The 108,732-nt window shown below is 36.8% G+C and carries 69 protein-coding genes; 18 read left to right on the top strand and 51 right to left on the bottom strand.

Annotation, left to right across the window (positions count from 1 at the left end; translation table 11 throughout):
* Positions 1–245 precede the first annotated feature (245 nt).
* From J0871_RS09660 to J0871_RS09585, 16 genes are all read right to left on the bottom strand, one after another.
* A complete protein-coding gene (locus J0871_RS09660) occupies positions 246–2,315 on the bottom strand; it encodes an alpha-L-fucosidase (RefSeq protein ID WP_208225030.1) in 2,070 nt (689 codons plus the stop codon).
* 1 nt (position 2,316) lies between these two features.
* Positions 2,317–4,686 carry a glycoside hydrolase family 95 protein gene (locus J0871_RS09655; RefSeq protein ID WP_208225029.1) on the bottom strand — a complete coding sequence of 790 codons (2,370 nt, stop codon included), beginning with the start codon at positions 4,684–4,686 and terminating at the stop codon, positions 2,317–2,319.
* Between the two features lie 174 nt (positions 4,687–4,860).
* Entirely contained in the window at positions 4,861–6,645 is a 1,785-nt protein-coding gene (locus tag J0871_RS09650) for an alpha-L-fucosidase (RefSeq protein ID WP_208225028.1), read from the bottom strand.
* A gap of 97 nt (positions 6,646–6,742) precedes the next feature.
* Positions 6,743–7,864 carry an ROK family protein gene (locus tag J0871_RS09645; RefSeq protein WP_208225027.1) on the bottom strand — a complete coding sequence of 374 codons (1,122 nt, stop codon included), beginning with the start codon at positions 7,862–7,864 and terminating at the stop codon, positions 6,743–6,745.
* Positions 7,865–8,056: 192 nt separating this feature from the next.
* On the bottom strand, positions 8,057–9,031 hold the full coding sequence (locus tag J0871_RS09640; protein ID WP_208225026.1) for a N(4)-(beta-N-acetylglucosaminyl)-L-asparaginase: 975 nt from the start codon (positions 9,029–9,031) through the stop codon (positions 8,057–8,059).
* A gap of 145 nt (positions 9,032–9,176) precedes the next feature.
* Positions 9,177–11,081 (bottom strand): SusD/RagB family nutrient-binding outer membrane lipoprotein, encoded by a 1,905-nt coding sequence (locus J0871_RS09635; protein WP_208225025.1) that lies wholly within the window; start codon positions 11,079–11,081, stop codon positions 9,177–9,179.
* A 17-nt stretch (positions 11,082–11,098) separates the two neighbouring features.
* Positions 11,099–14,215 carry a SusC/RagA family TonB-linked outer membrane protein gene (locus tag J0871_RS09630; protein ID WP_208225024.1) on the bottom strand — a complete coding sequence of 1,039 codons (3,117 nt, stop codon included), beginning with the start codon at positions 14,213–14,215 and terminating at the stop codon, positions 11,099–11,101.
* Between the two features lie 199 nt (positions 14,216–14,414).
* Positions 14,415–16,661, bottom strand: a complete 2,247-nt coding sequence (locus J0871_RS09625) for a GH92 family glycosyl hydrolase (protein ID WP_208225023.1) — start codon at positions 16,659–16,661, stop codon at positions 14,415–14,417.
* A 2-nt stretch (positions 16,662–16,663) separates the two neighbouring features.
* Entirely contained in the window at positions 16,664–17,851 is a 1,188-nt protein-coding gene (locus J0871_RS09620) for a PNGase F N-terminal domain-containing protein (protein ID WP_208225022.1), read from the bottom strand.
* Between the two features lie 15 nt (positions 17,852–17,866).
* Positions 17,867–20,185, bottom strand: coding sequence for a glycoside hydrolase family 20 protein (locus tag J0871_RS09615; protein ID WP_208225021.1), 2,319 nt, complete (start codon positions 20,183–20,185; stop codon positions 17,867–17,869).
* 3 nt (positions 20,186–20,188) lie between these two features.
* Entirely contained in the window at positions 20,189–23,350 is a 3,162-nt protein-coding gene (locus J0871_RS09610; protein WP_208225020.1) for a glycoside hydrolase family 2 TIM barrel-domain containing protein, read from the bottom strand.
* Positions 23,350–24,477, bottom strand: coding sequence for a family 10 glycosylhydrolase (locus J0871_RS09605; protein WP_208225019.1), 1,128 nt, complete (start codon positions 24,475–24,477; stop codon positions 23,350–23,352). Before J0871_RS09605 ends, J0871_RS09610 begins: the two co-directional genes overlap by 1 nt.
* 19 nt (positions 24,478–24,496) lie before the next feature.
* A complete protein-coding gene (locus tag J0871_RS09600; protein ID WP_208225018.1) occupies positions 24,497–25,570 on the bottom strand; it encodes a carbohydrate-binding family 9-like protein in 1,074 nt (357 codons plus the stop codon).
* Positions 25,567–26,541, bottom strand: coding sequence for a glycoside hydrolase family 130 protein (locus J0871_RS09595; RefSeq protein WP_208225017.1), 975 nt, complete (start codon positions 26,539–26,541; stop codon positions 25,567–25,569). The genes J0871_RS09600 and J0871_RS09595 overlap by 4 nt, the downstream gene beginning before the upstream one ends.
* A 1-nt stretch (position 26,542) precedes the next feature.
* A complete protein-coding gene (locus J0871_RS09590; protein ID WP_208225016.1) occupies positions 26,543–28,420 on the bottom strand; it encodes a sodium:solute symporter family protein in 1,878 nt (625 codons plus the stop codon).
* A complete protein-coding gene (locus J0871_RS09585) occupies positions 28,420–30,651 on the bottom strand; it encodes a GH92 family glycosyl hydrolase (protein WP_208225015.1) in 2,232 nt (743 codons plus the stop codon). The genes J0871_RS09590 and J0871_RS09585 overlap by 1 nt, the downstream gene beginning before the upstream one ends.
* Positions 30,652–30,810: 159 nt before the next feature.
* Here J0871_RS09585 and J0871_RS09580 point away from each other — a divergent pair, with 159 nt between their 5' ends.
* Together J0871_RS09580 and J0871_RS09575 are read left to right on the top strand one after the other, a co-directional pair.
* Complete coding sequence (locus J0871_RS09580) at positions 30,811–31,899, top strand: histidine kinase (protein ID WP_208225014.1); 1,089 nt, start codon at positions 30,811–30,813, stop codon at positions 31,897–31,899.
* Entirely contained in the window at positions 31,896–32,585 is a 690-nt protein-coding gene (locus tag J0871_RS09575) for a response regulator transcription factor (RefSeq protein ID WP_208225013.1), read from the top strand. The genes J0871_RS09580 and J0871_RS09575 overlap by 4 nt, the downstream gene beginning before the upstream one ends.
* A 42-nt stretch (positions 32,586–32,627) precedes the next feature.
* Here the strand turns inward: J0871_RS09575 and J0871_RS09570 are convergent, their stop codons facing one another.
* The 8 genes from J0871_RS09570 to J0871_RS09535 all read right to left on the bottom strand — a co-directional run bounded on the left by J0871_RS09570 (position 32,628) and on the right by J0871_RS09535 (position 43,577).
* Positions 32,628–33,716: an SGNH/GDSL hydrolase family protein gene (locus J0871_RS09570; RefSeq protein WP_208225012.1), complete on the bottom strand. Its 1,089-nt coding sequence runs from the start codon at positions 33,714–33,716 to the stop codon at positions 32,628–32,630.
* Positions 33,713–36,400 (bottom strand): sodium/solute symporter, encoded by a 2,688-nt coding sequence (locus tag J0871_RS09565; RefSeq protein WP_208225011.1) that lies wholly within the window; start codon positions 36,398–36,400, stop codon positions 33,713–33,715. The genes J0871_RS09570 and J0871_RS09565 overlap by 4 nt, the downstream gene beginning before the upstream one ends.
* Before the next feature lie 82 nt (positions 36,401–36,482).
* On the bottom strand, positions 36,483–36,791 hold the full coding sequence (locus tag J0871_RS09560; protein WP_208225010.1) for a hypothetical protein: 309 nt from the start codon (positions 36,789–36,791) through the stop codon (positions 36,483–36,485).
* A 350-nt stretch (positions 36,792–37,141) separates the two neighbouring features.
* Complete coding sequence (locus tag J0871_RS09555; RefSeq protein ID WP_243870449.1) at positions 37,142–38,650, bottom strand: sialate O-acetylesterase; 1,509 nt, start codon at positions 38,648–38,650, stop codon at positions 37,142–37,144.
* A 71-nt stretch (positions 38,651–38,721) separates the two neighbouring features.
* Entirely contained in the window at positions 38,722–39,699 is a 978-nt protein-coding gene (locus J0871_RS09550) for a formylglycine-generating enzyme family protein (protein WP_208225009.1), read from the bottom strand.
* 3 nt (positions 39,700–39,702) lie between these two features.
* Complete coding sequence (locus J0871_RS09545) at positions 39,703–40,629, bottom strand: TIM barrel protein (RefSeq protein ID WP_208225008.1); 927 nt, start codon at positions 40,627–40,629, stop codon at positions 39,703–39,705.
* Between the two features lie 2 nt (positions 40,630–40,631).
* Positions 40,632–42,308, bottom strand: a complete 1,677-nt coding sequence (locus J0871_RS09540; RefSeq protein ID WP_208225007.1) for a beta-N-acetylhexosaminidase — start codon at positions 42,306–42,308, stop codon at positions 40,632–40,634.
* A 114-nt stretch (positions 42,309–42,422) separates the two neighbouring features.
* Complete coding sequence (locus J0871_RS09535; protein ID WP_208225006.1) at positions 42,423–43,577, bottom strand: AGE family epimerase/isomerase; 1,155 nt, start codon at positions 43,575–43,577, stop codon at positions 42,423–42,425.
* A 114-nt stretch (positions 43,578–43,691) separates the two neighbouring features.
* On the opposite strand from J0871_RS09535, the gene J0871_RS09530 reads away from it, so the two are divergent.
* Positions 43,692–44,399 carry an FCD domain-containing protein gene (locus J0871_RS09530; RefSeq protein WP_208225005.1) on the top strand — a complete coding sequence of 236 codons (708 nt, stop codon included), beginning with the start codon at positions 43,692–43,694 and terminating at the stop codon, positions 44,397–44,399.
* Positions 44,400–44,403: 4 nt separating this feature from the next.
* Here the strand turns inward: J0871_RS09530 and J0871_RS09525 are convergent, their stop codons facing one another.
* From J0871_RS09525 to J0871_RS09460, 14 genes are all read right to left on the bottom strand, one after another.
* The gene (locus J0871_RS09525; protein ID WP_208225004.1) at positions 44,404–45,201 is read right to left on the bottom strand and encodes a DUF1080 domain-containing protein; all 798 of its coding nucleotides are present in this window, start codon (positions 45,199–45,201) and stop codon (positions 44,404–44,406) included.
* A 214-nt stretch (positions 45,202–45,415) separates the two neighbouring features.
* Positions 45,416–46,540: a sialidase family protein gene (locus tag J0871_RS09520; RefSeq protein WP_208225003.1), complete on the bottom strand. Its 1,125-nt coding sequence runs from the start codon at positions 46,538–46,540 to the stop codon at positions 45,416–45,418.
* A gap of 89 nt (positions 46,541–46,629) precedes the next feature.
* Positions 46,630–48,135 carry a RagB/SusD family nutrient uptake outer membrane protein gene (locus J0871_RS09515; protein WP_208225002.1) on the bottom strand — a complete coding sequence of 502 codons (1,506 nt, stop codon included), beginning with the start codon at positions 48,133–48,135 and terminating at the stop codon, positions 46,630–46,632.
* Positions 48,136–48,150: 15 nt separating this feature from the next.
* Positions 48,151–51,438 (bottom strand): TonB-dependent receptor, encoded by a 3,288-nt coding sequence (locus J0871_RS09510; protein ID WP_243870448.1) that lies wholly within the window; start codon positions 51,436–51,438, stop codon positions 48,151–48,153.
* A gap of 90 nt (positions 51,439–51,528) precedes the next feature.
* Entirely contained in the window at positions 51,529–52,425 is an 897-nt protein-coding gene (locus J0871_RS09505) for a dihydrodipicolinate synthase family protein (RefSeq protein ID WP_208225001.1), read from the bottom strand.
* Between the two features lie 47 nt (positions 52,426–52,472).
* Positions 52,473–53,243, bottom strand: a complete 771-nt coding sequence (gene agaR / locus J0871_RS09500; protein WP_075326315.1) for a transcriptional repressor AgaR — start codon at positions 53,241–53,243, stop codon at positions 52,473–52,475.
* Positions 53,244–53,447: 204 nt separating this feature from the next.
* Positions 53,448–54,857, bottom strand: coding sequence for a Gfo/Idh/MocA family oxidoreductase (locus J0871_RS09495; RefSeq protein WP_208225000.1), 1,410 nt, complete (start codon positions 54,855–54,857; stop codon positions 53,448–53,450).
* 118 nt (positions 54,858–54,975) lie between these two features.
* The gene (locus J0871_RS09490) at positions 54,976–55,965 is read right to left on the bottom strand and encodes an amidohydrolase family protein (protein ID WP_208224999.1); all 990 of its coding nucleotides are present in this window, start codon (positions 55,963–55,965) and stop codon (positions 54,976–54,978) included.
* A gap of 89 nt (positions 55,966–56,054) precedes the next feature.
* Positions 56,055–56,879: a class II fructose-bisphosphate aldolase gene (locus tag J0871_RS09485; RefSeq protein WP_208224998.1), complete on the bottom strand. Its 825-nt coding sequence runs from the start codon at positions 56,877–56,879 to the stop codon at positions 56,055–56,057.
* On the bottom strand, positions 56,879–57,823 hold the full coding sequence (locus J0871_RS09480) for a sugar kinase (protein WP_208224997.1): 945 nt from the start codon (positions 57,821–57,823) through the stop codon (positions 56,879–56,881). The genes J0871_RS09485 and J0871_RS09480 overlap by 1 nt, the downstream gene beginning before the upstream one ends.
* Positions 57,813–58,739 carry a PfkB family carbohydrate kinase gene (locus J0871_RS09475; RefSeq protein WP_208224996.1) on the bottom strand — a complete coding sequence of 309 codons (927 nt, stop codon included), beginning with the start codon at positions 58,737–58,739 and terminating at the stop codon, positions 57,813–57,815. Before J0871_RS09475 ends, J0871_RS09480 begins: the two co-directional genes overlap by 11 nt.
* Positions 58,729–59,892, bottom strand: coding sequence for an SIS domain-containing protein (locus J0871_RS09470; protein ID WP_208224995.1), 1,164 nt, complete (start codon positions 59,890–59,892; stop codon positions 58,729–58,731). Before J0871_RS09470 ends, J0871_RS09475 begins: the two co-directional genes overlap by 11 nt.
* A gap of 123 nt (positions 59,893–60,015) precedes the next feature.
* Positions 60,016–61,449 carry an arylsulfatase gene (locus J0871_RS09465; protein ID WP_208224994.1) on the bottom strand — a complete coding sequence of 478 codons (1,434 nt, stop codon included), beginning with the start codon at positions 61,447–61,449 and terminating at the stop codon, positions 60,016–60,018.
* Between the two features lie 31 nt (positions 61,450–61,480).
* On the bottom strand, positions 61,481–64,600 hold the full coding sequence (locus J0871_RS09460) for a glycoside hydrolase family 2 TIM barrel-domain containing protein (protein WP_208224993.1): 3,120 nt from the start codon (positions 64,598–64,600) through the stop codon (positions 61,481–61,483).
* 267 nt (positions 64,601–64,867) lie between these two features.
* On the opposite strand from J0871_RS09460, the gene J0871_RS09455 reads away from it, so the two are divergent.
* The 10 genes from J0871_RS09455 to J0871_RS09410 all read left to right on the top strand — a co-directional run bounded on the left by J0871_RS09455 (position 64,868) and on the right by J0871_RS09410 (position 83,574).
* Positions 64,868–67,876 (top strand): TonB-dependent receptor, encoded by a 3,009-nt coding sequence (locus J0871_RS09455; RefSeq protein ID WP_208224992.1) that lies wholly within the window; start codon positions 64,868–64,870, stop codon positions 67,874–67,876.
* Positions 67,877–67,911: 35 nt separating this feature from the next.
* Positions 67,912–69,582 (top strand): RagB/SusD family nutrient uptake outer membrane protein, encoded by a 1,671-nt coding sequence (locus tag J0871_RS09450; protein ID WP_243870447.1) that lies wholly within the window; start codon positions 67,912–67,914, stop codon positions 69,580–69,582.
* A gap of 591 nt (positions 69,583–70,173) precedes the next feature.
* Positions 70,174–73,179 (top strand): TonB-dependent receptor, encoded by a 3,006-nt coding sequence (locus J0871_RS09445; RefSeq protein ID WP_208224990.1) that lies wholly within the window; start codon positions 70,174–70,176, stop codon positions 73,177–73,179.
* Positions 73,180–73,190: 11 nt separating this feature from the next.
* Positions 73,191–74,786, top strand: a complete 1,596-nt coding sequence (locus J0871_RS09440; RefSeq protein ID WP_208224989.1) for a RagB/SusD family nutrient uptake outer membrane protein — start codon at positions 73,191–73,193, stop codon at positions 74,784–74,786.
* 115 nt (positions 74,787–74,901) lie between these two features.
* The gene (locus J0871_RS09435; protein ID WP_208224988.1) at positions 74,902–75,777 is read left to right on the top strand and encodes a DUF5077 domain-containing protein; all 876 of its coding nucleotides are present in this window, start codon (positions 74,902–74,904) and stop codon (positions 75,775–75,777) included.
* Positions 75,744–76,199: a DUF3472 domain-containing protein gene (locus J0871_RS17395; protein WP_208224987.1), complete on the top strand. Its 456-nt coding sequence runs from the start codon at positions 75,744–75,746 to the stop codon at positions 76,197–76,199. The genes J0871_RS09435 and J0871_RS17395 overlap by 34 nt, the downstream gene beginning before the upstream one ends.
* A 42-nt stretch (positions 76,200–76,241) precedes the next feature.
* A complete protein-coding gene (locus tag J0871_RS09425) occupies positions 76,242–77,186 on the top strand; it encodes an NAD-dependent epimerase/dehydratase family protein (protein ID WP_208224986.1) in 945 nt (314 codons plus the stop codon).
* A 124-nt stretch (positions 77,187–77,310) separates the two neighbouring features.
* Positions 77,311–79,137 carry a glycoside hydrolase domain-containing protein gene (locus tag J0871_RS09420; protein ID WP_243870446.1) on the top strand — a complete coding sequence of 609 codons (1,827 nt, stop codon included), beginning with the start codon at positions 77,311–77,313 and terminating at the stop codon, positions 79,135–79,137.
* A 186-nt stretch (positions 79,138–79,323) separates the two neighbouring features.
* Positions 79,324–80,568, top strand: coding sequence for a sugar MFS transporter (locus tag J0871_RS09415; protein WP_208224985.1), 1,245 nt, complete (start codon positions 79,324–79,326; stop codon positions 80,566–80,568).
* A 450-nt stretch (positions 80,569–81,018) separates the two neighbouring features.
* The gene (locus J0871_RS09410) at positions 81,019–83,574 is read left to right on the top strand and encodes an adenosylcobalamin-dependent ribonucleoside-diphosphate reductase (RefSeq protein ID WP_093302445.1); all 2,556 of its coding nucleotides are present in this window, start codon (positions 81,019–81,021) and stop codon (positions 83,572–83,574) included.
* A gap of 224 nt (positions 83,575–83,798) precedes the next feature.
* Here the strand turns inward: J0871_RS09410 and J0871_RS09405 are convergent, their stop codons facing one another.
* From J0871_RS09405 to pabB, 10 genes are all read right to left on the bottom strand, one after another.
* A complete protein-coding gene (locus J0871_RS09405; protein ID WP_208224984.1) occupies positions 83,799–86,369 on the bottom strand; it encodes a hypothetical protein in 2,571 nt (856 codons plus the stop codon).
* A 9-nt stretch (positions 86,370–86,378) separates the two neighbouring features.
* On the bottom strand, positions 86,379–87,275 hold the full coding sequence (locus tag J0871_RS09400) for a TIM barrel protein (RefSeq protein ID WP_075326297.1): 897 nt from the start codon (positions 87,273–87,275) through the stop codon (positions 86,379–86,381).
* 250 nt (positions 87,276–87,525) lie between these two features.
* On the bottom strand, positions 87,526–88,230 hold the full coding sequence (locus J0871_RS09395; protein ID WP_075326296.1) for an NUDIX domain-containing protein: 705 nt from the start codon (positions 88,228–88,230) through the stop codon (positions 87,526–87,528).
* Positions 88,231–88,289: 59 nt separating this feature from the next.
* Complete coding sequence (locus tag J0871_RS09390) at positions 88,290–89,879, bottom strand: solute:sodium symporter family transporter (protein WP_075326295.1); 1,590 nt, start codon at positions 89,877–89,879, stop codon at positions 88,290–88,292.
* 70 nt (positions 89,880–89,949) lie between these two features.
* On the bottom strand, positions 89,950–90,945 hold the full coding sequence (locus J0871_RS09385) for an aldose epimerase family protein (protein ID WP_208224983.1): 996 nt from the start codon (positions 90,943–90,945) through the stop codon (positions 89,950–89,952).
* Between the two features lie 10 nt (positions 90,946–90,955).
* Positions 90,956–92,779, bottom strand: coding sequence for a DUF885 domain-containing protein (locus tag J0871_RS09380; protein WP_208224982.1), 1,824 nt, complete (start codon positions 92,777–92,779; stop codon positions 90,956–90,958).
* Between the two features lie 3 nt (positions 92,780–92,782).
* The gene (locus tag J0871_RS09375; protein WP_208224981.1) at positions 92,783–94,630 is read right to left on the bottom strand and encodes a CocE/NonD family hydrolase; all 1,848 of its coding nucleotides are present in this window, start codon (positions 94,628–94,630) and stop codon (positions 92,783–92,785) included.
* 152 nt (positions 94,631–94,782) lie between these two features.
* Positions 94,783–96,801, bottom strand: a complete 2,019-nt coding sequence (locus tag J0871_RS09370) for a thioredoxin family protein (RefSeq protein ID WP_208224980.1) — start codon at positions 96,799–96,801, stop codon at positions 94,783–94,785.
* Complete coding sequence (gene tilS / locus J0871_RS09365; protein ID WP_208224979.1) at positions 96,798–98,108, bottom strand: tRNA lysidine(34) synthetase TilS; 1,311 nt, start codon at positions 98,106–98,108, stop codon at positions 96,798–96,800. Before tilS ends, J0871_RS09370 begins: the two co-directional genes overlap by 4 nt.
* Before the next feature lie 71 nt (positions 98,109–98,179).
* The gene (gene pabB, locus J0871_RS09360) at positions 98,180–99,484 is read right to left on the bottom strand and encodes an aminodeoxychorismate synthase component I (RefSeq protein ID WP_208224978.1); all 1,305 of its coding nucleotides are present in this window, start codon (positions 99,482–99,484) and stop codon (positions 98,180–98,182) included.
* Positions 99,485–99,696: 212 nt separating this feature from the next.
* Here pabB and J0871_RS09355 point away from each other — a divergent pair, with 212 nt between their 5' ends.
* Positions 99,697–100,653 (top strand): sterol desaturase family protein, encoded by a 957-nt coding sequence (locus tag J0871_RS09355; RefSeq protein ID WP_208224977.1) that lies wholly within the window; start codon positions 99,697–99,699, stop codon positions 100,651–100,653.
* On the opposite strand, the gene J0871_RS09350 is transcribed toward J0871_RS09355, so the two are convergent.
* Positions 100,650–101,198, bottom strand: coding sequence for an NAD(P)H-dependent oxidoreductase (locus tag J0871_RS09350; protein WP_208224976.1), 549 nt, complete (start codon positions 101,196–101,198; stop codon positions 100,650–100,652). The two genes, J0871_RS09355 and J0871_RS09350, sit on opposite strands and share 4 nt — an antisense overlap.
* Before the next feature lie 353 nt (positions 101,199–101,551).
* Between J0871_RS09350 and J0871_RS09345 the strand changes: the two genes are divergently transcribed.
* From J0871_RS09345 to J0871_RS09335, 3 genes are all read left to right on the top strand, one after another.
* A complete protein-coding gene (locus J0871_RS09345; RefSeq protein WP_208224975.1) occupies positions 101,552–102,901 on the top strand; it encodes a DEAD/DEAH box helicase in 1,350 nt (449 codons plus the stop codon).
* 8 nt (positions 102,902–102,909) lie between these two features.
* A complete protein-coding gene (locus tag J0871_RS09340) occupies positions 102,910–103,782 on the top strand; it encodes an aldose 1-epimerase family protein (RefSeq protein ID WP_208224974.1) in 873 nt (290 codons plus the stop codon).
* A gap of 80 nt (positions 103,783–103,862) precedes the next feature.
* A complete protein-coding gene (locus tag J0871_RS09335; RefSeq protein ID WP_208224973.1) occupies positions 103,863–104,957 on the top strand; it encodes a DUF748 domain-containing protein in 1,095 nt (364 codons plus the stop codon).
* A gap of 106 nt (positions 104,958–105,063) precedes the next feature.
* On the opposite strand, the gene J0871_RS09330 is transcribed toward J0871_RS09335, so the two are convergent.
* Together J0871_RS09330 and ytxJ are read right to left on the bottom strand one after the other, a co-directional pair.
* Complete coding sequence (locus J0871_RS09330; protein ID WP_208224972.1) at positions 105,064–105,312, bottom strand: hypothetical protein; 249 nt, start codon at positions 105,310–105,312, stop codon at positions 105,064–105,066.
* A gap of 92 nt (positions 105,313–105,404) precedes the next feature.
* Positions 105,405–105,794 carry a bacillithiol system redox-active protein YtxJ gene (gene ytxJ, locus J0871_RS09325; RefSeq protein WP_208224971.1) on the bottom strand — a complete coding sequence of 130 codons (390 nt, stop codon included), beginning with the start codon at positions 105,792–105,794 and terminating at the stop codon, positions 105,405–105,407.
* A 181-nt stretch (positions 105,795–105,975) separates the two neighbouring features.
* Here ytxJ and clpB point away from each other — a divergent pair, with 181 nt between their 5' ends.
* A complete protein-coding gene (gene clpB / locus J0871_RS09320; protein ID WP_208224970.1) occupies positions 105,976–108,582 on the top strand; it encodes an ATP-dependent chaperone ClpB in 2,607 nt (868 codons plus the stop codon).
* The last annotated feature ends 150 nt before the right edge of the window (positions 108,583–108,732 follow it).

Below are 108,732 nucleotides of genomic sequence, written 5' to 3'. Positions count from 1 at the left end.
GCTCTTGCCAGACATGAACTGGTCAAGTACCTTCTTCTCGAATTCTTGTTGTTCTTTTGTTGTCATAATTCTGTATGAATGAAATTAATAAATAATTCAATTCAGACAGAGTTTAATTTACACCCTCTCAAGTGCAGATTATAGACCAGTATATCGATTAAAGAATAAAATAATTGAGCAACCTCAGGTTGTATACCTGCTAATTCCCATTTTTATTGTCCTAATACTTCTGCTTGACAATCTTATCATTCTGTAATTACTCCTATTTCCGCAATTCCCAGAACTTCCGTATCATCAGCACTTCGTTTTCCTACGAATTTAAAATATCGTGCCTTTGTAGTTTTAAATTCAATAAGCTGTTCTATAGGATTATTTTTAATATTTGAAAATTCACCTTCACTTACTTTCTTCCATTGTTTTCCATTTTCGCTAAGCATAAATTCATAATCTGCAATTACACCCTGGGGCCATCTACTTTGTTGGGGTAAATAAGTAAATCCTTTTAAATTATAAATTTTACCGAGGTCTACTATTACCTCCTGCGGAAGTTTCCCTTGTTTTGTCCATACTGAATTTTCATCGGCATCGATAATTTTCTCTGCATCGTCATTTTCATTTAATACTTTCCAATCCTTCTTAGGTATATCCAGCCTAATGTTTGAAACTTCACTATAGGAATTAGTTCCGGGGTTATATGCTACAGCCATTACGCGGGTAGGATCCTGCAATAAGAATCCTTCAGAATATCGTTTAGAATCCTTGTTAGGCTCTTCTCCATTTAAGGTATAATAAAGCTCCAGGTTTTTATCATAGCTTTCAATGCTAATCAAACCATCTTTATGCTGAACAATTTCCGGAGCTTCCATCACTAAAGGTGCCTTATAAACTTCAATATTTGAAATTAAAGGTCGTGCTTTAGCATCCGTAATATTCAAACGCAAGGCAGAAACTTCTACAAGATCAAACCTTAATATTCGCTTATAGCCTATGGTAGTCTCAGATGCTATTTCCTTCCATTCTCCATTAATCTTCCCTTCTAAAGTAAAAGACTTCACACGCTGTCCTAAAGCAATATATTCCTGAACTACAAACCGGTTAACCTCCTGCAGCTCATCGAACTCAATCATTATATTTGACTTTATGGTTTCCTTTTGTGGCATCCAATAAGCCTCAGTATCCCCATTAGTAGCATTTTGAGCACTATAATGAGAGCCTGCCTCTGAAGATGCTGTAGCTATAGCGTCTATAGCCAAATTTTCAGCAAAATCTTTATCTAACTGCTTTCGCAACTTCATCAATTGTTCTACGTCATTTTCGTGCACCAAACCACGGGTATCCACAGGCAAATTCAATAAAAGTGAAGCATTACGACCAACTGATTTATAATATATATCCAGCAATTCGGGTAATGATTTTACCTGGTGATCCTCCCGGGCATGATAATACCAACCCGGTCTAATGGAAACATCGGCTTCGGCAGGTATCCAATGGGTACCATCTTCATGGCCATATTGCAGTTCCTTATGTCTTCCAGATCCTGCATACATTTCATCTTTTTTGATTAGGGCCCAGTTGGTTTTTCCAGCAAATCCTTCTTCATTGCCCACCCAACGTACGTCTGGACCATTATCTCCAAAAATAACAGCATCAGGTTGATGTTTACGAATAATAGAAAAAACCTGATCCCATCCATAATAATCTCTATGGTCAATTTTTCGGTTTTCATTCGCACCACCGTAATAACCGGTCCCGCCATTAGCTCCATCAAACCAAACTTCGAAAATCGGTCCGTAATTGGTCATTAACTCTTCCAATTGCCTATGAAATATCTGCACATATTCTTGCCTGCCATATTCCGGATTGTTACGATCCCAGGGAGATAAGTAAACTCCAAATTTTAGTCCGAATTCCTTACAGGCTTCTGCCAGTTCTTTCACTACATCTCCATCGCCATTTTTCCAGGGAGAATTTTTAACTGAATGCTCCGTGGTTTCTGTAGGCCAGAGACAAAATCCGTCATGATGTTTTGCCGTTAAGATTATCCCTTTCATCCCGGCATCTTTAGCGGTTTTTGCCCATTGTCTTATATCGAGGTTCGTAGGATTAAAATTCTTGGGAGATTCGCCGCCTTCGCCCCACTCCATATCGGTAAACGTATTCATATTAAAATGAACAAAACCGTAGTATTCCAAATCCTGCCAGGCTAATTGTCGGTCCGATGGTATCGGACCCACAGCTTTTGGTTCGGTAACTTCCGTAGTTTTACAGGAAATCAAACATATTGCGATTATATAGGGGAAGATATTTCTCAGCATTTTATTGTTTTTCAAGGTTTTTATCTAATACTATTGCTTTCCCAGCTTCCAGGTAAATGCTTTTTTCCATATCGTCATATTTAATTTTAATATTTTTTTCTTTTGGTGATTGTAAGCGTATTTTTTCAACTTTATTATTGTTCCAAACAATGTCTACCAATACATTTCCGCGAGCCTTTAAACCTTTAATATGTCCTTGCTCCCAGGCTTCAGGTAATGCCGGTAGTATCCGTAGAAAACCTTCATGAGATTGCAATAGCATCTCAGCAATACCGGCGGTATATCCAAAATTTCCATCAATTTGAAAAGGAGGATGTAAATCGAATAAATTATCTGCCAGAGAAATTTCAAAAAACTTATGAATGTTTTCCCTTGCAGCTTCAGGATCAAATAATCGTGCATTAAAATTTATCATCCACGCTCTACTCCAACCTGTTCCTGCACCCCCATGTTTTAATCTATAATCAATAGATTTTTGCGCACCTACAAATAAATTGGAATCGACCTCCGTGATTCCTGAACCTGGATGAAGCGCGTATAAATGCGAAAGGTGTCTATGTCCCTTTTCAGGTTCCTCATAGGCTTTGGTCCATTCTAAAATCCTGCCATCAGGTCCTAGTTTTAACCCTGGGGTTAATTTGTTTCTTTTTTCTTCTATTTCTGCTAAAAAAGCATCTTCTATATCTAGAATTTCTGCGGCTTTTAAGGTGTTATCAAATACTTCGGCGATTATTTGATGCCCCATAGCACTGCCATAAGAAAGTGCTACTCTTTCTCCCTGCTCATTGATGTAAGAGTTTTCGGGAGAAGTTTCCGGGAAAGAAACAAAACTTCCAGTTTTTTCATTTTTAACCAACCAGCCGGCATAAAATGTAGCAAACTCCTTTAAAACGGGATAAGCGATAGTTTTAAGAAATTCTTTATCCTGAGTGAATAGATAATGTTGCCAAAAGTGTTGTGCAAGCCATCCGCCGCCGTGAATCCAACTGCCCCAATAAGCCTCACGAGCCTGCATATAAGGTGCGCCCCATAGATCGGAAGCATTATGAAGCACCGCTCCTTCTAAACCATATTGTTCTCTCGCCGTGTTTTTTCCCCGCTCAACCAAACGTTTAGTATAGTCAAATAACGGTTCGTGAAGTTCACTAAGGTTAGTGACTTCTGCCGGCCAGTAATTCATTTGTAAATTTACATTTAAGTGATAATCGGCATTCCAGGGGGCGGCAATATGCTGATTCCATAACCCCTGTAAATTGGCCGGATTTGTGCCGGGCCTGGAAGAAGAGATTAGCAAATACCTACCATATTGGAACAAGTCGGTAATTAGTGCCCGGTCTTCCTTTCCTTTCTTAAAAGCCTCCAGTCGTTTATCGGTTGGTATGCTGCCATTAACACCTTCGTCAAGGGAAAAGTCTACTCTTGTAAATAATTCCTGGTAATCTTTTTTGTGCGATTCTAATAATTCAGCAACAGTTTTTTTACTAAGCTTCTCTAATGCCAGTCTATTTTTCTGCTGAAAATCTTCAGTATAAAAGGAAGTATTACCTACCAGGTACAAGGTCACTTCTTTAGCACCTTCTATTTTTAAGCCGGATCCATTGGAATAAATTTCCCCCGAATCGGATTCAGCCTGGAGTAAAGTTTCAAATTTAACCCCATAATCCAAAGGTTTAGGTTTTGAATTTTTTGCGGCACCCATCTGGGTAATTTCACCTAACATGGAAATTTGATTCTCGGCAGGGTTTCTTACTTCTACTGTTTTATGACCTTCATCTTTCGGGCGATCTAAGTTCACACTAAAATTTAATCCTGCTTCTGCCGTTGTACTTAATTGAATTATAATGGCATCTTCTGCTGCGGTTGCAAAAATTTTACGATGATGTTGCTCGCCGTTTATAGTATAGCTTACTTCTGCCAAAGCATCATTTAAACTAAGGCTTCGTCTATAATTCCCAATGTCTCCGGCATGTTCAAAATCCAGATAAAGATCTCCCATAGTTTGATGGGATTTTACAATATCTTTATTTGAAAACCTATCTATAATTTCTTTATCGGCGGTACTGGTTTTTCCCTTTAGAATTAACTTCCTGATGTGATCCAAATCTTTCGGGCTTCCTTTTGAATCGCCCCAATCAGGGCCACCGGGCCAAAGCGAATCTTCATTTAATTGAATTCGCTCATTCTTCGGGTTCCCGAAAATCATTGCTCCCAACCTACCATTTCCTATGGGCAGTGCCTCCATCCAGTCTGATGCAGGCTGCGCATACCATAGCACATGTTCATTTAAGTCTTCTTTATCTTCTTTTTTCTCTTTAGGAGCCGAACATCCCAGCCCGAGTGCCAGAATTAAAAGCAATGATTTTTTGATCATAATTTGTAGAATTTAGCAGTATTCTGCATCATATTTTTTAGATAATGAATTTCTTATGCTTTCTAACCTCTATTCTTCAAAGAAACTTCCAAAACATCCGTACCTTTTCTTAATCAGATCACGACCCGGTTCTTTTCTGGAGTTTCAATGCGTATTAATTTTGTATTATTTTCCTTATTGTTCAATTTTAAAGGTCCAGGCATCGTGGCCTGGCAGTTCGCGATACTTAATTTCTGAGGTATCAATAATAAGTTTATTATTATCATAAGTCCAGGGTAAATCCCTGTCTAATCCTAGCAAACTAATTTTAGCATCATCTGAAGGTTTTTCCACCTCAAGTTCTAAACGCTCATCGGGCCATTGAAAACTTATAGCATAGAGTGCATTATTATTCCTGGTATAACTCAAATAAGTTTCCTTAGAACTATAAGTTACCTTCAATCCTCTATTTTGCTTTGTTTGGTCGGTAAAAAAAGCATTTGCAGGAACAATTTTCTTTTCGGCGTTAGCTTGTTGCCAGTAGAGTTTTATTTTAGCATTTTGCTTTTTTTCGCGGTAATTTATTTTGATAGAAGTTAATTCGTTCGCTTTTAATCGAATCTCACCTTTATCAGAAGTCCCGGTACTGGCTCCCATAACCTCAGCTTCGTTATCGGGCGCCGTATAATTGCTATTTATGATAATTTCATCATCAATTTGCACCATAGCTTCATCATCTACCTCAATTTCAAAAGTATATTTTCCTGTTTTCGGCGCTACGATAAATCCTTCCCAGCTTGCCCGAAAATCGTCTTCCCTTATTCCTTTTATTGGTGAATTTCTTACCCAGTTAAAATCGATCGTACTGTCAATCCTTTTGCGACTAATCTCCTGTTCTTCCCCTGTTTTAGAATAGGGCTGAGCACCATAAATTGCCTCTCCATTTATTTTAAGCCAGGTTCCTAATTCTTTTAAACGCTCTTGCTGAATCATAGGAATTTGCCCATCGGCTCTTGGCCCAACATTTAGAATCATACCACCGCCATTTGCTACGGTTTGTACAAACCGCTGAATGAGTTCTTTCCCGGTTCCATAGGCTTCCAAATCTTCATTTCGGTTTAAACCAAAACTACGTCCAATACCCCTAACTTCGGCCCAGGGCCTTTCTGTTTCGGTTATTCCAGAACTGTATTCCGGAGTTAAGAAACCAACATCCAGGCCGTGACCCCAGCGATTATTTACTATGGCTTCTTCCCCTACCGTTTCGTAATACCAGTTTATAAGCTGTGGAGCCTGCCATTGTTCAGCAGTATTGTACCATTCCCCATCGGTAAAAATTAATGATGGCTTATATGAATTGACTAATTCTTTAAACTGCGGCACCATATATTCTTCAACATATTGGCCAATGCTATCATGAGGATCTGTATACCAGCGATGTAAAGGATGATTCCATTCAGCTAAAGAATAGTATAGCCCCATTTTAAGGTTTTCATCCCTAACAGCTTCTGTTAATTCGCCAACTATATCACGTTTTGGACCGGTATCAACACTATTCCAGTTTCGGTTAAATTTACTTGGCCATAATGCATACCCATCGTGATGTTTTGAAACCAAAACCACATATTTAGCTCCCGCCTCTTTAAATATCTCAGCCCATTCGGCTGGATCAAAAAGTTCGGCTTTAAATTCTCCGGCAAAATCTTTGTAATTGAAGCTTGGCCCGTAGTTCTCTTTCACAAAAGTAGTACGCAAACTATCATTGGTTTGTAAGCCTCTCAAAAACCATTCAGCATAAGACTCTTTGCCTCCATAAGCTGGTACAGAATATAATCCCCAATGTATAAAAATACCGAGTTTTGCTTCCTTAAACCATTCTGGGTAACCGTGTTCCTTTATGGCTTTTTCTTCCGGAGATTGTGCAACTCCCTGAAAACCAATTAAAATACCAAGAAATATTATTGTTTTTTTCAATTTCATTATCCGTGTAAGTTTATAAATGCTTCCCCGTTAAAGAGATACCGGTCAAATCAAAGTTTAATTGATTGTTAATTACTATATTTATTATATAATCGCTCTACTTCTTTGTAGTTAGGGTAAAATTTTCAACTTGATTTAAAGCTATGGCGTAGGCGCCAAGCATAATTGCTTTACTTGTTCCCAAGCGTGAAATCCCTATTGGAATTCCTTTGTTCGCCATAAATTCGACGTCACGGGAAGAAAATGGAATTTTTACTTTTTTTGTAGCTCTGCGATAAAATTCGTTTTTGCTTTCCTTCTCTTCAAAAGAAAAAGCCCGGGATACTATTCGAGTCAACTTTTCTCCTTTACGAGTTTTAATTTCGCCATTTAAATGTTTTAAAATTTGAGGAAGTAATAATTCAGAAGAGCCAGACATCCCTCCACCAATCACCACTGCACCGTCTATTAAGGTAATTATATTTGCCAATGCTTCAGCCGCCACCTGGGCCATATTATCATAAGCCGTTATTGCAGCTTTTTTATTTCCATTTCCATTTCCAATTGCTATTTCAAAGATCTCCTTTGGACTGCGTTCCTCGCTTTCGCCCGATAGATTTTTATAATAATGTTGAATTCCCCGTACACTGACACTTTCTTCTGCTATGATTTCGGGCTCTAGCAAATTACGCATTAACCAGACCTCACCTCCAGCCGAGTTATCGCCTTCGCAAATTTGATTATTAATTACAATACCACCTCCAAAACCAGTGCCCAGGGTAATACCAATAAGATTTTTAAACTTTTTATTGATTTCAAAATCTCTAAAACCGTTATTAACCTCTGGTAGAAAACCACCAATACTTTCTCCATAGGTAAATAAATCTCCATCGTTATTAATAAAAGTAGGTAGATTAAAATAATCTTCTAAGAAAGGCCCTAAAGCAACACTATTCTTAAAGCCTGGAAAATTTGGCGGATTTATAATTACTCCTTTTTTATAAGCAGCAGGGCCGGGAAAAGCAAAACTTATAGCTACCGCTTTCTCAGGATATATGGCTTCATTAATTTTTTCGAATCCGGTGATGATTGTATTAAGACATCTTGTTAAATCGTTAGAATAAGAAGGTAAGGTTAATAAATCAGTTATAGGCTTACCACCTTGTAGGGCAGAGAAAACAAAATTTGTACCTCCAGCATCTAAGGTTAATACTATTCGCTGGTCATTGAATATTTTCATTTTACACAAGAAAATTTTTTAATTATTAAATATTGTATTTTCTAAAAATACTGTTCGGCATTAATTCCATATAAAATGGATACCCATGATTGAAGGAAATGGCTATTGGTATTTTTTTTTCTTTTCTAACTCAGAAATAATCCTTAATATTTACTATAAACCAAGCAAGTTTAAGGCTTAAGCATCGGCTTTTTATAGGTAAGATTCACTTTTAATATTTTTGTTTTCTCCAGCTCTATTTACTACATAAGTAAACCCTGGATGAATACAATAGGAACCTACTTCTCCCTTTTTATTTACAGCCAACAGAGCCACCTGAAAATCTTTATATTTCGAATTATTTTTAATTATTCTTTTTATAGCAAGCTCACACGATTCCTGTGGTGATTTCCCCTGGCGCATTAATTCTACCACTAAAAAGCTGCTTACATTTTTTAGAATTTCTTCTCCCAAACCAGTAGCTACCGCTCCCCCTACTTCATTATCTAAAAATAAGCCCGAGCCTATAATTGGAGAATCACCTACCCTTCCCTGCATTTTATACGCTAAGCCTGAAGTTGTACAGGCTCCAGCTATATCTCCAGTTTGATCTATTGCTAACATTCCAATAGTATCGTGATTTTCAATATTGATTATAGGTTTATAATCCTTCTCTTTCAACCATTTTTTCCATTCTTTTTCTGATTTTTCAGTCAGAAGATTTTTTGGTTTAAATCCATTTTGAATAGCAAAGTTATAAGCACCTTCTCCAACCAGCATCACATGAGGAGTTTCTTCCATCACTTTTCGAGCAACAAGTACCGGATGCTCTATATTTTTAAGATAAGCAACACTGCCGCAATTACCATTGGGAGCCATAATGCAGGCATCTAAGGTAACTTCGCCCTCCCTATCGGGGGCGCCGCCATTACCCACCGTAGTATTATCTAAGTTGGCTTCTTCTACCATTACTCCTCGTTGAACAGCGTCTAATGCTGTGCCTCCCTGAACCAATGTGGCCCCTGCTGTCTTTCCAGCTTCCTGAAAATTCCAGGTATTAATACTAACGGGACCAGTTTTAATAGAAGAATCTTCCTGTTGAAAAGCTGGTAAACTGGAACAGGAATTTAAAAAGGGGATACCCAAGCTTATAGTACCCGCAGACTTAATAAAACTACGCCTTTTCATATAATAATAGTTTAAGATTAAAAAATTCAAGGGCCATCGGAATTAATCGATGACCCTTATGAATGATATAGAAACAATTACTTCGTGTAATAATTTTTAGAATTCAGAATTTTAAAAAATACAACAATTCCTTAAAATTGTCTATTTATTCAGGTTTTGCCCACCATAAAGGGGTGAGTACACTATCGTCTCCTCCTAAATGATTAATAGCCTGTTGATAACCTTCTGGAACATTATTTTGTAAGTTACCGGGATATCTTAAACGCTGTGGAAAAAACTCCTGTCTACTTTCATTATAATTATTTTGTCCCAGTGCAGGTAAATTTGGTAAGGAATTTTCTACTGCTGGATTTTCGAAAAATGGTAAACCTAAACGTCTATGGTCGTTCCATGTTTCAAGAGGTAGCCAGGGAACCTGAGCTATGAACTTTTGCGTTATAATTTTAGTTAAATGATCATTCTTCACATTTCCATTTTGATAAAGGTGGTTGTCTGGATAAGAGAATGTTGTTGTTTCTTCACTTCCGGTATACCCGTTAATATAAGTTACAGTTTTACTCATAGGTTCAGCCGTATGGCTCCAACTAACCGAAGTACCTGCGCGGTTATAATCTTCTGAAGCCACATATTCTTCAGTATACGAGGAGATATTCCAATAATCAAAACTTTGCTTAATACCTTCTTCATAAGCAATTTGACCATCGTGTGGCACATTCCATCCTCTAACTGCCGCTTCGGCAATTAAGAAATAGCTTTCCCAGGATCCAAAGAATACTCGTTCAGAAGTACTATTTCTAAATTTATTGGCTAAACGAGGCAAAGTTCCTGGCCAGCTATAAACCTGATTTCTAGAACCTTTTTCACCCCAATCTCCTATAGAAGGTGCATTCCAGGTAAAAGCTGCATCTATTTCTTCTACAACATCATCACCATCCAGTAGGTTTCTGGTAGTAGTTCCGGTTGCAGAAAGATCCCAGGATGGGTATCGGTTCATTTCAGGATTGTCAAACCAACCTGGAATTATATAAGCTTTATAAGCTCGGGGGTCTATTTCGGGATGTAAACCATCAAACCAATATCCTGCAGAAGGATTATTAGTTAAAGTAGTAAAATGATTTTCATATTTGCGACCAAAATAACCTTCAGGTTTAATATATTGGTGTAAATCTGAGGGTAATAATTCTTCAGAAGAAATTCCACCTAATCCAATCATTAAGTTGTTAAGTGTAGGAGAAAGGTACTGATGGTTCCACTCTCTTGTCATAACTCCTGTTAATGCATCCCAACCAGGTCTTTCAGCAACTTTAAAACTTTCATCCCAATTGGTTATAAACTCATCACTAGCTGCAAGTTCAAATTCAGCCTGGGCTTTAGCTTCATCTACCTGAGAAAGTCTCATTGCTAATCTCATTCTCATGGAATTGGCATATTTTTTCCAGTTATTGAAATTATATCCATACGCGGGATCAAGATCCTGAACATTGGATGGTACAGTTACCCCTTCATCCATATCAGCAACGGCCTCTTTTAATTCAGCTAACATAAAATCGTAAACTTCCTCTACACTATTAAAATCAGGATTTTCTCCCTGGAAACCGTTAATAGCAATAGGCCCAAAATTATCAGCCATTTCACTTAATAAGTAAACTCTCCAAATTCTGGCTACCTGTTTCAGGTTATTGGTATACTCATTTATATTTCCATTCTCAATTTTTTCATCAGCAATTTGAATTGCTGTATAAGCGTGATTTAACCATCCTGAAATCGAATTAAAATAATCATTACTCCAGCCATCATTATATGATCCTATAGGTAATGTATTAGTTCTATCCTGTCTTCCAGCGGCTTTCCAGTAAAGTACAAATGCTCTTTCTGACACGTGGGGATCCTGTTGAGCAGATACAATTGAATTATTTATAAAGTATTCAACCTGTACCTGATCTGCATTTGCGGCTACTGGATTTACATTGATTTCTTCGAAGTCTGAACAAGAACTTATCCCAACAAGTACTGTTGCTGCAACAGTCCATCTTTTTATTATATTCTTCATAATATTTCTCTTTAAAATTAAAATTTAACCCCAATATTTAAAAATACGGTTCGGATAGTTGGGGAAGCCAGGTTTTCAAATCCAACGGCATTGGTTGCAGTAGCAAAAACCGACTCTGGGTCTACCCCATTTAAGTTACTGTCTATCATCCAAACATTATTTGCAGAAATACCGGCATAAGCCTGATTAAAGAAGGTATTCTCAATCCATCGGTTAGGCAAATCATATCTAAGGTTTACAGATCGTAACCTAACATTTGTAGCATCGTAAATGTTAGCTTCATTAATACCAAGGTTTCCTGATCTTTCGGTAAGGTTCATCCAGTAAAGTTGAGGAGATACACCTGTAGTATTTGGACTAAAGTTACCTTCACCATCAGCTACTACACCATCAATAACCAAATCTTCACGATTTCCATTCACAACTGTTTGAGCACCGGTACCTGCATTTTGGATTGCTCGATTAGTTCCGGAAAAAATCTCTCCTCCAATTCGTGCATCTACTAGAAAACTTAAACTTAAATTTTTATATCTAAAAGAATTTGAGAAGCCTAAAAGAAAATCGGGCTGCTGATTTCCCAGGCGCTCCCTATCGCTACTAGCAAGAGGTATACCTTCCTCATCTACTATAATTTGTCCAAAATACGGGCTAGATTCATCTTCAACACGCTGGTATTTTGTACCATAAATCTCTCCATAAGGTTCACCCTCTACGGCAAGAATACTCACATTATCAAATCCTCCAAGAGTATATTGACTAACACCATCTGCAAGTCTATTCACCGTATTCACATTTCTTGAAAAGTTTAGGTTCATATCCCAATTAAAGCCTTCAGGATTGTCTAAAATTCGGCCATTTAGCATAAGCTCGAAACCTTTATTTTCAATATCACCGGCATTAACTTTAACGCTGCCATAACCACTTAAAGGATTTAAAGGTAAATTGATTAACTGCCTTGTTGCATTAGTTTTATACCAGGAGAAATCAATACCGAATCGGTTATTAAAAAACCTAGCGTCGAAACCTATTTCATTAGATCTAATTAATTCACTTTTTACATCTGGATTATAAAGGGTTCCATTTCTACCTGCTGTAGTATTTCCATTTGGATCTTTTCCTATATTATAAAAATTAAATAATTGATAGGCTGGTAAATCGTTACCTACTTCAGCATAAGATGCTCTTATTTTAGCAAAAGTTATCCAGTCTGGTAAGGTACCACCGGTATTTTTTATCATATCACTAATTACTAATGAAGTACTTACCGAAGGATAAAAGAATGAACGATTAGCTTTACTTAAAGTAGAAGACCAGTCATTACGCCCGGTAACGTCCACAAAAAGAAAACCATCGTAATTAACCTGAAAAGTTCCAAATAGCGAATTAATTTTTTTGTTAGAATAGCCCTGAGAAACACCAGGATTTGCAATCCCATTGTTTAATGAAAATAAATTAGGCACCTCCAGCTCTCCAGCATTGCTACTTATTAAACTGGATTCTTGCTCCATAAGGTTTCCACCCAAGGTAACTGCTGCACCCCATTTTCCAATAATATCATCTTTCGAACCACTAATCAATGCATTATAGTTGGTTTCCCTAAAGGTATTCTTACCTAAACTGTAACGACCGGTTGGTGATAATGGACTACCGCTATATAACTTAGATTCTGTATTAGTGGTATAAAGATCAGCACCAGCTTTTATTTCAGCATATAACCAATCATTAAAATCATGGCGAATAGAACCGTTTAGCATAAACCGGTCTCTAGTGTCCATATTTAAATTGTTTCTATAAGCCCAATAAGGATTCATAGAGTTAGAAGGAACATACCATCTCATATTTCCAAACTCATCGGTATCACGCTCGTATTTCGTAACATCTAAAGACCGTGGTAATAAATACATTGTAGAAAATGCATTAGATACATTTACCCCATTTAATGGACGATTTTCAGCAGTAGATCTAATATACTGTACTTTTACATCACTCTTCCAATTATCCTTGTCTCCAAAAACAGACACTCCACGTGTCATAAGATTTAAACGTTTTAATGTAGCTCCAGGTATAAGACTTTGATCGTCTAAATGGTTAACTGAAGAAAATAAAGAAGTCCCATCACTAACCTGTTGCTGAAAAGACAAACTATGGTTAACATTTAAGCCATTATCAAAATAATTGTCCAAATTATCATAGGCCTGAAGTTGCTCTTGCTCTCCTTCCGCATTTTCAACAGTTTGGCCCTCAATTTTTGGCCCCCAACTTAAACCAGACTGATTATCGTATTGACCATTAGCCCCCTGGCCAAATGAACTTTGTAAATCTGGTGAACTAAAAATTGATTGAAAACCTATATTGGTTGAATAACTTATTCCTAAACCTTCCTGAGTTTTTCCAGTTTTAGTAGTAATTAAAATAACTCCATTTCCTGCACGAGAGCCATAAAGAGCTGCTGCTGAAGCTCCTTTTAAAACCGTCATACTTTCAATGTTTTCAGGATTTAAATCTCCTAGCCCATTCCCCATATCTGGTGAAGGGTTCCAGAAATCATTGTTAGCTGCCCCGGTAAAATTATCCATTGGTACGCCATCAACCACAATTAAAGGCTGATTATCTCCTGTAAGGGAATTATTACCTCTTAATACAATTTTAGAAGAACTGGCAGGCCCATTACTCCCTCGTACTACCTGCAAGCCGGCAACCTTACCAGTCATTGCGTTGGCAAGGTTATTTTCCCGGGCTTCTGTTAGGGATTCCCCTCCAATTTCCTGAAGTGCATAACCCAGAGATTTTTTTTCTCTTTTAATTCCAAGAGCGGTTACCACCACTTCATCGAGCGCTTCAGTATCGGGGGCTAATTCAATTTGAATTTCCGATCCTTCAGGCTCAATTTCCTGGGTTATATATCCTAACATAGAAAATTGGAGAATACTCCCTTCATCTATTTCAATTGTAAAGTTTCCATCGAAATCAGAAGAGACCCCGTTACTGGTTCCTTTTTCCACGACATTTACTCCCGGAAGCGGCATGCCGTTTTCGGCATCAACAATATTACCGCTCACGGATTGTGATTGTGCCAGCAAGACTTGAATGCTACACAATAATAAAGATGCAAACAAGAATAATTTTTTGTTCATTATTATTAGTTTTTGGTTAATTTCTCGAAACAGAAAAGTGTCTGTTTTCTTAAATTTTACCCAAATTTGTCATAATCTTTAAGATGAAAAATTAATTTCGACTAATAACATAGCTCAATAGCTAAATAACCTTAAACGAAAACGTTATCGATAAATCAAATGAATAGCGTTTAACATAAGGAGTTCACAAAAACTTAAATTATTCTTTTTCTGATGTTAAAAATATTAACTCTTTAGAGTTAACTAAATCTTCGTGGCTAATGAAAAAATTAGGGAATACTTGATTATTTCGCATCAACGGATAAACCTTATTTTTCTGGTTTTTAGTTTCCTTTTTGTGAATAATCAAGCTGTCTTTTCCATAAAAATCAGGATTTAAATTGATTTTAATTTGTTCAAAAACAGGAGCTGTTATGGTGTAAATGGACTTAGCTGGTATAATTGGATAGAATCCCATCATGCTATAAACTGCCCAGGCACTCATTGTACCTGTATCATCATTTCCAGGTAACCCATCGGGAGAGTTTTTATAATACTTGTTTAATAATTTATTTACTCGTTTTGAAGCTTTGTTTTCACTGCCTGGAATAAAATTATAAAGATAAGGATAAGCGAAGTCTGGTTCATTGGCCATATCAAAGTGCCCTTCTTCAAAAACAGCATCCAGCTTTTCTTCATAGGCCTTTTCTCCACCCATTAATTTTATTAATCCTTCAGCATCATGAGATAGCATAAAAAGGTATTGCCAGGCATTTCCCTCAATAAACCCTGGATTTTTGCTGAAATTAGCTCCGGCTAAAGGATCAAAACCTTCCATCCATCTACCATCTTTATGTTTAGGTTGAAGAAATTGAGACTTTGGGTTATATAATTCTCTATAACTAACCGAACGCTTTAAAAATTTTTGATAATCTTCTTCCTTACCTAATTCCTTTGCCAGTTGGGCAATTGCAAAATCTGCTATATTATATTCCTGTGTTACCGAAACCGGACCCGCCACACCAGAATCTACACTTACAAAGCCATTTTCAATATATTCATCAAGCCCGGGTCGTAAAGGATTGTTTTCAGTTTTTGTAGCACTTTTAAGCATAGCTTCGTAAGCTTTTTCTACATTAAAATCTGTAAGTCCGCGTAAATAAGTGTCAGACAAAATAACTGCAGCAGGATCTCCCACCATTGTAAAAGTTTCTGTAGAATTTAATTCCCATTTAGGTAACCAACCATTTTCATCATAGATCTCTAACATAGAGTTTACCATCTCTAATTGTTCTTCAGGATAAAGAAGGCTGAGTAATTGGTGATAATTTCTATAAGTATCCCATAAGGAAAAAGTAGTGTAGCGTGTACCTTCTGTTTTACCGATTTTACCTGTTGAAATTTCTGGATATTCTCCATTTACATCATTAAAAATATTTGGATGAATTTGCATATGGTATAAAGAGGTGTAAAAAACATGCTTATCTTCTTCATTATTTCCTTTAACCTCAACAACCGAAAGCTTATCCTGCCAGGATTTTCTAGTTTCCGCATATACAGCATCAAAATCTTTTCCACCGGTTTCCTTTTTAAGGTTTTCCCGGGCATTTTCTATACTAACGTAGGAAACCCCAATTTTTAATTCAACCGAGGTGGGTTCTTTAAAATCATAAGTAAAATATGCACCAATACTATCTCCTATTACTTCCCGGGTAAAACCTTTTTTAATGCGAGTTTCCCCGTTGTAAGTCATCCATTGGGCCTCTTCACCTTCATATTTAGAAGGTGTTTTCCAGGCACCAAATTCATTGGCCGGTACTGAAAATTCAGCAGCGAAATATACAGGATATGCAGCTTCGGGACTATTATAGCAAAACGAACCTACCGTACGCATTCCTTCAATCTCAGTAGGAGATACAATTTTAACCATAGCTCCCTGCTCGTTAGTAAGACCTAAACCTAAATTCAATAAAATGTTTGATTTCCCCTTCGGAAAAGAATAGCGACTTACCCCCGTTCTGGTTGAAGCCGTCATTTCAGCCTTAATATTATATTCATCTAATTCCGCCGAATAATAGCCTGCTTTAGCTTCTTCGTTTGAATAAGTTGTTCCATAATTGAGATGGTTAATTTTTAAACCTCCAGTAGTAGGCATACTAATAATAACCCCAAGTTCTGGGCATCCAACGCCACTCATATTGACATGACTAAATCCTGTTAAAAATTTATTTTCATGAACATACGGGTTAGACAACCATCTACTATCTTTTTCCAAAGAATTTAAATCTGTACGACCCGCTACATTAAAAGGAGAAACACTTGCCATCCCTCTCGGGGCTATTGCCCCGGGATGTGTAGCTCCGAAATTAGAGGTACCTATAAATGGATTTACATAATCTACCGGTTCATTTTGAGCGGTTACACATTGGAATAGTAGTAAACCGTATACAACTAAAAACTTTTTCATGTTTATTCTTCATAAGTTAAATAAGCCGAAACCAGCCAGTGATTGAGTTTATCTCCTTCTATAGGCGTCCCATCAATAGAAATCTTTAATGTATGGTGGCCTTTTTTCATATTACCCAAATTCACAACTTCGGGACTAACTTTTGAGCCGGGGCACCAATTAGAACGAGAAAGGTCTGAAGAAGCCAGGCGTTCTTCAATCTCTTTATATTCCTTTTCACCCTTTTTGTTATAAGCATAGGCAGTATCCTGACGCGTCCACACTCCAGAAGATGGATTAAATCTTCTAAACGAAGCACAATCGTCACGCCATGGAATAAAATCAATCACTTTATTGCCATCAACGCACACTTTATTGTTAATTTTTATAAACTCATCTCCGCCACTATGCCCCCCGTGACCGGTAGTGATATAATGAAGTTTTACATTGGTTGCATCTTCGGGTAATTCAAATTTAGTTTCCAGGTCCTGATAAGCAAAAAGGTCTGGGTGCTTTTGTCCTGCATAATAAATGGTGTTTACTAAAGGAATCACTTTATTTGTGGTTAATGGTCTTCCAGAGTATTCAAGAGAAACATCTATGGTATAGCCTTCGGCCGTCCAGGTATCAATCCAAACACCTATTATAAACTCCCCGGTAAGTTCTGAAGCCAAATGACTTATATTTTCTTCCCAAACTACTTCTTGAGCCCAATTTGGAACCGAAACAGGGCGGTTATAGCGTATTCTTGGATGCGCTTCTTCATCACTGAAATAGCCAACCCCAAAAGGAGTCATAAATCGTAAAATTTCAAGAGCAGGAATATAATCTTTAGCCATTTTAATTCCTGGATAATCTTTAACGCCTGCGGCTGCTGGAAAAGTTTCGGTCCCATTCGCAACACCTTCTATATCAATTTTATTAGGCTCAGTTACTACAAATAATGATCCCGATTTATCCCAGGCATCTCCTGCTGATTCTAGGATCATTTTCAGTTTTACATCTGTACCTTCAGGAAAAACTGGAGCTTTAACTTTTTTAAATAAAAGCCGTCCATCTTGCACCCTTTTAATACTCAATGTATCACCTTTCTCTCCGTGAAAATTTACCGGTTGGTTTTTAAATACTTCTACAATTTCTGGTTCTTGCGCTTTAAGGGCATTACTTAAAAAAGTCAAAACAGAAATTAATACTAATACATATTTATTCATTAAAACTCATTTTAATTATTCAACAACTATTTCATCCAAAAACAGCCAGGAATCTCCTCCTCCTGGTGGATGACCTAGATTATCTACTTCTACTTTAATAAACCTTCCTTCTACAGATTCCTCCAATTCTATACTGAAATCTTTTAATTCCGGATTTCCGTTTTCTTTAAATTCGCGCGAAACGCTACCTATAGAACGGTACTTATTTCCGTTCTCTGAGATGGATACAGAAACTTTCAATGGATAATAAATGCCAGATCCCTGATTTTCCATCGCTCCCACACTTACCTTATTAATCTCTGTTAGCTCTTCCAGGTCTATATCGATTCTCACATCGTCTACTAACCATCCCTGCCACTGGCCATCATGGAAGTTTAAGCTTCCACGAAGTACATTTACCAAACCAACATCTTCCGGTCCCTTGTAACTATCGTGATAGATAGGCTCATACCTTACTTTTTTTCCCACAGCTTTATGAAAACTAAAAGTTTTTTCCAAAACTGCGCCAGGCTGTCTTCCATTTTCAAAAACAACTGCTTTAAGCTTAGTGGTTTCAGAAATCTCCAGGGGCTGAGTATACTTTTTGGAAGATTCATTTAAGGTATTATCATTTAAAGTATATCTAATTTCCGTATGGGGAAATTCATTTTCCAGGCTTATTTTTAAACTTTCAGAATCTAAATCTACTTCGGTTTCTGCGGTAACGGCAAATGCACTTTTGGCGTAATTAATATTCATTGCCTCTAAGCGTGGGAGAATATTTTGTTTTAATTTTTCTGAAAAAATCTTCCAATCTTTTTTTTCTTTTGGACTCCATACTACTTCAGAAAGCGCTACCAGTCGGGGAAATAACATATATTCAGAATGACTGGGGCTATCTATAAATTCGCTCCATAAATTTGCCTGACCTCCAAGCACATGCTTCTTTTGCTCTATGGACATAGAATCTACTATGGGATCAAATTCATAAACTTTGCTAAGCGTGGTATAACCTCCAAACGCCACAGGCTCTGTATCGGGATCACCCTGATAATGGTCAAAATACATATGAGACCCAGGTGTCATTACAACATCATGCCCTTGTTTTGAAGCTTCCCATCCTCCCTGTACTCCTCGCCAGCTCATAACGGTTGCTCCTGGGGCCAATCCGCCCTCTAAAATTTCATCCCAACCAATCAAAACTCGATCGTGAGAACTAATAAACTGTTCCATTCGTTGTATAAAGTAACTCTGAAGCTCTTCAACATTCGCCAGATCTTCTTCCTGCATTCTGCCCTGGCAATCGGGGCATTTCTCCCAATTGGTTTTAGTTGCTTCGTCACCACCTACGTGAATATATTTAGAGGGAAATAATTCCATTACTTCCAGTAAAACGTCCTCTAAAAACTCAAAGGTGTTTTCTTTTCCAGGGCAATATATGTCAGTGATTGGCCACACCCCTCCAGAGGGTACCATAATTTCATTTTCAAAACAAGATAGTTCGGGATAAGCTGCAATGGCACTCATCACATGGGCCGGCATTTCAATTTCTGGCACTACAGTAATACCAAGTTTCTCGGCATAGGCCACAATTTCTTTAATATCTGCCTGTGAATAAAATCCGCCTAATGTCGCTTTTTCTCCCGGTTGTGGTGTAGGCCTGGCATTCCAATGCTTATCTTCATGATCTACCCTAAATGCACCTACTTCGGTAAGTTTTGGATATTTCTTAATTTCTATTCGCCATCCCTGATCATCTACTAAGTGAAAGTGGAAAGTGTTTAACTTTAAAAAAGCCATTCGGTCTAAATGCTTTTTTATATATTCTTTTTCAAAAAAATGACGAGCCACATCTAAATGACTACCCCGCCATTTATACCTTGGACTATCCTTTATACTTACGAGCGGTATACTCCAATCGATTTCCCGCACAGAATTTTCTTCAATTTCGATAGGCAATAATTGTCTTAAACTTTGAATTCCATATACAAAGCCGGGTATGCCTGAAGCAGTTATTTCTACCTTTTCTTTTTCACTTTCTAAAAGGTATGTTTCCTCTTCTAATTTATCATCAAGCTTAAAAATTAGATAATTTTTTTCAGGTTTATCATTAGTAATACCAAGTTTCCAACCGGCGGCACTACTAAATTTTTCGGTTAAAATTTCAGCAACAGGTTTTAGAGAATCGGGGACTATAATTTTGGTGTTTTCGTTAAACGTAAATTCACCATCCCTTAGACTCATTTGTTCTGGTTCAGGAATTATTTGAATATTATTAGAACCAACTATATTCTCGCTACTTTCACACGAAATAATTAACAACCAAAGTGCAATTAGTGTAACCTTTTTTATCATAGCTTACTTAGTTTCAGGAGTTATTTTAAAACGGTAATGATATTTTTCATCTAAAAGCCTGTATTTCTCCAGGGGCAAATGTCCCCAGCTGGTAATACTTCCCAGTCCCATCTGTGCAGTATCAATAAACAGACTGGTAAGTTCAAGCGGTTCTACCTCGGCTGCGTGGCGCTGGTCTCTTTTTTTCCCATCATCCAGATCTTCCATTAAATAGTGTAGCGCAGTAAAATTAAACGGTTGCTCACCCTCAACTTTTAAGTTGATGTTATCACTCTCTAACATTAACCAACGTACGTCTGATTTATTTCCGGTTTCCTGTGGACGGATGTAAGGATAATATTGTTCTGCAACGGTTTGACTGTACTTTTTTATTAACGCTGAATTTTTCCTATCCTTATAATTTTCATGAGGCCCTCTGCCATAATATTCCAAGCTGTTGAATTGTGATGGTAACTGCATTTGCATTCCAACTCTTAGTGGCATTTTTCTCTTCTCGCTTTGAGGGTCGGTATTTAATTGATAGTCAACTATTATTTCTCCCGATCCGCTTATGCTATATTCTATATACAGGCTGGAAGCGACCTCACCCAGATCATATTTTGTTGAAATGATATAATTTCCATCTTTTTCTTTATAATTAAATGATTCTAAAGGTGGCTGCTCGCTCATCTTTTTCCAGGCTTCCAGCTTGGTAGGCAGTTGGGCGCCATAATCATTATCGGTGGGTGCACGCCAAAAATTAGGTTTAAAATCAAAACCTGTTTTCAGTACTTTATTCCCTTTAAAAATATAATCTGTTAGAAAGCCGGTTTCTTTGTTAAAATTAAAAGTAACTCGTTCACCTTTGAACATTACTCTCTTATCTGAATCATCAACCTTTATTGCTGTTTTTTCTGAAAATTCAAGTGTTTGCTGCTCTCGTACTGTAATAGCTAACTGTTCACTAGAAAGAACATGATTTTCTTTTAAGAGTCCTTCCTCTGCTTTAAGAGTATATTCTAAATTGAGAAATATCTCATTATAATTTTCATTTGGAAGTGGGAAGCCCAAATCGATCTCTTTTAGTTCTCTTGTTGCTATTTCTAAAGATTCTAATTCGCCATTGTCTATAATTTCTCCATCAGCTTGCAAATACCAGTTTAATTTTACACCAGATAAGTCCTTAAAGAATTGTTCATTAAAAACTTTAATCTTAGTAGATTGTGCATCAACCAAACTTGTTCGCACTGGTTGGTAAATTTTCTTAACCTCAAAAGCGTGTGGATTTGGATTTCTTTCAGGTGAAAACACGCCATTATTGAGAAAATTATTAGCACTGGGAACATCCTCTGGACCAAAATCTCCCCCATAGGCAAAAATTTTAGTACCATCTTCCAATATTTTATAAATGGACTGGTCTACCATATCCCAAATAAATCCGCCTTGAAAAGTATCGTAGTCTCGAATTATCTCCCAATAATCTTCAAAATTCCCAATGCTGTTTCCCATAGCGTGAGCATATTCACAAAGAATATAAGGTCTATCGGGATCAGGATTTTTTTGTACGTAAGCCAACATCTCATCGGGAGAGGCATACATTGGTGCAATAATATCAGTATTCCATTCAACCTGCATATCTGCCTTACTTCGATAAGGTAAAATTGCACGTTCATGCATTATAGGCCGTGAAGGATCACGTTCTTTTATCCAGGTATAGCCCTCATAAAAGTTATATCCATTCCCCGCTTCATTACCCATACTCCAGATCACAATAGAAGAATGGTTTTTATCCCTTTCAACCATTCTTTCAAGACGTTCCAGGTGTGCCTTTTTCCAATTAGGATTATTGGCAAGTGTTCTGGTTAAATCATAACCCATCCCATGAGATTCAATATTAGCTTCATCAACCACATAGAGGCCGTACTTATCACAAAGTTCATAGAAATATGGATCATTGGGATAATGTGAAGTTCTAACCGCGTTAAAGTTGAATTCTTTAAGCCTCTTTACATCTTGCAACATTCTTTCGCGAGAAACAACCTGTCCAGTGGTAGGATCTGTATCGTGCCGGTTAACGCCTTTAAAAAGTACTGCCTTACCATTTACCAATAATTGACCATCTTTAATCTGAATTTCCCTGAAGCCTAAATTTTGATGAATAATCTCCTGTACTTTTCCTTTTTTATCTTTTAGCGTAAATTTTAGTGTATATAGATTTGGTGTCTCGGCCGTCCATTTATCGGGATTTTCAACATCTATTTTAATTTCGGAAGATTCCTGCCATTCGCTTACTCTCTTTTCAGCCTGGTATAACTTATCATTTTTCTTTTCAAGTATAATTTCCAGCCGGTGTTTATCACGTTTAGGGAGATCTGAAAACTCCGGTATGATAGTTAGAATTGCATCCTGGTAATGCTCATCCAATTCGGTTTTTACCTCAAAGTCCTGCAATCTCACTTTTTTTCTTGCAAAAAGATAGGTGTCACGGGTAATACCGCTCATTCGCCAATAATCCTGTCCTTCTAAATATGAGCCGTCACTCCAGCGCATAACTTTCATTACAATTAAGTTCTTACCGGTTTTAATAAATGGCGTAATATTGAATTCCTGCGGTAATTTGGCATCTTCCCCATAACCAACATATTCTCCATTTACCCAAACTTTAAGGTTTGATTTTGCCGCTCCCACGTGTAAAAACACATCTTTCTGATCCCAATTTTGGTCTATTTCAATGGTACGGCGATACACCCCTGTTGGATTATAATCAACCGGTACTTTTGGAGGATTAATATCTATTAGGTTTTGAAATTCATAGGTAGCATTTACATAAATAGGAATACCATAACCATTAACCTCCCAGTTTGCCGGTATCTCAAAAGTATTCCAGGAAGAGTCATCAAAGTTGAGTGTATAGAAATTTTTTGGTAATTCACCCGGACTTTCATACCATTTAAAATCCCATTCTCCATTAAGATTTAAATAGTTTTTAGAATCTTTCCAGTTATTTGTTTCTGCCAATGATTTATTCTCAAAAACAAAATAGGAAGCCCGCATAGGCTCCCTATTTTCTTGATTTATTTCAGGATCGAGATAATATTCGTTTTGAGAAAAAAGGTCCTGCCCTGTGAGTACAAGAGCTAAAAATCCGACCACGAATAAAATATGGTATTCTTTAAATTTATACATTATTCTTCTTTTAGAAGTTCTCTTGCTTTTTTAAGTGCTTCAAAATGTTCATCGGTAAAGGCTTCACCATCAAAGAATGCTGCTCCTTTTGCTCCATTTTCATAAGCATACTTTATAGCCTTTACCAGTTCTTCTCCATTTAGTTCGGGAAGGTAAATCCCGGTGTGTAATTCAGTATTAGTACCCTTTAAATCTTTAACACCCTGCCCTGTAGCAAAACCAATCCAGTCTATTTCTTCATTATAAAAATTTTGATAAATCATAGGCAGAACCATATCAACATTCCATTTATCCCAACGTTGACGTACCATATGATCTGCCATTTCAGGATAAGGAAATACAGCTGCTGTTAAATATTTATCATTATTATGGGCTATTTTATAAGCTTCATCTACAATCGCTTTTACTTTATTCAAACGGAATTGCTTCCATTCCATATCAATAGCCGGATTATCAAAATCTTTCGGATTTTTATGATGCTCTTTTTCAAATTCAGCTACACAAACCTCACAATAGCAGAAATCGAATTCAGCAAGTTCTTCATTTTGCTCTAAATCATATTTTGGCAGCAACCCAATAGGAAGAAAGATATCTGAATACCTAATATAATCAAGGTGTACACTTTCCACACCTTCTACTTTGGCCAAACCTTCTACCAGACTTAAAATATGATTTTTAGATTCTTCCCGGGTTGGGCAAAGCCATTTATAGTACCCAACATAAGGGGGTTGGTCAAAAGTGGATTTACCATCCCTGCTCACTGCGTACCAATCAGGGTGTTTTTGAGCTTCTTTATCACCAGGGCGGTTCACGGTAAACATCCAGGCATGAACTTCCAAACCTTGTTCTGTAGCCAGTGGGGCTAATTCTGAAAGTAATTGGGCATCAGCTTCTGTATTAATTAATACTGCATCTATTCCATTTTCTTTATATTTCCTGAATTCTTCTGAATACTCCTTATCTGTTTTTTCGGGACTGGCTGTTATCCAGGTCCAATACTTAAAATCATTGTTTGAAGAATTGGTTATTTCTTTAGATTTCTCTGTTGCAACGGAATTATTTTTAGCAGAAGAATTTCCACAAGCTGTAATTGTAAAAGCCAATAATAAATAATAGATATATTTCATTTTTTAAATTTTATACCGGTTAGTTTTTTTGTTTTATAAAATCTCCATCTTCTTTAATAAGAAGCTTATGGCCTGTAAAAGGGCTTTCTACCCAAATATTCCAGCCTGTTTTGTGGACTTCTAATTTAGGCTGCAGTTTTTCACCTTCAACCTGTATAAACTCCCCATTGATTTTTGAAAGAGCACCTGCCCACTTTCCATTTTTATCTTTATAGGCTTTTTGAGCACGGTATATTCTGTACAGCTCCCATTTTATTTTCTCATCATTTGGAATACTGAATTCCTCTTTTTCGCCAGGAGCTGTGTTTGAAAAATAAACATATCCCCAATGTTCGGGTTCGTGCATATTAATAACTCCTTGTGGTGACCACACCCAATTATATTCATGCTTAAATTCGCCCTTTTCATCTTTGGCCCGGGAATAAGTACCATTTTCCAGCTCAAAATCCCAGTTTACCCGAGAAAAATTAATACGCCAAAATTCATTCTCTGGGATTTCATTGTGGCTATTAGCTTCCTTTAGAACTTCCCATGGAATAGCAACTTCAACACTCCAAAATTCATCTTCATCAGAAGCATCATTTAAGGTTCCCTGTATATATAACTGAGATTTGAGGCCTTGAATATCCCAGCTGTCCACAATTGGCGCTGGTTCACGGTAAGGTTTTACAATAAATAAATCCCAAACGGTATTTAGGGCATTCATTTCAAACTCGTAATAATTATGGGTATCACCATCTGGATCTATGAAGATTTCAAAATCATTATTATAGAATATAACCGTATCACGTTGTTTTAAAGTAGCCCAAATATGCGGCTCTTCCATTTTCGCATAAAAATACAGGTAATCTTCATCCCAAAGCATTTTCATATTGGTTTGATAGGTTGGGATTTTTTCACCTTCAATATCTATGAAATCCTGACTTTTAGGTGTAGTCTTCCAGGCGGTTTCTTCTGCCTTACCATCAATAACTATCTTCTCTGAAGTTTTATGGGCAACGTAGGTACGAGGAACCTGTTTACTTTGAGCAAAATTTTGCTGTTGAAAAAGGAAACTAATTACCATTAAAACAAAAATATATTGTTTTATCATAAACTGTTATTTTTTACAAAATTTACAATCTCACTAAGCTTTCCAAAAGCTAATGCGGTTACCGTATCGGCCGCGCCGTAGTAAAGAGCTAATTTATCCTCTTTTTCTGAATGTATAGCGGCACAGGGGAAAATTACATTTGGTACATCTCCAGTAAGTTCATATAGCTCAGCAGGAGCCATTAAATAAGGTTGAGAACGGTATTTAACTCTTTCAGGTTCATTTTCATCTAAGAGTGCTGCCCCAATAGAATACCTAAAGCCATTACATGTAGCAATTACTCCATGATAAAATACAAGCCAGCCTTCATCTGTTAAAATTGGAATTGGGCCGGCGCCAATTTTGGTACATTGCCAGGCACTTTGCTCAAATGGAGCAACTTTCATCACGCAGCGATGCTCACCCCAGTATTTCATATCAGGACTGTAACTAATATAAATATCTCCAAAAGGTGTGTGTCCATTATCGCTGGGCCTGCTTAGCATAGCGTATTTTCCGTTTATTTTCTTCGGAAATAACACCCCATTCCGATTAAAAGGTAAAAACGCATTTTCACACTGAAAGAATTCTTTAAAATCAAAAGTATATCCTATACCTATTGTTGGGCCGTGATAACCATTACACCAGGTAATCCAGTAACGGTCTTCTATAAAAACCACCCGCGGGTCGTACTTATAATCAGAGTCTATCATTTGCGTATTTCCCGCTTTAAATTCTATAGGCTCGTGATTTATTTCCCAATCAATCCCATTTTTACTAAAACCGGCAAAAATATTCATTTGCACCGCTTTATTATCGCACCTAAATACTCCGGCATAACCATCTTTATAAGACACCACTGCACTGTTAAAAATACTGTTGGAGGAAGGAATTGCATAACGGTCTATAATGGGATTTTCTGAATAACGCCACATTACCGTATTACAATTTTCAGGTTTCTCCTGCCAGGGAATATTTTTTAAATTTTCCATATTAATCTTTATAATTTTTTACTTTATCCAACCAGGTGAATTTTAAAATTACCGTAGTTATAATAAATACAGTTAACCAAACCAACACCTGATAATAGTCGCGCACTACAAGGTAAATTGGCATCAATATCATACTGGATTGCCAAAGTATACCTATCGCACAATTAAACATATCTATCCCGAAGTCCTTATTCTTCTCTACCGGATGCCCATCCTGCTCCATCATTTTGCGTACCGGTTTCCATAATCCCCAGGGACGTACATTTTCATAAAATGATTTTAAGGTTTGGTAATTAGTAGCTGGAGTTAACCAGGTTCCCAAAATACAGCCTAATAAGGAAAACCCGAAAATGATAGGAAAGAGATAAATGGCCGGTGTACCCGCAATTTCAAACAACCAACTACCTTCCATATAGTGTTCCTTATTCTTATCTACAACAAATTGTAGAGTAGCGATTATTAAGCCGGAGAGCATGCCCCAAAAATAACCCCAACCGTTAAAACGCCACCACACCCATTTTAAAAAATTTGCAGCAATATATCCGCCGTACAGCGCACTGGTAATCCATAATGTTATTGAATTTATTGAATCGGCAAAAAAGCCCATTATTACCCCAAGTACCACAACCAGGAATGATGAAATATGGCTCGCCCGTATATAATGCTTATCGGTAGCTTCAGGTTTAAAATATTTTTTGTAAATATCGTTTACTATATAAGCAGGCCCGGAATTTACAAAAGCTGAAAAGGTTGACATAAAAGCAGCTAAAAGCCCAGCCAGCAACAAACCCTTAATCCCAACGGGCACTTCATAATTAATAACCTGAGGTAATACTAATTCCATATCACCTCCATTTAAATTCTCCAGTGCAGCAATTTCTGGTGCGAGAAATACGAGCCCCAACACCACGATTCCACCAACCAGTAAATAACGCGGAATAAAAAGCACCAAATTTGTGAATCCGCTCATATAAGCAGCATCTCTCACAGTTCGGGTAGAGAGTATACGTTGCATATCATAACTGGGCGTTGGACCAGCGACACTTGCGAAAAAACCCTTAAACAGGGTCATCCCGATAAAAGCTCCAAACATTTTATATCCTTCGGTATCAATAAGTTCATTGAAAACATCCTTTTTACCGCTCCAAAAACCTTCCAGTTCATTTCCAAAGGCAACATTTTTCCATTCTTCGGGAATCGCTGCACTAATTTCCACATCGGTTATTACAAAAAAAGTATAGCCGGCAATCAGGATTCCTGCTAAGACCATAATTAAATATTGCAAAACTTCGGTCGCTACTACCGAAAACATCCCCCCTTTAATGGTATAAATAGTAGTAAGAAAAATTATAATTAGTGCGTAAGCTTGTTCAGATGTTAGCAATAAAAAATCGCCAATAAATAAATCCAGACTCCAGGGTAATATTACGGTCATAAATTTACCTACACCTTCAAAAAAATAAGCTATAAAACCTATGGCGGCTACTACGGCAAAAATTGCCACAATTAGGTGAGAAGCCCTTCCTGCCCTGTCGTCACCAAAGCGGGTTAAGATCCATTCAGAACCTGTCATCACACCCGAACGACGAATCCAGACCGCCAGGAACATCATGACAAAAATCTGGTTCCAGATTGGCCACATCCACATAAACATAAAACTTTTAACTCCGTAGAGGAATAAAATACCTACCATCCAGGCCGTTCCGGAAACATCAAACATTCCCGATCCATTACTTAGCCCTAAATAGTACCATTTTATGCTTTTTCCACCTAAGAAATAGGAGTCAAGACCTTTAGAAGCCTTACGGGAAACATAAATCCCCAGGCCAAGAGTAACGGCCACGTATACAATAATTATAACTACATCCCAAAATGCCATTAGTTCGAGCTGCTTTTCTTAGTACCCCATTCTTTATTAGGCTCAGCCCCCATTTTAAAAACGAGGTCTCCTCCTTCTAAAATCTTTTCATGGGAAATATTGGTTTGATTGAACTCTTCTCCATTTAGGCTGGCCGATTGTATATAGATATTTTCATCGGAAACATTTTCAGCCTTTATGCGAAAAGTTTTTCCGTCTTTTAAACGGATTTCCGATTCTTCAAAGATTGGACTGCCAATTTCATAAGTTGCTGAAGCAGGATTAAAAGGATATAAGCCCATACTACTAAAAACATACCAAGCCGACATTTGCCCGGCGTCTTCATTTCCACTTAGTCCATCTGGCCTGGTGCTATATTGGGTTTTTAAAATTTCTCGCACCCAATATTGCGTTCTCCAGGGTTGCCCTGCTTTATTGAACAAATAAGCAATATGATGGCTCGGTTCATTTCCGTGAGCATATTGGCCAATTAAACCGGTTATATCTGCAGAAATATGATCTCCGGTAATCTCAGAACTTTCTGTAAAAAGCTGTTCCAGTTTTTCGTTGAATGCAGTTTCCCCACCGTGTAATTCTATAAGATTTTCCGGCTCGTGAAGCACAAACCAGCTATGTTGCCAGGCATTACCTTCGGTATAGTCTGTATTTACACGGTGGTTAGAATGTTTTGGATCAAAAGGCTCATTCCACGAATTTTCTGCGCTTTTTCTTCCACGCATAAAACCGGTTTTTTTATCGAAAATCTTCCTATATGCTGTAGCACGATTGGAGAAATATTCATAATCTTCTTCTTTCCCTAATGCTTTCGCCATTTGCGCTACGCACCAATCGTTATAGGCATATTCTAAAGTCATAGTAACAGATTCATCACTATCATCATATGGGATAAACCCATGCTCTTTATAAGCTTTTAGACCTCGAGCATCTTGCATCATCGTAGTTTTCATCGCTTTAAAGGCTTCTTCAGGATCAAACCCCTCAATTCCTTTAAAGTAAGCCTCTGTAATTACCGGGATTGAATGATAGCCGGTCATGGTATTGGTTTCATTTCCATAAAGCGTCCATACCGGAAGCGATTTTTCCACCTTATAATATTCCAGCATAGAATTAATAATATCGGTAACTTTATCTGGATTCGTTATGGTAAGTAGTGGTTGCTGCGCCCTAAAAGTGTCCCAAAGAGAAAGCGTAGAGTATGCTGTGTAATTGGCCTTTACAATACTGTCATTTTCTTTTCTAAATTCTCCATTGCTATCGCTAAATACCACCGGGGAAAGCTTGGTGTGGTAAAGTGCTGTATAAAAAATTGTTTTTAAAGAATCCTGCGGAGTTTTTACTTTTATTCCAGCTAGTTCCTTTTCCCAATTTTGAATGGCTTCTTCTTTGATATTTTCAAAATCGAAACCTCCTTTAGCTAAATTTTGTTTGGCATTTTCAACACTTACCGAAGAAACAGCTATCTTCATTTCAATTTCCCGACCGGAATCTTTATCGAAATAGAATTGCGCTGAAGTCTTTTCTCCCGAAACTTTATCACCCTTCACTACTTGATAATCCTGAAAAAATCGGTGATCGGTTATTGGTTTTGAAAATTCTGCTACAAAAAATACTTTCTGGTTATTTGCCCAACCGGTACTATGCCTATAACCGCTAATTGTGGTTTTATTTTCAATATTTATAGCGGTTTCTGTAGGTTTATCCCAGTTAATGGCAAACCCCAAATCCAGGATAAGGCTTTGCTCGCTGTTTTCCTTAAATTCATACTTATGATATGCAGTCCTGTCTAAAGTTGTGAGCTCAACTTTTACTTGAGGTTTATCGAGAAAAACACTATAGTAACCGGGAATGGCAATTTCAGAATCGTGTTGAAATTCTGAAGCATAAGGAATATCTTTCTGTGAGGTTACTTTTTGGCTAAGATCAATTTCCTGGGTAACCGGCATAAAAAGTAAATCGGCTAAATCACCAATTCCGGTACCGCTTAGGTGCAATTGACTAAACCCAGCAATGGTATCGCTTGAAATATGGTAACCGGAACACCAGTCCCAACCACTTCTTCCATTATCGGGACTGGGCTGCAACATCCCAAAAGGTTGAGCCGCTCCAGGAAAGGTATGTCCATGTCCTCCAGTTCCTATAAAAGAATCTACATGGGCTGTTAATTTTTCAGTTTTATCAGAGTTATTTTTTTCTTTTTTCCGTTGCTCACAGGAAGCAAAAATTAAAAGCAAAAAACATACTACTAAATTTCCTGGGGCTTGAAATCGATTATTTAAGATCACGTAAACATTATTTTAACTTATATGCTAAATATTCATATATTCAGCGTCACAAAAAAGAAATTTAGACCAACGACCATTTACAAAAGCTGAATAGCGAAAAAAATCAAAATGCTTACCAGAAAACAATTCTTAAACGGTTTCTCCATTCAAAACCAGGGTGACTATAAAATTACTGCCTGGCATCATTTGGTTTTTTGGTTAATATATTTTCTTTTTAATACGCTGCGATGGGGTAGTTATTACGATGATTTTGCTTTATCACTTAAAGGTAATTTGATTGGTTTTCCAATTCATATGTTTTTATGCTATTTCACCATTTATTTTTTAATTCCAAGATTTATCTTTAAACGGCGATTTATAAGCTTTTCCTCTATTTTATTGGTATCAATTTTTATTATGGTAGTGGCTAAGTTCTATCTTACGCTATTTCTTGTAAGTAATAATGTATGGCCTGAAGGTCCCGAAGCTACTTCTGAATTCACATTTAATTACGCCCTTACTATGATGCTGGGAGAGTTTTATGTGATTTCTTTTGTAACCGCAATAAAAATAACTTTAGATTGGCTTAGTGCAAGCAAACGGGCCGCAAGATTAGAAAAAGAGCAACTTCAAACCGAATTGCGATTTCTACGCTCGCAAATTTCACCTCATTTTTTCTTCAATACCCTAAATAATATATACTCCTTAAGCCTTGAACAATCTAAAAAAGCTTCAGAAACTGTTTTAAAACTTTCTGAACTTATGCGTTATCTACTTTATGAAACTAAAGATAACAAACAACCACTTGATAAAGAAATACTTTGTATTCAGAATTATCTGGATTTGGAACGAATTAGATATGGCGAACAGGTAAAAATAAATATGGAAGTTACCGGGGATATTGAGGGTAAAAAAATTCCACCAATGCTATTTATTCCATTTATTGAAAACGCTTTTAAGCATGGGGCCAGTAAGAACATTGGAGATGTTTGTATTTCTATAAAATTACAGGTGAAACAGGAAGATATTTACTTTAAAGTAAGCAACACCTTACCAGACAAAAGAATAAACAATAAGCTGGAAAAGGAAAGCGGGGGCATAGGGATAGAAAATGTAAAAAAACGCCTGGCTTTAGGCTATGCTGAAAAAGATTACAATCTGGAAATATACTCCAAAGACGAGAACTTTATTGTCGCATTAAAATTAAAATCTAAATGAGTTTACGCTGTGTTATTATTGATGATGAGCCTCTGGCGGTAAGCGTTATAAAGAATCATCTTTCGCAAGTTAAAGATATTAAGGTTGAAGCAAGTTTTAATAATGCTGTGGAAGCACTTGAATTTCTGAGAAAAAATCCTTCAGATGTTCTTTTCCTTGATATTAATATGCCGGTTTTAGATGGGTTTAGTTTTCTTAATACCCTGGAGAAAAAACCCATGGTTATAATAACTACTGCTCATCAGGAATATGCAGTAAAAAGTTTTGAACTTGATGTACTCGATTACCTGGTGAAACCAATATCTTTTCCACGTTTTTTAAAGGCGATAGATAAAGTAAAACGCCAACAGCTTAATATGCCTACCGAAACAGAACATCTTTTTGTAAAAGTAGACAAAAAGAAAATGAAGAAAATTTACCTTAATGATATTTTGGTAGTGGAAAGCTTAAAAGATTATATCAAAATTATAACGCGCTCTGGTAAATATATAGTACACCAAACTTTAAGTAGTTTTACCGAAAGTTTACCTGAAAAAAAATTCTTGAGAATTCATAGGTCATATACCATATCAGTAGATAAAGTTGATGCTGTGGAAGGCAATAGTGTGGAAATAAATGGATCTCTGTATGTTATTGGGCGTAGCTATCTCAATGAGGTAAAAGCTAAAATCCTTGATCTAGAATAACATTTTCAACCTTCAAAAATTTTATCTAAATCTTAGCGATTTTTAATTTATTACTTTACGTAATAAGTGAAGGTAAGCATTGGCATATTTTATCATTCCAGCATCATTTGGGTGCACCCCATCAATAAAATCTTCCTGGTTTAACCCCAACTCTTTAAATCCTAAAAGGTAAATATTATCAAATCCCTCTCCTTTTAATTTTTCAAAAGCTTTCCGATTAGATCGGTTTAATTCGAGGTACTTTTCTTTTTCAGGATAATGGACTTCTCCATGTGGATATCCCGCATGATCGGTTAAAATTATTGGTGTTTCAGGATGTGATTTTCTGATGGTTTTAACCCCTCCTATCAAACGTACTTTAGCTTGTTGTGCGTCCAAACCCTGACCGGATGTGAAATTTGCAAGACAATCTAATATAAAAACTTCTGCATCTAATTGGGCTAAAAAATTAAGAACCTCTTCTTCTAAACGCCCATTTCCAGAAAAACCGTAATTAAATAAAGGAATTCCAATTTCCCTTGATAAAATTGAAGTCCAGGCTGTACCTGGTCTCCCTGCACAAGCACCCTGAGTTATGGAAGTACCATAAACTACAATTGGTTTTGTATGGTCCCGTGGAGATTCTTTGAAATTAGAATTAGTTTTAATACCAATTTCCATATTAGAAACGGTATTGTACAATGGCAGATATAATCTTAACTTATTTTGAATCAAATCTGTAGTATCTTTTAGCCGAAATTTATAGGAAATTGTATCTGCAAAATTATAATTGGCCTTTACCCAATCCCATTTCCCTTCATCACGTTTATAAAGATCTACTCCACTTACCCCTGTTGCAGGCATATGCGGAAATTCTTCCGGTCCATTTACCTCGTATTTCACAATAATCTCATCAGTATTAGTTTCAAAATCCATATAGACACCTGCAGGATTTTCAGATAGATCCCATACGCGTTTTCTCACAAGGTCTTTCATGGAGCCGGGAAAACGTTGAAATGGATTTGAAGTCTCGGCATTAATTTTTCCCCCAAGCTTCATTTCGTCCACTTTATACCAGGTAAATTCTGTAGCATTCTGTGCGGTTAGAACTCCAAAAATCAGCATTAAAAATAAGCTTAGATATCCTTTCATTGTTCAAATTTATGATCTTTCAAACCTTTATGATAAACCAGGTTTTTAGAGTTATCATTCCTTTTAACCTTTATCATTAAACTTGCCAGATAACCTCCAATCACACAAACCGGAATTGCGATTAGGGGATAGATATAGAAATTTATAGGAGTTTGATATTTTAGAAAAACAACCACAATTACACTAAGTAAAGCCCCGATTAATGTACCAGCCCAATTAGCTCTTTTTAAGAAAATCCCGAGAATAAAAATACCGGTAAGGGCACTTCCAAATAAACCAACAACTTCCTGGAAGAAGAAAAAGAGGGAAGCAATGGGAAAAGCTGCCATTAAACAAGCAACTGCTGTACCAATTACCCCAACCGTTATTGTTACCCATTTTGCAACTTTCATAGCAGTAAGTTCGGAGTAATTTTTACTAAAGCGTTTATAGTAATCAACCGTAACCACCGTTGATACACTATGCATACTGCTATCTAAACTAGACATTGAAGCAGAGTAAATCCCCGCTATTACAAGACCGGCCACACCGGGAGGAAGGTGATTTGCAATAAACAATGGGAAAATACCATCATTTTGCATTCCCACAACTATAAAATCAGGATTGTCTTTAAAAAAGACATATAAAAAAGTCCCCATTAAAAAGATAAGCAATCCAGCAGGAATGGAAATTATTCCGTTAAGCCAAATACTTTTACGTGATTCCTTTTCGTTGGCTGTGGTTAAATAACGTTGTACTACTGCCTGGTCTGTAGTGTATGGCGCAAAATTTAATGCGAAAGAACCTAAAAATAATGACCAGGTTACGACCTCAGTCCAGCTAAATCGGAAATCGAATAACTTCATTTTATTATCCGCATAAGCAGTTTCAAAAATATAACCTACATCCCCAATATCTATGGCAATATAGATAAGTCCAAGGATAAGCCCTCCAATAAGTACAATTACCTGAATAACATCTGTCCAAATTACAGCTTCAATACCTCCCAAGACCGTGTAAAGTATTGCAAGAACACCCATGATAATTATTGCCGTATAGATGTCCAAACCTACTACTGTAGACAGTGCAAGGGCTGGCAAATAAACAACAATCCCCATTCTCGCCACCTGAAACAGTACGAAAGAAGCACTACCAAAAATTCTTACCGCAATATTAAATCGCTTTTCAAGATATTCGTAGGCAGTAGTAATATTTAAATTTCTAAAGAACGGAAGGTAAAAGGTAATGACAATAGGCACCGTAAGCAAAATAGTAAAGTAACCTAAATAGGCCTGCCAGTCATAAGAATAGGCCAAAGCCGGTTGTGAAAGATAGGTTATTGCACTAAGCATCGTTGCATAAATACTCAACCCAGCAGCCCACCAGGGTATACGCCCACCAGCCAGAAAATAATCATCTGTACTATTGTTTCGTCTGGAAAAATACCAACCAAGCCCAACAATTAATGCTAAATAAACAAATAAAGTAATGTAATTAATCAAGCCAAAATCTGCCCTGTGGGGCTCCACACTAATTTTGTGAACGGCCGGGGTACGTACACCAGGACTTATCTCTCCTCCAGCAATAAAAATCTCATCATTCCAGAATTCGGCGTCAGTTACCACGGGGGTGGCTCCAGGAATTTCCCCTCTTTTACTCCAGGTATCAGTAATTGCATGATAAGCCCATATTGTAGAAGAAAATGATGTGTTCTTAAAATTACTGGCTATAAGCTTATTAATTGAATCGGTTTTTTGGTTGATTTCTGCTTTAGAAAGTTTTGAACCTTCCAAGTTTATAAGCTCATTTTGAAGTTCCAAACGTTGCTTCCATAGTTGGTTTTCTCCTCCGGCACCGCCAAAAATGATAATATGCGCATCTCCAAGCTTAACCGCCGGGGCTGCGCCAATATATCCTCCTGAAAGTCCGGGAGTAGCATTGGTAGGAATATCTGCTTTTTGTCTCCATTTCTTTTGAAGCGGATTATATTCATACACATCAGTCAAAAATTGATTCGGATCATTTGCATCGGGATTGAAATGAGTTCCACTAAAAACATAAACACAATTCGCCTTTCCGTTGTTCTGGCTAACCACTACGGGTTGAATTCTACCTGGACCTGGTAAATCTTCTAAACGTTGCCATTCATTATTTTTAAAAGAGAAAAATTTATTACTTGCTTTACTTCCATTTTCTTCCTGTCCTCCAACAACAAAAACCTCATCACCTATATTTGTAGCCTGCATATTAGCCAGAGGTACAGGTAGATCAGGCTGCTTTTCAATTTCAATTTTCTTCTCTCTCGGGTTCCATTTTAGCAGAAAAACTTCAGAAAATGTACCATCTGAATTATTCCCTCCAATACATAACAAGCCATCGGGAGTAGACACTGAAGCTCCATAAGCCAGTTTCCGCGGTAATTTTGCATTTACTGAAATCCAGTTATAGCTATCATTCGATTTTTGTAAAACTTCAATAGTATTATACCAAACTTTTTCTCCTCCTTCCCAAACAGGGTCATTCGGAAAATTTGCTCCGCCAGCAACGATAAAAGCATCGTTATGGACTCCCGTGAAGGCTCCATTAACGCCTAATTCATTATTGAGATGTGCAATGGTATCCCATTTGAAGTCAAGCCTTTTTTCAATTTGAGCAGTTAATTGCCCGCATAGAAATAATAAAAGAAAAAACAACCGAACATTCATAAGCTAAATTTTTGCCCAAGATAATAATTTTGTATTATGTATAACATATAAATATCAAAATATTATGAAGACTTTTGAGAATTTAATGTAATTCCAGTGAAGTGATCATTATTACTGGTGCAGTTAAACATTCGTTAGTCAGAATTCCAGGTTCTTTTTGTTTTCTAAAAGCAACCTTGACTTCTACACCCATTGCGCGAAATTCTTCTTCTATTTCATGTTGAAAAACATATTTTTCATCAGAAAGTTTTAGAGTTATATAGCCATTGATAGTTGCACAGTCTGGCTGGTAATATAAAGTAGCCGCTGCATGTTCTAATTCATTATCATTTTGCTTTTCAACAGTACAACCCAGTAGTAATATTAAAAAGAGGAGGGATAAAAATTTCATACTACTAGTTAATTTTAAAAAGCGAATATTAAGTCCTTGATATCAACCATGATCCAATTGTCCAAAGACTATTAAGAAATAAGATTAAAAAGGCCCAAAAGGAATATTGGTTAATTGAAAATCTATCATTTTTCCAATAAATAGCCGAGATACTTAATAAAACAACCTGGCCTATTAATAAAAGAATAGTGAAGGATTCTACAATAAACTGGATAAAGAAATTATTCCATTTTAAGATTTTTGCATTTAAGTACAAAAAACCAAAATACCCAGCAATAAATATACTGAGATAAAATAAGCGTTTTGAAGATAAATTCTTTATCATAGATTATTTGTTTGATTTTTTAGGACTATCTCATAACCTCCATCTTAAATGTTGAAGCCGGCAAGCCTTCCGAATTAATCAAATTACCGGTAGCCCAGGGCTGCCAGTTATAGTAAATAAATTTAGGCTTTTTTGAAGTTTTAATAAATACTTTATCTCCTTTTACTTTTGCCGGTGCTTGCGATTTTCCATCAATTGAAAATCCCCTCAAAGATTTATCATCTAAGGTTTTGAGTTCTTTTCCAGTAAACCTAAAATCTACAATTACCTTCCTATTTTTATTAATAGCATTCTTTGGTAAGGGACCAGAAACCAAAACATCTTGCCCATATTCTTTGTTTAAAGCCCATCGCGCAAGCCTATTGCCCACAGCTTTTTTATTTCGTGGGTGCACATCGTGACGGGCACCAATATCACTACTCACGGCCATTCCCACATTCTTCATTTCCTCCAGTAATCTACGCTGCCCGTCCCTAAATTCAGGCCAAAAGTGAGAGTCATAATTTATGGTATCAATTGAAGACAACTGAACCCAGTAAAAAGGTAAACTAGGGTTCTCCCATTTTTTTCGATAATCCTGTATCATAAGTTTTTGCAGCTCAGGATATTCTTCTACACGCTCCTTTTCCTGGGCGTTACTTTCGCCTTGATACCAAAGAATACCTTTAATTGGCATTTTTAAAATAGGCGCAATACCTGTGTTAAATGCGAAACCTGGTTTATAAGCATGATTTGGTCCATTGGAGTTATTTTCTACTTGATTTCCGTTGATATTCTCCCGACCTCTTTCTCTTATCCAATCGGGTAGATGTGCATTATAAAGCCAGTTCGAACCCGTTTTCTTAGAAAATTTTTTATTCTCCTTTAAAGTTTCTAATGCAATGAATGTTTCCAGGGGTGCACCGCCAATAGATAAATTGATAAGGCCTACCGGAATCCCTTTTTTATCTATAATTTGTTTCCCAAAATAGTATCCTATAGCACTCATAGCTTTAAAAGAAGAAGTATCGCTTTCCTCCCATTTTTTATCATAGAATAATTCTCCCCCAGCCAATTTTTTTCTTTGATCCTGATTATAGGCCTTCCCATAAATATTCTTTCCTATATACTTAGGGTTATAGAACCTTAGTTGCTTGTTATCGGCATTTTTTAATTCCTCTTCAAAATGCATTTCCCCGCTCATAGGCCACTCCATATTAGATTGACCCAATAATAGCCAAACATCCCCAATAAGGATATTAGTTAAAGTAATTGTTTGTGTTAACGATTTTATTCGAATTTTCTGTGGCTGAGAGGTTGCTAGTTGTCTTCCAAATTCAAGTTCCCAACTACCATTAATGTCTGCGACGGTGGACTGGTTTTTATTTAGAAAACTCACAACAATTTCCGTTTGCGGAGGAGCAGATCCCCAGATTTTAATGGGTTGATCCCGTTGAAGCACCATATTATCAGTAAATATTTCTGCTACTTTTAATTGGGAATGTGAAGTATTAATAGCTAAAAGAAGAACAAAAAGGAAAAAAATCCATCTCATAATTTTTATTCTTTTATTGTTGAAAATCGAATTCCCTCCTGCTCCAATTTTTCATTTTTAAAAGTTTTAAATCAAGGAGTAATTGGCCCCCAATATTTTTCATAATCTGATGCTGCTGGCGGATTGGGATCTCTTACAATCCTAAATCCTACAAATTGAGCATCGGTATTCCACCATTTACTTTTCGGGAATTGAGGGTCGCGCATTTTCCAGTTCTCACTGGATTCCAAACGAGCAGCACTTCTTAAGTATTCAGCATCATCATAATAAGAGCCTCCCCTAACACTATGAGGATATTCATTTTCTGGTACTACAAAAGGATTAGAGGTCCGATCCTCCCTGTTTTTATAAGTATCAGCGCTATAAGCATCTAAAGTCCACTCCGCAACATTTCCGTGCATATCATAAAGCCCCCATTGGTTTGGTTTCTTTGAACCCACGGCGTGGTAATGACCGTCACTATTTTCATAAAACCAGGCATATTCATTTAAATCGTCAGGGTTGTCGCCAAAATGGTAAGAAGATTGATTCCCAGCCCTGGCAGCATATTCCCATTCTGCCTCAGTGGGTAAGCGATAAAAATATCCTGTTTTTGCTGAAAGCCATTTACAGAATTTTTGCGCGGCCAGATATGTTATATTCACCACCGGCATACCATCGCCTGTTCCCATTCCCAAACTCATATCTACATAAGGCACAGTAGCACCTGAAATAGCATCAACTTTAATAGTTATATCCTTAGCCTTATTCTCTAATGGCAAATCATTTAACGGACGCTCCAGGTAGAGCTTAAAAAGCTTCCATGTAATTTCGTGAGATGCCATCCAAAAAGGATCAATCTGTACCTTATGTAACGGTGTTTCATCTTCAAAATGACCAAATTCTTCTGGCGAACTACCCATTTGAAATTCCCCGCCAGGAATAGCAATCATTTTAATCTCTAAATCTGTACCTGAAAGTTCCTGAACATAATTTTCTAACTTGTCCTGGCCGTAAAATTCAACAGAAGCCAAAGTTAAACAGGTAACAAAAAATTTTATATATCTCATTTTTTAAAAATCATCACTTTGTTTATATGCTTCTATTACGGCGATTTCACCCTTTTTTCCCTGCAGGGAGTTCCCGTGTTCCATACCTACTATTCCATCAAAACCTTTTGAATGGATATATTTAAATACATTTCTATAATTGATCTCACCGGTAGTGGGTTCGTTCCTTCCCGGGTTATCGCCTACCTGAAAGTATGCTATCTCATCCCAACCTGCCTCAATATTAGGAATTAGGTTCCCTTCTTGAATTTGTTGGTGATAAATATCAAAAAGTATTTTACAGGAAGGACTATTTACAGCCTTACAAATTTGATAAGCCTGGGGGGATTCGCTCAAAAATAAACCGGGATGGTCTCTAAAATTTAGAGGCTCCAATACCATTGTAAGATCGTGGGGTTCTAAAATATCGGCAGCACGCTTTAAAGATTCTATCACATTTGCAGTTTGATATTGCTTATTTTGACGTTGATCTACATAACCGGGCACCACCGTCATCCATTTCGCATTAACACGTTTAGCCACCTCTACCGATTCTCTAATTTCTTTTAGAAATTCATTTTGCAAATCTTTATCTCCACTAGCTAAATTAGGTTTGGTCCAGTAAATAGTATGGGCCACAAAAACACCCATTCGTATATTTCTTTTGGCCATTGTTGCAGCCATTTCTTCTTGTAACCCCAGCGTTCTTCCTTTCATTCCATTATCCTCAAAGGCCTTAAAACCCTGATCTGCCATAAAATTAAGCTGATCTATGGGATCTTCTCCTGCGTGGCTACTAAACATTCCCAGGTGAGGGGCATAATCAAGATTAAAATTAACCTCATTTGAAAAAGTATTTTCATTGAAATTAGCAGCGAAAGCCCCTACCGGCGCCAAACCAGCCAGGGCAGATGCTGCTATGTTTTGCTTAACAAAGGTTCTTCTATTCATTATTATTTAGCTGCTGTAGGTTCATTTTTAGTTGATTGAGAATCTTCAAAAACATGCGTGGCATAATTTAAATCCATTTCGTTGTAGTGTTTTTTAAATTCGGTTAGCCCGCTTTTAAATTCTTCCCAGTTACGTTCTTCGGGATAGGTCCAGACCACCTCAGACAAAGCTGTCATTCTCGGTAAAATCATATACTCTACGTAATCTGAATCTTTTATATATTCAGTCCAAACATTGGCTTGCGCTCCCATAATATACTTTGCTTCCTCAGTTGATAATTCTTCAGGAACAGGATCAAAAGAATATACATGTTCAACAGTAGAATTGCCTCCAATTGCCAGAGGTTCATTTTCAGGATTGGCTTGATAATGGTCAAAATACAAATGAGTATTTGGAGTCATCACTACATTATGCTTTTGTTTAGCAGCTTCAATCCCACCCTGGTTACCTCTCCAGGACATTACCGTGGCATTAGGAGCAACGCCTCCCTCAAGAATCTCGTCCCAGCCAATTATTTGACGACCATTTTTATTTAGAAATTTCTCAATTCGCCTAATAAAATAGCTTTGCAATTCGTGCTCATCTTTAAGCCCCTCTCGTTTTATAACTTCCTGTGCCTGGGCACTTTTTTCCCATTCTGTTTTTGGTGCTTCATCTCCACCAATATGAATATATTCACTTGGGAATAATTCCATAACCTCGGTTAAAACATTTTCCAGGAATTCAAAAGTTTCTTCTTTTGGTGCCAATATTTCATCAAATACCCCCCATTTAGTAGCCACTTCATAGGGACCTGTATTATTACCTAATTCTGGATAGGCAGCTAAAACTGCGCGAGAGTGACCTGGCAATTCTATTTCGGGGATAACAGTTACATGTCTTTTAGCAGCATAATCCACGATATCCTTAACTTCTTCTTGCGTGTAATACCCTCCATATTCTTCGCCATCACCTTTATATGGATCAAAATTCTTTTCTATCATCGTTTCTTTCCTCATAGAGCCAATCTCGGTAAGTTTAGGATATTGTTTTATTTCGATTCTCCACCCCTGATCTTCGGTTAAATGCCAGTGGAAAGTGTTCATTTTATGCACCGCTATTAGATCTATATATTTTTTAATGAAAGCTACCGGAAACATATGTCGAGCTACATCTAAGTGCATTCCGCGATAATCAAATGCTGGAGCATCTGAAATAGCTACGGCAGGAATACTGATTTCTGCTGATTCATTTTGAAGTTCAGATTTTAAAGGAAGAAGCTGTTTTAGCGTTTGCACCCTATAAAAAACACCTTTGGCAGAAGCTCCTTCTACTACAACCTTTTCGTGTGTAATCTTTAAATTATAAGCTTCATCTTGATCAAAATCAGTTGAAATTTTAAGACTAATGCTTCTTTTTACCTCATCTTTATTAGATTTAATTGCTGGGGTAACGCCTGCAATTTCCCCAATATAATCCGCAAGAAATTTAGCTTCCTGATTTAATTCTTCACTTGCCTGTATTTGAATATTCTCGTCTATAACAAAAACCCCATTTGAAGTTTCCATTTTTTGTGGATGCGGAATTATAGCATAATCTTGCTTCTTATTTTCAACTTGTGCAAATTCCTCATAAGATTTAGATTTATCACATGCTAAAAGAGTTGCAGTTAAAAATAATAACAATATAAGGTTTTTCATAACTAACTTTCCATTTATAAATATTCAATAAATATAATTATCATATCGAAAATTAAAAATTTATACTTCATAATTTTTAACTTTCGATATCTTTAAAAATAAAATTGCTTTTAATTAATTTGAATTTTCAATATTTTCGAAAGCCTGCCAGCATTGATACATAGCACGAGGCACATGAAAACAACCTTTCCATTTCCCTCCTTTTAAACTAAGGTGTGGTTCTCCCTGCCTATTTAAATAGCCAAACCACTCGCCATTCTTTTCGTCGGAAAATTTACTCCATGCATAGTCATGGACTTTTTTATACCACTCCCAAACTTCCTGGTTTTTGGTTAAGCTATAGGCTTTTGAGAGCGCCACAAGCGCTTCCAGGTGTACCCACCAAAGTTTTTGATCCCATTCTAACTGCTGGGGTGGATTACCTTTAATATCAAGAAAGTAAAAAATTCCGCCGTATTGTTTATCCCAGCCAAATTCTAAGGTATTTAAAACAACCTGGACCGCTTCATCCAACAATTTTTTATCATTCTGCCTTTCTGCAATATCCATCATGAACCACATCGCTTCAATACCGTGACCCGGATTAATAAGACGTCCTTCAAAACTATCTGAAAATGAACCGTCCGGATTTAAGTTTTCATAAATCAAACCATCGTCCTGAAGAAACACCTCCATCACTTCTGTTATGCTGTGCTCCAGCCGCAGATCAACTTCTTCTTTTGGTAAAACCGATTCCAGTTCCAGAACGAGATTGGATAAAATCATAGGAAGGGAAAAATTTCTAAGGGGCCGGTTACCCATAGTTTTATCGTATTTACCTTTTGGATTTTCCTTTCTATCTAGAATATTATAGTAGGTTTTACGAGCCAGTGCTTCAATCTCTTTATCTCCACTGGCTTTTGCATATTGCCCGAAAGCCATCGTTGCAAAACAATCGGAAAAAATATTATAGGGAGCAATAAGAGGTTTCCCTTCGCGGGAAAGGGAAAAATAAAAGTTACCATTTTTATCCATGGCATGGGTGCGCAAAAAGTCAATCCCGTTTTTAGCAATATCAAGCCATTCCTTTTTTTGCTCTACATCATTGAAAAGAAACGAATACATCCAGGCCTGCCTTCCCTGCAACCAGACGAATTTATCAGTATCATACACCTGGCCTTCCTGGGTTAAGCACGAAAAATAACCACCATGTGTCTTATCGATTGAAAAGTTGCTCCAAAAAGGAATAACATCTTCTAAAAGTGCTTTTTTATATATAGTTGAATTCATATAATATGTATAACATAATACGAATATAAAAATTAGTTATATCTTTATCCTTTATTATCTGATATTTTATAAATTATTTTTATTTCTTAGCTTTTTTGGAATATTTGCATGACTATGAAGAACATAAAACCTATTGATACACTTTCTCTGGTTGATAAAGTTGAAATTCGACTCTTAGAATTTTTTAAAAATAACAATTTAAAACCCGGAGATCCAATTCCCAAAGAACTTGAGTTTTCTCAATCACTGGGAGTTAGTCGTACGGTTATAAGGGAGGCATTATTAAGGCTAAGAACCCTTGGATTGGTGGAGTCAAAAAAACATAGAGGCATGGTGCTTACCGAACCAGATATTATAAATAATTTTGCTCGTATTTTAGATCCCACGCTTTTGGGCACCGGTATATTAAAGAATCTTTTTGAACTGCGTTTAATCTTAGAAATGGGAATGGCAGATTTTCTTTTTGAAAGAAAAACTCAGAAAGATTTAGACGATCTGGAAGAGATTGTTGTAAAGGAAGAGGAACAGGAATCAGATCAAAGCCATTTTAGCCTTGATAAGGAAATAGCTTTTCACGGGAAACTTTACCAAATTTCAAATAATAAAACCCTGCAAGGCTTTCAGCAATTATTATTACCCGTTTTTGAATATGTTCATTTAAAAAACACTCCGCAAGATTTTAAACATCGATATTCTTCAGGACATTTTGTTACTCACCGCATGTTAATGGATAATATAAAAATTGGAACACCAGAAACATTTAGAAATGCCATGCGTCATCATTTAGAACCTCATTTTGATTCCATTTTTAAAGAAAAATAAACTTTTATTCAAGTCGCTTAATTTTAATGTCCCGAAATTCAACTTCTTGCCCTTCGGCCTGAAGACCAATGTATCCCTGGGTTAAAAGTTTTCCATCTTGTTTAATTTCCGGATCATAACCTTCAGTGGTACCACCACCAATTTGAGGTTTTGTATATTTTAATACCGTCTTACCATTCACTTTATGAATAACAAGACTGTCCTGAACTATCAATTCAGCTTGCACCCATTCGTTCCATAAGTAAGTATCTGAAGAAGAACTAATACAATGCCGTGGATCCATTTCTCCCTCAAAAAAAACTTCAGTGCCCGGGGAACACATATTTCCCGTTGGGCGTGGATTGCCGTCACCGGCATCTGCCAGCATTTGATATTCAACTGAAATTGGCCAATCCTGATTTTTTAAAATTGTTTTAGGATCCTGAGAATGAAACATCACTCCGCTGTTTCGGTAAGTGTAGCCTGGCGCATCTTCCATCCATTCTTCAGTAAAACGATATTCAAATTTTAAGTGGTAATTTGAAAATGGTTTCTCATAAAAAAGATGACCGTATCTTTCGTTAAAACGTTCATATCCCTTATAATTTACCTGAATAACTCCATCTCTAACCTGAAAGGTGTTTTGATAATTATCACCCAATTCATGTTTGTGAATTTTTACTATCCAGTTATCCAGATTTTTTCCATTGAATAAATATTCCCAACCATCATCTTTTTCATTTTTCGAAGTATTTATTTTACAAGAAACCAAAATTAAAATGCTAGTGGAATAACAAAAGAATTTAATAATATTATATTTCATCTGAATATTAAATAGGAAAATTAGGTGTTAAAATAGTTTAAAAACACCAAAATCAAAATTCCCGGGCGGAATTTTGATTTAGTATTGTAAAAAATCCAGATCTCGGTATTCACAACTGGCTAAATTAAATCAACTGTAATTAATCAAGAAAACCTGTGAAATTATCAAAGAATACCGAGTCTAGATAATTGAAAGTATTTTGGTTATTGTTTTTTTACTTATCAGTCAACCATTCTAAAGAAAAGCTTGTAAAAAGATTCCTGGAATAGCCATCGGCTTCAAAAAACACACCTATATCACCATTCTCTAAAACCGTAAGATCAGAATAGGCTGCAGATCCAGGATATATAGTTTTTCCTTCACTCCAGGTTTCTCCTTCGTCATAACTTATACGAACGCTTAGGTTTTTTCTTTCCTCTGCATCATTGGAATTTGAAAAAAGCAGGATATCTTTTTCGTTCTCACCGTCACGAGTATACCTAATAATACTCGCATTATTTCCTGGGTCGGTCAATTTAGTTTCTGGACGGGTTTCCCAACTTTCTCCCTTATCATCAGAAATATGTACATATCGATGTCCTTCACCTGTATTCACTCGAGCATTAATCATATATCTTCCATCGGCAAGCTCAATAACCTTAGATTCATCTGCAGGTTGAATTGGGGTGTCGATTAAAAACCAGCTTTCTCCGTGGTCATCACTACCAAATAAATGTAGACCATTATCCAGGTTTACAAGGGTATGCAGTAGCCTCCCAGAGCTTGTTTGTGTTCCACGTCCAGAAGTAATGAATTTAAAATCTTTATGCCATTCATCCTTAGCAATTTCCGTAGTAATATCGCGGGGTTCTGTCCAGGTTTTGCCGTTGTCTTTACTCGAAACTACATGTAGATAATAGATATTCGCTTCATTGTCAAGATCCATAAAGTTATAGAACATAAAAATTTCATCTGTCTCTTCATCAACAATCATAGAAGGGTCTGATGCAGATTCTCCCTCGGGAAAATCAACTACCGTTTCAATTTCGCTCCAGGTTTTACCATTATCGGTACTTCTACGCTGTACAATATTTATATCTTTGCTCCCTCTTAAATCAGCACAAGAAGGTACTCTCTCATCTATTGCAGCTATAAGATCTCCATTAGGAGCAGTTATCAAAGAAGGGATTCGATAACAGGCAATATTCTCTTTAGCTTCTGCATTAAAAAGATCTTCAAACACTAACTCCTGTGTTTTAGGCTCATTAATTTCTTCTATTTTGGCTTCTTTTTCTTTAGCGTTATCATTGCAACCTTGCAAAAAAGCACCGAGCACTATTAGTAATACAATTTTTTTCATAATTTTTAATTTAATTAAATTTTAAAAAAGGCCGCAAGTGCGGCCTTTTCAGCTAACTAACTAATAAATAATAACCATGGGTATAATTATTATTCATAACCTTCTGTTTGTTCCAATAGCGGATTATTGGCTATCATTCCTGGAGAAATTGGTAGTTCCAATTTATAAGCTTCAGCTGCATCCAAACTTTCTATTTCATCAAATATAAATGTGCCTCCTGCACGTCTTAAATCCCACCAACGTTTTCCTTCCCCGATAAATTCTTTTAACCTTTCATCAAGAATTGCACGAGTATTCTCTACCTGAGAGCCACCTGTATAAGCATCTTCGGCTTCTGTATAATCCTCTCCATAAGCTCTCATTCGAATTTGATTGATTTCTTCTGACGGATCTTCCCCTAAATTATTTTTGGCCTCAGCCAAAAGCAATATAACATCGGCATACCTAAACAATGGTACATCATTATTACTTAAACGGCTACCTGCTTCAACTACACCCAAAAACTTTTTCAGAATAGAGGCTTGATACCCTTCAGTATCAAATGGAATATGACCTTCATCATTACCATAAAGCCTAATAAAAGTCTCATCTCGGCGTGCATCTTCAGTATTATCAATCATTTCCAGGATTTTAATACTTGGTCCATAACGGTTACCTCCATTAGAAATAAAATCGGCCATAGAGTTACCATAGGAATCCCAGGTAGCATTTATCTCTGTAGACCGACCAGTAAATAATCCGCTATAAAAATTTCCAGCTTCATCTTGTGTATAATCAAATTTAAAAATGAACTCATTATTATTTTCATTTTCTTCACCCCACAGATCATTGTAATTTTCTACCAGGCTAAAGCCCATTCCTTGTACTTCTTCTAGAGCTAATTTTGCTTCATTATAATCTGTATCTCCCCCGCCAAGGAGTTTACCAGACCATAAATAAACTTTTCCTTTCAAGACCAAACTTGCAGCTTTAGACCAATAGGTTCGCTGCCCATTCCAAAAAGATTCATCATTTCCAAAAGCCTCTAAAGATCTGGCAATATCGCTTTTTACCAATGCCATTACCTCTTCTTTAGAGGAACGAGCTTTAGCTAATTCGCTCGGATTAACGTCTAACAAAGGTTCAGTTGAAATTGGTACTCCACCCCAGGTTTTTAACATTGTAAAATACATAAATGCCCTAATTCCATACACCTGTCCAATAAGGTGAGCTTTATCGGCTTCATTGTCAAATTCGATATTTTCAATATTTAAAAGAAAATCATTAATATGATGCATATAACCGTAAAAACCAGCCCAATTTCCAAATGGCACCTGAGTAGCACTAATATTTTGATTAATTAAATCGAGGTTAGCTGGAGATTCAAACGTAGGACCTCCCCAAATATCTGAACGAACTTCACCCATAGTCCAGAAAGTACTATTTCGAGCTCTAAAATTAGCATATAAGCCAACCTGCGCAGCTCTTGCAGCCTCTTCACTTTCCCAAAACCCATTATAGGTTAAGGTGCTTTCCGGCTGTAGATCTAATTCGCTTTCGCAAGCTCCGAGTGCAAAAAGTAATATAAGTGCACTAACTATTTTATAAATCTTCATATTCATTATTTTTTATTAAAAACTTAAATTAACACCCAGAGTATAACTTACCGGTAAGGGGAAACGACCGCTATCTATACCTCCATTTTCTGGAGAGTAGCCGGTATAATCATTAAAGTATGCTAAGTTACTTCCCGTTCCATATATTCTAAGGTTTTGGAATACATTACCTATAAGTTCTCCTGGAACATTGTAACTTAAGGTCACCTCCCTAAGAGCTAGGTAGTCCCCTTTTTCCCAATAACGAGAACTACTATTGTACTGTCCTCCATACGGAAAGGACAAGTGGTTACGTTGTGGATCAGTGAAATCGTATCTGGGAACGTTTGTATTTGGATTTTCTTCCGTCCAGGTATCTAACAATTCGTTAGTCCAGTTCATATTTCCTTGAACTTGCGCCATTCCCCGGGATCTTGCATTGTTTTGTATTAGATGGCCTAAAGCAAAGTCAGTCTTTATAAACAAGTTAAAGTTTTTATAGGTAAGATCTGAGGTGAATCCTCCAAAGAAATCTGGTGTAATTCTACCAATTTTCACCCTGTCGCGAAAATCTATAATATTATCACCATTCACATCCCTCCAACGAGAATCCCCTAACTGCTGAATTTCTGGGTTGGTTGCCATTTCTACTCTACGACCTTCGTGCTCTGCCAGATCGGCTTCAGTTTGATAAACTCCTTCTTGAATATAAGCAGTAACAATATCAGTTCCCACTCTTTGTCCTTCCTGTAAACCACCTATATATCGGGTACCATCGGTTTCAGGGTCATAAATCTCAATCCCTCCTTGACGGTTGTTTTCTACCCCGTTATCAGGTAAAGATTCCACATATCTTTTTTGTGTAAAATAAGTACCACCAATATTCCAGTTCCAATTGTCGTTATTGACAATTGTTGCATCCAATTCTAATTCAAAACCTTTATTTCTTAAGGTCCCGTTATTCACAAGGATAGAACTAAATCCAGTCCATTGAGGTAAAGTTAAACCTGCAAGTTTATCATCCACATCTCGAATAAAATAATCTACTAAAAGATTCACACGATTTTTAAACAGGCCTAAATCCAATCCAAAATTGAGTGTAGTGGCACGTTCCCATTTTAGACCAAGTGTTGGTAAATTGGTATTAGCGTAACCGGTTTGACCACCATACACAGCGGTTTCCGCATATAAACCATAAACACCATAATTACTCAATACATCTATATTTCCATTCACCCCATAACTAACACGTGGTTTAATACGCGATACTAAGCTTTCAACATTTGAACTTTCATAAAAGTTTTCATTATGAAGATTCCAACCAAATGATACCCCTGGGAAGAAATCATATTTTTCAGTCCCTAATCTCGAAGTTCCGTCTTGTCTAAAAGTAAGACCTAGTAAATATCTATTATCATAATCATAATTTACCTGCCCAAAAACTGAAGCAATAGCATAATTAGTTTTTGAGGAAGAAGGCACTCCATTAGCTTCTGCTCCCGCATTCAGAGTAGTAATTAAATCGGTAGGAGATAACCTTGTTGCTCCACTCAATACAAAATAGTCTTCTCGAAAAAATTCTCCACCCAACATTGCATTCACATTGTGTTTTTCATTAAAAACATTATCATAAGTAACCGTGGCCGTGGCCTGATTTCTCAATGTTTTTTGATGGCTGGCAGAAGCATTTCTAGTGGTTACTAATGATCCCGCATTTAAGTACGCTTTATTAAAGCTCTCATTAGTGTTATTAATAGTAAAATGGGAACCCCTAAGCATTAAGTTGAAATTTTCTATAAACTGCCAGTCCAATTGTACTGATGCAGTAAGACGCTGCTCCAAATTCTCACTTAAAAATTTATCCTTATAGTATAAAGGATTACCAAAACTAGTATTTGTACCAGGGTTTGGATCATCACTTAAACTCCCATCGGGATTATTATTATAAATCCTGGACGTAGGTGGTTGCCCCGCCGCACGTTCGAATATTTGATTATCATTACCCAAATAAGTACCATTAACTTCGGAATGCGCATAAAGTAAATTTGAAGAAACTTTAAAATTATCTTTTACGTTATAGGACCCGTTAAACGTTCCTGAAAACCGTTCAAAACCAGAACCAATAACAATACCTTGATCATCAAGATATCCCAAACCGGCATAATAAGTACCTTTCTCATTACCGCCATCAAAAGAAAGAGAATGATCTTTTGAGTGACTATTTTGAAAAAACAACTCACTCATATCATTTTCTTGAAAAATTAACTGCTGCGACGGATTTATAGGATCTTGAATGGAACTCCAACCTGGCTGATCTAACAAATATCTATTATCGTCTCCTAAAATCATTGTAGTAAAAGGAGAATTTGTAGTGTTATTACCAGTTCCCATCCCCTGGGGTCCTACTAGAAAATTATTAAATGCGCCTTCACCAAGTACTCTTTGTGTATTTCTAATTGCCCTACGATTATAAATAATAAAATCTTCGGCCCCAAGATATTCTGGGGTGTCCCGTCTTTCATTGATAGTATACCTATGCCTATAGGTAATATTAGAACGTCCAGCTTTTCCTTTTTTGGTAGTTACCAGAATAACTCCGTTTGCAGCTCGCGCACCATATACGGCAGTAGAAGCAGCATCCTTTAAGACTTCCATAGATTCAATATCGTCGGAATTTAAAGCATAAAAGGATCCGGGAACCCCGTCAATTAAGATTAATGGACTACCGCCACCACCAAAATCACTTCCCCCCCGTAGAGAGATACTTGGTGTAGCTCCGGGTTGACCAGTGTTTTGAGTTACACGTAAACCTGCAATAGTACCCTGAAGTGCTGTAGCCGCATTAGATCTAGGCGCGCTTTCCAGTACTTTAGTATCTAATTTGGAAACTGCAGTAGCCATATTACTCCTCAACTGGGTGGAATACCCAGTAACAACCACTTCATCCAGGCTGGATAGATCTTCTTCAAGAATAACATTAATTTCAGCATCCCCGTCTTCTACAACGATTTCGGTAGTTTTGAAACCTATATAACTAAAGGTTAAAGTTTCTCCCTGGGATACTTCTATATTATATGCTCCATCAAAATCGGTTTGAACACCACGATTAGTATTTTTCACTAATACATTAACTCCAGGTATAGGGATTCCTGCTTCATCTGAAACAACTCCTGAAACTTCGAAATCCTGAGATTGCATCGTAAAGCCAAAACACAAAAATACAAGCCCACCCAATAGTACTTTATTAGTGAAATCTGGCCGGGATAATTGCAATACCTTATTCAAAAGGTATCTCCAATCATCCATAATTAATCTTTTTTTCATAAAATTAGGATTTAATTTGTTTGTTTTTAACACTGCTAATATAAATAAAAGCATTATGTTATACATAATAATTTAATAAAAAAATTTTCGTTATGATGAAAAATATTCGGACAACCCAATGTTTTCAAAAGTTTCGAAAGCATTTTTTATTTCAGAATCTTTTAAAGTAGGATGCGGATAACGCGAGGGACCACAATCTACGCCAAGTTTCTTCATAAAACTTTTCCCAGATCCATTGAAGCTTCCATAGGTACTTAATTTTTCTACAAATTTTGCTACAAAACTCTGTAACTGCGCAGCTTTCTGAAGATTACCTTTATCAAATTCTTCCTTTATTTTATAAAAAAGTGGTGATAAATGATTGTAAGTACTTCCAACCCAACCACCAGCCTGTAAGCCTAGTGAAGAATAAAAAGCTTCATCTACTCCAAAGAAAATATCCAAATCAGGATGACCCAGACTTGTTTTTTGAAATTCTACGAGGTTATTCTCAGTAAATTTAATACCAGCAAAATTGGGAATTTGTTCCTTAGCTTTTTCAGCAAAACTCCGCATTGGAAAATTTACACCGGTTAAAACAGGTAAGTGATAGTAGTAGAAAGGAAGGTTTTTTGCCTTTAATGCAATTGATTTACAATAGTCAATTAATTGCTGGATATTTGAAGGTTTAAAATAAAAAGGAGCTATTGCTGCCACTGCATCTGCCCTTCCCACTGAAGAAGCTGCAAGAATTTCTGCCTCTTTCAGGCTATTGCTTCCTACGTGATTTATTAAGTATAAGCCATTTGATTTATGATCTGCCCAGGCTTCCAGGAGCTCTGTACGCTCATTAGGGGTTAACGAAACAAAATCACCAGTAGAACCATTAATAAAAACTCCAGATAGTTTATTCCTTTTAAGAAAATCGGCATACGGACCAACCATCCCAGGATTAATGCTCCAATCATCTTTCATAGGCGCATAAGTCGCCGCAAACAAGTTTTTCATTTGATATGTATTATGTATTACATATCAAATATATAAAATATTATCTTTTATTCACCTTTTCCGGCAATTAAAACTTCCACGTTATTCTTTTGTAACATCTTAAGGTCGTTCTCATCAATTCCATCGTCGGTAATAACCTTATCTATATGTTCAAAATTCTGAATAAAAGCCAGACCGGTTTTTTTGAACTTAGTAGAATCAGCGACAACAATTACTTCTTCAGCAATCTCAATCATTATTTGATTTAGATATGCCTCTTCCATATGGTGGGTGAAAAAGCCGACATTGCTTCTAATACTATCTACTCCAAGAAACAATTTATTACAAAAAAGCTGTTTTAAATTGCGCTCCGCCATTGGCCCCACTAAGGACATGGAAAATTCCTTTAAATATCCGCCGGGCATATAAACTTTTAAATTATCAAACTGAGCTAGATTATTAACAATATCCAAAGCATTAGAAATAACCGTAATTTCTTTAAATTTACCAAGATTACTAGCAATTTCAAAAGTAGTTGTTCCCGAGTCCAGAATAATAGAATCATTCTCCTGGATAAGACCAACAGCGGTCTTCCCAATTAGCCGTTTAAGATCGCGATTAATACTTTTCTTTTCTGATACCGCTAAGGCCAGGTTATTTGTCTTAAAAGCACCTCCATGAGCCCTAACAAGGAGTTTATTTTTTTCTAATTTATCTAAATCGTTACGAATAGTAACTTCACTCACACTAAAGTGCTCACTTAATTCGGTTACATTCACTTTATTTGTTTCATCTAAAATTTCCAAAATTTTAGATCGGCGTGCTGCGGCTTTTCTCATAGATTAGCTTTAATTTATTTAGATAACTATTTTCCCTATTAGAGGTATAGTTACTTTTTTATTATTTATTCCAAAATTAGACAAAAAATAAAAAATTCCTGTTAGTTATAGACAACAAAACAGGAATTTAAAAAATATTATATTTCGTTTGAAAGTTTTATTCCAAAATATACAAGTTTTTTCGTAATAATGAATAAATAACTTTTAAGCTTTTAATATTACATTGGTTGTTCCTCCTCCTTTTAAAGTTACATCTACAGGCTTATTATTCTTCCATGCTCCTCTTGTAAAATCAGGCACGTCCATGGACTGAGCTCTGTTAATAACAGAATCTACTGAAAGAGGGGTGATTGCACTCCATAAAGCTGCATCGTATACATCCTGGTCTAAAGGAAGGCCGTTTCTAAGACAATCAATCAATCTCCAGTCCATGATAAAATCCATTCCGCCATGGCCACCAACTTTCTTCGCCATATCACCTACTTTTTTCACTATTTCAGGTGTATATTTACTTTCAAGTTCAGACATTTCGTTTTCATTTAACCAACTATGTCCCTTAGCTACTCGCTCAGGGCTTGGCCATTTTCTCGCAAAAGCTTCAGTTCCGCTTACTAAATGTATTCGGGAGTAAGGGCGTGGTGAAGTAACATCATGCTGCACCATTATACTTTTTCCTTTTTTGGTCTTAATCATGGTGGTATTCATATTTCCGGCATAATCTTTACCAATAAATTGGTCGTAAAACGGATCATCTTTAGCTAATTCCTTAGCTTTTGCAGCCATATGAAAATCATTACTGGACAGCGATGTTAAATAATCCATTTGGTCACCCCTGTTCACATTCATTATCTGGCAAATTGGGCCTAAGCCGTGAGTTGGATAGAGGTTTCCATCTCTTTCATAATTCTCTCTTAGACGCCACATATCTTCATATGCATTTTTCTGAAAATTTAGATCTAAAAGATCATGGATATACGCTCCCTCTCCGTGAATAATTTCTCCAAAATAACCCTGGCGTGCCATATTCAAAGTTAAAAGTTCAAAGAAATCATAACAGCAATTTTCAAGCATCATACAATGCTTCTTAGTTCTTTCAGATGTTTCCACAAGCTCCCAACATTCATCTATAGTCTTTGCCGCTGGAACTTCTACTGCAGCATGTTTTCCGGCTTCCATAGCGTACACGGCCATTGGCGTATGCCAGTCCCACGGGGTTGCAATGTAAATTAAATCCAGGTCTTCCCTATCTACCATTTCTTTCCAGGCATCGTCACTCCCCGAATATAAATCGGGATTATGGGAAGTTCCCTTTAAAAGTTCTTTTGCTTTTTCAGCCTGTTTAGGTCTTAAATCACACAGTGCTTTAATCTCTACTCCTTCAATCTGGCTCATACGGTTTACCGCACCAGGACCTCTCATTCCCAGACCAATGAAACCAATACGAACGGTATCTAATTTGGGAGCGGCATAACCGCTCATATTAAACTGTTGTGGACCGGTAGGAGCATTTGCTAAAAAAGCTTCAGGCCCTTTGCAGTTTAAAAAGCTACTGCTTACCAGTCCAAGCCCGCCAAGACCGGTTATTCTTAAAAAATCTCTTCGGTTATTCTTCATAATAAAAGTTTTAATTCTAGAAAATCTGTATAGTTATTAAGTACTTAAGAAGTAGCAGATCATAAAAGATATGTTTCATACTATTTAAAGCGAACCAGGAAAAACAAACATTAGCAATTTAAAAATCGGAAAAACCATAAGTTTCTTTCGCATTAGTATAGAATATCTTTTCCACTACTTCTTTGGGGAGATTAAGCCCTTTGAATTCTCCTTCAAATTCCGGAGCGCTCAATGTTTTTGATGTGGCAAAAAAATCGTAATGAAATTGCCACAAATTTTCAAATCTTGCGGCGATTTCGTCTGCCGGCGTATTACCATCGTCAATCACATCGGTGCCGTATATAATTCTATCCTGATATTTTATGCAGAAGTTGCGTACAGCTTCCCAATTATCTTTAGCCTGCAATTGTAAATGGCAAACACGCTCAGCTACATCGGTTAAAGTGTTTGGATATGCCTCCAAACGAGCAGCAACTTCTTTGATGCTCCACTCCATGCTAAACAAATGAAGCCCCACATAGGTTATTTCGGGGAATTTTTTTAGCATATTATCCCTGGCCTGCATTTGATCTTCATAAGACGGATATTGCTTTTGAAGAAACATATGATATTCGGGATGGTCTTTAAAATAATTTCTATCTGAATCTACAGTCATTTCATCCAGAGGTAACCAACAATTTCGAGGCTCTCCCTGATGCCCTATAAGCATAATTTTATTCTTTTGAATAAAATCAAAAATTGGATCAAAGACAGGATCATCTATCATTACAAAACTGCCGTCTTTGTGATGATAATCAAAACCTACATCTTTCCATATCTTCACCCCCACTGCTCCATTATCCATCCCTCGCTTTATCTGATTGATAGCATCATCTACAAACTCTGGAGTTCCCCATTTTTTAAAATTGAATGTGGTAAAATATTTTATTCTTCCCGGATATTTTTTCTGAAGCTTAAGAATGATTTTTTCCTGTTCTTCAATTTTTTCAAAAAATGGGATATTGGTGTTTATAGAAAGAAAACCCGAATTATATTCCATCATTTTCTCCATTTTTTCTGAAGAAAGCGTGTTTAAATGCACGTGTGCATCTATAAATTTTGATATCATATTGTTCTCTTTTTTTAATTCTATTTACACTTAATTTTTTTCCTTTTTATGGGAAATAGATTTTGGTTGCAATTTTATTCAAACAACTTTTACCTATTATTCTTTACAATTTCTAATTTACCTTTAACCAGTTTTGTAATTTCCCCAGTCGCTACGGGAAATACCTTTCTTAAATCTATCTCTTCATTATTACGCAATTCACTTTGCAAGGTTTTCATAAAGATATTCTTGATTTCTGTAGCAAGGTTTACTTTACAAATCCCTCTGGAAATGGCGGCCTGCATCTGGGAACCTGGCACTCCTGAACCACCGTGCAATACCAATCCTACAGGAGTTGCTTTTGCAATTTTCTCCAGTAAATCTAATTGTAGCTCAGGTTCTTTTTGGTAAAATCCATGTGCAGTACCAATAGCAACTGCCAGGGCATCAATTCCCGTTTCTTCTACAAATTGTTTGGCTTCTTCGGGTTGAGTAAAAACTTCTTCATCATGAGATTGACCTAACTTAGCAACGTACCCCAATTCAGCTTCTACATGTGCTCCATATTTTTTAGCTCGTTCTACAACTTCCCGGGTAATTTGAATATTCTCTTCAAAAGCTAATTCACTACCATCTATCATCACCGAGTCAAAACCTGCATCCAGGCAACGCTGCGCTAAATCTACCGAACCACCATGATCCAAATGGATCCAACCTTCTACTCCAAACTGTTTTAATCCAGTTCTTCCTAAATTTACCGCTGTTTCCAATCCCATATAATCTATAGAGCTCTGGGTAAGTTGTAAAATTAGAGGTTCATTCATTTCTGAAGCGGCACCTAATACCCCATGCAAGGTTTCCAGGTTATAAAAATTAGTAGCCAGAATTCCACGGCCTTCACTTCGCAACTGTTGTAATTTTTTTTTTAATTTCATTATAATTTCTTATTCACGATTTGTTGAATTTTGCTTTTAATTTCTTTTTCATTACTAAAAGCACCAGTGCCTCCGGCTGCCGTTGTACTTAATGAGCCTGTAAGATTAGCACAATCAAGACACTCCCGTAATGATGCTCCGCTTAAGAACTTCTTTAAAAAACCTGCATTAAAGGAATCACCTGCACCAATGGCATCTTTATATGTATTATTTAAATAAGGTTTTATTGTAATATCTTCAGAGCTGGATACCACCCTACCACCTTTATCTCCTAATTTTAAGGCCAGAATATTAGTATGGTTTTTTATCGCTTCAATAGCATCTTTTAGATTTTTCTTTCCCGTAAGTTTCAAAAGCTCATTCTCGTTAGGAAGGAAAACATCTACAAATGGTAAGCAATTTTTATAATCAAAATCCCATTTATCCTGTGGGTCTACCTGTAGATCCAGAGAAGTACTAAGTCCAGCTTCCTTTGCTTTCTTAAATAGTTCAGTAATATAAGGCTGCATACCAGGCTGCAGAAAATAATTTGAAAAATGAAGATGTGAAAATGTTGAAATATTTTCCCAGGGTATATGTTCTATACTTAGTACACTCATTGCTCCACAATAAGTTATATTGGCCCTATCCTGATCATAATTCATCACTACGGTAATACCGGTTTTGTGGTGTTCAGAACGACTAATAAAACGAGTATCCACATTTTTTCCTCGTAATTCTTTCAAAATAAAATCACCAAAATTATCCTGTCCAAGCAATCCACAAAAGGAAGTAGGAACACCCAGAGCAGCAATATTCGAAGCTAAAATTGCTGATGAACTACCCAGGGTAAAATCCATATTTTCAGCAATTTTTTCAGCACCTATTTCCGGAAAACCCTGAATTTGATTCAAAATAAGATCAATATTCAACTCTCCAACCACCAATAGTTTTTTATTGCTCATATATTATCTCTTTTACTTCTACCTGAGGTAATAACCGGTTTACATCTTCTATATGTAACATTCCCAAATCTTCGTTTAAACAGTTTGCTGCCCCACAAGCCACTCCGTAGGCGGCAATTTTAGATGGTGAGAAGTTATTTGCCACACCATAGGCAATACCTGCAGTAAGACAGTCACCACTCCCTACTGGGCTTATTACCTCATCTATTTTTACATTTGCGGTGATAAGTTTCCCCTTATAAAAAAGATCTAATCCTTTACTACCGCGGGTCAGAGCCACTAGCTCCACCCTGCCGTTCAATGTTTTCAACAAATCTTCCATATTAGCACTACCACAAAGACTCCTGGCTTCGTGCTCATTAAGATGCAAACCAAAAAAACCTACTTCAAGTGCATTTTGAAGCTGTTTACCGGTACAGTCAAGTATGCTTCGCTTGCCAAAATTCTTTCCTATTTGGATTAATTCGGCATAGGTATCTGCAGAAATTCCCCTGGGCCAGGAACCAGCCATACAAATAATGCTGGTATGTTCAATTAAACGTACATATCCCTGTTTAAAATCTTCCCAGTTCTTTTTGGTTAGGCTGGGTCCCGGTTCTAAAATCTCGGTATTATTAAATGCTTTATTTTTTGATAAAAATGTATAACACTTCCTATTATTGTCTTTTAAACTAACTCCATTTATATAAACACCCCTCTTTAAGCATTGCTTTTTTATCCATTCTCCAGAGGATCCACCCCAAAAGGCGTATAACATAGAGTCTGTTCCTAGTTCTGCAAGGGCAAGGGCTATATGAGTGGCTTTACCGCCTGGATATTCTTTTATATTTGATATTCTATTTGATTGCCCGGCAACAAGATTATTCATCCAGGCGTAACTATCTATAGAAGGATTAGGACAAAGATTAAGAATCATGCTCTATTTTTTCAGGATATTCATATATTTTCACGCCTTGCACTACCCGGCTTATTGCTCCAGAAATCGAGGGGTTATCTGGATTTAGACCTAATTGTAAAGATTTATAATAACCCATAATCTGGCCCACCATAGTCGCAGGTACAATATTTAACTGCTGATTTGAATTTAAATTTAAATCTATATTAAGACAGGAATGGAGGGCTTTATCTTCTGAACGACCAATACTTACACATTCTATCGTTCTGGGATCTTTTGCAATAGATTTTGCAAGATCTAATTCATATTTATAAACATGGTCACTAGGCGAGAAAAGATAAACCAATAAGGTTTGTTCATTGGTCACTGCACGCGGACCATGTCTAAAACCTAAAAAGGAATCGTGTTTACAAATAATCTGACCATCTGTTAACTCCTGAAGTTTTAAATGACATTCCCGGGCAATTGCAAGCATAGGCCCAGAACCCAAAAATACCACGCGTTCAAAATATTTCGCCGAAATTTCTTTAAAAGCCTTTGCTCTATCCAGAAGAAGATTCCCCTGGCTCACTATTCGTTGCAATTCCAGTTTATGACTTTCCATATTCTTTAGATCACTAACCAGTAGTATACTTAGTAACATTGAAGTAAAACTCCCAGTCATTGCAAGGCTTTTGTCATTCGCTTTTTCCGGGAGTAAAATGGCTAAAGCGGTTTGTGTATTAGCTCTGGTATATTTAAATAACTCCCCTTCTTTATTGCAGGTAATCACTAAATGAAAAATTTCAGAGCAAAAACTGTCGGCTAAATTTACAGTTTCAACACTTTCCGGACTGTTACCGGAACGAGCAAAAGATACTAAAAGCACTGGATGATCTTTAGGAAAAAAAAGCTCAGGATGGGTGACTAAATCGGTTGTAGCAATGGCCCGTGTAGTACGTTTGCTGTTTTTTTGAACCAGCCCTTGAGCTGCTTCTCCTACAAAAGCTGAAGACCCAGCCCCGGTTAAAATTATTTCTAAACCATTCTTATTCAAGATGGGGTCTAAAAAAGCTTTGGTTTCTTTTTGTTGTGTTTGAATTAGATCAAAAACCGATTGCCATAATTCTGGTTGACCTTCTATTTCTTGTTTGGTATGTGAGACACTTTGTTCTCCTGATTTATTCTCCTTCATATATGTTATAAGTTACCTCCAACTTTCTTTTTTCAAATAAAACAAAATAAATTTAAAACGAAAAATTTTTTTTCGTTTTATTGATTTTTTAAAACTTTTAATTAACGAAACGAAAGTTTTGTTTTAGATATTAATGGGATTTTTATAAAAATTAAAGTTCTTGTTCGGTGTTCTTACAGAATCCATTAATTGCGATAGTTCAAGAGTTTTTTGTGGATATACTTCTGCGAGATTCGTTTGTTCCCCTGGATCTAATTCAATATTAAATAGCGCTACCGGAGCATTTGAATTTTTATTTACATTAAGACGAATAACTTTCCAATCGTCTTTTAATAAAGCTTGTTTCCCACCAAACTCGTGAAACTCCCAGTATAAATATTCGTGTTCTTTTTGTTCTTCTTTACCTTGAAGTGTTGGTAAAAAAGAAAGGCCGTCAATTGAATTTCCTTTAATTTTGACCCCAGTTATTTCCGCAAGAGTTGGATAAACATCCCAAAATGCTCCTTTAAAATCGCTGGTACTACCGGCTTCTACTACTCCCGGCCACTGAACAATAAAGGGCTCCTTAATTCCTCCTTCATATAAATCTCTTTTCACTCCACGATAATCACCGCTACTTCTAAAAAAATCAACATCAGCCTGTCGCCGCCCGCCTTCCAGGTGGGTACCGTTGTCGCTAGTGAAAATAACTATAGTGTTCTCTTCAAGACCCTGTTTCTTTAGTTGCGATATGACCTCTCCTACATAAGCATCTATACTTTCCACCAACGCCGCATAGGCCGCTTTAGGATATTCTTGTGAACCGTAATGTCGTCCTTCAGGCCAGGCTTTCTCGGGCTCATATTTGCTCGAGCCATCTTTGTTTAAATGCGGTTCCATATATGTGTTAGGGACAACAAGTTCTGCGTGAGGAATGGTAAACGATAAATACAGAAAAAATGGATCATTTTTTTTCCGTTCTTCAATAAAGTTAACTGCAGCATCGGCAAACAGTTCATTGGCGTAACTATTAGGAGGGGTTTTCTCTTTAATTAATAGTCCGTTTTCTATCATATCCAGGGAATCGGGTTGTTGATAATGGGCATCTACGTGGTGCAAATGGCCAAGGAATTCATCCCAGCCCCTTTGTTCGGGTGAACCAGTGCTGCCGGCAAGTCCTAGCCCCCACTTCCCATACATTGCAGTGGTATATCCCTGCTTCTTTAAAATTTCGGGGATAATTTTCTTGTCGGGATTTAGCGGAAATTCTCCATTCCCTCTTACTTCAGTATTTCCAGTATGTTGTCCTGTTAACAATGCCGCTCTAGACGGTGCACAAACGGTACTTCCTGCATAAAAGTTTTCAAATTTCATCCCATTTGTCGCCAGTTGGTCAATATTGGGAGTCTTAATAATATTCTGACCATAGACCCCTATATCTCCAATACCTAAATCATCAGCCATAATAAAAACTATATTTGGTATTGGTTTTTGTGATTTCTCCTCTTCCTGTTTAGCATTATCTCCACAAGCCAGAAAAAGAAAACTTAACCCAAGTAGATGAATTATTTTTTTCATTTTAAATTTTTAAGGCTGTTAATAATCTTTGTTATTCCAGGGGAGAAATTATATAGCTATACTCATAATCCTGAAAAGGTATGCGGTACTTCTCTAAAGCAAGGCTACCCCAGCTATTAATGCCGGCCACACCCATTTGTTTGAGATCTACATCGAGATGAATTACATCATCTTCTTCCAATAGTCGCGAATGTTCCTGGCTCTTTTTTGCCGATGGATAAAGTTGTTCTAATGAATAAGGCAATGCGGAAACATTTAATAGTTTATCAATATAATCTATTTTTATTCCTTTTTTCTTTCCTTGAGAAACTGTTGCCCAACGTACATCTGTTTTATTCCCGGATTCCTGCGGACGGATATATGGATGATATTGATCTTTTACCAGGCCTTTATAAATTCCTACCATAGCGCTAAATTTTCTATCGGCATAGCTTTCCCAGGGGCCACGTCCATACCAGCTGAAGTCTTCCAGGTCCTTAGGTAATTGCATAGAATTTCCTACCTTCAACAATAATTTATGATCTCCTCCAAGTGCTTTAAAACTATTCGTTACTTTTATTTTTGCGTTATCATATAACTCGAAAGTTTGAATAAATTCAGCATCATTATTGAGTAAAGAATAGTGTACTTCTACTAGATACCCTCCACTTTTAAGGTTTTCATGTCTAAAATTCTTAATCTTTAAACCTGGGTTTTTTAGATAATCCAAACTTTTATTTAAGCCCGCACCAAAATCATTATCGACTAAGGGGCGAAAAAGAGAAAGTTCCGGTCCTTTTTCAATTAGGATATCTTTCTTATATTCATAATCAAAAAACCGACCTGTTTTTTTATCAAATTTCACAGAAAACCTCTTTTTTGAGATTTTCAAAATTTCTTCAGTTTCTTCTACATGAAAGGTCGTCGGGTTTAATTTAGGCGCAGTAGATACGGGTTTAGTAATAGCAAATTCATCTTCTGCTAAAAGCGTACCCGCCTCCATTAAATTTTCATCACTGGCAAGTTTAGCTTTAATATGTACTCTGAATTCGGCAGTAGTATCCGTTGGAATTTCAAAATCCAATGGAATTTCAGTTATATTTTGCGGAGCAAGAGATATGGGCGCCACATTAGTTGAGTTTACTATTTCTCCATTTTTAAGCAAATCTATTTCATATTTAAAATTAGCCAGATCACGAAAAAAATGCTTATTAGTAATTTCTATACTTCGATTTCCATTGTTAAATTCGAAGCCAATTTCCTGATGTACTTTTCTAACCTCATACGCATGAGGATTCCAGTTACGATCTGGCATAATCACTCCATTAACTAAAAAGTTATTATCGCTGGGGGTTCCTTCTGGACCCCAATCGCCACCATAACTAAAAATTTTCTTTCCATCTACTTCTTTGTAAACCCCCTGGTCTACCCAATCCCAGATATAACCGCCCTGTAAGCCATCATATTCTTCGATAACCTCCCAGTATTCTTTAAAGTTACCCATACTATTGCCCATGGCATGTGCATACTCACTCATTATATACGGACGTTCCAAACCATTTTCAGCATAATATTTCATGGTATTGGGGTGAGGATATTGGGGTACAATTATATCTGTATTCCATTCGGTTGTGGAACGTTCGTATTGAACCGGCCGTGTAGGATCAAAAGCTTTAATCCAATTATAAGCTTTATAAAAATTATAACCATTCCCGGCTTCGTTCCCCATACTCCAGGCCACAATAGAAGGAAAGTTTTTATCCCTCTCTACCATCCGTTTAATTCTAAGCATATGCGCGTGTTCCCATTCAGGATCATTTCCAAGGGTACGTTCAGGATCATAATACATCCCGTGAGATTCTATATTTGCTTCATCAATGACATAAAACCCATATTGATCACATAACTCGTACCAACGGGGGTCATTGGGATAATGAGAAAGTCTAACCGCGTTCATATTAAGCTCTTTCATTATTCTTATATCTGTAAGCATTTGTTGCTCGGTAACCACATGGTGAGTTTCAGGATGAGATTCATGTCTATTTACTCCTTTAAACAAAACAGGCTTACCATTAACCAAAAATTGATTGCCTTTCACTTCATAGGTTTTAAAACCAACTTTTTGGTTAATACTTTCTATAGTACTTCCTTTTGGTGATTTTAAATTAATATTGAGATCGTATAAATAAGGAGTCTCCGCCGACCAGGAATTCACATTCTTTATTTCCTCTTCAAAACGCAGCATGGTTTTACCATTTTTACGCTTTAAGCCAATAGTGGGTTTTTCTTCTTTATAGAGAATAATACCATTCTTATCCTTTAAAAGAACCTCAACAATATTCTCACCCTGATCGGTATTAGTTCGATTCCAGAGTTCAATATCAAAACTTAATTCGCCATCTCGATAATCATTAATTAACCCACTTTTTACAAAAAGATCATAAAAATGTACCTGGGGACGCGCATATAAATAAACATTCCTCTGAATCCCACTAATTCGCCAAAAATCCTGCGCTTCCAGATAACTACTATCACTCCAACGTCTTACTTCCAGCGTAATTAAATTTTCACCTGACTGAAGATAATTTGTCAATTCAAATTCTGACTCCAGCTTACTATCTTCCCCCATACCAACATACTCACCATTCACATACAGCTTAAACGCAGATTTTACTGCTCCTAGGTGGAGAAAAACTTGTTGATTTTTCCAGGCTTCCGGCAGTTTAAAATTACGGCGGTAAATGCCTGTTGGTTGTTTTTCGTTTTCTATAAATGGAGGATTTGGATTATCTACCGCAAACTCAAAAGGATGGTTCACATATATGGGAATGCCATACCCATTAAACTCCCAATTAGCTGGAACTTTAAAATCATCCCAATTTGAATCATCGAAACTTTCGCTTTGAAAGTTTTCAGGAAGATATTTATAATGTTCTTTCCAGAGAAACTTCCAGGTGCCATTAAGATCTAGAAATCTATTTGATTTTGATTTATCTCTGAGATAGGCAAGTTCTTCATTTTCAAAAGAAAAATAGGAAGCCCGCATAGGTAAGCGGTTATCTTCCTGATAATTCGGATTTTGGAAGACATCTACATCGTTTTGCTGTTGAGCAAATATCGATGTGAAACAAAACAGAAAGAAAAAAGAAACTGAAAAAATTATCTTTATCATTACAAAATATTTTAAAAAACAATGTTACGAAATTTTTTATTTTTCATTATATCAATTTTTTAAATTTTATAAATACTTTTCTTATACATACTATTATTATTCTTCCGAAACTATGACTAATAGACCCCAGTCATCTTTAATTTCTATTTTTTTGTTAATTTTTTTGTTAATAAATTATTATCAATATATTAGCGAAAGTTTTCGAAGGTTTTTATTTGCTTTTATAGATAATTACCGCTAATTTACTAACAAAAACAAAATTATATCATGAAAAACTGCTATTCATTAATACTTTTTTTCTGCATAATGTTTTCTTCTTCGGCTTACAGTCAGGAGAAAATAGAGGTAGAAGGAACAGTTCTGGATGCTGAAACGGGTATTCCCGTACCTAGTGCCAATGTTATTGAAAAAGGTACAACAAACGGGGTTTTAACAGATTTTGACGGCAACTTTAAAATTGACGTTCCCAGAGATGCAACGCTGGAAATTTCTTTTTTAGGTTATGCTACGCAAGAAGTAAAAGTGAATAGCCAAACCGAAATCCAGGTTTCGTTAGAACAGGACGCCGCGGCACTGGATGAAGTTGTTGTGGTTGGGTATGGCTCACAGAAAAGAGAAAGTTTAACGGGATCGTTGCAAACCGTAGAAGGAGATGAACTCAGGGATATCACAACACCTTCGGTTGAAAATATGTTAAATGGAAAAGCGGCAGGAGTATACGTAGCGCCAGGATCTGGCCAACCTGGGTCCAGAGGAAGTGTGGTAATTCGGGGACAGGCAACCTTAAGCGGAACTACCAGTCCACTATGGGTTATTGATGGGGTTATAGTTGGATCTGGGCCTGGAGAATTAAATCCGGATGATATTGAAACTATGACCGTACTAAAAGATGCAGCCTCAACTGCTATTTACGGTTCTCAAGGTGCTAACGGAGTTGTTGTGGTAACCACGAAGAGGGCGAAACTGGGAAAAACAACCATAAGCGCCTCTTCTAATATAGGTTTTAATGAATTAAATAACGGGAATTTAGAAATGATGAATGGAGCGGAGTTATATGATTATTACGCTTCATTTGAAAACGCTGATCAAATTTCATTTCCCCGCTGGAACGAAGAATTACGTAACAGTAATTTCGATTGGTGGGATCTAGCCACCACCACCGGGTTTACCCAAAATTACAATGTCTCGGTTCAGGGTGGTTCTGAAACACTTAGGTCTTATATGTCTGTAGGCTTGTATGATGAGCAGGGCGCTGTTAAGGGCTATGATTATACCCGCTACAATTTCCGATTCAGAACTGAATATAAACCTACTGATTGGTTGACAATAAAACCATCAATAAATGGTTCACTTAGAGATGTGGAAGATCGGCAGTATTCTACAACGGCTATGTACTCTAACTTTCCCTGGGACAGGCCTTATGATGAAGACGGGAATTTAGAACCTCATCGTTCTAGCAATTGGGTAAATAGTGCCAGCACAAATTACCTGTATGATCTTCAATGGAATCATTCCTCAAACAAAAACTATGAGTTTATGGGGAATATGGATTTTGATATTGAACTGACCGATTGGTTAACGTTTTCTTCTGTTAACAACTATCGCTACAACAGCTATAAATCTAAAGGCTATACCGACCCGCGTTCTAATGGAGGCCAGAGTGTTAATGGGCGAATAACCGATTATCGATCGGAATCCACACGCAGATACACCAACCAAATTTTACGATTTGATCAAAGTTGGGGCAAACATGAACTTAACGGAATTCTTGCTTATGAATTCAATGACTACCGCGGCGAGACCCTTGATGCTTATGGAACCGGATTTATTCCTGGTTTTGAGGTGTTAGACGTTGTATCTGTACCGGAACGAACCAGAGGAGGTATTAGTGAATGGGCCGTGCAGTCAGGTCTTTTTAACGCTAATTATTCCTATGACACCAAGTACCTCGCTCAGGTTTCTTTTCGTAGGGATGGTGCATCCAATTTTGGAGATAATGCTAAATATGGAAATTTCTACTCGATAAGTGGAGGATGGAATATTCACAAAGAAAATTGGTTTAATGCAGATTGGGTAGACGCACTAAAACTACGTCTTGCCTATGGTTCTGTAGGAAACCGTCCAGGTTCCCTTTACCCGCAATACGATCTATATTCAATCTCGACTAATGCAAGTTACAATGAGAATCCAGGAGCGTTAATTAGTCAGATAGGAAACGATGACCTAACCTGGGAAAAAACGTTTACAAGCGGCGTAGGGTTTGATGCAAGATTTCTTAATGACCGAGCAAGATTAACCTTTGATTATTATGAAAAGAATACTGAAAATATCCTGTATCGGGTTCCTATTACGGGATTAACAGGTGTGACCAGTATTTGGCAGAACATTGGGGAAATGGAAAACAAAGGAATTGAAATTGCCATTGGTGGTGATATAATCCGAAACGAAGACCTAACCTGGAGTGTAGATCTAAATTTAGGACATAATGTAAATAAACTCACAAAACTCTACGAAACAAAAGATGCCAGCGGAAATTATACTGTAAGACCAATTATTATAAGTGATGGATTGGGAATTGCCGGTTCTGCACAACGTATGTTAGAACCCGGAAGGCCTATAGACACCTATTACTTAAAAGAGTGGGCCGGGGTAGATCCTGAGAATGGAGCTCCACTGTGGTACAATGTGGAAAGGGATGATCAGGGAAATGAAATTTCAAGAACTACCACTTCCAACTACTCAGAAGCAAGCTTTGAAAAAACAGGAAGAGTATCTCCTGATATTTTTGGTGGATTTTCTACTGGACTATCATACAAACAATTCGACCTTGATGCTATGTTCGGTTATGCTTTAGGTGGTAAAATATATAATTATTCCCGTCAGGAATATGATTCAGACGGAACATATACAGATCGTAACCAAATGAAACTTAGACCTGGATGGAGCCGATGGCAACAACCAGGGGATATAGCCACTCATCCAATCGCTAAGTACAATAATCCTGATCAAGGTAATGCTACTTCTACCCGATATCTGGAAAACGGTGATTTCTTAAAACTACGCTCACTAAGCCTGGGTTATAATATTGACCTTAGCCAGTTTGCTATAAGTAATGCACGTATTTCCTTAACTGGTGAAAACCTGTTCGTTATAACAGATTATTCAGGGGTAGATCCTGAAATTCCCGCGAGTAATGGTGCAGTGATGGGCTCTACCGGACCTGGAGTTTACCCATCCACACGTAAATTTATGCTGGGACTTAACTTAACATTTTAATAAAAAATATCATGAAAAAAATACTTATAGCCTTTTTGGCCACGACAGTACTTTTAGCCTGCGATATTGACCGTCTACCTCAAGGAAGTCTGGATTCCGAGACCATAGTCAATGATCCCGATGCTTCCCTTGAATCCCTGCTGAATGGGATGTATGCCCAGTTAAAAAGCTGGTCAGATCCTATGCACCGTATGGGTGAATATGCAGGGGACAATATGATGATTCGCGGCTCATCTACTGATGCGTTTTATGAATTTATATCATATTCTCGCACCCCGAACAATTATCGCTTGACACAATTTTGGGATTCAGGCTATAAAGCCATCGCACAAGCTTCAAATATTATTGATATGATTGAAGAGGGACAAAGTGAAGAGATAGATAACAACCTTGGCGAAGCTTACTACGTTCGGGGAATGATGTACTTTTACTTAACTCGTGCTTTTGGCCGTCCTTACTATCAAAATCCTCAAACAAACCTTGGGGTTCCTATTGTTAATGGTACACCTGATGATGTAATAAATTTAGAGCTTGAAGATCGTGCTACAGTAGAGGAAAGTTACCAACAAGCTATTACTGATCTAAAAAAGGCTGAAGAATTACTTACAATAGAAAAAGAATCGATTTATGCCACAAAAGAAGCAGCACAAGCTATGTTATCCCGGGTTTATCTTTTTATGAGTGGCACCTATGAATCTCCTAATACTGAATATGCTCAACTGGCTGTAGATTATGCAACCGAAGTGATTGGTTCGGGCAAGTATTCGTTATTGCCAAGAGAGGAATTTATGGAGTATAACACCTTTATTCCCGAAAATAATGCAGAAACCATATTCGCAATAAAAAGAGTTGCATCAGAATTTTCAGGTTACGACCACTATTATGGTGTTGGAGGCATGTACGCCAATATAGGCGGTATGGGCTGGGGCGAAATGTATGCCAGTGCAAAATATATTGATTTATTAGACGAAACAGGTCGTAATGACTGGCGCCCGCAAAGCTACAATTTAGTAGATGCTCGTGCAGCCTTTATCCAGCCAACATATGATAATAGTGCTCCTGAAGTTTTCCGCTTTATCAAGGAAGATGGTGACGATTTAAATTATGTACAGGCAGAGATTACTCGTAATGGGAACACGATAACTGCGGAGGATGACACAGATTCTTATACGCTCACTCCTGTTGACGCTAATCAGGAGATTTATTCTATTCAATATAGAGATGGAAAGACTTATACAGGTGTGATAGACAACTATATTTCACTAAACCGGGTTTACCCACAATTCTACATTACTAAAGCATCGCTTGAAGGAGAAGAATCTCACTTACACTCTCCCGTGATTAGTCGTTTAGGTGAAATTTACCTGAACCGTGCTGAGGCTTATGCAAAACTTGGTAATTACAGCGCAGCACTGGAAGATCTTAACACGATCAGGGAGCGTTCTATTGTAGACGGAGGTTACAGCTCGCTAGATGCTTCCAATGCCAGTGAAAGAATTGATAAAGAACGTCAGCTTGAATTAGCTTACCAGGCTGAACGAAGCTATGATGTTTTCCGAAATGGGAAGGCACTAACACGGGAATATCCAGGACCACACAACCAAAATGAGGTGATCCCTGCTACCGATTTCCGCGTGCTGTTTTATATTCCGCAGGATGCTATCAATTCATACCCGGGTACCCTTACGCAAAATCCAACCCAATAGTAAGCGTAAATATTTAATTCCAACCTGTTAAGACTTGTTGCTGTAAAAGAAGGTAACGTTTTACTTTCAAACATAGAATTAGCCAAATTCTATTCTTTTTAAAAAGCGTCTCGTTTAAAATTTTAACGAGACGCTTTTGTTTAATACATATTTTATAATCATTCATATAAAGCAATCAAAACCGTGTTTAGAGTTTCATTTAAATCTTCTCACCAAAAGAATACTTCTGTCAACTTAAAATTGAACTTATAAAAGGTCTATCCATCACTTATCCCTTCAGAAATTTAAACTTTCTCTTATCCAAATTTCCCCTTCTTCTCATAAAGAATATAATTTTAAAAACCTTACTATATACACCTCCTCTTAAGACAATTCCAACACCTTGTTTTTAAATAGTTTAAAAATTAATTAAACAAAAAATCTTATATAAAATATTTCAAAAAAAAAGAATTAAAAAAAATAAACTTACAAAAAACAATTTTTTAATAATTTATTTTGGATAAGTAAAGAAAACGTTTGAAATTGCAAACTATACGAAAGTTAAAACTTTCATTTTATTAATTAACTTTTAAATAATAACTAATAAATTTTATGAAAAAAGTACTACTAACCTTCATTGTCGTGTTTTTGCCTTACATAATGTTAGGGCAGGAAACCATTGAAATTACGGGGACTGTTACAGACAACAGTATGAGCCTTCCTGGTGTTAATATCGTAGAAAAAGGTACCAACAACGGCACAATGACAGATTTTGATGGAAACTACACTATTCAGACGCCCAGTAATGCAGTTTTAGTTATCAGCTATATGGGCTATGCTACAAAAGAAATAGAGGTTAATGGTCAAACTAATATCGACATTGTTCTGGAGCAAGATGCTGCAGCTTTAGACGAAGTGGTTGTGGTAGGATTTGGCACCCAAAAGAAAGTAAACTTAACAGGTTCCGTAGCATCTGTAGATGGGGATATGCTTGAGGATAGACCTATGACCAGTGTATCTGCCGGACTTTCTGGATTGTTGCCGGGTGTTTCGGTAAACCAATCATCAGGTATGCCGGGTAATGATGGGGGTACTATAAGAATTCGTGGTACTGGTACTTTAAACCAGGCGTCTCCTATGGTAGTAATAGATGGAGTTGAAGGTTCCTTGAATGATGTACAGCCAAACGATATTGCAAATATTTCAGTACTAAAAGATGCTGCTTCGGCTGCTATTTATGGTTCAAAAGCTGCTAATGGTGTCATATTAATTACAACTAAAACCGGAAATACAGGAGAACCTTCTGTACGACTAACAAGTAATTTTGGATGGCAATCTGCTACGAGATTACCGGATTATCTGGGATCGTACGACTATGCTGTGCTTTATAATGAAGCCTTAACTAATAGTGGTAAAGCCCCAAAATTTGATGAAAATGACCTTGAACTTTTTCAAAATGGAAGTGCCCCTTACAGCCATCCAAATACAGATTGGCAGGATTTACTGTACCAGGGATCGGGATTTGTCACCACAAATAATTTAGGCATATCAGGTGGTACAGAATACACTAAATATCGAGCATCCCTAAATTATCAAAAACAGGATGGGATAATAAAGCACACAGGGAAAGATGAGTATAATGCTCGAGTAAATCTTACAATCACCCCTAAAAAATGGTTAACCACCAATTTAAACCTGTCCTACACACAAATGGATCGTGAACAGCCTAACAATGCATATGTTGGCGGAGGTTTAGATCAAATTATTAGACAAACAAACAGAATTGCACCCTGGATTCCTTATAAAAATGAAGATGGCAGTTATGGAACCATTTCAGACGGCAACCCTATTGCCTGGATAGATATGGGGCCTCAAATTAATTATAACCGGAAAACCTTTGTGGGAATTGGTTCTATACAAGCAGACCTTTTCGAAGGATTTAATGTTAAAGCCCTTATGTCCCATAGAAATGTAGAAGAGGATAATTCAGAAATGAATAAAGAAATCCAATATAACAAGAACAAATACCACGGTCCAACAAAACTCACCGAAGACCTTAGAACAACTACTCGAAATACGCTTGATTTAACGGCTAATTACAATAAAACTTTTGAAAATGTACATAATGTAGGTGCTTTGGTTGGATACCATGCTGAATCTTATGATTTTAAAAGAACAACAGCTTACCGTGAAAACTTTCCAAGTAACGAACTTCCTAATTTAGATGCCGGCTCCACAAACGGCATGAAAAATACAGGCTATACAAGAGAACTAAATATGACTTCCTGGTTTGGTAGATTAAATTACGATTACGAAGGCCGCTATTTATTTGAAGCAAACTTAAGAGCAGATGCATCATCTCGTTTTGCAGAAGATAATAGAGTTGGAGTCTTTCCTTCTTTCTCTGCAGGTTGGAGAATATCTGACGAAAATTTCTTTGAAGGAATAAAAACTACTGTGAACAATTTAAAGCTTAGAGGTTCCTGGGGTCAACTTGGTAACCAGGATGCCCTAAATGACTATTATCCTACTGTCCCAACTTTAGGTCTTGGAATAGACTATCCATTTAATAGTGAAATTAATTCTGGAGCAGCCATTGCTAATGCGAAAAATGCAGCATTAATTTGGGAAAAAACAACAAGCTATGGATTAGGTATAGATGCCAGGTTACTTTATAAATTAAATCTTACCATAGATATATATAAAAAACTTACCGAAGGTATTATTATGCAAGTGCCCGCTCCCAACGAATTTGCATTAAATAACTTTTATGATAACGTAGGTAAGTTAGATAATAAAGGAATTGAAGTTAGCCTTGATTACACAGAAACCTTTGGTGAAATAGATTTTGGTTTTGGCGGTAATGTAGCCTACAATAAAAATGAATTAGTTGAACTTGCAGGTACAAATGAAGTTATTAGTGGACGTCAAATCCGGAAGTTAGGTGAATCACTTGATTCCTGGTATGGCTATCAAACCGATGGCTTACATCAAACCCGGGAAGGTATTGATGTATATCCTACCAATACCTTGTATCCAGGGCAGATTCAACCTGGAGACTTACGTTATGTTGATATCACAAACGATGGTAAGGTAGATGCCAACGATCGTGTGTTACTAGGCAACTCTACTCCTACTCTAAATTTTGGAGCTAATTTAAGTTTAGCTTACAAAAATTTTGATTTACTGGCAATCTTTCAGGGAGCCACAGGTGGTTATGGTTATATGGATTTTGACGCTATTGGCGCGGTGAATGGAGACGGGCAAAAACCATCAGCTATGTGGTTAAACAGATGGACTCCAGAAAATACAAATACTAATGTACCACGCCTTATTGATGCAATCAATGGACCAAGTATGCCCCAAAATTCAACAACAAGTTATTGGTTAAGAAGTACAGATTATTTAAGAATGAAAAATCTTCAACTCGGATATAACATTCCAACCAACGTTTTAGAGGGCTGGAATATTTCGAAACTAAGGGTTTATTATACAGCTCAAAATTTATTTACGATTACGAATTATCTTAAAGGATGGGATCCAGAAGCACCTTCGGGGCGTGGTAGTGGGTACCCGGTTGTAATGACCAATTCTATCGGATTTAATCTAACTTTTTAATTTATTACATGATGAAAAAATTAATATATTTAATAGGAATCGTTTTTATATTCACCTCTTGCGAAGATACTTTTTTAGATACAACACCTAATGATGCGCTTTCCCCTTCCACTTTTTGGAATACCCAGAAAGATTTAGATTTGGCGTTAACAGGTTGTTATAGCGGCTTTGAAAGTGGCAATTCAATCTTATATCGCGATGCTGGTTCTGATAATGCCTTCAATAATTTCCCCTGGGAAGGATGGACCAATATTGGTAATGGAAAATTATCGCCAGCAGATCCGGGAGCATCTTATTATGACTTTTCAACAATAAACCGGTGTAACGAATTTCTTAAAAATGCAGATAATGCAGTCGAAGTCCCGGAAGAAAATAGAATAATTTATAAGGCTCAAGCCCGCTTTATTCGCGCATATGAATATTATGTGCTTACCACAAATTATGGTGATGTCCCTTTAATTACTGAAAATTTTGCTACACCCGAAGAAGCTAAAGTGCCACGAAATCCACAAGCAGAAATTCGTACATTTATTGAAAATGAATTAACTGCAGTAATCGATATTCTACCCGAATCATATTCAGGTTCAGAATTTGGAAAAGCTACAAAAGGGGCCGCTCAAGCTCTCCTTATGCGCTACTATCTATATTTTAAAGATTATGAACAAGCCTTAACAACAGCAAAAAGCATCACTGGCTATTCATTACACCCAAGTTTTAAAGGCCTTTTTGATCCAGCTAATGAACAGAATAACGAAATCATTCTATCTGTACAGCATACGCCTGATATTTATGCAATGAGTTTTACTCCATTCTTACCCAATAGTATTGGTGGCTGGTCATCTGTAGTTCCAACTCAGTCTTTGGTTGATGCGTTTGAGATGGCAGACGGAAGAACAATTCAGGAAGCTCAAAGCCAGGGAGATTATGATCCTGAAAATCCATTTATAAATCGTGATCCCAGGTTAAGAGCCACAGTTGTTTATCCCGGGCAGGTATTTGCCGGCAGGGTTTACCGCTCAATTGAAGAAGATGACCCAGATTACTATAATACAGCTGATAACGCTTCAAAAACGGGGTATAATTTTAAAAAATATACCACTTTTATAGATATAGATCCCAGTGCTCCTTTCTGGAATATGGGAAATGATATCTTTCTTTTTCGATTTGCAGAAGTTCTCCTGACTATTGCAGAGGCAAAAATAGAATTAGGACAAATAGACAGTGAACTTTATGAAGCAATAGATGCGGTGAGATTAAGAGCAGGGATGCCTGCCGTGGATAAGCAAAAATATGCTGATCAGGAAAGCTTGAGAAAACTTATTAGAAATGAACGCAGAGTTGAATTTGCAATGGAAGGACTTCGTAGAGATGATATTATACGCTGGGATATAGCGTCTATGGTTATGAATGGTGAATTATTGGGCGCCAAAAGAGGAAGTGTTCTTGAGACTACTCAACCAAATGGAGATCATCATGTTTCTATGACGTTAACACGAAATTTAATCGAGACCAGGGAATTTCAAGCTCCTAAAAATAATCTTTTGCCTATCCCACAAAGTGCGATCGATAAGAATCCCAAACTGACACCTAATAATACAGGATATTAATTTATTTGAGTATGGGAAAGAATAATTAGAATTAATCTCTAAACAAGCTGCTTTCCCATCAAATTAATATGAAACCCCAATAATATTAATTGGGGTTTCATTAAAATAAAAATTGATGAAATTCAACATATACAAAGTTGCTATATTAATAACCTATCTGGGTATATTTTTAACTTCTTGTACACAGGATAAAGAGAAACCAGAATATACCTACCAAATTCCTTTAGGTGAAAATTCCTGGATTTCCAACTATCAGGAAGAAGATAGAAAAATTATTAAAAAAGAAGGTATCCATAATTGGGATGGCAAAAAACCTATTAAAAGTTATTTTAGAACCAACAAATCAGGATTGGTAGAACTTGGGCTTAACCTTAAATCGGCCACAGGAAATACCGAACTAAAAGTATCACTTGCGGGAGAAAGCCGTAAGGTTCAGGTTAAAAACAAAGACTTTCAGGAAGTTTATCTAGGAGAATTTAAACTTAAAAATTCCGGTTACCAGCAAGTATCTATTGAAGTTATAGAACCGGAATCAAATGAAAATTTAACAATTAAAGAACTCCTATTGGCCGGGCCTGTTACCAGTGGGGAAGTGAATTTTGTAAAAGATAATTTCCATTTTGGCCGTCGTGGACCTTCAGTACATTTGCGTTACCCCATCCCGGAAGAAAGCAAAAAACCAACTTATTTCTACAATGAAATATTTGTTCCCGAAGGCGAGGATGTTATAGGTTCCTACTATATGGCAAATGGATTTTCTCACGGTTATTTTGGTATGCAGGTAAATTCAGAAAATGAACGTCGAATCCTATTTTCGGTTTGGAGCCCTTTTGACACACAAGATCCTGCTGAAATTCCGGACGATCAAAAAATTATTATGCTCAAAAAAGGAGATGATGTCTATACCGGCGAGTTTGGCAATGAAGGCTCCGGAGGACAGAGTTTTAAAAAATTTATGTGGAAAACCAATACCCCTACAAATTCCTACTGAAAGGTGAACCTGCAGGTCCAAATCATACAGATTATTCCGCATATTTCTATGCGCCAGAAAATGACGAATGGGAACTTATTGCTAGTTTTAGAAGACCAGAATCAAGTAATTATTTAGGTAGTTTATATTCTTTCCTGGAAAATTTTGTGCCTGCTACCGGAGACCTTTCTCGTAAGGCTCACTATACAAACCAATGGCTATATGATGAAGAAAAGGGCTGGATAGAACTCACTGAGACCATTTTCACAGCTGATGCCACCGCTAATCAAAAACATAGGTTAGATTATGAGGGTGGAGAGACCACAGGAGGATATTATTTGAAAAATTGTGGCTTTTTTAATGAAACAACCGAGGTCAATACTAATTTTAAAAGGGAAGCAACCGGGAATGCACCACAAATAAATTTTGAAAATTTACCTTAACAACTATAAATCAATCTTAAAAATACTTTCACTACTTTTTTAATGGAAAAAATATTAATTACGGGCGCAGCGGGACAATTAGGAGTTGAACTCACCACTGCTTTAGCTTCAAAATATGGGGCCAGTAATATTCTGGCCAGTGATATTAACTCAGAATCAGCTAAAAAATTTAGTTCAGTAAAATTTCTAACCTTAGATGCTACCGATTCTAAGCACATTGAAAATATTATTGTAACTGAAAATATTACCCAGATATATCATTTAGCTGCTATCCTTTCAGCCAAAGGTGAAGATAATCCTCTTTTTACCTGGGATTTAAATATGAAGAGCCTTTTAGGGATTTTAGAGGCAGCCAGGAAATACCAGCTTAAAATTTTTTGGCCATCATCTATTGCTGTTTTTGGAAAAGACACGCCGCGTAACAATACACCCCAAAATCCGGCAATGATTCCAGGTACCGTATATGGTATCTCTAAGCAGGCCGGTGAACAATGGTGTAATTACTATGCTGAAAAGTTTAAAGTTGATGTGAGAAGCGTGCGTTATCCTGGCTTAATATCTTATTCAGCCCAACCTGGTGGTGGTACTACCGATTATGCTGTAGATATATTTTATAAATCTAAAGAAGATAAAAAATACACCTGTTTTCTTAGTAAAGATACCCGTCTACCCATGATGTATATGCCCGATGCCATAAGAGCCACATTGGAATTGATGGAAGCACCTGCTTCAGAAATTAAAACACGTACCTCCTATAACGTTTCCGGAGTAAGTTTTACACCGGCTGAACTTGCTGAAGAAATCAGTAAACATATCCCAGATTTCAAAATTTTATATGAACCTGATTTTCGACAACATATTGCAGACAGCTGGCCCCAGAGCATTAATGATGATGTAGCCGAACAGGAATGGGGTTGGGAACCTAAATACGATCTTAAAAAAATAACCGTAGATATGCTTAAAAATATAAAATGTGAAGCCTATTAACCTGGTGAACGGTTGTACTATTAATACCAAATTGAGCGTCTAAATCAGTATGGATTTTAATCCACTAAAAGCAGTATTTAGCGTTACAAGAAGCTAAATTGATTATAATATTCAATTTCATCATATGACTTTCAAAAAATTCGGAATAATAAAAACCTGGAGCGCTATTATTCTCCTGGGTTGGTTTAATTTTTCTCAGGCACAAAGTCCGGAAGGAGTCACTCACTCCGGGCAACACACAAACCAGATGCCTTTTCCAGTTGATTCGTATCACGAATTAGCAAACCCAACTCCCACTCCTGTTAAACTTTGGAATAATTCTCAAAAAACTATAATTGGATGGGGTAAAACCAGTAAAAGGTACGAGAAAGAAAAACCGGTATCGAAAGATTCACTTTCAACTGATTTAAACCTGCAAGGCTGGAGAGGAGAAAAACTTTCTGCTCAATGGGTAGTTTCAGCAGGAAAAAAAGATTTAAACCTAAGTGTAGAAATATCAGATTTAAAAAACAGAAATAATAACCAGGTTATTTCAAAGGAGCAAATAGAAAGTGCATTTGTTCGCTATGTATTAACAGATGAACTTAATAAAGATCAAAAAGGAGCCTGTGGCCATCGCGTCCCGGCAAACTTTGATTCAACTTTAGTGGCCGATGTTATAGATCATAAAATAAAAGAATTCAAGGTATTAAAACGAACCACAAGACCCGGCTGGTTATCCATTCAGGTTCCCCAAAACACCGAACCAGGTCTTTATTCGGGAACTTTAAAAATAAAGGATGGTAGTAAAATTTTAAAAAAGTTAATTATAACTATTACGGTAGAAGAACGTCTTTTGTCAGCTCCAAAAGAATGGAACTTCCATCTGGATCTATGGCAAAATCCATATGCTGCAGCCCGATATTATAAAACCGATTTATGGAGTGATGAACACTTTAAAGCTATGGAAGAGGATATTCATCATTATGTGAATGCTGGAGGAAAATCTATTACAGCAAGTATTATTGACCGTCCCTGGGATGGCCAAACACAGGATGCTTTTCATTCTATGATTCGGTGGACTAAGAAGCTTGATGGCACATGGGATTTTAGTTTTGATGTCTTTGATAAGTGGGTAGAATTTATGATGGATTTAGGCGTGACCAAACAAATTAATGCCTACAGTATGATTCCCTGGAAACTAAGCTTTGCTTATTTTGATGAAGCTACCAATACTACAAAACACCTTAAAACCAAACCCGGAGAGGAAGAATACAAAAATTCCTGGACAGCTATGCTTAAAGCCTTCGCTGCCCATTTAAAAGAAAAAGGATGGTTTGATAAAACTTATATCGCTATGGATGAACGCCCTATGGAATCTATGGAAGCGGCTCTGAAAGTTATAAAAAATGCTGATAAGAATTTTAAAATATCTTTTGCAGGTAATAGTCATCCTGAATTGTTTAATGCTATAGATGATTATTCAATTACATTAAGTGAAAATTATCCCGATAAAATTATTGAATCCCGTAAAAAACAGGGAAAAACAAGTACTTTCTATACCAGTTGCTCCCATCCCTATCCCAATAGCTTCACTTTTAGTGAGCCTTCAGAAACCGAATGGTATGGCTGGTATGCCGCCAATAAAAAGTTAGATGGTTATTTACGTTGGGCGTACAACAGTTGGGTTCTGGAGCCACTTTTAGACAGCAGGTTTACCACCTGGGCAGCTGGAGACACTTATTTAATTTACCCGGGCGGAAGAACATCTATACGCTTTGAAAAGCTATTAGCTGGAATACAAGCCTATGAAAAAATTCAAATCTTAAAGTCTGAATTTAAAAGGAATAATAATACTGAAGCGCTTTTACAAATTGATAAAATATTGTCCTCTTTCACAATAGATGAGCTTAACAATAAATCCGCTTCTGTAATGATAGGTAAAGCTCAAAAGGCTTTACAAAACTTATAAAAATATTGCTATGAAAATTTTAAGTGGCTTCTTTATGAATCCATTAACCGTAGTTACTGGTAATTTTTTCACTTAAAAACCTAATATATACCGATTATCATAAAATAAACCAAAGGCAAATTGAGCAATGAGCTAAGCCTTTATCACAATACTGTTTTAAGTAAATAGAATATTAAAAATAAATCCATGAACAAAGAAACAAACAAATCCATAGTAATAATTGGAGTATTATTTTTCATTTTTGGCTTCGTTACCTGGTTGAACTCTGTCTTAATTCCATATCTCAAAACAGCGAGTCAGCTCAATAATTTTGAATCTTACCTTGTAGCTTTCGCCTCATACATCTCCTATCTGGTTATGGCAATACCTTCGGCGTGGGTTCTAAAAAAAATAGGATTTAAAAAGGGTATGTCTACGGGATTAGTTGTTATGGCCGTTGGTGCCCTAATTTTTATTCCAGCGGCTATATCAAGAACTTACGTTTTATTCTTATTCGGATTATTTGTTCAGGGCACTGGTTTAGCACTGCTGCAATCTGCTGCCAACCCCTATATCACCATTTTAGGTCCTATTGAAAGTGCGGCAAAACGGATGAGCATAATGGGAATATGTAACAAACTTGCAGGAGCACTGGCCCCAATCATCTTTGGCGCTATTTTGCTTAAAAATATGGACAAGGTGGAAGCGAGTCTTACTGGGATGAATGCGATAGAAAAAGCCGCTGAATTAGATGCGCTTTCAGCACGGGTAATAACACCATATATTGTAATGGCTATAATCCTTATAGGACTTTCTGTTTTAATTTACTATTCATCATTACCTGAAATTAAAACTGATGAAGAAGATGAAACTCTCGCAGCCGCCAATAAAAATAAAACCAATATTTTACAATTTCCTAATTTATTATTGGGTACCCTTGCAATGTTCCTTTACGTTGGTGTGGAAGTAATCGCCGGGGATACGGTGATTAGCTATGCCCGAGATGCCCACGATATCCCTACCAATGTAGCTAAATTTTTCACCACTTATACATTAATTGCAATGATTGTTGGTTATCTAATTGGTACCGTAACGATCCCAAAATATATTAGTCAGCAGAAAGCCTTACAGCTCTCTGGGATATTAGGAATAATATTGGGCCTGGTCGCCATTTTTACAAATGGCTACATATCGGTCTTAAGTATTTCTTTGTTAGGTCTTGCTAATGCCCTGGTATTCCCGGCCATATGGCCCCTTGCACTACACGGGTTGGGTAGGTTTACTAAAATAGGATCTTCATTTTTAATTATGGCCCTGGCGGGAGGTGCAATCTTACCACTTATTTATGGCTATCTTGCTGATACCTTTGATCCACAATCAGCTTACTGGATAGTTATCCCAAGTTATTTATATATATGGTTTTTTGCAGTTAAAGGACATAAAATTAAATAATAGCTTTCTATAAATCTTTTTGGTTATGTAATAGCATCTTTGAAGAAAGATGCTATTACATAAGTGACCGTTTTTGCGTAATTTCAACTAAAATATTCGTAGATTTTAAGCAATATTTCAGTAAACAACTTTAAAGCAAGCTCACGCATTATTATTGAAAAATTTAATTTGATTTCGAGGCAGTCCTCGGAGCATTTAGTATCGTTTATCCAGTAAAAAAAAACTTTCTCTACTTCAGCTTCAGCAATTTACTCCTGCACAAACTTTAATTCTATTTTTTTACAAATTTGTCAACTTTCGAATGTTGATAAATTCATATTTAACTGATAATAAGCTTATTAACAATTTTTGTTTGATAACTTTTTTTAACAAGATTTTATATTCTTGTACTTCTTTGTCTATATTTACATTCCGCTTGAAACTATTACTAATCCAAAATCTAAAATTAATATGGGTGTGAACACTACTACCGCCGCTCCTAAGACTTATAGCCAGGATGAGGCTTTTAAAGCTTCGTTAGACTATTTTAAAGGAGATGATTTAGCCGCACGGGTGTGGGTAAATAAGTATGCGCTTAAAGATTCCCAGGGGAATATTTATGAGCTTACGCCAAACGATATGCATCGTAGAATTGCAAAAGAAATTTCCCGTGTAGAGCAACGCTACCCAAACCCAATGAGTGAAGATGAGGTTTTTGACCTTATTAAAGACTTTAAATATATTGTCCCTCAAGGTAGCCCAATGGCCGGTATAGGTAACCCTTACCAAATTGCTTCCCTTTCTAACTGTTTCGTAATTGGTAACGATGGCGATTCAGATTCTTATGGAGGGATTATGAAAATAGACCAGGAACAGGTTCAGCTTATGAAACGCCGTGGTGGTGTTGGGCATGATCTTTCCCACATTCGCCCAAAAGGCTCGGCGGTAAAAAACTCTGCCCTTACTTCTACCGGTATTGTTCCTTTTATGGAACGTTACTCCAACTCCACTCGTGAAGTTGCCCAGGATGGGCGTCGTGGAGCGCTTATGCTCTCAGTTTCTATTAATCACCCAGATTCTGAAGATTTTATAGATGCAAAAATGGAGCAGGGAAAAGTAACCGGCGCCAATGTATCGGTTAGAATTGATGACGAATTTATGCGCTCGGTTAAAGAAGATCGCAATTACGTTCAGAAATATCCAATTTTTAGCGAAAATCCGAAGAAATCTAAAGAGATCGAAGCTAATAAGCTTTGGAAAAAAATAGTACATAACGCCTGGAAATCGGCTGAACCTGGAATACTTTTCTGGGACACCGTAATTAACGAGTCGGTGCCAGATTGTTATGCAGATCTTGGATACAAAACGGTTTCTACCAATCCATGTGGTGAAATTCCGCTTTGCCCTTATGATTCTTGTAGACTGTTAGCTATAAACTTATTTTCTTACGTAGAAAATCCGTTTACTAAAGAGGCTTCTTTCAATTTTGAACTTTTCAAAAAACATATTGCCGCTGCACAGCGCATTATGGACGATATCATTGATCTTGAATTAGAAAAAATTGATGCGATTCTTGCTAAAATTGAAGCAGATCCTGAAGGTTCAGAAATTAAAGGTGTAGAATATAATCTTTGGAAAAACATTCAAACCAAAGCTAAAGAAGGTAGAAGAACCGGAATTGGCATCACTGCTGAAGGTGATATGCTTGCCGCTTTAGGTATTAAATACGGAAGTGATGAGGGTGTAGATTTTTCAGTAAAAATCCATAAGCACATCGCTATTGAAGCTTACAGAGCTTCAGTTTACGCAGCAAAAGAAAGAGGTGCTTTCGGAATATTTGATTCAGAAAGAGAAAAAGAAAATCCTTTTATTCTTCGACTTAAAGAGGCCGATGAGAAATTGTATTACGATATGCTTGAATATGGCCGCCGTAATATTGCTTTACTTACTATTGCCCCCACAGGAACTACCAGTTTAATGACGCAAACCAGTTCTGGAATTGAGCCGGTATTTATGCCTGTTTACAAACGAAGAAGAAAAGTAAATCCTAACGATAAAGATTCCCGCGTAGATTTTGTAGATGAAGTTGGCGATTCCTGGGAAGAATACGTGGTTTTCCACCATCGATTTAAAGAATGGATGAAGGTTAACGGCCACGAAATAACCGATGATTATACACAAGCCGAACTGGACAAACTTGTAAAAGCTTCTCCTTACTACAAAGCCACTTCTAACGATGTAGATTGGTTGAGTAAAGTAAGAATGCAGGGAGCGGTACAAAAATGGGTAGATCACTCCATTAGTGTGACCATTAACTTACCAAACGATGCTACCGAAGAATTGGTAGGTCAACTATATTTAGAAGCTTGGCAAGCGGGTTGTAAAGGAGTGACTGTGTATCGTGATGGTTCTCGTTCTGGAGTTCTAATTTCTAACGAAGAGAAAAAAGAAGAGGCTGAAGAAGAAAACAATACGCCATTCCCAACTACACGTCCGCAAAGCTTAACTGCAGATGTGGTTCGTTTTCAGAATAACAAAGACAAATGGATTGCTTTCATTGGCTTAATTGACGATAGACCTTACGAGATCTTTACCGGTTTTGCAGATGATGAAGAAGGAATTCTGCTTCCACGCTGGGTGACAGAAGGTACTATTATTAAAGCCAGAAATGAAGATGGAACTTCTCGTTACGATTTTCAATATGAAAACAAACGAGGTTACAAAACAACTATAGAAGGATTATCGCATAAATTCAACCCGGAATACTGGAATTATGCTAAATTGATTTCTACCACGCTTAGACACGGGATGCCAATTGAAAAGGTAGTAGATTTAATAAGCAGTTTACAGTTAGACAGTGAATCTATAAACACTTGGAAAAACGGAGTTGCGAGGGCGCTAAAACGCTTTATCGCCGATGGTACCGTTGCCAAGAAACAAAAATGTACAAATTGTAATTCATCTAATCTTATCTATCAGGAAGGCTGCCTTACCTGTCAGGATTGTGGTTCTTCCAAATGTGGATAGATAGCTCTTGTTAGATTAGATAAAAAAGGCCTTTTGAATTATTTCTAAAAGGCCTTTTTGTTTATAGAAGTGAAATGTGTTTAACTAAAGATGTTTGATGAGGTTTTCAACTCGTCATTCTGAATTCATTTCAGAATCTAAGATGTTAGCAATAAGAACAAGTTTGAAGCTGAAACAAGTTCAGCTTGACGAATGAAGTTTTTCAAACTTCCTATTTCATTTTATTATTCCAAACTCACCGAAATAATCCCCACTCCCTGCGGATTTTCTAACTCATTATCTTCAATTCCCGGGCCGATTGAGAATTGCAGTGCTTCTGCATTCTCCAGTTCAAAATCTCCGTCGTAAGAATGTTCAAAATAATACGGCAAAAATGAAGGATAAGGTCTTGGCAGACTCACCGTTTTAACCGGCTTTAAAGCGGAAAGATCAATTTTATAAGTTTTGGTTTCCTGGCTTAGATCTATAGTAGTTCCAAAAGCGGCTCCGTTTTTCATTACCAAAGCAATTTGAAGTTTATCTGTTCTTTCGGTTAATGCTCTTGCTTTTATAACAAGGCTATCTTTGGATTCCAACTCCGCTTTTCTACCTGCAATTTTTCTATTAAAATTATATCTAAAAGAATAATCGTAAATTGGTTCTGCATCGGGGTTTTCAACATCTTTCTCAAAGAGTTTTTCCAAATTCACCTGGTATTCCGCCTCACCGGGATTGTCAGTCGGCACGAGCTTATTTTCAGGGCTCCACTCGCCTACTATATAATCTTCGTCTTCTGAAGCATTAAAAATATAAAGCGGCTTGTTTTCCTTAACCACGCGCGTTGAGTATTTTTCTTCGGAATAAAAATCCCAGTCTTCAGGGCTTCCTGAAACTTCACCGGGGAAAGTTTCTTTTCCTTTATTAGTAGTAACAATAATTCGATATTCTAAAAAGCCATTTTTTAATACACTTTCCGGAATTTCTGCTGAATAGTTATAAGCGCTGTTATTCTTAAGCTCCATAGCTTCATAAGTATTCCCGTTTTGGAGCCAGGCTTCTACTTTTTTTATTTGTTTGTCTGAAACAATCTCTGCATTAATTTCTGCTGAAGAATTCTCGGTAAATTCTTTTATAGGTTGGTGCAACACATAAGTTTGCGCTACGGTACTTTCCGGAGCGGTAAACTCTTCCAGCTGAAACCTTAAATTTATATCTGACCTTTTATCAAATTCGGCTCCTTTATTTTTCAAAAGATAAGTCCCTGGATGTATTTTAAAAGATTTTCCTTCAACTATCGGAGTAAAAGCATTTCCTTCATTTAAAGCTTCCAGGCTGAAATTTTCATTTAAACCGGGAAGATCTAAACTCATTTCCCATTCGTTCCACTTGATCACCGCAACGGTTTTTTCAAGGCTGTTGCTTCCAAAAGGATTATCTACCAAAATAGCATCAGGCATTATTTCAAGACGCCAAACTCCGTCTTCTAATTTATCGAGAAAATAGGCGCCTTTTCCTTTATAATTAACCACTTCAGAATCACCAAAACCGGCAATTTGCTTGAGGTTTTCTAAAGATTTTGGCTGAATTTTATTCGTATTGGTATAAATAAATTTTTCTTCAGAATTCAATACCGCGAGATCTTTTTCATAATCGATTTTAAAATCCTGAAATTCAAGGTTTTTAGGGTAAACACCAAAATCACTATTTACAGGAACCTTATGAAAGACTTCCCCGGCGATCATTAAGGACAAAGCTTTTTGTGGCGTGTAGGCCAGGTTCATATAATGCGTATTGTATTCGGTATTTCCAAACGCCAAATAAGTAGGATCGTAAGCGAAATGAGTTCCTATTTGGATTCCGGCCTCCCGGAAACTCCTTCCCATTGCCGGATAAATATAAGATTTCATCACATCGGCGGCATCAAATTCGTACACGAGCTTCGCCGCGTTATTTTCTTCAATTACATCATTAAACGGAATATAATAATCGTTTACATTTGGTAACAAATTCCCTTCCAATTCCTTCTGAAACCCCAATCCTGTTGGGTACCATTGAAAAGTTCCGCCATCTATTCCAGCATCAAAATAAGATTCGGCGAGATGAATACTATGACTTACATTATAGAAAATTGGTTTCTTAGAGCCGGTGCTTTTCATTGATTTCACCATTTTCTCAATGAATTCCTGCACTTCTTCAGGCTCTCCTTTATGGTGCGGTTCGTTGCTAATTTCAAAAGCAATAAGGTTTGGCTCATTTTTATAAGCTACGCCCGTATGCGGATTCACGTGATTCAGGAATTGCTTCAAATAATTTTCCTGAGCTTTAATAGCACCGGGCTCAGTTAAGCTTCCGGCTTTTTCGTATTTGTTAGAAAATCCGGGAGTATCTTCATCGGGTTCCGGCCAGCCATTTCCCCAATAAGCAATGGGTGTAACCACGAAATTTATATCACGTTCCTTGAGCTTTTTCAATAAATAATCAAATAACTCGAGATGTTCGTTTAATATTAAATTGCCTTCTTCATCACTAATTTCAGTATCCCAAACGTGAATTCTATAAAGATCAAAACCGAGTCGGGAAAAATGATAAACATCCTTATCTATCGCTTTTTTTAGATCTATACCTAATTTCTCACCACTTCGATAGCCGTGCGCAAAAGGTACCGAATAATTGACTCCAAAACCTTTGACTTCTGCATCGTTATGCCCCCAACGCATCAGGCCTTCATTATCTACGTAAACATCTTCTTTTTCCTGGGCAAAACTTATAAAACTGATTACAAAAAATATAAAACTCAGCAAAAATCTTTTCTTCATATATAAATTTTAAACATCACAAATTTCAATAGCTTTCTTTAATGAAGAAATTTCATCGGAATTGGTAGGAATAAATTCCTGGGCAACAAAACCTTCAAAACCGGTTTCTACAATGGCTTTCATAATTGCAGGATAAAAAAGTTCCTGGGTATCACCAATTTCGTTACGACCGGGAACTCCGGCAGTGTGATAATGATTTATGTGTTTATGGTGCTTTTTAATTGTAGCAATAATATCTCCTTCCATTACCTGCATATGGTAAATGTCGTAGAGCAATTTAAAGTTATCTGCTCCCATTTCTTCAGCCAGGGCAACACCCCATTCGGTATGATCTGCCATATAATCTGGATGATTAACCTTACTGTTAAGCAACTCCATTACCAGGTTTACATTTTTCTTTTTAGCGTATTTAAGCAGCGGCTTTAAACCTTTTGAGCAATTTTTAATTCCGGTTTTCTCATCCATTCCGCGTCTATTTCCCGAGAAAACAATTACGTTTTTAATGTTATGTTTTGAAGCTTTATCAATTAAACCCTTATATTTTTCCTGAAGATCTTTATGGTTTTTTGGCTCATTAAATCCATTTTCAATACTGGCAAAATCGTCTGTTGCCATAGAACAAACCAGGCCATATTTTTCCACTGTATCCCATTCTGAAGGTTTTAAAAGATCTATTGCCTGAATTCCCATACTCGCACAGGTTTTTGCAAATTCATCTAAAGGAATATTCTGAAAACACCATCGGCAAACCGAATGCTTAACATTGTTCTTTTTTCTATTAGGTAAGCTGTTGTTATCTATATATTTCATAGCAGCAAAAGAAGATGCTACTCCACCCAGGCTCAAAATCCCTGAACCAATGGCTATACTTTTTAACGCATTACGTCTTGTGAATTTCTTGTCCATTATTTATATATTAAGTTGGTATAATAAAATAGAAAAGTCAAAATTCAGGTGAAACTCACCGGGAATAAGACTTTAATTATAAAAACAAGGCTGAAGGAAAAACGATTTACTCAAATATGTATTCCACAACTATCTTTTCTTAGCAAATTATTATAAACGTAAAAATTACAATTAATTTTCAGAAAACAAATTTTTCGGAAAAGATTTTTTTAAAATTTTCTTAACACATTTTTAGAAGAAAAAACTTCACTTACGCGATTTCAAAATTGAAGCCGGACTCTTGAAGTTTCAGGTATTTTTTGCGGTCAAATTTGTATAAAAATGCACCTCGCCGCGAAGTAGACATATCTTTTTCGTCTAATTTAACCAACACATTTAAGGAAAGTACTTTTTTTCTAAAGTTTCGGGAATCGATTTCTTTATGATAAACGGCCTCATAAAGCTTTTGTAATTGCGGAATGGTAAATTTCTCTGGAAGTAATTCGAATCCTATGGGTTTATACCTGGCTTTTCTGCGTATTCTAACCAGGGCATCTTTCACCATCTGGTTATGTTCCAGCACCAAATCTGGCACATCTTCTATATCATACCAATGCGCTCCATGTCTTTCTACCAATTCCTTATCATACTCGCCAATTCTTATTAAAGCATACTGGGCAATAGATATAGTTCTATATCCAGGATCACGAAACGTGGTGCCATAGGTTTTTAGTTCTTCCATAAACACGTTTTCCAGGCCGGTTATTTCCTTTAAAACACGTTTTGCGGCTTCTTTCACATCTTCATCCAATTTCACAAAACTTCCTATAAGAGACCAGGTTCCCATAAGTGGTTTAACCCTTCTTTTAAAAATGAGAAGCTTCAGGTTTCCTTCATCAAATCCAAAAATTACGCAGTCTGTAGCTACGTACATTTTATCTTCCTGAATGTAGAAATCCTTTTGAAACGGTTTCATTAAAAATTGATGTTTAGACTAAGATATGAAAATTCCTAAAGCTCATATTTTCAGCATGGTTATTGGGCAAAATAAGCATAAATAAATACTACAAGAACCACAATTCCCAGCCCAACTGGTTTTACCAGTTTCCATGGCTGGATATCTACCTGCTTTGTATAATCTAAGATAAAAGGTTCAATTCTTGGTTTCCATTTCCCTATTATAAACATAATGAGCACGTTTAAAACAAATAATATCGCCATTACGTGAAGGTAATGCGGTAATGCATCTTCCCCAACAACAAAATATTTTAGTCCCAAATAGATTAAATAGAACCCAACCCCACTAAAAATAGCCACTTTAGCCGCAATCGCTGGAATTCGTTTAGTAAGATAACCTACAATAACAATAGTTAAAATTGGAATACTGTAACTTCCGTTTACTTCCTGCAAATACCCAAAAAGCCCCTGGGGCGCATTGGCTATAAAAGGCGCAATAAGCATAGCTCCAATGGCCAGGAATATTCCAAAGCGTTTTCCTTGTTTTACTACTTTGGCTTCACTGGCTTCCTGGTTAAAATATTGTTTGTAAATATCTATTCCAAAGAGGGTAACCGAACTGTTTAATGCTGAATTGAAAGAACTCAAAATTGCACCGAAAAGCACAGCCGCAAAAAATCCTGTAAGTACCGGTGGAAGTACCGCATTTACCAAAGCAGGATATGCCTGGTCGGCATTATCTAAATCGCCCTGAAACATATGCCAGGCAATAATACCCGGAAGAACTACGATAATTGGCCCGAGGATCTTTATAAAAGCAGCTAGCATTAAACCTTTTTGGCCTTCCCTAAGGTTTTTAGCCGCCAAAGCTCGCTGAATAATTGCCTGGTTGGTTCCCCAGTAAAATAATTGCACCAGCATCATTCCGGTAAATATTGTTGAAAAAGGAACCGAAGCTTCAGGCCCTCCAATAGAATTAAACTTCTCGGGATTAGAATCTACTAAAACTTCCAGCCCATTAATAATTCCGCCATCTCCAATAGCCATAAGTCCAAAAATGGGAATTAACAAACCACCTACGAGTAAACCTACAGCATTAATAGTATCTGAAACAGCTACAGCTTTTAATCCTCCAAAAATTGCGTAAATAGATCCTACGATCCCTATCCCCCATACCGTAAGCCATAAAGCGGTATTTGCACTAACTCCCAACATTTCAGGAATTCCAAACATCGTACTAATTGCCAGGGCACCGGAATACAAAACAATAGGTAAGAAAATAATCATATACCCCGATAGAAATAGTGCCGAAACCAGGGTTTTGGTTCCTCTATCAAAACGTTTTTCTAAAAATTGTGGTACTGTGGTTAGCCCTCCTTTTAAATAACGTGGTAGTAAGAATAATGCGGTTATTACTATGGCTATGGCTGCAAGGGTTTCCCAGGCCATTACTAAAATTCCTTCACTAAAAGCCTGGCCATTTAAACCTACAATTTGTTCTGTAGATAAATTTGTGAGTAAAACCGAACCTGCAATAACTCCTGCAGTAAGACTCCTTCCACCAAGAAAATATCCATCACTTGTACTTTCATCGGTTTTTCTGGTGGCTAAATAGGCAATTACAGCCACTAATAGGGTAAAACCAATGAATGATAAAATTCCAACCATAGCTTATTTAAAAATTTTGTTAAATATAAAATTATATATGAGTTTTGATCCTACTTAAGGTATAAACTTATTATTGACCGCTAACCGAGAAGTTATAGGAGATCCAATTGTAGTACTGATCTCCCGGTTTTAAAACCGCTTCAGGAAAGTTTCTAAAATTAGGAGCATCAGGGAAATTTTGTGCCTCTAAACATAACGAAGGATATTCTTCAGCGATTTCGGTATGGTAATTCAAATCTTCCGGAAGGTTTTCTGGAGCATAAGCCACCAGTGCTTTTTGATTGGTTTTTACTTCCATCTTTATTCCGGTTAAAGGAGCAAAAAGCCTTGCCGCAACTTCATCTTTATCAGATTTTAAAACATAGGTATCATCCAGGCTCCTGTTTCCAATTAATTTACCTTCAATAAAGTTTTTTGGATGCTTTTTAAGTTTGGTTAAATTACCGGTAGGCAATAAGTCTTTATTTACTTCAAGGATTTTTTCAGCTTCAATCTTTAAAAAATGATCGCTTATACTGCCACCTCCATTAAGGTTAAAATAAGTATGATTGGTAAGATTAATCACAGTTTTTTTATCGGTTTTAGCCGAATATTCTATAAGCAATTCATCATTTTCAGTAAGCGTATATTTAACCTCAACCTGTAAATTCCCAGGATAATATTCTTCCCCGTCCTTGCTGAAATAAGTTAGTTTTACTGAAGGATTGGGCGCCACTTCCTCTTCTTCAATTTTCCATATTTTATACTGAAATCCATTCTCGCCGCCGTGAAGATGAACATTATTGGTTTCATTTAATTTATAGGTAGTATTATCCAACTGAAACTCCCCATTGGAAATTCTACCGGCATAACGCCCCACCGAAGCACCAAAACATTTATTATGCTCTTTATAGGCCGAAGTTATAAATTCTTCTGCCCGCGGGCTAACCACCACATTCACTTTATTCCCGGCCTTATCTTTTATTTTAAGGCTTATAACAGCAGCACCATAGTTAAGAACCTGGAGTTCACTCCCGTTATTATTAACAAGAGTTACCGTTTTTAAATCTTCTTTTTGAGTTTTCAAATTAAATTTTTTAGTTGGTTTTACCGGAAATCCAGTTATCTACTTTTTCTTCCAGAATATTCAAAGGTAAAGCTCCATCTAATAGAATTACATCATGGAATTCCCTAATATCAAAATCATCACCCAGTTTTTGTTCTGCTTCTTCCCTTAACTCCAGTATTTTATTCATCCCTATTTTATAGGCTGTAGCCTGCCCCGGCAAAACAATGTGTCGTTCTACCATTTTCACGCAGTCACTTTCTGCATTGGGCGTATTCGCTTTATAATATTCTATTCCTTCCTGCCTGGTCCATTTTTTAGCGTGAATTCCTGTGTCTACCACTAGCCTGCAAGAACGCCAGAGTTCCATTGCCAATCTACCAAAATTAGAATAAGGGTCTTTGTAAAACCCTATTTCTTTTGGTAATAATTCGCTGTAGAGTCCCCAACCTTCCACATAAGCGGTATAAAAACTAAACTTTCTAAACTGCGGAATATCCTCCAACTCCTGGGCTATGGCAATTTGCATATGGTGGCCCGGGATACCTTCGTGGTATGCCAAAGCTTCCATCTGGTAAGTAGGCATAGCCGCCATATCGTATAAATTAGCATAATAAGTTCCCGGCCTTGAACCATCTTTTGCAGGTTGTTGGTAAAATGCTTTGCCGGCACTTTTTTCTCTAAAAGGTTCTACCGCTTTTACTACCAGTTCTGCTTCAGGCTCAGTTAGAAAAAGTTCGTCTAAATTTGCCTTCATGGTGTTTATAATTTCGGTAGCTTCAGCAAGATACTTTTGTTTACCAATAGAATCGTTGGCGTAATAAAATTGCTCATTAGTACGCATAAACTCAAAGAAATCCTGTAATGTTCCTTCAAAGCCTACCTCTTCTTTTATTTTTTCCATTTCGCCGTGAATACGTGCTACCTCATCCAACCCAATTTGATGAATTTCCTGAGCCGAAAGATTAGTAGTTGTAGTTCTTTTAAGAGCATTGGCATAAAACTCTTCTCCTTTGGGAAATTTCCACGCGCCAGCATCATTATTTGCACGTTTTTGTTGAGTTTCCAGGAAAGAAATTAAATTTTCGTAAGCGGGTTTTACTTCTTTAACCAATGCATTTTCAGCTTTTGAAATGAGTTCTTTTTCCTGCGCTTTTGTAATTTCCAGCTTAGATAGCTTAAATTTAAAATCGTTGAGTAAGGCACTGTTTTCTAAAGATTTGCCGAAGGGTTTACCTTTAATTACGTTTCTACTGGATTCCAAAACCCTGTCAAAAACAAAAACCGGCGGAACAATCCCATTTTGTTCCCTAATTTTTAGATTTCCAATAACCTCCTCCATAACCTTGGGAATCCCCTTTAGCCTGGATATATAAGCTTCGGCATCGCTTATAGAATCTATACGGTGCATATTAATTAAAAAAGCTGGCAACTCGGCATGGCGCCCAAACATCTGGTTTACCGGATAATTATAAAACCGAAAATCATAATCGGCGACTTCATTTTCTAATTTCTGAAGGTATAAATCGTAACTCAAACGCGTTTGCTCGTTTAGGGCTGAAGCATCTACTTTCTTTAAATATTCTAAACGCTTTTTAGCTTTTTTTCGATCTTCGGCATATTTAAGGTGTGAAAAATCGTCCCACTTCCCATAATTGGTTTTTTGTCCCAATTGGGTTTGCATCATAGGCGATTCTTCCACGTCTTTTTGAAATTCTTTTTCAAAATATTCATTTAATTCTGCCGAATGTTCTGCTATTTCTTCTTCGGAATAATTTCCTTCTTTTTGACTACATGAAATACCTAAAAACAGGAAACTGATTAGAAGGATTTTATGAATAAATCTAATACTCATAGGCTATTCTTTTAATATTGAAAATTCTATTGCAGAATCTCCATAAATGGTGTGGGTTTGTTTCTGAAAATCTTCTTCTTCGGCTTCAAAAATATTTGGCACAAAAGTTTGAGGATTTCTGTCTATAAGCGGAAACCAGGTACTTTGCACCTGAATTTGTAATTTATGTCCTTTTTTAAAGGTATGGTTAATATCCTGCAGCGTAATATTTACCGGGGTCTTCTTGTTAGGCTCAAATGGCTCGGGATTTTCAAAACTGTTTCTAAATTTGCCACGCATCACTTCACTACGCACCATCATATGGTAGTTGTCCATATCAAGATGGTCCATGGTTTCTTCATAATCTTCTGAGTCTGCCGGGTAAACATCTATTACCTTTACCACCCAATCTGCCGCAGTTCCTGTGGTTGCCACGTTTAAACGTGCCAAAATCTCACCGGTAAGTTTCATATCTTCTTCCAGTACTTCGGTTTCAAAAACCAAAACATCTGCTCTTCTGGCAGCAAAACGTTGGTCGCCCGTCATATATTCTCTTGGAGTGAACACCGCTTTAATTTCGTTATTATAAGAAACAGGTTTTGCCGGGTCACTTACAAAGCTTTCTTCATTATCGGTTGCTTCCTCAGTTAATTCCTGCTCATCTCCCAGGTAAAAAACTTTAGATTCTGCTTCTTTTGGAGGCCAGGCTTCATAAGAATTCCATTTTCGGGCTCCGGTATCGTAAACATAGGCTTCAGCTAGATCTACATCACCATCGCCGTCTTCTTTTAAAAAGTGGTTAAAGAATTTTGTTTCAATATTTCTTTGATAATCTTCAGAAATATTATCGCCAAAATAAACATTTCCTACTGCCTGCCTTTCGGTTTGTCTCGCCCAATCGCCGTGGCTCCACGGGCCAAAAACCATGATATTATAATTATCGCTGGTTTCTTCAATTTTCTTGTAAGTATTAAAAGGGCCGTAAAGATCTTCAGCATCAAATAATCCGCCCACAACCATTACAGCGGGTTCAATATCCTCTAAATGCTGAATAATCCCGCGACTCTGCCAAAATTCATCATAATTTGGATGCTCTTTTAATTGTTGCCAAAATATATTGTCTTCTCCATAATACTCGTCCAGATTACTAAGTGGTCCCACATCTAAAAAAAACTGGTACTGATCCTGGGTACCAAGACCCGGCAATTCGTACCAGGCTTCGGTTGTAGGGCCGGTTTTATCATATCCAAAAAGTGCGGTTGCTCTCCAGTAACTCAATAAATAAGCCCCATTGTGATGAAAATCGTCAAAAAAGAAATCCCCAATTCCGGCTTGTGGAGATGAAGCTTTTAGGGCAGGGTGAGCATCTACTAAAGAAGCGACAGCGTAGTGACCGGGATACGAAATTCCCCAGGTTCCTACCCTACCATTATTATTATCTACATTCTCAATAAGCCATTCAATAGTATCATAAGTATCGCTAGATTCGTCAAATTCATTTCCAGATTTATTCGGAATAATTGCCCGCATATTATCATACTTCCCTTCACTCATCCAACGGCCCCGTACATCCTGGTAAACCACTATATTCCCTTCTTTCATCAAATATTCATTCGGGCTAATAAGCGAACGAAATTGATCTTTTCCATAAGGCCGGGAGCTATATGGAGTTCGCTGCATTAAAATAGGATATTCTTTAGAAGTATCTTTTGGGGAATAGATGGTAGTGTGTAACAAAGTTCCGTCCCGCATTGGGATATCTACTTCTGTTTTATTATAATGTTCTTTTACATCATATTCTTCTTGTGAAATAAGATGAACGGGTAAAAAACTCAAAAACAGAAGGATAAAACTTAAACGGAGTAATTTCATAGTTAAGGGATATTTTAAGCCCCTAAGATAGAAATTACCCCGACAAACCTAAAGGAATTTTAGTCGATAATCGAGTTTTAAATGCATCAAGGCCTGCTTCTAAATTAAAAACATTTTCCCTTTTATGCTTTCCTGGCTTAACCCGCTTTAGATTATTTTACCGCTGTCTCCTGGAATTTAGCAAGACCTTCCTGAAGCCAGGTAAGATATTCTGACTCGTTTGGCGTGTAACCAACAGGTTCGTTAAGAAGATTTACATCATTATCCAGCAACACATAAAATGGTTGGGAATTATTTTTAAAATTAAGGGTTTGAAAAGTTGCCCATTTATCGCCAATAGTTTCAATAGGTTTTATTCCGCCCTTGGGTTTTAGATAATTAAACTGCGCTTTCTCAGGGAGTTCCTTTCTATCGTCTACATAAAGGGATATGAGAATATATTCTTCATTTAAAACATCAAAAACTTCTGGATTACTCCAAACCTGCTCCTCCATTTTCCGACAGTTTACACAGGCCCAACCGGTAAAATCCAGGATTATAGGTTTGTTTTGCTCCCGGGCGGCTTCAAGCCCTTTATCCCAGTCTTTGTATGCTTCCAGGCCTAAAGGTGCTTCGGTACCTTTGTCGTAAATGCTATAAAATAATGGTGGAGGAAAACCACTTAATAATTTAAGGTTGGCTGCAGAAGTATTGGTTAAACCGGGAATTAAATAAAGTACAAATAAGAAAGTAAGCACGCCCACACCAAATCTAACTTTACTGATTTTCTTTTTAGGCCCATCGTGAGGAAAACGAATAAATCCGAATAAATAAGCCATAAGTCCTAAACCTACAAGAATCCATATTCCAAGGAAGATTTCACGTTTTAGAAGTCCCCAATGTTCCACAAGATCAGCGTTAGAAAGGAACTTAAAGGCCAGTCCTAATTCTATAAAACCTAAGGTTACTTTTACCGTATTTAGCCAACCTCCGCTTTTTGGCAGCGAATTAAGCCAGTTAGGAAATAGAGCGAAAAGGGCAAAAGGAAGCGCCAGTGCAAGACCAAAACCGCCCATTCCCATAGAAAGCTGCATCGCACCGCCATCACTGGTAAGCGATCCACCAAGCAGTGAACCTAAAATAGGGCCGGTACAGGAAAAAGAAACTAAAGCTAAAGTAAGTGCCATAAAAAAGATGCCTACAAAACCGCCCACGCTAGAAGCTTTATCGTCCATCTTATTACTCCAGGAACTCGGTAAGGTGATCTCATAATAACCGAAAAAAGAGAACGCGAAAATGATGAAAATGATGAAGAAAATAATATTCAGCGTAACATTTGTGGAGATATTATTGAGAATCTCAGGATTTACACTGTCCAGTAAATGAAAAGGTAAGCTGAGCAAAACATAAATAATGAATATGAAAAAACCGTATAAAATCGCGTTAATCAATCCTTTTTGTCGGTTTTTAGCGCCCTTGGTAAAAAATGAAACTGTAAGCGGAATCATAGGAAAAACGCAAGGTGTAAGCAAAGCGATTAAACCACCAATAAAACCGAGTAGAAAAATATTTAGAAAATTATTACCCTCTTCCTCTTCAGGGGCAAATTTTTCCATTCCTGAAACATTAATGTTTAATGCTTCGGTAAGTTCTTTGTCTTTTTCAGAAATTTCCAGGTCGGTAAAACCTGCGGTTATTTCATTGTCTTCAAGAGAAATATTGAAACGTTCGGTTTCCGGAGGCAAACATTTTTCATCATCACAAACAGAGAAATAAATTTCGGCAATAATTTCAGGATCACTTTCAGGCTGTACTTTTATTTGTTGCCTAAAAACCGCTTCATCTTCAAAATAGGTGATATCGGCTTCAAAAACCTTGTCGTAAATAGGTTCTATATCTGGCTCTGTAGTTTCACCAATAAGTTCAAAATTTTCTTCAGTATTATTATAAGAGAAAGTCGTGGCGATAGGCGCAATATCAATATCGGCTTCCTTTTGCGAATATAAATGCCAGCCATCTTCAAGATTTGCAGTAAAAATAAGCGTGAAGATACTATCGTTTTCCTTTTCTACGGAAGCTTCCCAGCTTATGGGATCTGCCATTTGGGAATCTCCGCTCCCGTCGTCAAAATATTGTGCCTGTAATTGGATAAATGGAATAAAAAATAAGAGCAGACTCGCCAGATATTTCATAAACTGAAAGTGATTTTTATTATTTTTTGATCGGGTGAAGTAATTGAAAAACGCCTGTCGGCACGCTGATTAATCACCCAAACAATTTTTTCGCCAGAGCACAGCAACCAGCTGTTTTCTTTCTCGGGCAAAGATAATTTTTTGTCTTTAAAGAAGTCGCTTAACTTCTTCTTTCCTTTCATCCCAAAAGGATAAAATATATCGCCCTCCTGCCATTTTCTTACCGTGAGCGGATAATCCAATTTTTCAGGATCTACATAAATACAATTTGAAGTTTTTTCTGTTATTTCTTTAACTCTTGAAAATGAAAAAGTTCCCATTGGCAACATAGCAAAATCTTCATTTTTCGCAATTTTATAAGTTTTATTTTCCGTTTTATCAATTTCTGTAAGCAGTAAATACTCCCGATCTTTTATTAACCTGTGTGATGTTGAAAAAACCATTTTTCCCGGTTGTGCATCCAATAAATTGTAAACATCGTTCCATTCGGTAAAGCCAAAAGATTTAAGCAATTGGTATAAAATGGCTGAAGTATTCGGTACTTTTTTAAGATAATTTATATCCAGGCTGTAACCGTATTTTGTTTTACCTATAATTTTTGGGTAGAGCAAACTCATATAATCCTCTACCAATTCCTCATTTTCTTTTAAATGAGATTGAGTTTTTAAAAAAGTTTCTAAAAACTGCGGATTCAATTCTTCAAAAATAGGTACAATCTCGTGTCTAATTTTATTCCGAAGGTATTTTGTAGAAGCATTCGTGCTATCTTCTCGCCAGGCAATATTATTATCTCTCGCGTAAACTTCTATTTCCTTTCGGGAGAAATTAAGCAAAGGTCTTATTATCTTATTACTGTCAGCATTTATACCGCTTAAACCTTCCAGACCGGCACCTCGTAATAAATTAATAAAAAAAGTTTCTAAACTATCGTTCGCGTGATGAGCCGTGAGGGTATAATCAAATTGATGTTTTATTCTTAATTCATCAAACCATTCATACCTAAGATCCCGTGCGGCCATTTGGATAGACAGACCAATATCTTTAGCGTATTGTTCGGTATCAAAATTCTCTACAAAAAGTTTCACTTTTAACTCCTTTGCAAGATCGGTTACAAAATCTTCATCGGCGTCACTTTCTTCATCTCTAAGGTTAAAATTGCAATGAGCTAAAGCAAAATCAAGTTTAGCCGAATGGCATAAATGGACCAGTACCACGCTATCTACCCCGCCGCTTACTGCTAGCAAAAGCCTGGTGCTACACAGGTACGGGAATTGAGATTTGATCTCATTTTTGAAAGCTTTTTCCATAGAAAATCAAAGATACGAAAACAGTTGGCAGTGATTCAGTTGGCAGTTTGCGAAAATTTATTCCGAAAAAATTATTTTAAAGCCTGTCGCATTGCGGCTGCTTTTAGCAGGCATTCTTCATATTCTTTCTCTGGTTTAGAACCAGCAGTAATTGCCCCACCTACCGAAAAGGACACATATTTTTTAGCCGAATTATATAAAATACTGCGTATAACCACGTTAAAATCGAAATCGCCGTTTGGCGTAAAATAACCCACGGCGCCACTGTAGAGTCCGCGTTTTGTTTCTTCCAGTTCTTCGATAATTTTCATTGCTGAAATCTTTGGCGCACCCGTCATACTTCCCATAGGGAATGTTGCTCGTAAAGCTTCCACCGGCGGAATGCCGTCATCAAGTTCAGCAGAAACTGTAGAAATCATTTGATGCACTTGTTTAAAGGAATAAACCTTGCAAAGTTCATCTACATTCACACTGGCTCTTTTCGCAATTTTAGAAAGATCGTTTCTCACCAGGTCTACAATCATCACGTTTTCAGATTGCTCCTTCGGATCATTAGAAAGCTCCCCTGCAATTTCAATATCTTCTTCTGGATTCTGCGAGCGTCTGGCTGTTCCCTTTATAGGCTGGGAAATTAATTTTGCCCCAGATTTCTTTAAATAACGCTCTGGTGAAGCCGAAAGTAAATAATGTTCTTCCAGTTTGAGAAAAGTCGCAAACGGAGGGCCCGAGAGTTCATTAAGATCCTGAAAAACTTTAAAAGGCTCAATCTCTCTATTTTCAGCAAAAAATTCCTGGCAGAAATTTGCTTCATAAATATCGCCTCGCTGAATATAAGCGAGCATTTTTTGAACCTTGTGAAGATATTCTTCCTTAGAGATTCGGGCTTGTATTCTTGATTCTGAGTTTTCAGTTTTCGGTTGTCCAGTCTCAATCTGGTTTATTGAAAGATTTGAAATTTCAGTAAAATCTTCTTCAATTTCATCATCCAGCATATTTAAATATCGCATTTCCAATTGATCGTCTTTCAGCAAGAATAGTTTTTGTGGCTGAAAAAAATAGAGATCCGGGAAATCCAATCCGTCGTGGTTTTTTGAAGAAAGTCTTTCTACATCATTTTTAAGATCGTAAGACAGATAGCCGAAAATCCAATCTTTAGTAGTTTGCTGATACTCCTGGAGCTTGGCAAAAGCCTGGTGGTAATCGGTTTTTATAGCGGTAAATGCACCCACGGCAAGTAAAGCATCAAATTCACCGTGCTCCTGATGATAATTATTGCTGTCCAGCCAGGCAATTTCTTCAAACTGCTTACTCCACTGCAAGAGTTGCTGTTTGAATTTTAAAGGTTCTTCTAAAGTATAAGTAATTTTTGTGCGCACCTCGCTTGTAATTTGGAGCGCAAAGGTAAAAACAATTTGACGTAGCGCCTATTTTAATTCTTCTGCAATTTATCTTGAAAACCCTTAAAATCGGGATTTGCAAAATTTCGAGAAATTAGGTGGTGAAGCTTCTTGTATTTCTGAGAAAAAAATCTTAATTATACAACATGCGCTATTTTGCGCCAATATATGATTAAGACCAAAATTCTTCCATGTTTCCAGATACTGAAAAACTCACTTTAGCCGATATAGAAAACCTTGATTTCACTACCGTTATCTGGGTTGTAGCCCCGCTAATGTTCTTTTTTGTCTTACTTGAATTTTTAATAGGAAGAAAAAAATACAAGAACCTTTATTCGGGAAAAGATTTTCTAGCTTCTACAGCTATCGGGATTGGTAATTTAATCCTGAATGGCTTTATGAAGATAGGAGTCTTTATGGTTTTCCTTTTCTTTTTCAATCTGGCGCCGTTTAAAATCCCACATACCTGGTGGTCTTATGTTTTATGTTTAATATTATTGGATTTTAGCAGGTATTGGGCTCATAGATTTGCTCACGAACAACGTTTCTGGTGGTCTACACACGTGGTTCATCATTCTTCCGAACATTATAATTTATCAACATCTTTTAGATTATCCTGGACGCAGAATTTAAAGATCATTTTCTTTTTACCGGTAGTATTGTTAGGTTTTCATCCCCTGGTATTCTTTATTGTGCATCAACTGGAAGTGCTTTATCAATTCTGGATTCATACCGAATTGATAAAAAAATTACCGCGGCCAATAGAATATATCTTTACAACGCCATCGCACCACCGGGTACACCATTCGGTAAATGAAAGATATCTGGATAAAAATTATGGCTCTACTTTTATATTCTGGGATCGTATTTTTGGAACTTTCCAGGAAGAAGATGAAAAACCCCGTTATGGAATCACCAAACCGGTAAACTCCTACAATCCTTTTTTCCTCGTTTTCCACGAATGGATCGAAGTAGGCAAGGATATCTGGAAAGCAAAATCACTAAAAGAAGTCTGGCTTATTTTATTCGGAAGCCCAGTCGATAAACATAAAGCAGATATGGGAATTACTGGAAAAACCGAAACCGAATTAAGTAATATTGGAAAAGCCAACGAAGAGTTCAGTCCTAAAGTGAAAAAAGCAAATTAATTTGATTGGCCGGATTCCAGTTGATGAGAAAAAGTAGTTAACACATCTTCTATCCCCATATCCAGCACTTCGTTTAGCACCTTCCCGTCTTTAAAATTATCATTAAAAGAAGGTAAACTGAAGCTTTCTATAATCTCGCCGCCAAATCTTGGTAAAATTCCCTTAGTATATTCTAAAGCTGATGCGGCTCCACGCTTACCGGGAGAAGTACTGATCAATAAAATCTTTTTTCCCTCAAGGAAATTACGGTCTAACCGGGAAAGCCAATCGATTATATTTTTAAAGTAAGCTGAAACATTGCCATTATGCTCATTTACCGCAATTATCAAGGCCTCATGCTCGTGGATGATCTTATTAATTATTTTAGCACTTACGGGAATACCTCTTTCCTTTTCCCTATCGGCACTATAAATAGGTAATTCATACTGGGTAAAATCCTGAACTTTCACTTCGTGCCCCTGTATGCGATTGGCCACGTGTGTTAATAACTGAAAATTAATGGAAGTACTACTATTGGAGCCGGCAAAGGCTAAGATCTTTTTCATCGAAACGATTTTTATCAAAAATACCGAAATAAATGAAATGATTCCTTTTTATAAAAATAGAGATTGTAAGTTTAATTTTCTGTCTCAAAACTTAAAATCTATACCTCATCCTGAACTCGTTTCAGAGCCCGCTCCTATTTCTATCGGAGGTCTAAGTTGAGTTTGACATTTATTCATCTTAGATGCTGAAACAAGTTCAGCATGACGGTTTTTGAAAATAAAATAATTCAGAACCTTTAAAGATTATTTTCCATCCTGCGGCGGGATTAGTTCAACTAACTAATTTAAAATTGCTGTAGGCAATTTTAAATTAGAGTTTCACTAACTTTGCCAGTTCATAAAAACTTCATTTAGTGACTTTTCAGGATTTAAATATTACCACTCCCCTGCGCAATGCGCTGGAAGATATTGGCATTAATACGCCCACCCCTATTCAAGAGGAATCTTTTTCTACAATTATGTCTGGAAAAGATATGGTGGGAATCGCGCAAACCGGTACCGGGAAAACCTTTGCCTATATGCTTCCAATATTACGAATGCTTAAATATTCGGAACAAAAAAATCCGCGGGTCCTGGTTTTAGTACCTACAAGGGAACTTGTGGTACAGGTAGTTGAAGAAATTGAAAAATTAACCGCTTATATGAATGTTCGCACTACCGGTATTTATGGTGGTGTAAATATGAACACCCAGCATCAATCGCTTTTACAGGGCCAGGATATTGTGGTAGCAACTCCGGGCAGATTGTACGATCTTGTGCTTAGGCGCGCGCTTCAGTTAAAATCTATTCAGAAATTAGTGATAGATGAAGTAGATGTGATGTTAGACCTGGGCTTTAAATTTCAGATCAATAATATCTTTGAATTGCTTCCGCAGAACCGACAAAACATTATGTTTTCAGCAACAATTACTGAAAATGTTGAAAATCTTATCGAGGCTAATTTTAAAAGTCCGCAAACTATTTCTGTAGCTGCCAGCGGAACGCCACTTGATAATATTAAACAAACCGGTTATAAAATCCCTAATTTCTATACTAAAGTAAATTTACTGAGACATCTTTTAGCCGATAAAGAAACTTACTCCAAGGTGTTAATCTTTGTGGCTTATAAAAGAATGGCCGACCGACTTTACCCGGAATTAGAACAGTATTTCCATGATGAATGCACGGTTATTCATTCCAATAAAACCCAAAATTATCGTTTGCGTAGTATCAAACAATTTGGCAGCGGATTTTGCCGAATTTTAGTTGCAACCGATGTTATGGCGCGAGGTCTTGATATTGAATCGGTAAGCCACGTGATCAATTTTGATACGCCAAAATATCCTGAAAATTATATGCACCGAATTGGCCGTACGGGAAGGGCCGAAAAAGAAGGTAATTCGATACTAATGACTACGGAAGCTGAAATGGAATCGCTTGAAAAAATTGAAGCTTTGATGAAGATGGAAGTTCCGCAAGAAGAATTACCGGCGGAAATAGAAATTTCTTCAGAATTAATTCCGGAAGAACAACCTAAGGTTTTTGAAATTAATAACCCCGGAAAGAAAAAGGATGAAGACGCTCCCGGCCCTGCTTTTCATGAGAAGAAAGAAAAAAACAGGAAAGAGAATCTTGGTGGATCTTACCGAAGGGAAATTGCCAAAAAGTATAAAAAGCCAAAAACTCGCGGGGATAAAAATGCGAACAGAAGAAAGAAAAAATAATTTTTAAAATGCAGGAGTTAAAAAACGAATTCTTAAGTATAAAAGTAAATCCCATTGGCGCTGAATTATCCAGCCTTAAAAGCCTGGAAACCGGTATTGAACATTTATGGCAGGGAAATCCTGAATTTTGGGCAAGCCAGGCGCCTAATTTGTTTCCGGTAATTGGTGTTTTAAAAGAAGGGAAATTCATTTTTGAAGATAAAGAATACCAAATGCCTAAACACGGTTTTGTTAGGCATAACGAGAATATTCAGTTAAAAGAAAAAACAGGTGATAAATTAGTTTTTCAACTGGATTATTCAGCAGAAACACTGGAGATCTATCCATTTAAATTCCGTTTTGAAATTTCTTTCCAGTTAAATAAAAAATCGCTCACTGTACATCATCACATTTTTAACTTAGATGATAAGCCCGTATATTTTTCCTTAGGCGGGCATCCTGCGTTTAATGCTCCTATTAGTAAAAATGAAGTTTACGAAGATTATTATCTTGAGTTTGATAGAAAAATGGATCTAAGAACTTACATTTTAAGTGAAGACGGACTGGTTAGTGATACCACCGAAGGAATATTAGACAACGAAGATAAAATTAGACTTCATAAAGAGCTTTTCGCCAAAGACGCATTAATTTTCAAGAATATTCCGTCTAAAAAAGTGGTACTAAAAAGTAAAAACTCAGGTAGCATTTTAAGCGTAGAATATAAAGATTTTAAAAACCTGGGGATTTGGGCCAAACCGGGAGCACCTTACGTTTGCATTGAACCCTGGCTGGGAATTGCCGATGTTGAAGGCACCGATCAAAACCTAAAAATTAAAGAAGGAATTGAAATTCTAGAAGCCAATAAAACTTTTGAAGCTTCCTATACAGTTAATATTCATTAGCATTTTTTCTGAAGTATTTTTAAAAAATTTTTAACTTAACATACTGATTTTTAATCTCATTTTAGCATAAACTTCTCGGCATGAGTAAAAATGAGAAAAGAAAAAAGTACACTAAGAAAAGGTATGTCTTACCAATTCTTATCATCGTGCTATTGATTATTGGTAGGATTGCGCTTCCCTATATTTTGGAAAATTATGTAACTAAAACTCTCAATAATATTCCGGGCTATGAAGGCAGAGTTTCAGATGTTGATCTTTCTCTTTGGCGTGGCGCCTACCAAATTGAAGGTTTAATCTTACGGGAAGAAAACTCCCAGGGAGAAAAACCGCTGTTAGACTTTCCTTATAGTGATATTTCTATAGATTGGCGCTCTTTATTTAAAGGTAAAATTGTGAGTGAAATTGAGATGCAAGATCCTAATTTCAATTACATCTTTGAAAACCAGGAAAAGAAAGATGAAGCAGATGTTGAAGATTGGACTAAAGCTCTCACCAATTTAGTACCTATAGATATAAACCATTTTGTTGTACATAACGGAACTGCAAATTTTGTAGAAGTATCTGCAGATCCTCAAATTAGTTTGTTTTTAGAAAAAATTAGTTTAGAAGCTCATAATCTTAGCAATGTTGTAGACAGGGAAAAAGAACTTCCTTCCCATTTATGGGCTAATGCCGTTTCTATGGGTGGTGGCGATGTAGAAATTCATGGAAACCTAAATTTACTAAAACAAATTCCCGATATGGATATGGAATTTAGTCTAAAAAAAGCTGAGGCTACATCGTTAAACGAAATTACCCGTCGCTATGCGGGAGTGGATTTTGAAAGTGGAACCTTTGAATTATACAGCGAACTTGCTATAGCCAATGGATTTCTGAAAGGTTATATAAAACCCATGTTGATTAACACAAAGCTTATTGAAAAAGATGATGATGGCGGAATTTTCAAGAAGTTATGGGAAGGTTTTGTCGGTTTTTTTAAGTTCGCTCTCAAAAACCAGGGCACAGATACGTTGGCCACCCGTGTTCCTTTAGAAGGAGACCTAAATAATGTTGAATCTGGCGTTTGGACAACAGTCTTAAATATCTTTAAGAATGCCTGGATTGAAGCTTTCAAAGGATCTATAGACGCAGATATTGAGTTTGAGGATGCAAAACAGGAAAGTGCAAAAGAATAGCAACTAATCGTTTTCCTGAAAAAATTTAAATGCAAGACCTGCTCCATTGAATAATCTGGGCAGGTCTTATAAAATTTTGAACTAAATATAAAGTATTCTACGGCCTTTACAGTTTATCTTTCTTTGCGGTTTTCTCTTTCTGGGTTTGATCCATAAACTCGCGCTCTTCACGGGCATTAGCTTTCCCGGTTTTTGTAGAATCTTCTTTATTCGGTTGCTTCTTGGATTTGCTTTTATCCCTATCGCGTTCTTTTTGCTTAAGATCACGAAATTCTTCCTGCTCCCGGTTTTTATCCTCCTTTTTTAAAGACTCCCAGTTCTCCTCCATTTTTTTAATATCTTCCTTCTTAGCCATTACAATTTAATTTATTGGTTTTTGTAGATAAAAGATACAAATGGAATTTCATCAAACTCAGCTTACTGGCAGTTTTAACAAGAATTTATTTTTTAGGTTAACTCTTCAAATTTCGCTGCATCAATATCCTGGTGGGAAGCATGGTGCACCACCTCTTCATTTTGCAAAATAATTAACTGCGGACTTTCGTGTCTCACGTTCAAGTCATCTGCTACCGCGTTAGAAACATCACGATGTTTTCTTAAATCCAGGAAGTAGAGTTTTGTATTTTCCTTTTCTTCATACTCCCTTTCAAAATTTCTCAACACCATTTTACTAATTCCACAACTGGTAGAATGTTTAAAAATTCCTATCGTTTTTTCTTTAGATTCTTCCTTCGCGATGGTAATTTGGTCTTTATCGGTTAAATCTGTCCAGGGAAATTCAGCTTTTTCTTTCGCTTCATCTCCATCACTTTTAAAAATTTTATCTAGTAATCCCATAGTTATTTCTTTCGTATAAAATTAATTCTTAATAAATTTAATCTCCTTCTCAAATCAAAATTATTTTCAAAACTTTAACCCAAGTGCCAATTTGGCGTTAATTTCTGAATAATAACAGCCATTTTGTCTTAATTTTTTAATGGTATATCAATTGCTTTATTCTTTCAAAAAATAAACGACTATGAATTTTAATAATTTTACCATAAAATCCCAGGAAGCCATCCAGCAGGCACAACAACTTGCTCAGGAGTTAGGCCATCAGCAAATTGAAAATGAACACATTTTTAAAGCAATAAGTATTGTAGACGAAAATGTAGCGCCTTTTCTATTGAAAAAATTAAACATAAACGTCAACCTCTTCAACGAAATTTTGGATAAAACCTTACAGAGTTTTCCAAAAGTAAGCGGAGGTGATATTATTCTCTCACGCGAAGCAGGAAAAGCGGTTAACGAAGCTTCTACAATCGCCAAAAAGATGAATGACGAGTATGTTTCTATTGAGCATCTTATTCTCGCAATTTTTAAATCTTCCAGTAAAGTAGCCCAGATCTTAAAAGACCAGGGCGCGACTGAGAAATCTTTAAAAGCAGCAATAGAAGAATTACGAAAAGGTGATCGTGTAACTTCACAAAGCGCAGAAGAAACCTATAATTCTTTAGATAAATACGCCAATAATTTAAACCGAATGGCCCAAGAAGGAAAACTGGATCCTGTAATTGGCCGTGACGAAGAAATTCGTAGAATTTTGCAAATCCTTTCCCGAAGAACCAAAAACAATCCTATGTTGGTTGGAGAACCGGGAACCGGTAAAACGGCAATTGCCGAAGGTTTGGCACATAGAATTATTGCTGGCGATGTTCCAGATAACCTAAAAAATAAGGTGATTTATAACCTGGATATGGGAGCGCTTATAGCCGGGGCAAAATATAAAGGCGAGTTTGAAGAACGCCTTAAAGCAGTTATTAAAGAAGTAACTTCCAGTGATGGGAATATCGTGCTTTTTATAGATGAAATCCATACGCTTGTGGGTGCCGGTGGCGGCCAGGGCGCTATGGATGCAGCGAATATTTTAAAACCTGCTTTGGCGCGTGGTGAATTACGTGCAATTGGAGCCACTACTTTAGATGAATACCAGAAGTATTTTGAAAAAGACAAAGCCCTGGAAAGAAGGTTTCAGAAAGTTATTGTAAATGAACCAGATACTGAAAGTGCAATATCTATTTTACGCGGAATTAAGGAAAAATATGAAACTCACCACAAGGTTAGAATAAAAGACGAAGCAATTATTGCCGCGGTAGAATTATCTCAGCGTTATATTACTAACCGCTTTTTGCCCGATAAGGCCATAGATTTAATGGATGAAGCGGCTTCTAAATTACGTATGGAGATCAACTCCAAGCCTGAAGAACTAGACGTTCTGGATAGAAGAATTATGCAGCTGGAGATTGAAATTGAAGCAATAAAACGCGAAAAAGATGAAAATAAGCTAAAAATACTGCGGGCTGAACTGGCAAACCTAAAAGAAGAACGAAACGAGTTGCACGCGCGCTGGCAGAATGAAAAGGGCGTGGTAGATAATATTCAGAATTTAAAATCTGATATTGAAAACTTTAAAGTTGAAGCAGAACGTGCAGAGCGTGAAGGCGATTACGGGAAAGTAGCTGAAATTCGCTACGGAAAGATCAAAGAAGCCCAGGAGAAGCTGGAAGAATTGCAAAAAACCGTAGCCGAGAATCAGAATGAAAAATCACTTATCCAGGAAGAAGTAACCAACGAAGATATTGCTGAAGTTGTGGCAAAATGGACCGGAATCCCGGTGACTAAAATGTTGCAAAGCGATCGTGAAAAGTTATTAAAACTTGAAGACGAATTACATAAACGTGTGGTTGGGCAGGAAGAAGCCATAATTGCTGTAAGTGATGCGGTACGAAGAAGTCGCGCCGGTTTACAGGATCAAAAACGGCCAATTGGTTCTTTCTTGTTTCTTGGAACCACGGGAGTTGGAAAAACCGAACTAGCCAAAGCTCTTGCGGAATACTTATTCGACGATGAGTCAGCAATGACGCGAATTGATATGAGTGAATACCAGGAAAGACATTCTGTGAGTCGTTTGGTAGGAGCGCCTCCAGGGTATGTAGGTTACGACGAAGGTGGCCAGCTTACCGAGGCAGTGCGAAGAAAACCTTATTCTGTAGTGCTTTTAGATGAAATTGAAAAAGCCCACCCAGATACTTTTAATATTTTATTGCAGGTGCTGGATGAAGGAAGACTAACCGATAATAAAGGACGCCTGGCCGATTTTAAAAACACCATTATTATTATGACTTCCAATATGGGAAGCCATATTATTCAGGATAAATATGAAAATATGAAAGACCTGGATGCCGCAATGGAATCTGCTAAAACTGAAGTTCTGGCGTTATTGAAGCAAAACGTAAGACCTGAATTTATAAACAGGATAGACGATATTATAATGTTTAGTCCTTTAACGCAAAAAGATATCAGGAAAATTGTCTCACTTCAGCTTAAAGAGGTGAAGAAAATGCTTGAAAAACAGCACATTGTTCTTGATGCTACAGATGAAGCAATTAGTTTCCTCGCCAGTCGCGGTTTTGATCCACAGTTTGGCGCAAGGCCGGTAAAAAGAGTAGTTCAGCGGGAAGTTTTAAATAAACTATCTAAAGAAATTCTCGCGGGAAATATTAAAACCGACAGTATTATTCTAATAGATGAGTTTAACGAAGAGTTGGTATTTAGAAATGAAACCAACCCGGTAGAAACCGAATAATTTTAGATAAAAATCAAAAAAAAAGGACTATCTCATAAACTGTGTAAATAGAAAAATAACAGGGGTCGCGACCCCTGTTATTTTTTTGTCTAATTTTAAATTTTACACAGTATGAAAAAAGAGGATTTATTTAACGATGAATTTTTGAAG

It is taken from the genome of Salegentibacter sp. BDJ18, from assembly GCF_017579965.1.
GTDB lineage: Bacteria > Bacteroidota > Bacteroidia > Flavobacteriales > Flavobacteriaceae > Salegentibacter.
This window is presented reverse-complemented; position numbering and strand designations above follow the sequence as displayed.

What these genes read in the sequence shown, in the direction of transcription:
- J0871_RS09555 (WP_243870449.1), bottom strand. Translation starts at nt 38,650, where the DNA reads ATGAGATGGATTTTTTTCCTTTTTGTTCTTCTTTTAGCTATTAATACT.
- J0871_RS09515 (WP_208225002.1), bottom strand. Translation starts at nt 48,135, where the DNA reads ATGAAGATTTATAAAATAGTTAGTGCACTTATATTACTTTTTGCACTC.
- J0871_RS09460 (WP_208224993.1), bottom strand. Translation starts at nt 64,600, where the DNA reads ATGATAAAGATAATTTTTTCAGTTTCTTTTTTCTTTCTGTTTTGTTTC.
- J0871_RS09455 (WP_208224992.1), top strand. Translation starts at nt 64,868, where the DNA reads ATGAAAAACTGCTATTCATTAATACTTTTTTTCTGCATAATGTTTTCT.
- J0871_RS09600 (WP_208225018.1), bottom strand. Translation starts at nt 25,570, where the DNA reads ATGATAAAACAATATATTTTTGTTTTAATGGTAATTAGTTTCCTTTTT.
- J0871_RS09470 (WP_208224995.1), bottom strand. Translation starts at nt 59,892, where the DNA reads ATGAAGGAGAATAAATCAGGAGAACAAAGTGTCTCACATACCAAACAA.
- J0871_RS09335 (WP_208224973.1), top strand. Translation starts at nt 103,863, where the DNA reads ATGAGTAAAAATGAGAAAAGAAAAAAGTACACTAAGAAAAGGTATGTC.
- J0871_RS09550 (WP_208225009.1), bottom strand. Translation starts at nt 39,699, where the DNA reads ATGAGATATATAAAATTTTTTGTTACCTGTTTAACTTTGGCTTCTGTT.
- J0871_RS09465 (WP_208224994.1), bottom strand. Translation starts at nt 61,449, where the DNA reads ATGAAAAAAATAATTCATCTACTTGGGTTAAGTTTTCTTTTTCTGGCT.
- J0871_RS09400 (WP_075326297.1), bottom strand. Translation starts at nt 87,275, where the DNA reads ATGGACAAGAAATTCACAAGACGTAATGCGTTAAAAAGTATAGCCATT.
- J0871_RS09630 (WP_208225024.1), bottom strand. Translation starts at nt 14,215, where the DNA reads ATGAACAAAAAATTATTCTTGTTTGCATCTTTATTATTGTGTAGCATT.
- J0871_RS09525 (WP_208225004.1), bottom strand. Translation starts at nt 45,201, where the DNA reads ATGAAATATAATATTATTAAATTCTTTTGTTATTCCACTAGCATTTTA.
- J0871_RS09425 (WP_208224986.1), top strand. Translation starts at nt 76,242, where the DNA reads ATGGAAAAAATATTAATTACGGGCGCAGCGGGACAATTAGGAGTTGAA.
- J0871_RS09635 (WP_208225025.1), bottom strand. Translation starts at nt 11,081, where the DNA reads ATGAAGAATATAATAAAAAGATGGACTGTTGCAGCAACAGTACTTGTT.
- J0871_RS09410 (WP_093302445.1), top strand. Translation starts at nt 81,019, where the DNA reads ATGGGTGTGAACACTACTACCGCCGCTCCTAAGACTTATAGCCAGGAT.
- J0871_RS09650 (WP_208225028.1), bottom strand. Translation starts at nt 6,645, where the DNA reads ATGAAATTGAAAAAAACAATAATATTTCTTGGTATTTTAATTGGTTTT.
- J0871_RS09435 (WP_208224988.1), top strand. Translation starts at nt 74,902, where the DNA reads ATGAAATTCAACATATACAAAGTTGCTATATTAATAACCTATCTGGGT.
- J0871_RS09575 (WP_208225013.1), top strand. Translation starts at nt 31,896, where the DNA reads ATGAGTTTACGCTGTGTTATTATTGATGATGAGCCTCTGGCGGTAAGC.
- J0871_RS09590 (WP_208225016.1), bottom strand. Translation starts at nt 28,420, where the DNA reads ATGGCATTTTGGGATGTAGTTATAATTATTGTATACGTGGCCGTTACT.
- J0871_RS09655 (WP_208225029.1), bottom strand. Translation starts at nt 4,686, where the DNA reads ATGATCAAAAAATCATTGCTTTTAATTCTGGCACTCGGGCTGGGATGT.
- J0871_RS09535 (WP_208225006.1), bottom strand. Translation starts at nt 43,577, where the DNA reads ATGAATTCAACTATATATAAAAAAGCACTTTTAGAAGATGTTATTCCT.
- J0871_RS09485 (WP_208224998.1), bottom strand. Translation starts at nt 56,879, where the DNA reads ATGAAATTAAAAAAAAAATTACAACAGTTGCGAAGTGAAGGCCGTGGA.
- J0871_RS09390 (WP_075326295.1), bottom strand. Translation starts at nt 89,879, where the DNA reads ATGGTTGGAATTTTATCATTCATTGGTTTTACCCTATTAGTGGCTGTA.
- ytxJ (WP_208224971.1), bottom strand. Translation starts at nt 105,794, where the DNA reads ATGGGATTACTAGATAAAATTTTTAAAAGTGATGGAGATGAAGCGAAA.
- J0871_RS09645 (WP_208225027.1), bottom strand. Translation starts at nt 7,864, where the DNA reads ATGAAAATATTCAATGACCAGCGAATAGTATTAACCTTAGATGCTGGA.
- J0871_RS09615 (WP_208225021.1), bottom strand. Translation starts at nt 20,185, where the DNA reads ATGATAAAAAAGGTTACACTAATTGCACTTTGGTTGTTAATTATTTCG.
- J0871_RS09520 (WP_208225003.1), bottom strand. Translation starts at nt 46,540, where the DNA reads ATGAAAAAAATTGTATTACTAATAGTGCTCGGTGCTTTTTTGCAAGGT.
- J0871_RS09480 (WP_208224997.1), bottom strand. Translation starts at nt 57,823, where the DNA reads ATGAGCAATAAAAAACTATTGGTGGTTGGAGAGTTGAATATTGATCTT.
- J0871_RS09445 (WP_208224990.1), top strand. Translation starts at nt 70,174, where the DNA reads ATGAAAAAAGTACTACTAACCTTCATTGTCGTGTTTTTGCCTTACATA.
- J0871_RS09370 (WP_208224980.1), bottom strand. Translation starts at nt 96,801, where the DNA reads ATGAAATATCTGGCGAGTCTGCTCTTATTTTTTATTCCATTTATCCAA.
- J0871_RS09420 (WP_243870446.1), top strand. Translation starts at nt 77,311, where the DNA reads ATGACTTTCAAAAAATTCGGAATAATAAAAACCTGGAGCGCTATTATT.
- J0871_RS09395 (WP_075326296.1), bottom strand. Translation starts at nt 88,230, where the DNA reads ATGAAACCGTTTCAAAAGGATTTCTACATTCAGGAAGATAAAATGTAC.
- J0871_RS09625 (WP_208225023.1), bottom strand. Translation starts at nt 16,661, where the DNA reads ATGAAAAAGTTTTTAGTTGTATACGGTTTACTACTATTCCAATGTGTA.
- tilS (WP_208224979.1), bottom strand. Translation starts at nt 98,108, where the DNA reads ATGGAAAAAGCTTTCAAAAATGAGATCAAATCTCAATTCCCGTACCTG.
- J0871_RS09530 (WP_208225005.1), top strand. Translation starts at nt 43,692, where the DNA reads ATGAAGAACATAAAACCTATTGATACACTTTCTCTGGTTGATAAAGTT.
- J0871_RS09415 (WP_208224985.1), top strand. Translation starts at nt 79,324, where the DNA reads ATGAACAAAGAAACAAACAAATCCATAGTAATAATTGGAGTATTATTT.
- clpB (WP_208224970.1), top strand. Translation starts at nt 105,976, where the DNA reads ATGAATTTTAATAATTTTACCATAAAATCCCAGGAAGCCATCCAGCAG.
- J0871_RS09380 (WP_208224982.1), bottom strand. Translation starts at nt 92,779, where the DNA reads ATGAGTATTAGATTTATTCATAAAATCCTTCTAATCAGTTTCCTGTTT.
- J0871_RS09505 (WP_208225001.1), bottom strand. Translation starts at nt 52,425, where the DNA reads ATGAAAAACTTGTTTGCGGCGACTTATGCGCCTATGAAAGATGATTGG.
- agaR (WP_075326315.1), bottom strand. Translation starts at nt 53,243, where the DNA reads ATGAGAAAAGCCGCAGCACGCCGATCTAAAATTTTGGAAATTTTAGAT.
- J0871_RS09440 (WP_208224989.1), top strand. Translation starts at nt 73,191, where the DNA reads ATGAAAAAATTAATATATTTAATAGGAATCGTTTTTATATTCACCTCT.
- J0871_RS09405 (WP_208224984.1), bottom strand. Translation starts at nt 86,369, where the DNA reads ATGAAGAAAAGATTTTTGCTGAGTTTTATATTTTTTGTAATCAGTTTT.
- J0871_RS09350 (WP_208224976.1), bottom strand. Translation starts at nt 101,198, where the DNA reads ATGAAAAAGATCTTAGCCTTTGCCGGCTCCAATAGTAGTACTTCCATT.
- J0871_RS09595 (WP_208225017.1), bottom strand. Translation starts at nt 26,541, where the DNA reads ATGGAAAATTTAAAAAATATTCCCTGGCAGGAGAAACCTGAAAATTGT.
- J0871_RS09490 (WP_208224999.1), bottom strand. Translation starts at nt 55,965, where the DNA reads ATGATATCAAAATTTATAGATGCACACGTGCATTTAAACACGCTTTCT.
- J0871_RS09640 (WP_208225026.1), bottom strand. Translation starts at nt 9,031, where the DNA reads ATGAAAAGGCGTAGTTTTATTAAGTCTGCGGGTACTATAAGCTTGGGT.
- J0871_RS09475 (WP_208224996.1), bottom strand. Translation starts at nt 58,739, where the DNA reads ATGATTCTTAATCTTTGTCCTAATCCTTCTATAGATAGTTACGCCTGG.
- J0871_RS09340 (WP_208224974.1), top strand. Translation starts at nt 102,910, where the DNA reads ATGCAGGAGTTAAAAAACGAATTCTTAAGTATAAAAGTAAATCCCATT.
- J0871_RS09355 (WP_208224977.1), top strand. Translation starts at nt 99,697, where the DNA reads ATGTTTCCAGATACTGAAAAACTCACTTTAGCCGATATAGAAAACCTT.
- J0871_RS09560 (WP_208225010.1), bottom strand. Translation starts at nt 36,791, where the DNA reads ATGAAATTTTTATCCCTCCTCTTTTTAATATTACTACTGGGTTGTACT.
- J0871_RS09660 (WP_208225030.1), bottom strand. Translation starts at nt 2,315, where the DNA reads ATGCTGAGAAATATCTTCCCCTATATAATCGCAATATGTTTGATTTCC.
- J0871_RS09570 (WP_208225012.1), bottom strand. Translation starts at nt 33,716, where the DNA reads ATGAAAGGATATCTAAGCTTATTTTTAATGCTGATTTTTGGAGTTCTA.
- J0871_RS09495 (WP_208225000.1), bottom strand. Translation starts at nt 54,857, where the DNA reads ATGAAGAATAACCGAAGAGATTTTTTAAGAATAACCGGTCTTGGCGGG.
- J0871_RS09510 (WP_243870448.1), bottom strand. Translation starts at nt 51,438, where the DNA reads ATGAAAAAAAGATTAATTATGGATGATTGGAGATACCTTTTGAATAAG.
- J0871_RS09580 (WP_208225014.1), top strand. Translation starts at nt 30,811, where the DNA reads ATGCTTACCAGAAAACAATTCTTAAACGGTTTCTCCATTCAAAACCAG.
- J0871_RS09565 (WP_208225011.1), bottom strand. Translation starts at nt 36,400, where the DNA reads ATGAATGTTCGGTTGTTTTTTCTTTTATTATTTCTATGCGGGCAATTA.
- J0871_RS09605 (WP_208225019.1), bottom strand. Translation starts at nt 24,477, where the DNA reads ATGAAATATATCTATTATTTATTATTGGCTTTTACAATTACAGCTTGT.
- J0871_RS09610 (WP_208225020.1), bottom strand. Translation starts at nt 23,350, where the DNA reads ATGTATAAATTTAAAGAATACCATATTTTATTCGTGGTCGGATTTTTA.
- J0871_RS09330 (WP_208224972.1), bottom strand. Translation starts at nt 105,312, where the DNA reads ATGGCTAAGAAGGAAGATATTAAAAAAATGGAGGAGAACTGGGAGTCT.
- J0871_RS09620 (WP_208225022.1), bottom strand. Translation starts at nt 17,851, where the DNA reads ATGAATAAATATGTATTAGTATTAATTTCTGTTTTGACTTTTTTAAGT.
- J0871_RS09540 (WP_208225007.1), bottom strand. Translation starts at nt 42,308, where the DNA reads ATGAAAAACCTTATATTGTTATTATTTTTAACTGCAACTCTTTTAGCA.
- J0871_RS09375 (WP_208224981.1), bottom strand. Translation starts at nt 94,630, where the DNA reads ATGAAATTACTCCGTTTAAGTTTTATCCTTCTGTTTTTGAGTTTTTTA.
- J0871_RS09545 (WP_208225008.1), bottom strand. Translation starts at nt 40,629, where the DNA reads ATGAATAGAAGAACCTTTGTTAAGCAAAACATAGCAGCATCTGCCCTG.